Source organism: Alkalinema sp. FACHB-956 (assembly GCF_014697025.1).
Taxonomy (GTDB): Bacteria; Cyanobacteriota; Cyanobacteriia; order Leptolyngbyales; family Leptolyngbyaceae; genus Alkalinema.
Genome location: NZ_JACJRC010000015.1, coordinates 1 through 115,343, shown reverse-complemented (window position 1 = coordinate 115,343; position 115,343 = coordinate 1). Strand labels below are relative to the sequence as shown.

The window sequence follows — 115,343 nt, the reverse complement described above, 5'->3', positions numbered from 1 at the left end:
TGCCACCTCCCCTCAGCATTCTGAACCAGAACAGGTACTAGATCTTCAGCCCCCGATAGGATAAAGACATCCGATTCAGTGGCATCGTCATAGCGCGGTAGCCCCTTATCCGTTTTACGGGTCATTGAGGGTAGGGACAAACTCCAGCCAAAGCCGAAGGTACCATTACCAGATCCAGAGTCATAGGATAGGGAGATCTGTGGGCCAAATCCAGAACGACCAGGGCTAGTGGCGATTGGGACTGACATGGAACCCGTACCTGTGACCGGATTAGCAGCAAATTTCTCCCCCATTCCTTTAATAGCCCCCCCACCTTTGGGCAGCGACACAGCCGGGGGAGTCACAAAATAATTATTGTCCGCCGTCGCAGTAGTACTGTTCTGTCGATTTTCCTGATACGACGAGGTCGGATGCTGGAATGCAGGGGATAGCTTGTCCATAGGTATTTTGCCGGGAGAAGCAAGGGGAAATTGAAAAGCGGCGATTGCCCATTTTAAGAGGGATCTGGCAACTACTAATGGTTTATTTCTTGACCAGTCAGATTCATTGCCTTCTGAAACCTGGAAAATAATGCCTGATTTAAGGGATAACCGTTTGGCGCTGCCGGGTCAATTCGATCTTTGACCCAGGTATATATGAAAGGTTCGTTACAATGTCTGGAGTTTTTGGTTTGATTGCGAGTTAATTACAGTATCCCCACCATTAGGTGCTGCATTCTATGGAAACTCTGACATCGCAAGATACTCAGCAGCTTTTGCATGCTATTCAAGATCTCTATGCCCTGCATGACCTGAGTTCTTTTGGTGTGAAAGCCCTGGAGATTGTCAATCGGTTGGTGCCCAGTGATGTGCCAGAGTTTCACATGACGAATGCGCGATCGCATGAAGTGTCTCGTGCGTTTTTGCCTGATCATCCTGGTTTTACGCCGGAAATGGATCAAGTCGTGAGAAGTCACTGGGGAGAACACCCCATCGTCCAGAACATGCCACTCACATTCACCGGAGCCTATAAAATCTCAGATTTTATGACTTCTAGGCAGTTCCATCACTTAGAGGGGTTGTATCAGCAATATTTGGGGGTTGTAGGCTGTGAGGATCAGATGGTGATGTTTCTACCGCCAATCTCCCCTCAGAACTGGAATGAGTATTTGCAAGCAGATTTGTCTATGGCTGGAATTGCCCTGAATCGCAGCCAACGCAACTTCACCGAGCGCGATCGTCTCCTGCTCAATCTCCTGCGTCCCCATCTGTTTCAAGCTTATTGCAATGCTCAACGCTATCAACAAGTGCAGCAACGTTTAATCCAATTGCAACAATTATTGACTCATATCGGGTTAATCATTTTAGACACTTCTGGACAAATTGAATGGATCACTCCACAAGCTAACCAATACTTAGAATCCTACTTCGGTAAAACACTAGAACGAAGTCAAGTTCCTACTTCACTTTGGGCTTGGATCAGATATCAAGTCGCTTCAACTCAAACATCAAATCAAACCACATCCTTTTTACCCTTACGCATTGAGCAGAATGATAAACAATTGGTGATTCAGTTAGTTGTTGAATCGCTACAAGGACGTTATCTCTTATTACTGGAAGAACACACACTCTCACTCCTGCCAGTACTAGAGCTATTAGGCTTAAGTTCCCGCGAAACCGAAGTGTTATTTTGGGTGATGCGAGGAGAAGCGAATCAAGCGATCGCTAAACATCTTGATGTTCACCCCAGCACCATCCGCAAACATCTGGAGAGTATTTATCACAAGTTAGGTGTGCAAAGCCGCACCGAAGCGATCGCTCAGGCTTTAGACAAGTTAGGAATGCTCCCTTCCCTCACCAGCTTGCAGTCCAGCTAAGCAAGACGAGCCGGGAGAAGTGAGAGTGCCACAATCAACAAAAATATCAGGGCAGACGTGGTTTCTAGGATGGCAACATTTTGAATCGGAGTAGTGCGATACCAGTCCTGCCCTATGAGAATCAAGCCCAGTTTGAGCAGCGCGACCCCAAACCCAATTGCTGTAATCGGTGCCAGCCAGCCAATGAACCAGAGTCCGATGATGATCCCAGTGGAGATCGCATGATAAATCAACCCTGGTACGAGTGATGCAGTTCTGGGCTTACGCAGTTTGACGGTAAAAATGGAACTACTAAAAAACAGCGTATTGAGGAGCCACAACCCCAACACAGATAGCGTCCAGGTTCCCGTTACAGAAACATAGGCGACCGGTGCCGCCAAACAAACAGCCGCAAAGGTGAGGAGTTCGTTGGCAAATGATTTTTGTTGCCGATAGAAGACCGAAACTGCATCAATGACAAGAGCCACGATCGCCCCCAGGTACAACCAAAGTAACAGGGGCGTTTGCAGAGATAGGTAAACCGCAGTGCCGAAGGCAATGCCACCATAAAAACCACCCCAAATCAGAAACCGAGGTTTCCAACTGCGGCGCTGCTTAATCTGGAGCGTCAAGGGATGCTCAGCTTGAAACCCTGCAAAGGCACAGATGAGTGCCAGGGTCGTTGCCCAAGTCCATTGCTGGGCAGCAGCGGCACCCGTCAGGAAGGACACAGATAACATGACATAAACCCCATGCTCTGGCGAGAATATCGGGTGATACCAGTCTGGGGCACGGGAAACAGCCTTTTCAGACTGGGCAGCAGCAGGTTGTGAGAGGTTGGGTTGAGAAGGTGTCATAAACTAGATGGCCTGCGCGATCTGTGACTTGAGCCGTTCAAAATGCCCTGCTATTGCCTGGTTCGTTTTTTCAGACAATTCAGCATTTGCTGTCTCACAGCAAATGCCCAAAGCTCAAAATTGTCCGAAGTAATTGTACCGCCTGAAGGTTTAGCTTTCTGGATTGCCATAATTTTCTGTGTTTTATCATCCATACTGTTCACCGCTCTGGAGGTATCCTTAGGCTGGCAAAAATCTGAAGATTTAGAAACATGAATTATGCAAAAATTACATCATCTTAATGTCTTAATTGCATAAATATTTTCAACTTGAACTATGCTCTCGGCTGAATCGGTTTCAGCAGTTAGTTCTAATCTCCCCATGCTTACTTTTATCGAAAATGCTGAACGCATTCATCATTAATGTCCGACTTATTTGCCCTCTCAGTCGATTAAAGCCAGTGTTCATCCCTATTTTCCCTGCCATTCCTCGGCTAACACACTGAAAAGGAGTTGATCATGGAGAACTCCATCCAGAAGTTGGTGCTGCCGCAGACAACCATCTTGCCGAAACCCTAGCGATCGCAGTAACGCGATCGAGGCGTCATTAAATGCGCCGGTATCGGCCATGACCTTGTTCAGCCCTACGACTTGAAATAGGTAATTGATCAAAAGCCACAACCCTTCTTTTGTATAGCCTCGGCGGCGGTAGTCTACCCCCGTGAAGTAGCCCACCCCTACCGATCGATTTTTCGGGTTGAGGTTGTATAAGCTAATCTCGCCGATGAGTTGATGGTCGGTGGTGCGGCGGATCGCAAATACTGAGAGAACGCCCTCCTGTAACCGTCGTTGGCGGTCTGCTAGAGAAGGGTGTTGAATGGCTTTAGATGTCAAGTAGGAAACGTCGATCTGACTTTTCCATCGGTGGATGATGTCGAGATCTTCCAGTTGCAGCAGGGCTAAACAAACACGCGAACCTGTTGGGATGTGCCATTGGCAATAATCCAACTTTTCAGCATCAAGCATAGCTAGAAAGGAAGATCCGCTTCTTAAAGTCGCGGACTACCTTTATGACAGTCCGCCCAACCGAATTCCGGCTCCGATGACAACAAACAACACGGCCAGGGTAGTTACACCAACAATATGATAAGCCAGGGAATTGAGGTTCTCTTTGGTCAGGTTGGGGATGATGAAGAACCGGGCATGAATCGCCAGCGCTAAGGTTCCCAGCAAGCCAAGCAACTTCATTCCAATATATTGCGACAGGTACGAGTCGAACGCTAAAAAGTTCTGGAAACCAGGAAAGTAAGTCCAGGTAAGCCATAGCCCGGTAATCACTTGTAAGAGGAGGGACAGTAGCCCAAAGCCCTCGAAGTGTTCTTCAAATTGATGGATGCGATCGTGGTCACGGTTTTTTAAGGCTTGAGGGAGCACTGTGACAGCAAGCACCAGATGTCCACCCGTCCAAACCGTCGCTCCTAGAGTATGTAGAATCACCAAAAGCTTGAACAGCATAAGCGTTTACCGATGAATGTTAATTATCAACTATGTCAGGATTTGTTAATTTATTCTGGGCTGTCTCGCAGATATTGAGCCATTCTGTAAAAATAGATACAGAAATCATTTGACTTACTTCTTCTCGATCTCACTGGGAAAAAGTAACTTGGTGAGTTCAGTGACTTTGAGCTGGAGAAAGCCTATGTCCCTTCAGACAGCCTTAGATTATGCCCCAGCATCCCCACTAGAACGGGCGATCGCTGCTGGTTGGAACCCCGTGTGCCACATCACCTACAACCGGGATACCTGGGTTAGATTGCTCCAAACCCTCAGTGACTATGCCTTTGATGAAGCGAAATTGCTTTGCCAGGAGTCGCCCACAACCTGGGTTGCCTGGGTTCCAGATCACGGGGAGATGATCTTAGATCGCAGCGCTTTCTATTGTTAGGTCGCACAGGAAGGATCTCCACTCTGCACAAGTTAGGAGTGACGGTTTTTGAGGCGATCGGAGTGAGCATGAAGAATACCGAATCACTCATTGACTGGGATGAAATGTTTGAGTACTTACCAGGGACTACGGTAGAACTCAAAGCAGCACCAGGGATTTTGTATCAAATTGATTATTACGAAGCCATGCTGGTGCCTCCTATTTGGTTAGTGAATGATCCGCGTCCACGATATCCCCATGAGTTGCGGATTGTGTCGCGCCGAGAGGTGCAGGTCTGTGAGTTGAAACCTCAAGCTGCAACGGTGTGACGATCGAAGCAGTTTGAGGCTATTTTAGGTTTGGCTAAAAGGCTATTTGTTGTTCCAGGGCGATCGCACGCGGAAACAGCACATTATTTTCCTTGTGAACGTGCTGGTGCATATCTTGCTCAAAGGTGTGCAAGGCATCGAGCAGCGCCCGATAGGTATTGCAAGCCCACTCTGGCGGAGTGAAATCATCGGTGAGTTGCCGCAATTCGCGCAAGGCTTCCCCAGCTTCATCGTGTTCCAATTCCATGCGATGAATCGGATTGGCAACGGTGCCACAGTGGAAGGTCGGCAGGGTGTCGCTGGCTTCTAACTGCCGAATCATGGGAAACAGGATTTGTTCTTCTTTCATCAGGTGGGTTTTCAGTTCTGCTGACAGCGCCAGAAAAATGCCTTTGACTTGAACCAATCGGGGTTCTTTGTCGCCATGAACGGCAGCCACTTTGGTCACCATTTTTTCTAACCGAGGCAGCTCGGTGTGGAGGTAAGCATGATGGATGCGCTCGATGTGATCGGCTAATTCCGTCAAGGAGAGATCCGTGAGGTTCACCTCTGGCGGGGGAGTTGTCGCCGCCCAGGTTTCTAGCTCAGTCAAGAAGGTTTGTGGATCAATTCCCCGCTTGGCACACGCCTCGGCTAGGGTCTTTTGCCCACCGCAGCAGTAATCGACCTGAACTTGCTCAAACAGACGCGAGAGGGCGGGGTGATCACGGACGATAGCGCCAACTGTGTCATTGATTTGAATGATCGTCATTCTACTTTTCTCCTTTTAATCAATTCGGGAGACCTATGCGGTTGAGAAGGACAGGTAGCCCGATCGCAAAGCGAGCTACCTATTTAAGCCACTTAGTGAACGGAGGATTCTGCCATTAGATGATCGGTCGGCTGAGCTTGGGTTGGTTGGTGGAAAATGCCCACCACAGCTCGCCCGACGCAATATACCAGCATCATCGCTCCCACCGTGAAGATGATGTCTCCGGGGATGCGGAGCCACACCGTCCACTGCATCCAGGGGGAACTGATCACCTCAGCACTGCGGGCATACCAAGTGCCATGATTGACTGATTGCACCAGTTGATAGAAGCCGTTAGGAATCAAACCGCACACCATCATCACGACCAGTCCAGTATTAATCCACCAGAAGGAGAAGTTGAGGTTCTTCTCATCCCAGGCGCGATCGGGGGTAATTTCTCGCAGCGCAAACAGCATCAGGGCGATCGCCAGAGAACCATACACGCCATAGAGAGCAGAGTGGGCATGAATCGGCGTGGTGTTCAACCCTTGAGAGTAGTAGAGGACGATGGGTGGGTTAATCAAGAACCCAAACACACCCGCGCCCGCTAGATTCCAGAAACAGGTGGCAATAAAGAACTTGAGCGGCATCCGATAAAATCCTTGGGCTTCCTGGGAAAGCTTCAATGACTTCACCACTTCAAAGCCAATCAGCGTCAGCGGCACCACTTCTAGCGCTGAAGCAACAGACCCCATAGCGGTGATAAATACGGGTGTTCCGGCAAAGTACAGGTGATGCAACGTGCCAATCACACCGCTACCGAGATAAAGAATGGTGGTGAGATAGGTGGCACGTAGGGCGGAGGAACGCTTGAGGAAACCAAGCTCACTACACAGGTAGGCGATCGCCACGGTTGCAAATACCTCAAAGAACCCTTCGACCCACAGATGCACCACCCACCAGCGCCAATACTCCGCAATACTTAATGGCGTATGGTTGGTGTACATCAATCCCGACGCATAGAACAAAGGAATGGTAATGGCACTGTAGAGAAAAAAGTGATTCAATCCAGTTTTGCTGCCTTCAGCTTTTAGAGCGGGTTTGAGAGCGCGAAACATCAGCCACAGCCAGAAGACCATGCCGCCAATCAACAGCAGTTGCCAGAGACGACCCAGTTCCACATATTCGTATCCCTGATGCCCAAACCAGAAGCTCTTGTCGCCCAGGTAGCCTTGAACCCCAGCCCAAGCACCAATGAGGGAACCAACGACAACGACGGTCAAGGCGACCAACAACGCACCATTGCCCCAGGCTTGGAACTTGGGTTCATGTTTGCCGAAGCGCGGTCCAAAATACAGTCCTGCCGCTAGCCAACAGGTGGCAATCCAGAAGACCGCCAGTTGCAAATGCCAGGTGCGCGACGCAGCATAGGGTAAATACTGTTGAATTGGCACGCCATAAAAGCCATCGCCTTCGACAGCATAGTGCGCCGTCACCATACCCATGAGGATTTGCACAAAGAACAACGCCATGGCAACCCCAAAAAATAGGGTCGTCACCTTCTGGCTGGGAGTCGCAATCCGAATCGCTGGACGAGCCGCAACGGGTTGCACCTCTTCGGCATCTTCCTGGGTGAGATACACGAATAGAAAGAGGGCGATCGCGGCAATCAACACAATCACCGAGACAATCGACCAAATTAAAAACTGACCAGGAGCCTGGTTGCCAATCAGATCGTCATGGGGAAAGTTGGCTGTGTACGAGAACGGCGCATTGGGACGATTTGCGGATGCAGCCCAGGCTGTCCAGGTAAAGAAAGCCGTGACATCCCGAATTTGCGTCTCATCTGTGAACCACCCACTGGGAATGGAATGAACGGCTGATCCTTGAGATAGCAACGTGTGGTACTCATCAAAGACCTTTTGGAGTGCCTGAGTTTGTGCTGAAGTTAAGGTCAGCGAACCAGTATCAGCGTCGTAACGATTGGTCTTAAATTCATGCTTGACTTTTGCCTGGAGAGTAGCGCGATCGACTTCTGATAAGGCTTCTAAATTGCTTTGATTAAAACCTGAATCACCGTTGTATAACACGCCAGCCGTTGCCAAGCCCCAACGATGCAACACATCCGCTGTCCAGTCGGGAGCCAAATAGCTCCCATGCCCCCAAACACTACCAATGTGTTGTCCACCTCTTGCTAAATAGGTTTCCTGCCCCGATTGAATGTTTTCTTGGGTCAGAATGATTTCTTGCTGTGGCGATACAACCGTTGCTGGAATGGGGGGGGCGTTTTTATAAATGGCAGCACCCGCCGAAATTAAAACCGTAAAAGTGACTAAGCAAATCAGCACCAGCCATGCTGGAAGGCTGAACTGCCGAGGGCGCTCACGAGCCGTCACCGCAATATCAAAGGTTGGATTTGCCATAAGTGCCGTTTCAGTAGGTTATCAACGAGGATGGGATTGAACAGAACGAGGCTCATGCGATAATTCTCAGAATCAACTTAAGGACATGATTGTATGTATCTGCTCCCACAATCTAAGTGCCTCGCATCAAGAGTAGGCGAACCCAGCCTCAGAAGGCTTTGACTTAAGTCAAAACAGTTCTTGAAAGATTCTTAATTTTGGGATGGTGTTAAATTTGTTTAAACAAAATCAAAGTTTTATATGCAAATCTCACAAAAATCAGCTTTTCAAGCAGGCGCTCAATTCTCCAAACTTAAAATAGTTCCAAGATTGGGTGAAAGTTGTGATCCAAAAGTAATAAAGAGATGGCAAGCGAACGTGATCTAAGCAATTGGTTGCAGGGAACGCTGGTTTTTCAGGGTTTATCAAGGTCACAACTGATTCCCATCGTTCAGATTGCTCAGGTACAGTCTCTCAGCAAGGGAGAACTGCTGTTTAAGCAGGGCAGCGAAGCCACAGGCTTTTTTGTTGTTAAAAGTGGACGTGTAAAAGTCTTTCAAGTGTCGCTCACGGGCAAAGAACAAATTCTCAATATTTTTGAGTCTGGAGAGAACTTTGCTGAAGTTGCTGCCCTGGATGGAAAACCCTTTCCCGCCTCAGCCGCCACATTGGAACCGACAGAGTTGATCTTTTTTCCCCGCAAGGCATTTCTAGACTTACTCCATCAGCATCCTGACATTGCAATCAATATGCTGATCAGTCTTTCGCAACACTTGCGACATCTTACGGGCGTAATTGAAGAATTATCGTTTAAGGATGTACCGCAACGATTAGCCTCTTACTTACTCAAGTTGAGCCATTCTGGCACTGGTGGGTCTTCTAAGCGATCTCATCCCACTAATGTCGTGACACTTGATCTAACCAAAAGTCAACTGGCTTCGACGCTGGGAACCATTCCGGCAACTCTCTCTAGAGCCTTTTATTACCTCAGCAGTGAAGGATTAATTGCCGTGAATAGCTCACAAATTGAATTACTGGATCGCGATCGCTTACAGGAGTTAAGCGATCCGACAAAACAGGATTATTCTCCTTCCTAAGAAGAACTTTAGCCGTCTAAATTAATTCAGTACTTGTTCTACTAATCAATCCTAGCTTCCTTGTCTTCCTATCAGAATGCATTGGTCGCTCCCTCTCCACCAACATCCCCTCCAATTCACCAGCAGAATCCTCTGACAATGGCACCGTTTCCTCACCCGTATGCAGATTTCCTCGACAAATCGTGCGCCTCGCTTCATTCCGAACAATAAAGTCACCTGTGGGTTGAACGTAGGCAGTCCATTGGTCACCTATCTTAAACTGAGCAATTTCAGAATCACCTGACCGCCGCTGTTCATAGGTTGTGGCTACGGCTGTCACCAGTCCTGAAAACATCTCCCTACGCCATTGATCTCTATCCAGTTCAGAACTTTGAACAGCTTCGGCACTAGGGAGGACTGGCTCAGGAAGTTGAATGGAATCAGGGTTCAACTTCAGCACCACACTGGAACCTTCAGGACGTAGATTAGCTTCAAAAGAACTCCCGATCGGTAGCTTAGGGGTATCCGGTGAGAAGGTGCCCAGGTTCTTATCGTCGATCTGGACGATCGGGGTGCCGTTATAACGGTAGTACTCTGGATGCGATTCCGGCAGTTCAAACTCCCCTACCTGAATGCTCACAGTTTGATTGCGCCATTGCTTACTGGCAAAGTTCTCCCTAGCAAAGTCATTGTGGCGGATGCCCAAAACCTTAATCTCATCGAACTGAAATGCCTGAAGCTGCTGACAAACTTCCTCTGTAAACAGGTTGTATGCCAGTGCCCCTACTCCTGAGTCCTGCCGCGATTCTGCCCAGATGTGATCAGCAGGAGGAATAATTCGCAAATCATCGGGTACATGAAGCGTATCCAGATCATTGACGTTCTGAGCGAACTTAGCCTCTAGCTTCTCAACCAAACGGGGCGGAAGATCTTTGAGCGCAAACTCAATCATCGGTAGCTGCGGATGAATCATCGCATCAAATTGAATGCCTTTTTGCTCCAGGGTTTCCTTCCACCGAATCGCATCCGACCCAAACGGTACACTCAACACATAGGCATCTCTGGGTAGCGCTTCACTGGGTACTTCATAGCCATGCTGAAGGGCAAAGGTGATATCCATCTGCTCTGCCAATGCCAGGCAATCCCGACGATGTCGATCCATTTCTGGGCGCGTGTGCTGGGTATACCAGAGTGCCGCAGCTCCTTCAAACCGTTCCTTTGGAGTCGGAAACAATTCATTGATTTCGGCTCGATAACTGTCGTAAAGCTTGCCCAATTCCTCATTGAAAGCATCCCGGTCTTCTCCCACCCGTTCCTGAATCTCATCCCTGGCTTGCTGGAACCGGGTCTTCAGTTCCTCTGCCCACTCCAACGCATCCACAGACAAATCATCTTTGGGAAATAGATAGCGGAACTCATGGCGATCGCGGCTGCGAATCCGAGTCGGCTCCCACAACGGATTGACCACCTCCCTGGCAAGAACATTGATCGAACCGGGAGCGTCCGCAGGCATGGCAAAACTGCGATAGAGGCGATCGTCCTTCTTAAAGTCAAAAAAGTGACTGGGATGAGATTCTGACCAGCGTTTTGCATCCGAAAGCAGATTCTCCCCTTCGATCTCCTTGATATCCTCCAACCGCTCTGCACTTTTGGGCGCATCGACCTCGACCTGAAGTGCCTGAAACAGACGGTTAAGCAGTTTACGTTGACGGCGCTCAAACCGCTCGACATTCTCCCCTTCCCCCGGCATCGACGATTGCACCCGCCCAATGTTGGTTGCCACCAATCCCACCTTGTTCTGATTCGCCGCCGCCGCAATCTGAGCCAGATTCTGGTACTTCAAACCACCCTCATCGGTGACAACTTCGCTATAAGCCAGCTTAGGGCGTTGTTTCACCGCTTCAAAGCGTCCTGGCTCGCCCGCTCGCAGCGTTTCTTTGGCAAGATTAGGCAACTGGCTGGCAGGGCTAACCATGAGTTGATCACCATCGAAGTCTGCCTGATGATATTCCTCCGCATCTTTGGGATTTATCCAGATGACATTACGAGTTTTTTTGAGTTCCGGGTCGTGGCTGTTGTGGTAGAGACGAATATTGTCTGAGTTAACGATCGGGTAGCGGGTCAAAATCACATCACCTTCGGGTAGATGAGGCACACAAACCGTGCCACGCGGTAAATCATCCGATGGCATTGCCATACCAGAACTATGACTGTAGCCGCTCTTAATCGCTAAATCTCGCCATCTACCTGCCACATAATCCGTTGCAAACTTCCAAAACTTGGGCGTTTCAACCAATTGCCCATATTTGTCGCTTCTTAGCAGTGAAATCCAGCGAGATTCCTGCACATGGCTGTTGGCATTACCATCCTCATCCTCAAATTCTTCTTCCGATCGCTCTTGTCGCCGTTGTTGTTCCTTGTCGTATTCCTGCACGATGTACCGCGCCAGTGCCAAAGGATTTCGCTGTAAATCTGCCAAAACTTTGGCTTTTTTCTCAGTCGGCTGCTTCAAATCCTGCCGCACTGCATCCTCGGAATACCAGATGGTAAATTGCCAGCTATTGTCGTAACTGGTGGCTCTGGCATTGCCCCGGTTGCCCATGGCGGCTTGCGGAAACTCATAATCTCCACAGGGAATCAGCGCATCCAATCGGGCCTTTTTAATGCCCTTGATCGACGATCGATCCATGATGATGTCATAGCCCTCTGCCTCAGTCAGTCGGGCATCGGGCAGTAGCGTTCCCTTAGATAAGAAACTGACGCGAGGGCAGCTTTGCTCGCTTCCTTCTGCCCATTGCTTCCTCCAGGCAAATCGGAATTGAAACGGGCAATTTTGCTCACCCCCTAATTGACGAGCAAGTTGCGGCGAAATCTTACCGTGACAATCTCCAGTCTTGTAGTGGGAATACTCCGGGTCATTGAAATCCACAATTTTGACCCGCAGGTTCTCCAACGTGTCAGACCCTTTGTAGCAGTTACTCACTAATAGAGAACCATACCGACAAGCGGCATCCGGCTCTGTTGCGAACAATCGACGGATGTTCTTACGCAAATCGTCATCTGCAAAGTAGTAACTGTTGCCAGAACTAAATGTGAGCCGCCGCGAAGTGCCATCGGCAAAACTACGCGCCCGCAGATGATTTGCATCAGGATTACGATTGTCAATTTTTACGAGCAGCAGAGATTGCAACTCCTCTGGCTCAAACATCTGTTCCAGCAAAGAGTTTTTAATAATCTCCGGCTCCGACAAATACCGTCCCTTGCCGTTGTTGTGCGCCCCATCAAAAATCGGGATGCTGAGACCGGAACCCTCAATGACCCGCGTGGCCAGATCCATTACCTACGGTTCATGATATAAACGTACTACCATCTAACTTAGAAAGCGCTAGACTGTTTTTTGACGTTTACACAAAGCAGCCATGGCAAAATCAGCCAGGTGGCTATTCTTGAATTGAACAGCAAGGAGGATAACGATGCCGTGGCACATTAAGCGTCTGGAGAACGGTTTGCTGGTTCAGGAATATGATCAAGAACCCGATGATAAAAGCGAAGAACTCCTGACCCCAGATGACAGGACTCAAGATGAATGTCACCCGCGCTTTGCCCATCTGAAACCTGGGGAAAGTATGGTGCTACCTGATGAACCAAAAACCACGACTTCTAGTTCCTGGCATCCCAGCCAGTATGAAGATCTGGGCGAGTTTTTGAATGGTGATCCAGGGGCAATCGATAAGTTGGACAGTGGCAGCCGATCGCGCCGCTACAACTGGCGCTATTACGAACCCGACGAATCCTTTTAAGGCGTGTTTGATGGCTTGAGAGGGTGGCGAGGGCGATCGCAGCTAGTGAACTCACATAGTGAAGACATTGTATACACTGTATTCTCTACGCTAGAATGGGGGAAATTTGGAGAACACTGATGGCTCAAAGTGAAGTCCTTACCATTCGATTAGCTCCAGAATTAAAAGACAAGCTGGATGCTTTAGCGCAGAGTACTCGGCGTAGTAAGTCCTGGCTGGCAGCAGAGGCGATCTCCTTCTACATTGAGCAACACCTTTGGCAAATTCAAACGATTGAAGAAGCGATCGCGTTGGCGGACAGTCCTGAAGCCGAATGGGTAGAGGGTGAAGCAGTGGATGCGTGGTTGGATACCTGGGGAACAAAGGATGAAAAGCCTGCTCCATGCACATAGTATTTCTTTCGCTTGCAGTAAAGGATTTAGCAGCTATTCGTGCCTACATCGCTGAAGACGATCCAGAGGCAGCGAAAGCGGTCGCTTCCCGGCTAAAGCAATTGATTAAGCGGCTTTCCTCAATGCCCAACCTGGGTAAACCGGGACGAGTTTTTGGTACCAGAGAACTGATAACTCCCAAAATTGGTAAAACAGCTTACGTCGTCGTTTATCGCGTCAAAGAAATACGTCTAGAAATTCTGCGGATTTTGCCAGGAATGCGAGATTTAGACAGTTTGCTGAATGAGGAATTGCCAGAAACATAATCAGGAATCACCGTACCTATGCCGCTCATTGAGTAATCAAGAGCAGGTTCTTGAAACCTTACTTCTCTGCCCAGTTAAGAGCGATCGCCACCTCCGCTTTCACTGGCACCTTTCTTAAGTAACTCTGTCCAGCCTGCTCCATCACTTGCTGAAGAATCTGTGCAGCCTGTTCAGCTTTATCTTCTGGAGCTTCCAGCAAGATTTCATCATGCACGGTGCCAATTAATCTGGCTCCTATTCCTTTCAATGCTACCGGGAGTTTCGCTAAAGCAGCCTTAGTAATATCTGCGGCAGTGCCCTGAACTGGAGTATTTAGCAACTCTGTTAACTTCGGCTCATCTTTCCAGCACCGAAGGCGATCGCCCATCGTCCTCATCTCCCTGGGCAACCTTCGCTTTATCGCCCCATGCCAGCGGGCAATCCCCTGATACGCCTCAAAATATCGCTTACGAAAGGTTTCTGCCTGCTTTAAGCTCATCTGTACCCCATAGTTGTTATAGGCGTACTCTGCCAAACCCTTTGCTCCCATCGCGTAAATTAGCCCAAAGTTGACCGCTTTCGCTGCCTGCCGCTCTGATTTCTCGACCTGATCCAGAGATTTATCAGCAATCAGAGCAGCCGTGAGCCGGTGCAGGTCTTCATCATTCTGGTATGCCTCAATCATGCGGCGATCGCCACTCAGTTCCGCTGCCACCCGCAACTCAATTTGAGAGTAGTCTGCCACGACTAAACGATAGCCTGGAGCCGGAATAAAGCAACCACGAAAGATTTTGTCTCTGGGAATCTGTTGCAGGTTGGGGTTGCGACAAGACATGCGTCCAGTAGCAGCCCCCATCTGTTGATAATCTGGATGAATTCGCCCGGTGATGAGGTGGACGTGTTTAGGCAGGCTACTAGCAAACGCCTGAACTGATTTTGCTGCTTTGCGGTAGTCCAGCAAAGCTCTGACGGGCGGATGCTCTTCTGCCAGCGGAATCAGAGAGAGTTTGCTGGTGTTTTCCACTGGCACACCCATTTGCTGTAGTGCCTCTAACACCTGCGGCTGACTATCCAAATTGAGAGAAACTTCATTCCCCAAGAGATCGAGTTGGGCACTCAGCAAGGCTGGCTGAAACTGTTGTCGTAATGCACCCGCCATCTGGTCTCTTCGTTGTTCTAGCTCTTGGCGCAGGGAATCCCAGCGGGAAAGATCGAGCAGCATGCCATTCAGTTCCATTTGGGCGATCGCCCCCAAACAATCAAATTCCAGCTTGGCAGTTTCCACCAAACGAGCACTTGTCAGCTTAGGTTTTATCACCTCGCGTAACCGCAGTAGAATCGCTGCATCTCGCGCTGCATAAGCTAATTGCTCAGAAGAAAGGCTGGGATTGCTCCAATCACTTCGCTGCTGTTCTTTGGAGAGTTCTTCTCCCAGATAGACCTTGACTAGTTCCGCCAGGTTATATCCGTGCGATCGTACCCCTGCATCCAGTAATTGCGCCGCTATCATCGTGTCGAACAGTTTGCCAGCAATGGGAAGTCCTGCCTGTTGAAGAAACTTCAAGTCAAATTTGGCATTCTGCAAAACTTTGATTGGCTTACCTTGGAGCAGTTCGTACAGAGGAGTTAGCGTTTCCTTGGCAACTTTAAACAGGTCGATGATAATAACAGGCTGATTAGCCGCAGCAATCTGAACTAAGCGAATTCGATCCTTCAATGGATCAAGTCCAGTGGTTTCTGTGTCAACCGCAATGACTTGGCAAGTTTGGAAAGGCTTGAGTATTTCTGCAAGCCGCTGTCCATCTTCAACAAACTCGAAGTTTACAGGGGTATGAGATAAAACAGAATTTTGTTTTTCATCTATATCTAGACCGCTAAATTCTATTTCAGATACACCTTCTATATCAGTTGTATGAACTGGCTTTGATAATGGCATTAAACAATCTGAATCAATTGACTTCAAACCAGAAAAAGCATCACTGCTACACCAAACACACCAAATATTTTGATGTTTCCGATAAACATTGGTATATATCTCCTGAATGACCAGTACGGCATCAATCGGAATACCAGCAGGTACCCGCTGAGAGTCTGGACGGAGAAGAACTTGTTGACCAATCTCAAAACTGTTGTGGTTTGGAGGAGATAAGGAGGTTGCAGGACTAGGAGAGATCAAAGGTTTGATTTCCTTGACTTCCTCTGCTTCTACTTTTCCTCCCGCTTCTTGATAAGGGGCACTGGAAGCATTCACGGAGTGGCTCTGGAAGAACGTCGCTTTCTGTTTGGCAATCCGCGTTGGTAGAGGCGGTGGAGTATACCAGGTTTCAATCCAGGCATCGCTTGCTGATGGTGTTTCTGATGCAGCAGTTGCAGCTTTAATAGGCTCACTACTTTGTTGAACCCGATTCCTCAGAAACTGCCGTTTCCGAGCTTTTGCCCAATCCATTAAATCCTCATACAGTGGATCAGCAGCCGTAGAGAGATTGGAATTTGCTTCTACACCACTAACATTGGGGCTAGAGATCTTCACGGTCATTGTCCTCTCCTAAATCCAAATCAACCGGAATGAAGCGGTGGTAAGCCCGCTCATAGACAAACAATGGCTCTGCTGTGACACCACCCCGATTTTTGAGAATGCTAAGTCGCGCATAGGTCGCCTTCGCTTTTTCATTAAGCGGATACTGAGCGCGCACGTCTTGAATTTGCCGGAGTCTGAGATAGTCTCCGGCATAACGTTCTTCCAGCAGGTCAAGCTGATCTCTAGGCTGGTCATTGCCTCGCTGTGCCTTCCCTGTCTGGAGCAGCATAATGCAGTCTGCGGCGTGGGCAATCTTGAACGAGTCCCGTAACGCACCCATATCCAACGTTCCAGTCCGAAGTGCTTCCTGGTAGGCCGCCTTATTAATGTCACTAATCGCCACCACAGCAGCACCCGTATCTCGCGCCAGTTGCTTTAACCCCGTTGCCACCCGCGAAACCCGCAACACTTCATTGGCACCAGAATCAAGTTTTTCATCCCCACAACACATGAGTTGTAAATAATCGACAATTACCAACACGGGCGCTGTTTTATCGATTTCTGCAATGCGGCGAATTTGAGCGATCGTCCCCTTCAAATGAGCAACTGTAACCTCTGGACCTGCTTCTAAAACCGTTAGATATTCTGCAATCTGCTGATCGTATGCCCGAATTGCCAGCGCAGTCTGCTGTTTCAACCATTCTGCATGGGCATAGTCCGCGTTCATCCAATGTTTTGCTTCAATCAAACCGGAGTTCAACCCACCCGTCCGCGACAAGGCATTCACCCAGAGCTGCTGCTTCCCCATCTCAAAAGAGACATACAGCACGGGGATTTTAGCTTTTGCCGCTTCATCCGCGCACCAGGCGCACCAGGTCGTTTTTCCTGAGCCGGGAGGAGCACCCACAACATAAAGCCTGCCGGGATGTAACCCACCATTGAGAGAACGATTCAGCCAAGGAGCAGGGGTGGCGATCGCCGTTTGCGGTTGCCCAAACAATTCCCGGATCAAGTCCTGAGTATAGGCCACCATTGGCATGACTTCTGAGGCATTCCGTTGCTGAAGATGTTGGGAATGGTGAATGAGTGTTTCCAGCGTTTCGGTAACAGGATGTAAGGGGCTATCCAATAATTCCGATGCAGTGGCAGCCTGCTCTTTTGCTAGTAGTCGCAATCCGGTATCTCGCACTCTCATGAGGAGTTCTGTAAACGTCTCCCAACCACAGGGAGCCAGATTCAAAAGCTCGTCCAAATAGGCAGCAACTTGATTCAAAATCGAGGTCGGTAGGGGAGAGCGCTCCATCACCATTTTTTCCAGCCGTGAGAGAACGAGACTGGGCGTTAACTCTCTCCCTTCTAGCTCCAGGCTTACAAAGCATTCCCAGAGCCTTTGGTGGAGATAAAACGGCTTTGAATCATCGCCTTTGGGCATAAATGTGGCAATAAAGCCCTCGACGGGTAAATCCACACCCAAGGCTTCCTGCATCCCGGCTTCTGGGTGGTGCAGGATGTAAGCCAGCAAATCTTGTTCAACCCGTCTAGCAACCTCGTTGTCACCCTCTGGCTTCTCCCATTGCCAAAAGGGGCAGGCATAGCCTGTACAGCCTCCACAGCGGACTAACTCACGGCTGTTGCGAATGTAGCTGCAACTCCACTGATAGTCGTGAGGATTTCGTTTAACCGAAGCATAGGTGCTGTGGAAATTTCTTAGCCTGGATTCAACCGTCGTTTTACTGGTTGGATGGTGATCAGACGCTCGTGCCATTGCTTCTGCCAGGGGTTCTGCCTGGTTATGTTCCCATCCCCTGGTGATGACATAGCGTGACAGAGTTAAGTTGACTGAGTTGTAGTCCTGATCGGTTGGCGCACCCTGGCTCATCAGATAGTGAATGCAAGCAGGATGCTCATCGGGAGCCAGAATCGAAAAATCTGTAGATTTTGTGGCGGTAGTCTGCTGAACGGTTGAACTCCCAGCAAACCCCAATCGCTCCTGAAAAGCATTGCCCTTTTGATGCCCATTTTTACTGATCGCACTGCTGAGGCTCACTTCAAGTGCAGCTAGTTGAGCCAGTTGAGCCACAGGAGTCTGCTGAAAAGATGCCATCAAACCAGCCTGATCATCGGGTACTACCGGAAATCCTTCAGACCAGTTCACAGGCTCATTTAAGAAACCGCTCCACTTACCGCTGCTTTGGTGCCTGCCACAGGGCAATTTAATCGGTCGTCCTGATGCTTTGCCATCGATCGCCGTTGTTGCTGTAGCGGGATAAATCTCCTTTGGCTTGTAATCAGCTAAATAACAGAGGTTCTGCAATGCCTTGACCCAGGTAGCACCAGGCAGCGGCATATCAGCAAACAACCAGAGATGGAAACCACGACGACCACTAAATTCCAGATAAGTAGGGAATCCTTGACTAGTAGCGACTTGTTGCACTCGTTGCGACAAACTCAACACCTCACGCAAAGTCTGTTCATCGCTGCCATCCTTTGGGGCATCAAAATCAATGCAGCCTGCTTTTGCCAGGTTTGTACCCGGTTGGAGGAGGCGCACTGAGATAATTGGGTTGCCCTGAAGATGCGCTTCTACCACAGCAGGCGTGAGAGCCTGATCGTACTGTGACTGTAAAATATCAGCGCTTTGCCACACGCTATAAAGCTGCTGATATTCATGGAGAATCAGGCGGTAAAGCTGCTGTAAAACAGTGGTGGTTTCTGGCATGTAGTTCAACTAATCAAATCGGTAATGATGTCGTGAATGTGTTCATCCACTTAGGCGAGCCAAAGACGATCGCTGGGATAAATTGCAAAACAGGGGTGGCGGGTGAGTTTTTGTCTTTTTGCGTTTAAAGCGTAACCCCCTGTTTCCACAAAACAGGGGGTTACAAGCTGATCGATCTTATTGATCTGATCAGACGTGTAACCATCCTGGAATAGCTTGCTCCATAACCATTCTGAAAATTTAAAGTCCCAGTAAGAGGAAGGTAAAGTCATCTGTAGGGGAGACTAAAGTCACGCTAATAGGAAATTAAAGTCCCATCCAGAGGAGCTTATTACCGCAGATTTGTAACTAAAATGATCTGGAATCTAGATCTGATGCTAGTTACAGGAGAGTTACAACTGCTTGGGACTTGAGGCTAACTGGCAAGTCACGAGTGGGGGAGACTGATGTCACGATTAGGGGACTGTAACTATCAGTGATTGCGGCTAAAAGCCTTTTATAGCAATGGTTACAGCGGAGTTACGATCAGGTTACAGGGACATCAGAACAGCAAGTTTTGGTTTCTAGATTTAGTGGAATTGTTTTAATGCCCTGCTGTATTTGGTGTAGTTCAATTGCATTATTGCTGCATCTAGCGGATTTCTTTTTTGAGTATCGCTAGATGTGGTTGTAACCAATTCTCCCAAGGCTTAGTCTGAGTAGTACTCAAGTCGCCACTAGGGGGCATTGATGTCATCAAAAGGGGAAGCTTAAGCCGACCAATCTGGCTGAAACCTTTTTATATCAATGGTTACAAAGGGTTACAAGGAGAAGCGATCGCCCTTCCTGCCGAATCAAGTCACCGTAAGGGGATACTAATGTCACGACTATGGGACTTTAGTGGGGAGTACATAAGATTAAAATCTATGTTTATCAGTAGTTACAGTAGGGTTACAGATCTTGTAACCAAGTTCAATTGAATTACTGGATGCCAAGAACCTGACGTAGCAAGCTTTGATCCTCATCGACGGCGCGACGGCGATCGCTCTCGACCAGCTTTACCCAACTGACACTCTTACCGATCGTGGTAGCAAGCTGGGCTTGAGTCCATCCTTTTGCTTGACGGGCAGCTTTCACTGTCTTTCCATCCAGTTCAGCCGCAGGCAGTAGTGCTTTAGCTGTAGTGCCCTTGACTTTGCTGTTAGACTTGTTCCGCGTAGTACTGGCGACAGCGGAGGCTCGGCTGGTCTTTTCTGTTCGTCTGGTTTCAAGTTCATCCAAACACTCTTGAATCTGCACGGGTAGCCGGAAGGTGAGTTTTGCCGGGAACCAATGCTTGGAAATGTAGCTATCCGGTAGCCACTTTGCCCCTAAAAGTTGCTGGTTTCGCTCTTTTGTTGGCAGGTCTGCGATTTCATCGGGTAGGCTCCAGACCGGCCTTAGCCAGAGGGGATAGGTTTCATCATCGAAGTCGATATCAATCTTGAGATTGTCTTTGAGGGTGAGCAGGGCATTGTCCACCGATTCCTTTAATTTCCACCCATAGCGGCGGTCAGACAATGCTTTCTCAATGTCACTGCTGGGCAAAACACTTTCCAGCAGACTTTCAACGGTATAAACTCCATTCGGGCGGGAACGGCTATTCTGAATCAAATACAGCGCCATGCTGGTCGCCATTTTGCGCCGGTGGGGATCGATATCAAAGACTTCTTTGGGGATCAGTCCATACTGATACAGGGCTTTCCGCTGTTGTGCGCCCTCTCGGTTCAAGAAGCTATGGGTCCAGAGTCCTGGTTGCACTCGGATCACCACCTCATGCAGTTCCTCGGATTCCCCATCGACATTGGGTTGGGTGTATTCCTGGACGCTGACGATCCAGAGCAAGCTTCGCTCCCGCACGCAGAGATCCATGTCGCCTTCAAACCAGTGGATGACCGCACCCAAAGTTCCCACAACCCACGCCAGGTCAGCGACTGCCTTGAGCTTCTGTGACTTGGTGAACTTGTTGCTATTGTGAACCTTGAGTGTTTTGATCAGGTCGGTACCGAGCAGATGAAACGGCTCTTTCCAGGGTTCAGACTGCAATGAAGCATAGGTAGCAAAGACAGCATGGAGGCGAGCTGCCATTACCCCGTACTGCTCCAGGATTTCACGCTCTGCCTGCGTAGAAATAGACTCTGCCTGGTGCTTCTGCTTGTTTAGGACGTAGAACTCGATGTAGCGTCCTTTGCCAAAGTGTTTTTGGAAGTAAAGGCGCTCCTGCCCATACTCGCTCCAATCTGGCGGCTTTAGAAAAGCCTGCGTCGCACTGATGACAGGTGCTCCACTAGCAATCATCTCCATTGACTTGGTGGTGAATAGCGGTGGTTCCGTTCGAGGCAGGTTGCGCGGTTTGCGGATTTTAGTCCGGGTGGACTGAGCGGGCAGAACTTCTACCTCAGTTAATTCTAACTGGGTGGAGGCTTCGAGGAGGGGAGCGCTGTCCTCGCGATCGCTGGGTGTGGGTTGCATCATGGCTCAATCGTTGAAAAGAACTATACGGAATCAAAACGACATAACCTAGATTCTTACGGGGTAAGAACCTCTGCCCTTTTCAAGGATCGAGTAATTTGCTAACCTGTCATTAATGGGCAGGTCGCAACCTATCCAACCGGGAAGGGCATATCGTTGATATGGTCGTTCTGGTTTTAACTGAAGCATCGAAGGCACCAGGACTTCACCCGCCAAGACGATTTCCTGGTGTTTTCAAGCTTTAAAGGGCATTGGATTTTACACTCTCCATAGGTTTGTGATTACTCGATTCCTTGCACGGAAAGCATTCCCCGAGCAATGCGCTCGATGAATTCGGAACGAGACAGAGAGAATGCAGCGGCTAACTCATCCAGCTTTTCAACTCCTGTGGGAGTGAGTGCAATCATAGTCGGCTTCTTAAGTTCTCCATAGAGCTGATCTCGCCCTTTCCGTTTCGGTTTTTGAGTCTCCATAGCTGCGGTTACTAATCTTATATAAGAAATTACCACGGACTGCCAAGAATAATAGACCAGAACTGTCCATCTGGATATAGTTGTTCCCTAAGTGCGTAACCACATGGCTAGTGGTTTCGTAGGGGTGGGAGGTAGAGCGATGGCACAGTTCTCAGATTGTTACAGCTTAGTTTATAAACATTTGTACTAAAACAGGACTCAATTGAATTGGGTTGCTGAAATTGGGTTTGCTGATTTCGAGAAGACCCAAAAAAACAGCTACCGCTGTGCCGAGCCGATTTGTGGATGAAATTAGCGGAGTCCTAATGATGCAAACCCTTCCTGCTTCCTCCCCGGCTGGCTCTTTCCCCTTTCAACTGACTGAGCAACAGCGTAAAGCCCTGGATTCAATGTGGGCGTTCCTGCAACCGGCTGTTACGGCTGCCCTGTTTCTTTTAGTTGGCTTTGCTGGTACAGGAAAATCAACGATCGTTTTTCAGTTGGTGAAAGTGCTAGTCAGCCAAGGGAAACGAGTTGTTCTGACCGCACCTACCAATAAGGCTGTTGGTGTGTTGCAACGTATGGCGCTAGAAAACGGGGTGACTGGCGTAGACTTCTTCACGATTCATCAATTGCTGGGACTGGGCATGGTTTCCAGAGGTAACGACAAAGTGTTGGCACCAACCGGAACGTCATATATTGGATTGTTCGATGTCGTATTCATTGACGAGTGTTCCATGATTGGAGAGCAACTCTGGCACTGGATTGAGGAAGCGTCCAAAAGAACATCAACGTGGCACCCGCTGAAAATAATTCTAATGGGCGATCCGGCTCAGCTTAACCCGGTAAATGAAGGGCGATCGCCAGCTTTCAACATCACCAATAAAGCTGTGTTGACTCAGGTGGTACGCCAGGGCACTGACAGTCCGCTGTTGGAATTCATCACCGCTTGCCGTTATGCAGTGACAAAGAGCAAAGCGCCCTTTGAGCCATTTGCAAAGTATCTACCAGATAAGAGTAACGGCTCGTTGCTGGTAAAGCGGCGATCGCTCCTCAAATATGCCTTCAAGAAAATCTCTGACGAGTTTACCCAGAACCCTGATTGCTTCAGAATTCTAAGCTGGACAAATGCTCAAGTGGATTACTACAACCAGCAGATTCGCAATTATCTGTATGGCAGGGCTGCCGCTCGGTTTATTCCAGGTGAACGCTTGATCACGCGCGATCCAGTTTTGGCACCGGATGGCAAAACGATTATCCTTTCCACTTCAACTGAACTCACGGTTCAGGAGTTTTCAGAAGATCGCTACAGTAATTACAAAGCCTGGAGGTTAAAGGTTGCAACGGATGATGGTGTTGCACGTCAAATTTATGCGCTGCATGAAGATGAGCAGAACCGATTTGATATAGAAGCTCGTCGGCTGATGGCGATCGCCAAACGTAATCCATTCCTATGGCGCGATTATTATCACCATTTAGAACAGTTTGCCAACGTGCGAAATTGCTTTGCCATTACGGTTCATAATAGCCAGGGGAGTACGTTTCTAGAATGTGGTGTTGATGGACAGGATTTAAGCAAACGGCTTAACCCTGAGCGAGGTGATACGGCAAAAGACCTGCTGGCAAAGGTGAGGGAGCACAATCGCTTATGGTATGTCGGAGCCAGCCGTGCCCGTCGGCGGATTCTAGTTGTGCCATAAGACTTTTACTTAGGGAATAATTTTGGACAGAATCATCTCAAAGTATTCCCTAAGTAAACCCAACTGCCAGAAGACACGTATCGGATTCACCCATGATGAGTTGCTTCCACCAACTTTGGTGACTTAGAGAATACTTAACGGCGTTTCGGCTCCATACTATACCCTAAGCAATTTAGTCAATCTGCCAAGAAGCTGGAGCCATAGAGCCTTTGGCATTTTTTCTCTGCTAACGCAGGCATCCTTCGACGACCATTCAATCAGAGACACTGATCATGACTCAAGCATTACAACGATCGAGGGACAAGGCTGCAAAGCAAAAAAAGCAGACTGAGCAACCGACTTCTGAAGCTACGATCGCCCAGCGGGTCCCTGAGACACTCGCTTCTTTAGAGCAACCAGCCGACCCATCAGAGGCGAGTGAAGCGGAAGCAACAGTCGATGAGCCTGAAAATTCTGAAAATTCTGCTGAGCCTGAAGTATCGGCAGAGCCTGTGCCCAAGAAGTCATCGAGAAAACGGGCAGCTAGATCGCAGCCAAAGGACACATCTGCAATGGAACCAGGGATGCAGGTGATTTGTTCGCAGAGTCAGTTTCATGATGCGCTGGCGATCGCAAGCTGTGCTGCCCCAGCAAAACCTAGCCATCCAGTGCTGGCAAATGTGTTGATAGTGGCAGATGCGAACGCTCAACAGGTTCATCTGACTGTAACTGACTTATCAATGACGATGCAGGCAAGCTTTGAGGCACAGGTACTTTTGGGCAGTGAGATTACGGTACCCGTTGAGATGCTCTCAGGTATGGTCAAACAGTTTCCAACAGGCAACATTACGCTCAACAGTCAGGCACAGGTCACAAAGCCAGCGGCAGAAGAGGAGCAGGCAATTAAAACTTGCTCAATTACGCTGGCTGATACCAACGGGAAGTATGAGATTCGAGGGATTCCGGCTGAGGACTTTCCGCCCATTGCAACACTCAAAGCAGCTCCAGTTTCCCTACCGACCAATGTGTTGAGAGAAGGACTGAAAGGGGTGCTGTATGCGATTAGCACAGATGAAACCAAGCGTATTTTGACAGGCGTTTATATTCAGATTGGGCAAAATGCCCTGAAATTCATTGCAACAGATGGACATCGAGTGGCGATCGCAGAGTTGTCAACAGAAGGCATTAGCAGAAAGCGGCGCAAGCGATCGGGAGCCGATGAACCTACTCAGTTTCCGATTTCCGGCAAAGCACTAAAGGAACTGATTCGTAACCTAGCGGATTCGGTTGACTCGATTCAACTGCTGTACGATGCGGAAGCAACCCGCGCTAGTTTTGCATGGCAAGATATTATTTTGAGCTGCCAGTGCATTGAAGGGCAATACCCGGACTGTGAGCAGTTGTTGGCACGCTACAGCTTTGATCGGGAAGTGGTGCTGGAGAAATCAGGATTGCTCAAGGCATTGGAGCGGCTGTCGGTGCTGACTGACAAAAAGGAGAGAGGGATTCAGTTTCGATTTGATGGAGCGACCCAACAAATTCACCTTTCGATCGAACGAGAATTTGGCAAGGGTGATGAAACAATCAGTGCTCATATCCCTACAGATATGACATTGGAAATCCAATTCAACCTTAAATATCTGGGAGAAGCGGTTAAAGCGATTCCCAGTTCTGCGATCAAGATGCATTTGAAGCAACCGGATTACCCGGTAATGTTGGTTCCTGCTGGAGATTTCAACAATCCAGAGCTAGAGATGGAAATGCGCCACTTTCTCTTTCCTCTCTATAAGCAGCCGGAATAATTAATTGTTCGCATCCTGGGAGCTTTTTCAGGGTGCGGACTTATGAAAAACTATAGTAAAACATAATCTAATTAGCGCAATGTTTTCCGCTTCTGTTAATTCAGTTCTAATCTAGTTTCTCTTACGAGGAAATGGATCTTGAATTGATTCCAACTCCAGTTGTTCTAAGTTATCAAAGTTAACTCCTATACCAATCCGGTTGCCTGCCAGAAAAAAGGCTGAATTATGGAGTAAATCAACTAGACCCGCCTTTTCATCAATATATTCGTCAAGCAGTTGACCTTGAAAAATAGCGGAAATCCTAGTATCTTTAGACACTTCATCGTTCTCCTCAACTAGAAACGTATCATACATATTACTAAATATTGAACGAGCTAATATAGCATATCGAGGTATCTCAGCACATCTCGATATTAACTGCTCGTCATTATTTACATCAATATAATCAACTGGAATACCTAATATAATTGCTTTTTGAGAGTTATTAAAGCTAATCTGTTTTATTTCCATATCTCGTATTCCACAGTTATAAAATAGAAGCTTAGAAAGCACATTAAGCTTCTCCTCTTCACTGATCTGATTACTATTTCTGAGTTTATTAAATATCTCATACTGATGCAGCCTTATCTCAGATCTTTGATCACCTGACAAGACATGAAGTATGAACTTGAACATTGTTTCACTATCTTGTGCCACTAGATCTGAGATATCTAGCCCGAATATTTCAATAGCGATATCTATAGATAAAATACACTCTAGTAATGAAAGGTTATGCTGATTAAACTCTCTTGTGCTCCAACGAACTGCTTGTACCTTAAGGGTAGAACCTCTTTGAATATTCCGAAAAGTAATCACTCCATTTTTGTACAACAACCCATGTGAACCCAAGTGAGAGATTGCATTCCTTACTAAGGGGTTATAACCATAAAGAAGGTGAAGCTCATTATTTTTTGGTTTTATTCTTGATATGATAAATTCATATTTATTGCGCTCTGCCTGACCAAGGTTAGCATTATTGATATCGGTAAAGCTTCCCTCAATCAATTGATAACAAGATACGATTAAGGTTAGATAGGGATCAAGCAAATCAGATACAATATTTCTATAGATATTTGCAATATGAATAACATCGTCAAGGCTATCTTGAGTAAACTCATCTAGTCTTGAAAGCTCATTAAAAATTCGAGATTTATTTTTCTTTGTTTTATTCTGTATTTCAACCCAAGGAAAAAATATATCTTCTAGAAAAACCTTCTTGTTCTTTTGATATGCATCATGCATAAGAACTAGGACAAAATGAACATTTGCAACCCGTTGCTGCAAATCTCCAGGAGAGTATACTTTTTCTAGTAAGGACTGCTGCTCCTCTGGTTTAAGGTCATCTAAATTTTCACGGATTAAAAGAAGACTCTCTGGATTCAAGAGTAATAAATCTTTAATATTCATAATCATAAAATACGAGAAAAGAACTTCACAAAAGGGCTATATCCAGAGATATCACCCGGTCAGGTGCCAGAACGCCTCCGACTGTGAGGACTTCCAATTTTCCTGTTTCTTGAGGATGCTGAGTCTTGACTTTAGCAATCGCCGCTTCAATTCCAGTTTCCTGAACGATATAAATCTGTGTTTCACCTCGTAGAACCCATATCGGCTTAGCCCATGTATGTCGAGGTTGGAGTACTGCTTTATGAATAATCTGATGGCTTAAACGAATCAGTTGTTCTAAGGTATCTTCAGAGCAAAGATCAACAATTTGTGATTGAAATAGTTCTCTGAGTTCATTTATTGGAATATGCTCTGTGATATTTGTTGAATCTAACAAAGATGCAGAACTCGAAGAACTATCTAGGGATTGCACAACCAAGGATTCAAGCCGACGCTGAATCTGGGTTGCAATGGAATCAAAATCTGGTTCCATCAGAATGTGCCCCAAGTGCTCTCGCAACAGGCTCTTCAATTTCTCTTCGTCAAGAGCAACCCCGCGAGTACTGAAATACTCTGAAAGCCTCTTTCCCAAATCCCGTCCACAACCCACTTCGCCATTGGCGGCATCCTCGGCTTCAATCAGCTCTAGCAGACGCTGATGACGAGCCACTTTGTCAGAGGTGGCTTTTGACTGGGCAGGAATCGATTGAGTCATGGGTCGTCTATCCTCAGCGTCTCGAAGTAAACGAGGTTATCGGGTTCTTCAGGATCAGGACCGCAATTGAGCAGTCCGACTCTCAGCTTTCTATAGAATCCTAGCGCACCTGGGAGGGCATGTAACCCGATTCTGCCTTGATAACCCAGTTCGTGGCTGCGGGCGACTGCGAAATCCACCAGATTACCCCCAACGCCTTTGTAGGTCGGAGGGTTTGTGATGACAGGTCGGTTCCAAGGGGCGGTTGCCAAAGCACTGATGTAGACTAACCGCCGTCGCAACTGAGATTCAATCAGACAGCGCTTTTTTAAGACATCGAGCATCATCAGCCCTTGGGTGATCCCCTCGCACTCGATCGCGTATAACTCATCTCCTGGGAGCAACTTCGATCGACGGCTCTTGCCGACCCAGTTCCAATACTCATCGTCTTGACCGCTTCCTTCCAAGATCGGCTCCCAAAGCGTCTTGGCATCCTCAAGGTGCTTGTCAGTCACCTCGGTCAGGATGGCATCAACGATCTGTTGATCTTGAACTTGCAGTAGCTGAATGATGCGGCTCAACGGAATAAGAAGATTTAACAACGGCTCCCATCATAAGGCTTTGGAGCTTGGGATTTGCTCATCATCAAAAATCCTAGCGCCTAAATTTTTACTAGCTTGCCTAAAATTAAGAACAATTGTACTATTAAACCAACTTAGCTATTTCTATCAAATGCAGCGCCCGTCTCCCCACCTAAGGCTCCTTGAATACTTGGAAGCTTACAGTCAGCTTCACGGTTATTCTCCTGTCATTGATGAAATGATGGTGGCAATGGAGAAGCCGCGCGGTGCAATCCAAAACAGTCTCAGGTATTTGGAACGAGAGGGCTACATTGAACGGCGATATGGAAAAGCCCGTGCTATCCGAATTCTTAAATCAAACCGAGGTGGCATTCCGATTTGGGGAACGATCGCCGCAGGCTATCTTAGTGAAGTATTCACCGATAGTCAGGATATGCTGCCAATTTCCGGTCCAAAGCTAAAACCTGGAGATTTTGCACTCCAAGTCGCTGGAGACAGTATGATTGGCGATCACATTCCGGATGGTTCATTTGTGATTATGCGTCCTGTCTCTGATCTTACTGCATTGAAGGCTGGAGAGATTGTGGCAGCGTGGGTAGAAGGTAGGGGTACAACGTTAAAGCACTTTTATCGTGAAGGCAAGCACATTTCGCTGATTGCATCTAATCCTAACTACCCGCCGATTACAGTTGATGCAGAAGAATGCCGAGTAGAGGTGCAAGGTGTCTTGTTATGGGTTTTGCGAGAGTGGAGCGATCTTTAAATTACCTCCACTAAAGCAAGCGGCCCCTGATTAGGGGCGATCGCCATGATGATTAAACTCATATCACCATGACGACCAACGCCTTACACCAAAAATATCGCCCTAAAATCCTGGCAGAACTGGTTGGACAACCCTACGTCCAAACCGCTTTGACCAATGCCATCAACCGGATGCACATAGCTCCGGCGTATCTCTTCACAGGTTCTAGAGGAACTGGCAAAACCTCTACTGCGCGTATCTTTGCCAAGTCTCTCAATTGTCTGAGCTTTGACGGACCTACCGATGAACCTTGCGGCACTTGCCAATCCTGCCGATCAATTGAAACCAGCAATAGCCTGGATGTAAGTGAGATTGATGCAGCTTCTAACAATGGGGTGGATGATGCCCGTGCCTTGATTGAACGCAGCAGCCTTGCACCCGTGCAGGGACGCTACCGAATTTTTATTCTGGATGAATGCCATCAATTAACTACCCAGTCCCAAAACGCCCTGCTGAAGTGTATTGAGGAGCCACCACCTCATGTAGTCTTCATTCTTTGTACGACGGAAGTGCATAAAGTATTGCCGACGATTGTGAGTCGTTGTCAGGTGTTTCACTTTCGGGCGCTGTCGCCCCAGACGATCGCACAGCACCTTCAGGACGTTGCCGCTGCCGAAGCGATCGCTGTCGAGGATGAGGCTTTAATGGCGATCGCCCGATTTGCAGAAGGAGGCTTACGGGATGCCCTTCAGCTTTTGGGTCAGGTTAGCCTGCTAGGTGAAGCGGTTACAGCGAATCATGTGATCGAAATGACGGGTGGCGTTACGGCGACAGACCTGCTGACAGTGCTGGAGGCGATCGCCACGAACGATACGTTTCAACTCCTTCAATCAGCTCGAACACTGGTCGATTCTGGCAAAACACCCAAACTGATTCTCAGCAGCTTGCTCCAAACCTACCGAGATCTGTTAATTCTTAAATCGGCTCCCAAAGCAACAGACTTGCTTACTAGCCCTGTCAACCATAGCCAATTAAAGGCGATCGCTACTCAGTGGGATTTTGATGCAATCAATCAATCTCTGGCCCAATTACAAAGAGCAGAGAGCTATCTTCGTAACACAACCAACGCGGCTGTCTGGCTAGAGACGTGTCTGCTGAACTTGATGCCGATGTTGAGATCGATTCCCTTTAGCTCTCCAGATGTGAAGCAGGTAGTGGGCAAAAATGGGCATAGCCGTAAAGCAATCTCTGAGACAGCTTCGTTAACCGCAGTTCACAAGCCTACTGATTTAGCAGCTCTCTGGCAAAAAGTTGTAGCCTCGGCTAAACCAGGAACTCAAAAGTTGTTGGCTCAGGCACGCCTGACCAAGCTACAAGGAACGAAGGCAATTCTGGAAGTTGCCCCTGCATCGTTTGCGAAGTTTGAAGCGAATCAGCAGGCGATCGCTCGAATGCTTCAGCGAGTTACTCGTAGCCCGAAGCCGATGACCGTATTGATCAGAACGCTCACAGCTACTAAGAATGGGAGATCTGCATGATTATTCTATTGGTTGGAGATGATCAATTTGCCATTCGACAAAAACTAGAGCACTACAGAGCAGAACTTGACCCGCAGTGGTTAGAGCTTTGCTATCATCGCTTTCCCGCCAGTGCTTTGGAACAGGCAATGAGTGCGGCACGAACACCCTCGCTCAGTGGTGGTAAACGGCTTGTGGTCGTAGAAGACTGCAATCTTAAGCAATGGGGTGATGCCCAGGTAGAAAGTTTGCAGCAACTTGCTCAGATACCGGATGCCACAACGATTGTCTTTCTGGCAACGAATGTGGACAAGCGCCTGAAAATCTACAAGCATTTGATCAAGTACGGTCAATGTTTCGAGCTTTCATTAATTCCACCCTGGCGTACAGATTTGATCGCAGAGGCAATCGCCACTCAAGCAAAGCAGATGAAACTACGACTGCCCAAAGATGTCGTTGAATATCTGGCAGAGGCGATCGGTAATGACATAACCCGTGCTGCTTCAGAACTCCGCAAGCTGGCAATCTATACAAATGGTCAGCCCGTGTGTCTTGCGGAAGTACAAAGCCTGATTCCTTGCCAGACTCAAAGCAATTTGCAATTAGCGGAGGCGGTTCGCAACGGGGAAAGTGAAGCAGTCGTGCGTCTGATCGATGAGTTGCTGGCTCGCTCTGAGCCAATGCTGGTGATGGTTGCGACTCTACTGACCCAGTTTAGAACCTGGCTATGGGTTAAAAGTGCGCTTGCGAGTGGTATCCAGAACAACACTGAAATTGCTCAATTGTGCAACGTGGGAAATCCGAATCGGCTTTACTATTTGCGGCAAGAGGTCGCAACCATGACCCTCAGAACCTTGATTCAGGCAGTAACCAAATTGGTGGATTTGGAAATGTCGATTAAGCAAGGTGCTGTCCAGGCAAACGCCATCATGACATCTCTGCTGGCGATCGCGCGGTTGTTCCAACCGATTCATTCCAAGTGACTTTTGGGGGCAGCGGTTTGAGGCGATCGAATGCCTGCAACTGTGCAGGCATCTGCCTTCCCCTATGGGGGAGGTTTTGGGGCAGTGAGCGAAGACAAGACCATGACAACTACACCGAACTACGGTACTCTGCTCCAAAGCTTTTGGACACCACCGACGACTTCTATTGCAGAAAACCCTGATTCAACGAGCGATCGCCCTTCTGAACCAACCGATATCACTGAATTTTTGGGAGAAGACCTGCTCTGGCAGCAAACCATTCCTGCACAGGAGCCAGATTTAAAGGAAATTCCTGCTGATTTACCACCTGAGTTGATTGAAGCCCTTCATACTCAGGGGATTTACCAGTTCTACTCCCATCAACTCAAAGCTTTGCAAGCTATTCGCGCAGGCAAAAGCCTGATTCTCACCTCTCCCACTGCCAGCGGTAAAACACTCAGTACCTACCCTGGCATTCTGGAAGGTTGCATGAGGCAGGAACACCGCGCATTGGCATTTTACGGACTCCGCGCACTAGCGCTGGATCAGTTTCACAAGATCTCGGAATTGCTCTCAGCAATGCCTGCTGTCTCCCGCCCTGTATTGGCAATGATGACAGGAGATGTGAAGACCGAAGAACGGGAGCAAATTCTCGCATCCGATCCTCGCATTCTAGGAGTCACGCCAGAACTGATTCATTTTCAACTCAAGCAAGCCTGGAAGTCGCAGCGGTGGGCAACCTTCTATCAACAATTGCGCTACGTGCTGATTGACGAGGCACATACCCTTTCAGGTAGCTATGGAGCCAACATGGCTTGGTTGATCCGTCGCATTCGGTTAGCAGTGGATCACTATGGCGGTCGCTCCAGAGAGCTGCAATTCATCTTTCTGAGTGCAACCTGTGGCAACCCGAAACAGCTTGCCCAGAAGCTGTCCGGACTGAAGCCAACTAAACGTGTTCCAAAGCCTCTCATTTGGATTCATAGGAGCGGGGCTGCGGCACCCCATCGCCAAGTGGTTGTGACTCAACCCAGCTACAACCTGACTGCGGATACAGCCCGTATTATTCAGTTTTTGTTAGTTCAAGGAAAGTCCGGGATTGCCTTTTGCAACTCGCGCCGGAGTGTCAGGGATCTAACAGGATTGCTGAAGTCAAACATGGTTGCTGCCTTCTATGGTGGCATCAGTTCAGAGCGTCGCGCTGAGGTGGTTCAACAACTCCAGTCTGGTATCATTCAATGGATTATTGCAACGGAAGCCTTAGAAGCTGGCATTGACCTACCTGAGCTGGAGTGCTGTGTTCTACGGGGCTGGCCCGGCTCCAAAATGGCATATCAGCAGCGCAGTGGTCGAGCCGGACGTGTCAAACCGGGAATGACAGTGCTGATTCCCAATGCCTTGAACCCCATAGATCGCTACATCACAGAGCATCCAGAACTGTTGACTACTGGTGAAGCTGAGGACGTTTTCTTTAATGACGAATATCCTATCTTTGCGGCTAAACATCTGCTTTGTGCCGCAGCAGAAACGGGCATTCCTACCAGCAAAATCAAGCATTACTTTGGGAGTGCTGCGATCGAGGTTGCAAAGCTTTTAATGGCTCAAGGACATCTCAACAAAGGGCGTAATGGACTATGGGCGAGAGGCTACCCGCACAAAGATGTCAATTTTCGGGGAGGTGTGTCTCAAACGACCGTCAAACTGATGGATGCTGAGTCGGGCGAAGCACTGGAGGAAGTGTCGGAGGACATTGCCCATCGGGAAGTGCATCTCCATGCCATCTACAAACGGCAAGATGGCGACGGACAAATGTTGACCTATCAGTGCATCTCGCTCGACTTGACCAGTAAGCAGGCAATTCTAAAACAAGTGCCGGATAGCCCCCTGTTCACGGTTGCCTTCACTCAGTCGGAGACCAGCAGCTTGAAGGCTTTAACCAATCCGGTCGCATTGCCTTTAAAGTTTCCCCGTGCGGAGGAGGGTGCTGATTCACCTGCCGTTCTAACGCTTGAACTCAGCTATGGGCAAGTCAGCCACATCACTAGCGGTTACAGTTTGATGACACAGCTGTATGAACAGACCTGTCTGAACCGGCGGTGTTTGAACTACAAGGAGCCATTACCAGACGAGCGCCGCTGTCCACTTTGCAGCAAGCCAACCCGCAAGGCACTGATTATCAAAACCCTATCTGAGGAAAGTTTTGAGCAGCCCTACCGCACTCAATTTTCAGCCCCCATTGTCAAAGTGGCGATCGACTCCACTGCACAGGACTATCTTCAAACCTTTGCGAGAGAAGCAAGAACCAGCTTGAGTCGCAGTGGGCAGCCAATTCCACCCGGCTATCAGCAATTATGGGAGTATCCCAGTAGCCTGATCGCCATACACAGCTTTGGGCATCAAATCCTGCGATCGCTGCAACTCTTTGCCAGAGTTGACCCCAGAGAAGTGAACTTTTCGGTGGTTAAGGAAGCTGGCGATCGCAACCACTATGCAGGCTATTTCTACGATACCAGCGACGGCGGAAATGGGGCTTCTGAAGCCGTATTCAAACATATGGCTGAACTTGCGAGTACTGCTGCTGCGATCGCCCGTGGCTGTGATTGTGATGCAGGTTGTGCCAAGTGTTTGATTCAACATGGTTGTCCCGATGGCAACACGGCTTTGCTGAAGCAACTGGGGTTGGTGTTGTTGGATGCGTTGGCAGAGCCTCTGGGTGAGAGAACCGCTTTACCCACCGCACAGACCGAGACAGAAATTAGCTCCTGACCAACTGATTAACCGTCAGCTATCGCTGCACATCTACCGATCTTCAGAAATGGAGGTCGGTTGTTCATTCTTGAGAACGATGGCTAACAAACTGGTAAGCAAAAAATCGGATCTAGAGCACACCCTATCAACGATCAACCGGGAATTTGGCAATGGTTCCATTATGCGCCTGGGGGATGCTAGTCATATGAGCGTGAAAACCTTTTCCAGTGGCTCAACTGAACTGGATGTGGCATTGGGAGGAGGCTATCCCAGAGGACGCATTATCGAAATTTATGGACCAGAGAGTAGCGGCAAGACCACATTGGCACTACAGGCGATCGCCCAGATGCAAAAGCTCGGAGGTATCACTGCCTTTGTCGATATGGAACATGCCCTCGATCCACTTTATGCTGCTGCGATCGGAGTCGATATCGATCAAATGCTGGTCAGTCAACCTGACAGCGGTGAGATGGCAATGGAACTGGTTGAACAACTGGTGCGTTCCAAGAGTGTTGATCTGATTGTGGTGGACTCCGTGGCTGCATTGGTAACCGAGGCAGAACTTCAAGCCGATATGGGCGATTTTCCAACAACTTCCATTGCTTGGTTGATGAGCAAAGCCCTCCGGCGCTTAATGAATTGCCTGCATAGTCAATGCACCGTGATTTTTCTGAATCAACTGCGTTTCAAGATTGGTGTAGTTTACGGTAATCCTGAAACAACCACAGGTGGAAATGCACTCAAATACTACGCTTCAATGCGGTTGGATACTCGCCGGATTCAGACATTGAAGCGAGGGAGTGAAGAATACGGCATTCGGGTCAAGGTCAAAGTGGCGAAGAACAAGATTGCCCCACCCTTTCGAGCGGCAGAAGTTGACATGATCTTTGGCAAAGGCATCTTCAATGTCAATGTTCTCAATGAGCTTGCTGCAACCAACGGGCAAGTAGATAGCGATTTGCTGCTGTGTCGCTAATGATTCCAACCAAAACCAGCCGCAACCTGAAACTGGATTACTACGATCTCCCACAAAAAGACAACTTCTCGAACCACAACGTTGTGGTTCAAATTTGGAGCCAGTTAATGCTGTCTGAATTCAGACAATACTTTTTTCTCCCCTAGCGGGGTAAATGGGCAGTTTTGACATCCCTTTCAGCAATACTTATGGAACCTGCTCAATTTCATCAACTTAGAAAAGCACTTGGCACCTTCTACTGGGACAACGGATTTGAAACTTTCTGCCATGTAACTGGATTTGATCCACAGTTTCAACATGCTCAAGAGAAGTGGCAGCAATTTTCAACTTGTATTCAAGCGATGGGACAACTGGACGATCGCGCCTGGGAAAAGTTGCTAGAAGCCAGTCTGGCTACCCAACAAATCGAGCCGCTACTGCCTAGATAGAGACTGTAGCGGCGACAACCGCCGCATAGGTAGGATAGTTATCCCTTCTTACCTATGGCACTTTTTACCCTGGCTGATCTGCATCAAGTTCATCAACGTCAACAGCCTCTTTTGGGGTTACGCACTCATGAATCAGAATTTGCCTTTGATCCAGCCGATCCAGCCAACTTCCAGTTGTTGATGAAACAGCTATTTCTGGGACTGCCAGTACAACCTCTTTTGGATACTCACCCATTGATCGCTCGATGGGTCGCTGAAGTCCAAGAACTGGTTCCAGAGCTTTTCCAGGGTAGGAAAAAACTCTGGATTGATGCGCCAATGATTGCTCCTCTGACGACTGGAGACACTCCAATTTTCATTCAAGTTCAGGTTAACTACGGTCTTCGACGAGGGATACCCAGACTTTATGAATGGGCGATTCGCTCTGAAAAACCAACCTGGCAAGATGCTGTAAAGCTTTGGGTGATGTCTGTGCATTACGCCATTCCTCCAGAGAAGTTATCCCTGATTATTTTGGCACTGCATCCAGTTCTACCAGCTCAAAAACTCCGGTTGCAGTGGAATCAAACGCAACAGGATCAGACGCAGCAGTGGTTAATACAGCTCCTGACGCAGCCTATCAACCTTCCAGTGCCTGAAATCCACACGAACACTGATTATTCGGTGCTGTTGAACCTAGATGCGATTCCAGAAGTGCCTCTCTAGCAAGAAATTAACAGTATTTCACTCCACTCCTTATTTGAAAGAATGCAAGGTATTCGTCATGACAACACGATCGCCACAATCAAACGATCCTACACGCGCAATTCCAGTCTTAAACCCAACGGTTCCAATGCCAGAGTTTTCATTCTTCCAAATCGTTAAAGTCAGAACAACAAAGGAAGTTGGAACAATTGTGGGAATGTGGTGTGTACAAACGGAAGGGCAGTCTTATCAATGGCTTTATCGATTAGAAGGATTGACAGAACGGAGTACAACCTGGTGGCAAGAATTGCAGATTCGTAGTTTAGATCGTAGACAAAATCGTTAATGTGGTTGTGTTGCTATCGAACTATTCCTGCAAACCAGGTGCTGTAAAAGTCCGTTTAGGGAAATGATCGAGTGCATCAGCTTCAGCACCACTTTTTGATGGCGAAGCTGGTGTTTCTCCTTCATCGGGAAGTGGTAACATTCGCTCTGCTTCTTCAATTCGCGCATACAAGGCTTGAGTTAGTGCGTCTACGTTTGGCAGAATCACTTGACTCTCCAAGCCTGCTCGCACTTGCGCTTCCCATAATGTCTCACTCTCCTTTGCGCGTTTCTCATCTGTTTTAGAGACAGGAATAATCAACGGATAAGGAATTGATGCCTGTCCGCCTGAACTATAGCCAGGACTGGTGATCACGCATTTGCCTTGAGGAAATTTGAGAATTTCATCGGCGCTGATCACCGGCATTTTTTGCAGATTCTCACTCCAGCTAATCGAACGGCTCATTTGTCCACCGAGAGATCGCCCTGTCGTTCGATTTTTGATTAGCACTTCTTTTTCACCGTAACGTTTTGAGTAATCCTCAGCCGTTTTATGATTGCCGGGATTGAACAGGACATGGGTGCTACAGGCAGAGGCGATCGCCGCACCCATCTTGTCTCCATAAATGTCATAGAGTTGATCTAAACTTTGAATACCCAGGATAAAGCAGGCTCCATTAGAGCGGTATTCGTTAATCCATTGTGGTAGGCGATCGAGTTTGATCGAGGGCAGCTCGTCTAGAGAGATAATCAGCGGGTCTTTGCGGGGTGTGCTGAGATTGCCCACAATCATTAAGTGAATCGCAGCAGCCAGCAGCGGACCTACCACACTGCGACGCTCATCATCTAGTTTAAATACTACGATCTCTCGTCCTTCCAAACGAGTTGGAATCGTTGATTTGCCAATAAAGGCTCGGAGCAGGTCTGCTTGAATGAACGATGAGAAGGTGCCTGCGGCGGTTGTCAGAATGCCAGAAATTGTTTTTTCAGCGTCCTTTGCGCTGAGGAACTGCACAAAAGAGGTAGCGACCCATTCATCTAACTGTTTGGATTGCACCGCATAATCGATTCGATGCACCAAGTTAGGCAGGCGCAACACAGCGTAGAGCATTGCCATATCCGGGTAACGAGAACCCTTGACTAGTTGTAGCAATGCTTTTGCCAGTAGATCGCCTGCTTTAGTGAAAAACTCATCGCTCCGTCCACCATCACCCTCTCTGGCATTGCGGTTAATCACTTTACCAATTTCCCCCGCCATCACCCCATCTCTAGCATCTCTCATATAGTCCAGGGGATTAATCACACCGCTAAAAGACTCTCCCGGTGCAAAGACTCTGACCTGATAACCATAACGAGCGGCGAGGGGGACGTGAAGGCGCATTTGATCGCCTTTCTTGTCGTAGAGCAGAATCGGGAACCCCTGCTGCATTGCACTTTCTAACATGCGATCAATTGTAGAGTACGTCTTTCCAGAACCAGGAGCACCGATGACCAGTGTGCCCCGTTCTGAGCTGGGGAACCAAACTGTTGGGGATGCTCCCAATGTGGTTTGGATGGTTGTCATCACCCCGCGCCATGCTCCTTTCGCCCAGTAACGAGGTGTGCCAGACCAAAGCGTTACCTTATTGTGTTTGCGCTCCCGAATCTGTTTTAGTGACAGGCTGGTTGCAGATAGTTTCTCGGCAGTGCCACACAGCTTGCCTGTTGTAATCTTGCCCTTACCCGATCCACTGATGCGGAGCAGCAACAATACAACCAGTAATCCACCCAGCATCATCCAGCCCTGGGGATTGTTGTACTGCTGGAACATTTTGCCAAAATCGATCGCTGCCAATAATTGAGGATAGGACGGCACTTGCATCAAAGCAGTAGATGTATTGCTTTTACTGCCAGAAAGGGAGTTCCAATTGGTTGACAAGGGGAGAGGCATAGCAAGAGGCTGAGATTCTAGCGAAAATTCTAACGATCGCAGGTCGATGAGTGGATCAGCTACCTGGACATTTTTTTAGGGGGTGAGGCGATGCGATATCTTGCGCTGACTTGTCAGTTCGCGATCTCCAAAGGCTTAATGCCTAAATTCTGTTTCAGATAGCCTCTCAGGCTAACGCCTCAGCTTGGGGATAATTCATTTGGCTGCACTGCAATGGTTAAACCAACGAATTCTAGAAATAGCTCTACCAGCACTGCCAGAACGGGTGCTAAGACGGTTACTCCCAAATCACCAAAATCAACTGCGGCAACCAACTCTCGTTCGGCTAGAACCGACAGGGCGGAGCTAGAAGACTTTGAGGTTGACACAGATCTACTCAGCGATGTCTACAATCAGGTGCGCCGACCGCAGTTGCCTTATGGCATTGTGGTTAATGACAAGCCAGCCGGGATTCTGATTCCGATCGATCAGTTGGAGAAGGCTGGTTGGCTTGCGATGCCGGATGAAGATGACCTCACGACCGTTACTTTCACTGAAGATGTGACGGGTCTTTTGATTACGGAAGCCCGATTGCTCGTGCTGGCATTTGTGCCTGAATACATTCGCTACAAGTCGGATGTGGAAGATTTGGGCGGTACGGTGGTTGGACTCTATGACGAATACCGCAACAGCCTAGACAAGAAATCGATGGATGTCTGTTCAGAACATGCGCTGTTGTTTCTGGATGAGGATAATCAACCACTGCATACGATACCGATCGTGGTGCGGTTCAAAAATGTCGCGCTCTGGAGCTTTAAATCAGCCCGTGAGGAGTTCTACCGTGCCCTGGAAAAAACATTCGCTGACTACTTCAATGTGCCTTTCAGCGGCAAGAACGATCGATGGCGGAGTTTGGGCGTGTTGGAAGTGGAATTCAAAGCCGTCAAGGAAGGGGAGGGCAAGAACAAACACGACTGCTGTAAGACGGTGGCGTATACCAAACCGACGATCGAAACCTTACCTCTCCTCTATTTGGGCACTCCTGCAGCAAAATCGCTGATCTGGCAGCAACATGATGCGATCGCAGGATTCACGGAACCTCAATCTTTGCCTGCCTTGCCAGGTGAGGTAGAAGCGGTTGAAGTCGAGGTATTGCCGCCTCACAAGAATGGTACGGCTAGCAAAGCCTCAAATGCTAAACCTTCTACAAAACCTCCAAGGAAAATCAAGCAGATCGAAGAGGATGAAGATTTCCTGGATGATCTGGAGAACTCAGATGCAGAGTTAGATGATGAGGACTTTGATTTTGAAGATGATGACTTGGATGATGACGAGGAGTAGTCTAATTTATCTCTATTAATTGTTCTGGATCAACCCCTGCTGGAGCTGAATTGGCTACAGCAGCTTTTTTGCTTGCTGCTGAAGGACTAATGTTGAAAGTCATTCAGGACGTGAAGAGTTGACTATCGGCAAGCTGATAGCGATCGCCGTTAAAACAGTAATTCAACTGTCGTAAGCGTTCGGCTTTGCCGTCTCGGAGAGAATCGCCCTCCATCTGTAGCACCTCCAGACAGGGCAGAGCCTGACCCCGGTTTTCTCCTACTTGAAATAGCGACTTGTTCGCTGAAAGGTTCGGGTTGAGATAATTCTGGAACACTTCTACTGCGGGTTGATTCTCTCTTAACCAGTAGCCAGTGTAGAGGCAGCCCAAGGCTCCACATAGATTGGGAGTGTTGAAATTGAACAGGGTTAGTTTGCCTGCTTTTCCGTCTACAGTCCAGGCAAGCAGGGTTTCTTTGGCTTGTGCCACATCCAGATCCGTGTTCGCTTGAATCACTTGCTCCAGAACGGTTTCTGGGACTGTGGCTGTCGCTTTTTGCCAGGGAACCGTTGCTGCACTGGAACTGCAACCTGCCACGCCAATAAGTACTGATAACAGCAGAAACAGGCTAAAACCGATGCGAAACCAGTATCCTAGCTGCCATAACCAGTTAGGTGGTGTAGGGATGGTGGATGTACTCAGTTCCTGCTGCTGAATTGGAGCCAGGTTTGAAGCTGAATCTGTCATCGTAGGTTTCCTTTTCAACTTGCATTCACTGTTGAACCTGAACATTAGCAGGGATAGCAATGCCCAACTGCCGCAGCGCCCAGACTTCCTCTGCAAACCAGGTAGGATTCTGAGTTGAGGCTGCGCCCTGGTTGACCTGTTGCTGAAAACGCTCTTTACCAAGGCGCTGAATCTCTCGCCGGAATCGTGCCAACGTTAATTGTTGAGCAACGGACTGGGGCACAACACTAGCAAAGGAAACGCGATCGCCCATCGGATTAAAAAATACTTCCTCGCAGCGCCCATTCGTGACCGCGATAATCAAATTAGTCGGCGCTTGGCTATTTTCGGTATAGGTTGCTAGTAAGTAATAGTCCTTGCCCTGTAATCGACTAGAGCCGATCAGTTCACTCCGAACAATGGGTTGTCGAGTTTGTTGAGGAATGCAACGACTGACGGTTTCTGGGATTCCAGGGGTTTGAGCGTCAAGCGGAAGATACCCTAAGCCGATAGTGAGCAACATTCCTACTGCTAAGGGTAGCCAGAAGGTTGCAGTCAAACGTCTGCCAATGGATCTCAGTGAAAATCGCTGATGGGATTGCATGATTGATTCCTCCTTAGAATTGAACCCGCTGTCTGGGATTGATGGAAGAGCCGCTGCGCCAGTTACCAGGGGTAGCGCCTTCAATCACTTCAAAGTGCAAGTGGGGTCCTGTGCCCAATCCACTTTGCCCACTACGGGCGATCGCCTGCCCCTGCCTCACTGGAGTACCCGCGTTCACGTCCATTGAATCCAGGTGAGCATAGAGCGTCATCCTGCCATTGGCATGTTCCACAATCATGGTTTTGCCATAGCCCGAAAGCCAACCTGCGTAAAGAACCTTGCCACCATCAGCCGCACGAACTGGTGTCCCGATCGGTGTTCCGATATCAATGCCAGCGTGATTGGAGCTACAACTAGCGCAAGGGCTAGAGCGAGGACCAAACTCACTGGTGACAGGGAAGCCTGGAGCAGGGTTGGTCAGCCTACCACTGACTTGTCCTGGTGTTCCACTGCCCTGGACTGCCTCATTGCTTTTGACTCCAGAGGAATTAGCGGTTGTCAGGGTGGCGCTGGGAGCACAGGTGAGTGTGCCATTGCCACCATTGCGATAGCGAGTTAGAGCAGCGCGACCGTAATCTCGTAGACTCAGACGACCCAGCGCATCAGAGCCTCCCCCATCCACGCGGCTGTAATCGCCACCGAAGTGTTTTTGGGCAACTCGTTCTAAGAGGCGATCGCCCGTAAAGGGTTGCCCTGTCGTTGGATCAATCTGTCCTCGTGTCACCTGTATTTTATTGGCGAGGTCTGCCATAAAGGCGCGATCCTGATCAGCAGGTGGAAAGAATTGAAACAGTTCTGCTTCAGTGGGTTGGTAGCCCTGTCCAATGCGATTTAAGAATCCCTGCCCCCCTGGCTTTGCAGCAATTAGCTGGACTGCATAGGGGTTGTAACTCATGAACTGGTAGCGACCTAACCCCCTCCCACAATTGCTTCCGCCATCCGCACAGGTATGAACTCCGACTGCCTGGTAACCGCCACTTCCAGCACTTTCGATGCTGGCGATCGATTCCGCCAATACATCTAAATCAATCCCTTGCACGGATTGTGCCGACACAGGCTGAACACTGCCGCCTAAATTACAGGGATTTCCCCCATTCCGATTGCCAGCAATAGTTTGGCTACTTCCAGGTTCTCGGCTGGCTCCAGTGGGTTGAGATGCCGCAGCAGCTCGTTGATCGCTCAAATCGCCCACAAACATCAAAGCATTGACTTTGTAGCTGAAAAACGGTACTGGACCAATAAAGTAGGGTGTACAACCCAGCGCATTGGCGCAGAAACGGAAGAATAGGGCAGTATCTACGGTATCTGTGGTTTCATCTGGCTCCATCACCACAACTTTGAAAGCAGAACCAAAGGGCAAGCGCCCTGTAGGTTCTCGACCACCATTCATCGATCGCAAGACACCCCAGCCACCCTGGACTTCCTGATATTTTCCTGAAATCCATTGCTTGCCTTCCAGCCTGCCACGCGCACTACGTCCAGCGTTCTCCAAATCATCCAGTTCAACATAGGCGCAATCCGTTTCAGCACAGGGGACAGAAAAGCCCTGAACATCGGAGCCAGAAATAGTGTTATTGCGTTGTGCCTCTGCTGGGCCATACACCTGATCAACTCGCATGACTAGGCTACCTAGTTCAGCGATCGGGTTGGGCATTGACCCTAATGGCACCTGACCCAACCCTGGAATACCTTTCACAAAGCTGTTCATCCAGCCTTCAAATTGTTGGAGTTGAACGGCTTCCAGGTTAGGAATAGAAGTGACAGAAAAGCGAGAAAGATCAATTTCCTTTAAGCGGAGCTGTCCAACCTGGGGGTGCTGTGCCAACACTTCAGCCAGCGTCTGATCAGAGACATTAATGCCGATGGCTTTGGCAGCGAGAAGAGCCGCGACAGGAGCGATCGCCCGCACATTGGTCTGCGCCAACCCCGGCACCACCTTTGCCAGATGGCTTAAGGTTTGGTCGGCTGCCAGCGTAAACGCACTCAAGGCAATTTGATTGAGATCGAGGTTGGTGAGTTGGGCGATCGCCCTGGGTGAAAAGACCTCTGCCTGAAATGCCTGCGAGATATCCCCCAGCTTCAAATACTGATCGGGAGTCATGCCAGCGCTCCAATTGCGGCTCAGGTCATACCCCAACATTTGGCTGTAGGGCTTGCCATCGACCGAGCCAGAGCGACTGATACCCGGCATCTGCGACAAAGAGATCCGGTTCCAGTCGGGCAACAAAAATTGCGTTGCAGGCAATCCCGATTGACTCCCTGCAATTTCTAGAATTCGCGTGGGTAGGCTGCCGTCGTCGATCGTGCGACCAAACGCAGGTGCAACCAGCCCGCAAAGGGTGATGACAATCAAGCACAGTGAAATGAGCCATGCCAGAACACGCTGCCTTTTGAAGCCGTCTGGCGTTCTCAGTGGGGTATTCATGACATCAGGCAGGGTCGAGGGGATTAAAGCTCCAGTTCGGGTGCAGAAAAGGTACGCTCTGTTTTCGGCTGATAAGCGGAACCCTTGCCATAGCCCTTTAAGTGAGGGTTGGGGTTGGCGGCTGATTCTGAGTAGGGTGTATCGCCAAAATTTTGTTCAAAGATGTTTTCCTGATAGCCATCACTGAAGTGATCAGTTTGCCAAGGATTCGTGCCAGCCCCAGAGATTGATTGTTCGCTACCAGCACCAGTAGTTTGATAGCCACCCGTTTGATAACCACTGGTGCTGTCAGGGGTGGTATTGAAATCGGGAGTTGATTCGGTGTTCATCGCGCAAGCATCCATACGAAACGATATGCTTGCCAGCCTATAAAGCTTGACTCGGTACTGACCTCAACCAGGTGGATAACAACGCTCCAGCCAACTGGCTGTTTGTAGGGACACCCCTACAAGAGGCTTGCGCTGTGGATCAACTGAGTTTTATTCCTGAAGAGTTGGTGCGAACCCTTCAACAAGATGCTGGTAATGAAGATACCCGTTGCTCATCCAGCACCCTGGAAATGTTGCGGCTTTTGGCATCCCTTGATGTTCCGAAAGAATTGCTAGCGTGCATGTTGGAGATGGCAGAGTTTTCGATTCATCATGTTCGGTATTTAGCGGGACCCTTGGTATTGCACCGCAGTTTGTGGAGTGATGTTATTCCAAGTTGGTTGAAGGTTGCCTGTGTAAAAGATCGCTTTGATCTCATCCTTTCTGAATATGAGCAGGATCAAGTGGGAGACTACGCTACACCCACTGAAGTGCTGACCTATATGATGCCTGCCAGCTTTGAAGCTCCCATGCATCGCGACTACTCTGACCTCTACATCTGGGCTGGAAATGAGGTGATGCGGAAGCATAACAAATTACCCAAAGGGGCTGACAATTTTTATGAATTGATTAGTGGGCATCCGATTGAATTCAGCGCAGTCAAAAATGATTTTCAAGATTTGAGTCGATCGATTCGTCAGAGTGTGGTGAAACATGCTGCTCAGCAAGGATGGGGAAAACGACGCAATCGGGCAAAGGCAGAAGCAATCTCGGCTGACCCAGCTCAAGTATCCGATCAGCCAGAACAAGTCAGTTTGTTCTGAATCACCGGAGATGGTTGGTGCTACCGCCCCTTCAAGCTAGTCCTCCATCCATTTCCGATTATGCCTGCCTCCCAAACTCACCCTCATTTGCAAGAGGTCACCTATCAACTGATTACGTCAGGGAAAGAACTTGAATTGGCACTGCGCTTGCGTAGCCTCTCCGGAGGAGAATCGCTAAACCAGGCTCCTATGCTTGGATTGGACTGCGAGACAACTGGGTTAGATCCTCACATTCATACGATTCGGCTCATTCAGCTTGCAGTCCCGGATCAGCCAGTGATGCTCATTGATTTACCCCAGATTGCTTCCTGCGATCGCCACCCGCTGCAACAGATCCTCTCCAGCCCTGTGCTCAAAATTACTCACAACGGCAAATTTGACTGGCAGTTCCTTGCCCAAGCAGGACTCCAACCCGCTCCCCCCTTTTTCGATACCCAACTTGCCTATCGTGTGTTGACGGCAGGACTGAAAACCAGTCTCTCGTTGCAGACGCTTGCTCAAAAGCTATTGAATATAGAACTGGATAAAACCCAACAGGTCAGTGATTGGAGCAAGCCCCTGACCCCAAAACAGTTACAGTATGCGGCGTTGGATGCTGCAATTTTATTGGAACTGTACCCGATCCTGGTCAAGAAGTTGGAGCGATCGCACCTCCTCAAAATTGCCCAACTGGAGTTTCACTGTATGCCTGCGGTGGCTCAGATGGAGCTGAATGGGATGTTGCTGGATCTCTCCCGCTGGAAAAGTTTGGGGGCAAAGCTGGAGAGCGATCGGGATGCGGCACTTCATCAGCTCAGCCAACTCCGGATCGCTGGTAACGCTCAGATGTCCTTGCTACCAGAAATGACAGATACGATTAACCCAAATTCCCACCAGCAGGTACTTGTAGCACTGCAAGCGGTTGGCATTCCAGTAAACTCAACCAACCAAAAGGAACTGGTTCCCCTGGCGAAACAGTATCCTGTAATTCGAGCGTTGTTGGATTACCGCCACCTTTCTAAAATTACTGCTACCTTTGCCGACAGCCTGCCCAAACATATCCATCCCGTAACAGGGAGGATTCACCCGACCTACTATCAGCTTGGAGCCAGGTCGGGTCGGTTCTCTTGTCGCAATCCACCTTTGCAAACCATTCCTCGCGATGCCGCAGCTCGAACCTGTTTTGTTGCTGCACCCGGCTACAGGATTGTGCGAGCAGATTACTCCCAGATTGAACTGAGGATTGTTGCCCGTTTGAGTGGCGATGCTCAGATGCAACGAGCGTATCGTAGGGGTGAGGATCTGCATCAACTAACCGCAGCTTTGGTGACTGGGAAAGCGATCGACGCGGTGAGTGAGGAAGATCGACGGCTTGCCAAAGCCATCAACTTTGGGCTGATCTATGGTATGGGTGCCGCCAAACTTCAGAGCTACGCGGAAACAAAGTATGGGGTCATTTTATCTCTGGAGCAGGCAAAGGCATTCCGAAAACGATTCTTTGAAGCCTACGCCGGAGTAGCAGAATGGCATGAGACGATTAAGCGCAGTTACATTCGGGGAATAAAGGAGAGCCGTACACTGGCAGGACGGCGGCGCAGGTGGGCAGATAAACCCAGGCTGGCAGAGCTGCTGAATCATCCAGTCCAGGGATTGAATGCTGACATCACGAAATTGGCGTTAGTGAAACTCAACAAAGTGTTGGCAGAGACAGGAGCAAAGCTGATTTGCACAGTTCATGATGAGATCCTTCTGGAGTGTCCTGTGGCTGAGGCGAAACATATCAGTTATCTCCTACGTCACTGTATGGTTGCAGCGGCTCGGAAGTTTCTGCATCCGATCCCGGTCGTCGTGGACATCAAAATTTCAGCTAGTTGGGGTGGCGATGAGGCTTAGAGAATAGTTTTGCCTTTATAACGAGTCGAGTTTTCCCTAAGCAAAAGCAGTACGGATGAATCTGGACTTAGGGAATAAAACAAGCTAAATATCCCTAAGTATTCCCTAAGCAAATTTTGCGGAGTCAGGGGTGGGAGATGCCAAAGCGGAGCAAAGCAGCGCGGTTGATTCAGGAACTCCAGGATTGGAGTGATGAAGAGCTAGGGGATCTGGTTGAAATGATTCAGGGGCTATTGGAGTCGCGGCGGGAGGAGGCAGAGGAGGAGAAGCAGGAGACTCGTGAGGATGGCACACCGCTAGGGAAGCATGGGGGACGAGGGCATATTGAATTGAAGATGATTCCTGACTCTAAAACAGGGAAGACTTATGGACCTTACCGCTACCTGCGCTATTGGGGGATAACGAAGAAGGGAGGAATGGGACTAAAAAGTGTCTATCTGGGCAAAGTAACCTCTGATTCTCAAGACTAGCTATCAAACAACTCTCGGTGGATATAAGCGAAGCTTGACCGATCGCCCCCACTTGTAGGTCTTGCATAGGTCGCCTGATTCCGAATTGCCTGCATCTGCTCAGATTCCCGTTCCATCGCTGGTGTGAACTGTTGTCGCTGCCCCAACAGATCCCCCAGTTCAATCTGCCCCGGTTTGCGCTTGTAAAACGCTTCCTCTGCACAGCGCCGCACCGCATTCCCAATCTCAGCAGGGGTGCAAATGCGGTACTCTGTCAAAAGCCTGCGCCATTGGTCATCTGTCCAGGGCGATTGACCATTCCCTCGAAATGCTGGGAAGTACTTTGCCAGATGTAGATTGAACACCTCATATCTAGCTCCCTCATGGGGCAAATCCACGAAGAAGATGTCCTCGAATCGCCGTACCAATTCAGGTGGTAGCAGTCCTAAACGATTGACGGTTGCGATCGTGTAGATCGGCTCCTGGTGTTCCTGCATCCAGGTCAGTAGAGTTGCCGACAGACGACGGGCGATTCCGCCATCAACGTTAGAGTCCCAACCTGCAAAACCCTTGTCAAAGTCATCCCAGTAAAGGACACAGGGAGCCAGAGACGTGACCACCGCAATGAATTCCTTCAAAGCGCGATCGGGGTTTGGGCTACTCAAGAGAATGCCCCAATTTGCCGCCAGCAAAGGTAAACCCATCTTCCTAGCGGCCAGTTTGGCAGAGAGACTTTTGCCTGTACCGGGTGGTCCCCACAGCACCATACCCGTGGGTAAGCTCAGCCCATATTGTTGAGCTTCGGGTCGAAGCAGAGAAGCGATCGCTTCCAACCGCCGCTCTAACAAATCCAATCCCGCAGCCGTGGGCACGTCCGGTTCTGCAATATACTCCAGCCCACGTCCCCGCAGCTTATTGATCTTGTGATCCAGAATCAATTGAACCAACGGCTCAGGGGTATCTGCAAACGTCAGCAGCCTGCCCAGCACCATTTCAATCTCACCCATTGGCAACCCCTGACAGGCCGCGCTCAATCGTTGCTGAGCTTCAGAGTCATCCTTGCCAATCCAGGGATGCCGGTTACAGAACTGAGTCACGATCGCTTCTACCTGCTGGCAATCGGGCATTGCATGAGACAGGACTGGAATAAAGGATTGCAGTTCCAGAGGCAGTTGAACGTAGGTTTCCAGCAAGACCCAATAATGGGACAGCGGGTTCCACAGCGCCTGGTGGTAAGCATTCAAGAGTTGGTAGCAACGTTGCTGGCTGATCTCTGCCACAGTGCTATTCAAAACCCCTTCCAGAAGATAAATGCCTGGTTCCGGCTGATCTAGTAAGGATTGAAGAATGTCTTGCTCTATCGTTTGCGTTGTGGGTTGTAGAAACAGCCTTCCGTGAGGTGCTACCAACTGCTGAAGCACTGAGTAACCAGGATTCCAGACATAAACTGGGAGCGATTTTGCCTTACTCCAATGATAAAACTGGCTCAACACCGTCATCCGATCCGGAGTCTGATATTCCAGCGCCACGATCGGAGCGTTCTGCTCGATCAGTTTTATCCAATCCTGCAACGGTTGCATGAGCTAAAGCTGTAAGGGTTCTCACCGTTTCTAACGAACTGGGCTTCATTCAGTCCTCAACCAGGTGGACACTTCTAAAATGACTGATCAAACTTCCAATGGAGGGAAATGCCGCTAATGCGGCGAGGGAGGGAAATCCTTGAATTTGGGAGTTTATTAAGATGGCAACAACCACAAAACCTCGCACCTCCAACGGCGCTCGCAACGGTGCCACCTCCAAAATGGCTAAACCTAACGGTACAGCCTCAGCCACCAAAGCCAAAGCACCAACGCTTGATGGACCGCCGGAAACTAACGCATCAGCACTGCTCAAAGAATTGCGGAACTTGGTATTCAAGGAGTACGGCGTAAAGCTGCAACTCCGGGATGCTCGTGTCTCTACCAAAATTGGGCATGCGACCCGCGAAAAGCTTGGGCTTGACATTGCCGCTCAGGTGAAGAAGAAGGGTGGTAACAAAAAGTTCGACTGGCAGCGATGGAATACGAAGGTGTTCCCGCGACTATTCGGACAACCCGATGCTCTGAAGTACCCACCAGAAGTGGTGGCGATCCTGATGAGCCTGCTGTATGACACCATTCGTACTGATCCAGAACAAGCGGTTGCAGACCTGGTGGAATTCAATCGGGCATCCCTAGAGCGCCGCAACTCATTCCAGGCTGAGCAGGATGACGACCTGGACGATTTGGAGGATGAACTGGACGATGACCTTGATGATCTCAGCGATGAATTGGATGACGAAGCCAGTGATGAACTGGACGACGAGCTAGATGACGAATTAGACGAGGATCTGGACGAAGAAGAGGACGAATAGCACATTCAGCTTCGTTCACTGTCTGATTGCTTGCCCTGCATTAGTTCGGCTGATGCAGGGTTCTTTTTTCCCGCCCACCTCCCTCGCACGCTGAAACTAAAGGCAGTAACAACTGCGGAAGGAATGAAAGCTCGGACTGCACGAAGCAGGCATCTGGCGATGCGATCGCGGTGAGAAATCCAACTCATTCATAAAGGAGCAATTCTCATGGTTACTGCAACTGCAACACGCAAATCTGTGAAAACCTCTGCACGCAAGGTACCGAAGCACACACCCGCTTTGCAACGGGTGATTCCCTATCAGGAGAAAGTTCGACTGATGGTGATTGAAGTGCTACGGGAGGAGTCTGGACGGGAACTAGCGGCATCTGCTCGTTTCAACGGACAGGAGTTCGATTGGGAACAGCACAATGCTCAGTTCCGCAAGGACTATGCCGAAACCTTACTCCGGGATCTGTTGACCTATGCTCGCAAGCTCTATGGATTGCAAAATTTGGATGAAGTGCGCGATCGCCGTGCAGCCCACAAAGCAACCCGCACGGGGCGTTTGAATGCGCTAAACGGCTTGAGTACAACGGATGACATGGATGCAGATGAGGAATTTGAAGTTGATCTGGAAGAAGACATCAACCTGGATGACTAACGCTTGAGCCGCAACCGTGGCTAACACCCAAACCCCGGCGGATGAGTCGGGGTTTTTCATTGCCGCCCGCCCACGTAGATGGGTTTTAACCATTGTCCAAGCGATCTTGGACGATTGGCGGCTGACACCGCGAGGTGCATACCTTTATTCTCAAGCCACTAAACTACCCCTCCTACGGTATAGTAAAAGCTGCCTCAGTTCATCTGTACCTTTTATGAGCATCGACCTGCGATCGGGCGACTACGACAAATTTCTGCATGGGTTGAAAGAGCGAATTCGCAATGCACAAACCCAGGCAGCTTTAGCCGTCAACCGAGAACTGGTGATGCTCTATTGGCAGATCGGGCGGGAAATTTTAATGCGTCAGCAAGAGCAAGGCTGGGGTGCAAAAGTCATCAGCAAGCTGGCAAAAGACCTGCAAAGTGCCTTTCCTGAAATGAAAGGCTTTTCTCGTACTAATTTGCTCTACATGCGTGCCTTTGCGGAAGCCTACCCGGATGAACAACTTGTCCAGCAGGTTGCTGGACAAATTCCCTGGTTTCATAACTGCATGCTGCTAGACAAGGTGAAAGATCCAGAGGAACGGCTGTGGTACATTCAGCAGACGATTCAACAGGGCTGGAGCCGTAGCGTCCTGACTCAGCGCGTCGAAAGTGGGCTATATCGACGGCAAGGAGCAGGAGTGCTGACGAACTTCACGCAAATGCTTCCTCAGCCACAATCAGATTTAGCGCAGCAAATTTTGCGCGATCCTTATAATTTTGACTTCCTGAGTCTAGGACATGAAGCACAGGAACGAGAACTAGAAACGGCTTTGATTCGGCACATCCGGGAATTTTTACTGGAGATGGGAGTTGGATTTTCGTTTGTTGGTAGTCAATATCCGATTCAGGTGAGTGGCAAGGAATACAGGCTGGATTTATTATTTTATCATTTTCGTCTGCATTGTTTTGTGGTGGTTGATTTAAAGACCGTTGAATTTGAGCCAGAATTTTCGGGCAAAATGAATTTTTATGTGTCGGCAGTAGATGATTTATTACGAAGCCCGATCGATAATCCAACCATTGGAATTGTTTTATGTAAAACTCAGGATCATACGGTGGTTGAGTATGCACTTCGAGATGTCAACAAGCCCATTGGGATTTCAACCTATCAACTCAAGAATGCCTTGCCAGAGTCACTCAAAGGTAATTTGCCTACCATTGAAGAGTTAGAAACTCAATTGAATATTTTATCAGTTGAAGTTGAAGAAGGACGAGACGTAGAAGAGCAACCGGATTGAGGTTCAACAGTTATCAATTATCCAGCAGCTTGCTGGACAATTCAGCGAAGATTCCTGGGACAAAGCGATCAGCTTGCAGGGGCGGGTTCGCAGCCAACACCACCGAAGGTTGGAACACTTGAATTTGAAAGCTTTCCAGTGACCAATTCATGAACTTGCTGATTTGAAAGTTGAGTGGGTTTCACCTCGATCGTGGTTTTTCCACCCTGATTAACCTGGATAATCGTGTCTGCCCAGTAAAATTGTTCTTGTGAAGGTTGGGAGTATGCCGGGTAGCAACCTTTTGAGGCGATCGCAACTTTATGCTGTATGGCAGACACGGATGGCAGACCAACTCCAGCCCGAACCAGCTTTGCCTCGCCAACTGGACCCCAAAGCTGAAGTTGAGTCGTGAGGCAGCGTTTTCCATCCTTGAGCGGTGCAATAATGTTGCCGCATACCTCAACATCCACGTTATAGAGCGGCGGATATTCTGGAATTGAAGAATTTTGCGCTTGAGTGGCTTCATTTCCGCCTCCTGTTGTTGCGCGAGGAGTGCAACCAACGGCAAGCAACCCCGCCACAGTTACAACTGTCCAGTATTGAGTAGCTTTACAAGTCCACATTGGTAAATTCCCCTCGAACTTTGAATAGATGCTCAGTTTCCTTGAACGGGTGCAAATTCGCGTTGATTGGGAGGCTGAACCCATAACGTGCAGAATCCAGCAGTCGCTTTTCGATTAGGCAGCATCTCCAGAGTGACCCCCAATCGCTTAACTTCATTAGTACAGACGAGCTGACCATTGCGATCGCGGCTCAACAAGTCCTGATTCCAGTTCATCAGCTTTTGAGAAAATTGACCCTCAGCACTGGTTGCCCAGTCTAAAGCCTTGGCTTGTTCTAATGTCAATTGTCGGATTCCGGTAGGGTCGAGGGGGCGACTGGCTTGATACCAGGAAAGTCCGGCAATGCCCAAGAATCCTCCCAATCCGGCTGTAACCAGAAGCAATAGCCCGGCTGCAATCAATGAGGGAACCGAGTGAATAGCCCGCTCAAACTCTGTGCGACGAATCAGGGCAGAGACGGTTTGGGCGATCGCCTTTTGGTGTCCCTTGATCGCTACCTTTTCATAGGTCTGGAGCCGATCATATAACTGCGTCTGCCACTGATCAAACATGGTCTCCATCTCTTGGGGACTGTCTTCTAGCAACACTTCTAGCCTGCCAGTTGCAACCAGCATCAAGAAGGCTGGGTCGTCCGGGTCAATTCCCGTTTGCACGACAATCTCCCATACTCTGGCTTTGAAAGAATCATCCTTCCCGCGAATTGCCAGATCGAGCAGGGTCGGGTAGGGAATCCGATTTAGACCTTTGCCTCTGGCCGCCATTGATTCCAGAAATTGATCATCCAGATCCAGAGGTTCTTCTATTTGGCGGGGGTTGGTCATCAGCCTTACCTCCCTTAGCTTGAACGTTTGCTGTTGCGGGATTTAGAGCCGCTTGCTGCTGGTTCAGCCGTTTGAATGTCAGCTTTTCCAGCTTCCAATGATGGTTCATCAGTCGCAGTTGGATTTGAAGGACTGACTTCCGACTGCGAGAGTTTCCAGATGTTTGCCTGGTCGATCGCCTGATAAGCACTTTTGAGAAACGTATGGAGCCGCTGTTTCCCCAAAACGCCCAGTTCACCACTTTCCCTGCCTTTGGAAAAAGAAATTCGCTTGGCATCCAGGTGATCACGCTCTCGATAGCTAAATTTAGGAAAGTCAAGCACGGGGACTTTTTGCTTTGCCAGAAGTTTTTGTAGTTCATCTCTACTGTCCAGGTGAGACCAGTCATCACACAGTCCCCAGTTACGGACAAAAACATGTTGTACTTTGCCATCAAACTGCTTCAAAGATTGGATGAAAAGCTGCACACTGTCATAGCCACCGGTGCAGATAAACCACTTACAGATACTGACCCCATGCTGTGCCCCCATCTCCAGCACCCCATTGCGCTCAATCCAATCGGTAACGGCTGGAAAGACCTGAGCTGGGAGATTCACAATCACTGGAGTTTTGATCGCCAGGTCAAAAATGCGATCGGCATCGTAGGCTTTGCGTTCAGCTTCACTAAAGACAGCTCGCTCACATCCTTCAGGATAGACTTCCCCTACGTCAGGATTGCTGCGATCGGCTTCTACCAACACATGGGGAAGCTGGCGATCGATGCAATATTGCACCATCACCCGAGCAAATAAAGACTTACCGACACCGCCCTTTTCACCATCAATGAAATGAATGATTGCCATTGCGCTCTCCTATTGCCACATTGTTCGGGTTGCCCGTTCAGCGGTCTTGTTACTGCCATTTTGGCGATCGCCCTTGGTATATTCAATTGTTGAGGATTCAGCAGATGAAATCGGCAGTTGCAAACATTCCCGGATATAGTCTGCCTGACGTTCCAGAGTCCGACAACAGCTCAATCCCAGTTGGCGTAGTTCTTCCTGGCTCAACAGACCTTCTGCCTGCCGAGCGGCTACCATCCAAAAAGCTCTGGCAGACTCCAACATCAACTCTTTGCCCTGCCTCACGCCATCACCTTTCTTCAAAAATGCTGTCAACACACCGTCTGGAGTGTCGGTGTAAGGCGAATAGCGAAAGCTGAAATCTTCACGTTTGCGAGAGGTTTGAGCGATCTCGTTCATGCGACCTCCGCCAACTGTTCAACAAAGTCGCAATACATTCCAAAAGCATCAATTAAACGAAAGGAAAGCGCTTCCGCATCTGAACGGTGCGAGCGATAATCCAGTCCTAACAGGTCTTGTAATCGTCGCTGAAGATCAGTACCCCAATAAGTCGGGGTTTGATTGAAATAACTTTCCAATTCATCATGGAGGTAAAGAGCAGCCCCACCAGAAATAATCACCTCGGTGACATTTGGCAGCATAGTGTCAAGCCAATCTTGCAATCGTGACCAGTACTCCTCTTTGGCAGTCAAAATAGCAGTGACAATTTGTTCGCGTTCTAGTTTTTGTTCAGTAGGCGATCGCGTTTTTACCAGATGTTGAAGTTGTGGATTATCAGGAACAAGCTGATTGCTAATGGTATAGATTGCACTGGTTAATGCATCTGCACTTTGACCAGAGGTGCGGTTTAATACCTTATCTACCAGTTGATGAAAGCCTAAATCAGTCGTGTTGCCGATCGCCAGCTTGCCCCGTTCAAACAGCAATAGGCTGGTATTCCGATGCCCAAACATCAGCACAGCCAGTGTTTGTTGCTGGAACCACTCTGTCCCGTTCTGCATGACTCGTGCCATTGCCAAGCCACCTCCCTCTGGGCGACACTCAAAGGCTTCTAGCTTGACCTGGAGGCGTTCACCGCGAAAGCTGTAATTTTTGAGATGTTGTTTCAGGAGTTGCTGAAAGCGTGGGGCGTTCTGGTATTCACCGTAAGGTAATAGGGCAGAAATGGCAATAGAGAACTTACGAGGTAGATCCATGTGCTGGACGATCGCTCCTACGGCTGCCAGCACTTTATATAACGCCCGTTCGTATTTCACCTCATTCATCTGCACAGTTGCCAGAAACTGACGCGCTAAATAACCAACCACCTGACACTGCTGACTATCACTACATTGCAGCCAAACATCGTCTTCAGGTCGGGTGATACCAAGACTTTCTCTGGTTCTCAAGTGGGCATCAATTGAACTCAAGCTGAGTTCAATCACTTCAGGCTCCATAAGCAGCAATCGAGGTCTGCCATCCGCTAAGTGATAGATCACTTTACTGAGTGAGGAGCCTGGATCGAAAGTCAACGTGAGGTCAGACATCACGGGTTAATCAGTAAGGTTAACGCTTCCTCAACTTAGCGAGCACTGAATGAATGCTCATCATCCATGTGGATAGAAAAGAGAAACTCGGATTTTCTCTCACACAGGGGTTCACAAATGACCACAGCTTCCCTCAATGGTTCGTCTCCATCCTCATTTGACCACCCGATCAAGGCGCTGAATTCCTAATAATCTGAACTTGTTGACACTCAATGCCCTCAAATACCCACAGATTTCTCGCAGCATTCCACCCATGAACCGCATTCTTACAGCAAATTACATTACCCGTTCAAAACCCAGGATGCAGAGCAAGCCATGTGGTAATGTGTATTCGTTTATTGGAAGAAAATAATGGTGTTATTGCAACACCTGTGAGTCTTGTTTGTTGTAAAAGGCTATTGCCCGATGCAGAAATCAAAAAGATAGCCAACTGATAGATCACAAGTCAACGAAGGAACAGCAAAGCTAGAGAAGAATCTTCACCGTCTTCCTGATTGGCTGGAATGTCCTCGCATAAACGTCCCATCAAGTTCCATATCTCCCTCAACGCTGAGGAGAAAGAGCAAGTGCGCTGTATGGCGGCAGAGAACAACCTGACGATGGCAGAATTGTTTCGTGCCAAAACGTTGAAAAATCAGCTTCCCCGGCGCGTAACCCGAATCGCAGGTCTGACCTACTGGGAACTCACCAAAATCAGTGACAGCCTGAACCAAATTGCTAATGCAATACTTGCTAATGCAAAGGCTAGCGCCCACACCACTGCTCCACTTCAAGCAACTCCGATCGTGGTCGATCAGGAGTTGTTGAATCAAACCAGAAGCCTCTTGAGCCAAATACGGCGAGAACTTACTGACCTGGAATTCATAACAGAGATTGAAGAGGAATCGTGATCGGCAAACAAATCAAAGGTCGGAGCTTTAGTAAATTGCTCAATTATCTGTTTGGCAAAGATGGAGCCAGCCTAATTGGCAGCAATATGGAGGAAACCACCCCGCGTGGATTGGCAGCGGAGTTCCGGTTTTGCCGACGGTTAAACCCCAGGGTAAGTCGATCGGTCTACCATGCCTCTCTGAGTTTGCCCTGTACCGAGCATTTGGAGGATGACACCTGGCACGAGATTGCCCAGAAATATCTCCAGGCAATGGGCTTTGACATGAATCAGTATGTAGTTGTGCGCCATAGCGATCGCGACCATGATCATGCCCATATTGTCGCCAGTCGGGTTCGGTTGAACGGAACAACCGTTTCCGATAGCTGGGATTATCGCCGGAGTGAAACCGCTATTCGCCAGTTGGAACAGGACTATGGGTTGCGATCGCTCTACTCCAGCCAGGAACAAGACAGCCGTAGCCCCACTACTGGAGAACAGCGATTACTGGCTCGGACTGGTGAGGCAAGTATTCGAGTGCAGCTTCAGCGATCGCTTGATCAAGCCACTCAATCTCCTGTCACTATGCCTCAGCTAATTGGGCAGCTCCAGCAAAACGGCATCAGTGTTCGGATTCGCGATCGCCAGCCTGGTGAGATAACAGGCATCAGCTACGAATTAAATGGTATTGCCTTTAGCGGAACTCATCTGGGCAAAGCCTACACCTTCCAAGGCTTGCAGAGGTACAGGGGAGTAAACTATGACTCACATCGAGATGCGGAATTAATTAAAAAACTGGTAGAACAGCCCGTTAATTCATCAACTGCCAGTGGAATCGATGCAGACTCGCTAGTGCAGGTATCGAATATAGAAGAGATCCAACGAGACGATAATGCAGCGAAACATCGCAAAAAATCCAAATTATCAAAATACCGACAACGAGAGTTAGAACTTTGATAGTCAGGGCAGCTAACGCCACTCAGAGAGTAACAACGCTCTTGGCTTAACTGCGATGAATGTCAATCTGCGACAAATGACGATTCAATTTCTCAGGCACATTGGCTTTGTGTCAGGTGCTAAAATCTGGTTACGAATTTCCTGGGATTTGCCTGTAGAAGTCATTCCTGACAACTGGAACTGCTATTGGAAGAACAATCAACTGATCTACGGTCATTACATTTTTTGTGGCAGCATCACTCCTCAGGGCTTTTCCCTCTACTGCTGCACTCAGGGTGGGCGAGACCGCCTGGGTAATACCTGCTGGCAACTCACTCCCAAACGCTATACAGATGGGTGGGCACTTGCATTCAAGTTTTCCTATTTGGGTGCAACCGTCAGTTTCTACCCCAACCAACCTGATAAAGGCATTAGCAATAACCACGTCAAACAATGTCAGTGCCTTTTCTATGAAATTGATGATTTGCCTCTGCCTGGTCAACACGATGTACTGGAACGATTTAAGCATACAACTGGGTTGGAACCGGCAGCAGTTGTGTATACCGGGGGAAAATCTCTTCATGTCTATTTCAGATGCACCATCGGGCTATCTCCAGAAAGCTGGATTTGCCTGAATCGAAAACTTGCGATCGCTCAAAATGCTGACCCAGCAATCTGCAATTTAGCGCGTTCTATGCGGCTTCCAGGTATGATTCGCAGGGAAGTAAAAAATGGAGAGTTGAGCAGTGCTAGAGCAATCACCTTGGAGGATTATTCCACGTCCCAATACAGTTTCAGGAAGCTGAATACTGCTTTGGATGCCACTGGACTGTTTCCTTATGGACTATCGGATCAGCAATGGCGGAAGTGGGTACAACTGGTTCATCTGGCGAAAATGAATGATTCTGTTGACCCACACTCCGCACTGACTCAACCGCCTGCTCTAAGATCCCGCTCAACTGTGCTGAAGCATGGGAGACTTGGAACAAGCCTTGCAACAAGAAATAATCACTTATCTCTCAAACATCACCGCGCTAGCGGGATCTCAATTCCGCTAACCATCTGCCTGACAAAAAGCGATCGCGCCCTCTTAAAATACGGTGAGCTAGAAGGCAACCGTAACAACGCAGGTTACAAGCTGGCTCGGAACCTGTTGGGAACCGCTGATCTATTAACCCAACACCAGATCGTTTACCATCCTGCTCCCCATCAACTCTTTGAGCAATACTGCGATCGCTGCACACCTCCTTTAAATAAGCCCGAAGCTAATGCCATCTGGCAGAGTGCCAGCAAAACTCCTGCTTTTGCTAGTCGCAGCCTTGACTCAATTCTCGTAAGTGTAAGTCAATGGCGATCGCGGAAACATAATAAAAGACATGGTAAACCAACGGTTCAACCCCTGACCCATCTATCCTGCTGATTAAACAGCCCTGTGACTGACTTAGGGAATAGATCTTGCTAAAACTTTAGTTTTTTATTCCCTAAGTTGACTTCAGAGCTACCGCTCCAACACTTTCAGACGTTTAATCTCTGGTCAATATGGAGTACTACCTCAACTTCAACCTGGTCGGCGAACCCCACCGCTTTCATGTGAGTCTTCCCTGGAGCAACCTCCACACCGTAAACTTCAATGCTGTTGACGCGCAGCTGAAGAGTGTGGTGCCAGAAGCAATATACGATCGCACTCGCAAGCTTAAACCCAGCAATCGCGCACCAGAACCTGAAAGTATCGACTTTCATAATTGGCTCCGGCAAGGGCAGACTAATCAGGACATTGCTATGAATCCCTATCAACAACAACTCGCTAAGTTGATCGGTGGTCAGATCCACCAGGCGGGCTTAACTCAAGACGGCTACCCTTACCTGATCGTTAAACAACCAGATGCAGAAGCTTTCTTTTATGTCATCGCTCAAGCAAACCCAGAAGGCACGAATGTCGGGTTCCTGCATATCACTGAGCGAACAGGAACCACCCTTTAAGAACTTCTAGCTCCCTTCTGCTGGCTCCTTCAGGCACTTGTCTGAAGGATTTTTTTATCTCTATGCCATGATTCCTCAGCTACATCTCCTCAATTGGGGCATGGGAGTCGAGAGCACAGCAATCCTCGTGCGTTGGCTGCTGGAGCCTCAGTCTCGTCCCTTCAATGACTTCCACAATCTGATTGTGCTAGCCGCGCAAACTGGCGATGAAATGGGTGAAACCAAATACCTTTGTGAAACTCATCTCTTTCCGGTAATGCGGGAACACCAGGTTCGATTGGTGCAGGTTGCCAAAGCCTCTACCAGCAAGCTAGATGGCTATATCATTCTCAGTGATACTCACCAACCCTACGAACTGCATATCGAAGGATACTTTCCCCTCAGCCGTGATTTACTCCAGTCTGGAACTGTACCTCGCTTGGGGCGACCTCATATTTGCGCGCAACGCTGGAAGGGAGAGGTGCTTGATGCCTGGATCTCAGACCACATCACAGAAGCCTTTGGTCCATATTTGGGTTACAACGCTGATGAGACCAAACGAGCAGGTAAAGCTGACGGCTATACCTGCCAGGGACACCAGTTTCTCTATCCGCTTATCGAATGGGGATGGACAAGAGACGACTGCATTGAATATCTCTATCGCACCCTGGGAGTTCTTTGGAGAAAATCGGCTTGTAGCTATTGCCCGTTTCAACAAAAGCAGGCAGCGATCGCCCGCTACGATCGTGATCCCAAAGCCGCAGGATTCACGCTGCTGATGGAGATGAATGCCCTGGCATTTAATCCTCGAATGCACTTATTCTCATCAGGCACTGCTTACGATCTGATGGTGAAAAGAGGTAATCAGGCTGCCTTTGATGAATTAGAGCAGCTATTACAGCAATTGCAGTGGGCAATCTATCACGTGCAACGCACTTACAAACAATTGATTGGGAAGAATGGCAAGCCCTACGTCAATTCCGATCGCAACGTGGTTCTCGTTGATGAAGGCAAGAAAGCTCAGATGGAATCTAAGTTAGAAGTGATTTGCCAACGTCATCATGCCTCAACAGAAGACCTGCACGGCAAACGGTGCTATCTCCATCGGCGACAAGAAGGCATTTATCCAGCTTTCGAGGAGTTTTATGTCGTTGCTCCCAAGCTGGCAAAAAATAAATGCCGTAACCTGAAAGCCTTTGATCAGAATTGGAGAGAACTGACAGGACCCGCTAAACCTGTTCAATTGACTCTCTTTGTTCTCTAACCCAAGCATAGACAAGATAGTTGCGATCGCGGTAGAGCTTCCGCTCCAGACATCTAGGTGGGCTGACAGCCTTAAGCAGGTTTACATGCCCTCGCCTGTTCATCAACATGGAGTGGTCTATGTCTGAATCCCTAAACTCAAATTCTCCAACTTTCGTAGTGGTTAAGGTCGATGCACCTTTACCGTGGTCAGAGCAGGAGACCTTCTATCCCATTTTGCCAACAGAAGAACCCCACACCTACGGTACGCTTCAGTGTGCAGTGGAGCTAGTTGCCTCGTTGATTGAGGACTTTGGGTACACCACCCAAAATACTCGGATTTATCGACTCGTGCCTGTTGCTGATGAAGACACGTTGCCACTCATTCAAAGCGCTCTGACGACTCTACAACAAGACAGTGAGTAGCTCATGTTTTTTTACTTCAGTGGACTTTCTGAGATTAATGATGCCCTCATGTTGAAACGGGCTGGCGTGAATCAAGTTTTAGTAAATCCAACAAAAATTCATCTGAGTCAGGGTTTTCTAAAGGTAGCTTTAGATTCTAATGCTTACTATCACTTTAGGTACGGCGGTACGCTTGACGTAATTCGATACATGGAAATTGCAGTGTCAGGAAACTATGCCTGGATCAGTGCTCCAGATGTGATTGGCGATCCGGAGACGACGTATCAGAATTGGCTGGTGGCTCGTCGATGGCTTAAGCAAAACTTTGAGTCTTCTCCGGTGAGAATGATTCCGGTATGGGGATGGGACACACCCAAGAAATTTCTGAATCACTACCTGCAACAGAGCCGGATTGTGGGCATTGGTGGATTGGTAATGCTCATGCGTCAGGGCAAATCCAAAAACCCAGAGGAGCGGGCGATCGCCTACAAAATGCTGCGTCAATTGAAAACCCTTTGTCAGCAATATCCTCAACGGTTTCACATCTATGGGTGCAATTGGACGGTCGCCCTCAATCATCTTCGGAGCTTGGCTTACAGTACAGACAGTAGCCTTGCCTGGGATGGTGCCCGCTATGGATTGATTATTCATATCCGTAACGGTAAACTAATTCGCACACCTGCTTGGGAATTAGAGTTTGAGGGAAACCGGGAAGCTCGGTGCATTGCATGTGCTAGAAACATTCGACGGTTTATGGCAGAGAGGTAGGGCGCTATCGCGCTGGTTCATGCAGTGTGATCAAGGCTACCCTCTATGCAAACTCTAATAACCAGTTCTACTAACTACTCAACGACACTGGCAATCACCCATCCTGATCGATCTCTTGAATCCGATCAATCCTCAGAAGAAGACATTAATCCAGGCACTCTGATGATTTTGGCAGACATCGAAGCAGAACGAGACTATTACGAAGCTTGCGGGAGGTGGTAATCATGTCCTTCCCTCTCGCTCAACAATCCTTGACGGGACTCTCTCAAGCAGCAGCGGAACTCTGGGATCTGCTGACTCACTCTCAAACAGCCGAGGAAGAAGCCGAACTTCTTGCTGCAATTTGGGAAACCCAGGAAGCTCAAGAAGATGCGATCGATCTTCACGCTGAACTCGCATTTCAACTTGATGCCGAGATTGCAGGGATCAAACAGCGGTTGGAACACCTGAAAGCAGTGCATCAAGAGGCACTCGATCGCTTGGAACGATGGCGACAGGCTCTCGATCAGAGCATTCTGGAGCAAAACGTAGCGGGAGGGCTACCCGATGAAGTTGTCGGTCATTCACTCCGAATTACGATTCGTGAAAACCCTCCCAGTTGCGAGCTGCTAGTGGATGCCGAGGAATTACCGGATGAGTTTCGCAAAAAGAAAACCACTTACTCGGCAGACAAGAAAGCGATCATCGCTGCCTGGAAGAAAGGAATTCCGGTTGATGGCACTCACATTGAACGCAGACGGCGCGTCATTTACTCACTGACCGCCACTGCGATTCAAGATTTCAAAAACTCACTGTTGGCAGAGCAGTAAACTTTATCGCTAGCCAGTAGCAAGGATACGGTTTTGCTACTGGCTAATTTTTAGCTTGCCCTGGCTACCGCCATTTCAGCTAGACCATAAACTTGGATCTGTTATGAAATGGCTCACACCAGAAGAGGCGATCGCCACCGCAAACTTAACAGCTACGGCAACTAAATTGGACGTGATCGCCAAAAGTACCAATGGCAAAAAGACGGCTGAAGAACGCTTTCATGCTCTTGGGTTGTTGTTCGATCGAGAGCGGTACGAAGCAGGGCAACCCGACTTTTTGAAACTCTTGAATTCGGCAACTGACGAAGAAGAACAAACTGATGAAGAGGATTTAGAAGCAGCTTCTGTCGATGAGGAATCCTCAAACTCTACATCCCCTACTCAGTCAGAATCAGAACCCTATATTTTCGAGCAGTGTAAAGTTCAGGTTGTGATTACTCTGTTGCCCAACACAGGACAACCAGGAGATAGACCTGTGCTGTTAGCTGCCAGCAGTCATGGTGATTTTCCGATTGTGGCAATGCTGACTCAAGAAGAACTGGGTTCGCTCCCACCTGCGATCGCCCAACTGCTAGACGACCTGAAAGCTGATTTTCCCAACCGCCAAATTCGCCGTAACATCGCTCAGACTCAAACTGCCAAAATCCCTCCTCAACGAACAATCCAGCCTCAGAACCAAACGAGCAAAGCCAGTTCTACCACCCCTAAACCGAGCAGCAATAGTCAAACCCAAATTTCATTGTTCTAATCGCCATGACCACCAGCACAACTAACAAACGACTTGTAATCTACGAAGGGCAACAACACTGGCTACCGGACGCGATCGCCCTTGACGATCAACTTCTGCGCGATGCCTTCACTCCCCTCTGTGCCGAACTAGCAAACGCAGAAATTGAACGCAAAGAAGGAGAACCCATTCGTATTATCAAAAAGCCGGGTCGAAAGGGTATTTCTCCCTTGGAATCTCTAATAGCTGCACCTGAAGAGGTAAATCCAGCCGTGCAGATGTGTTACCAACTGCGGCAACATCAGCTAATGAATGGAATTGACTGGAGAAATGCAGAACAATGGGCAGCGCAAATTGAGGAAGCGATCGCCGCTGGTACAACATTTACCCAAGCAGTCAATCATTCATTGAAAGCCCTAACTTCTTGTAAGCCAATCTCTAGCGGCATTCCTGAAGGATTTTAGCCATGAGTCTTGTCCCCAGCACTCCAGCGGAAGCAATCTACAGCCTCCGGCAGTGCCAGTTAACAATCACTCCGCTTAAAGCCCTCGACTATCTGGAAGTCCAACTCAACACTTATCAACTGCTGGCACTCTACCAGCACTTTTTCTCATCTGAATGGTCAACTAGCCAGACTTCTCTTTATCTGCCTGTTAATCATGAAGGCAACTCTAAAACAGTTTCCTCAGAAAATCGCCATAGCCCAAGAGAATTGGAGTTTATCACCCTGGTTTATACTCACCTGTTCCCAATGTCATTTTGGGCGGTGGAAAGCGCTCAAGAAGAACGCCTTCAGGCTATCCCCATCACTTCAATGGGCGTAGATTGGCAAATTGAGGAGGGAATTGAAAATTTGAGGATGGGATGGAAACTGCTGCTTCCGTTCAGTAAAGAAGGTCGCTATTGGTTAGATGATGTGGAACCGGAAGGTGGCGAATGGTTTAACAGTGAATTTGAAACTCATCACGTTTCTTACAAACATATCCATCATCCCGATCGCATCGACAACAAACGGTTGAGGCAGCTTTGTTGTGAACTCACTACACCCTTACAGTTTCTACCTCTGGCGTTGAAACTCCTGGATCATGAGACTGAAAATCTCTGGCTTGATGAGTCTCCAGACGAGATGAACTACGGGCTGTACGCCTCCTCTCTACCCTGGTCCAAATCATCTATCAATCTCCTGCACCGGAAATGGAAACAAGCCAGCCGGATTTTGGATGCTGCATACCTGTTAATTGAGTGGTTGGAAACTGATATGAAAACTCACGCACAACTTCTACTACAGCTATGGACACGCGCATTGAAACGAACCTAGCAGCTTCATCCAACCCTATTCTCTCCAGTGAAATCATCCAAGCAGTTCTCGCTGATCCTCCCAGAAAATCTTCTGCCATTCAAGCCGAATTGCTGTTTCTGGATGGTTATTACATCTTCCATAGACGGGATAAAGATCTGCCAGCCGCTGACATTTACAAATGCGTCTCGCCAACTGCGCTCCGGACTGCCTTTAGTTTTGAACCCATTGATACCGGCTGGATGCAGCCTGGTATCGTTCGTTATGGCACTGGAAGGACAGGCACTTACCTGATCAAATTTATCCCTCCGGCTACCCATCTACTCAACTGTGACGAGGTTGGAACTCTAAAAATTCCGCTGCCTGCAATGGTCTTCATGGGAATTGAGACGAAATATTGGGTTTGGACGCTCAAAGACAAAATCTTCGATCCCAAAGCATTTGCATTTCATACCCCACTCCCCAACATCTACAACTCAGGACAGGTTTGTTGGGGTGTTAACGAACCTCCTGATGCCAGTCCTCAAACCATCGATCTAACCTGGAATCTTTTCATTTCCAGCCTCTTCACAAGCCACTTGGCTACAGGGAAATCAAAATCTCATTCGGGTGATGTGCGGCAACAGCTTCTGAAACTGCATCAACGAGGCAAGCGTTCCACCTATCCAGTTACTGATCTGATCCCCATCGGCAACAAAAAAAGTGTCGATACACTTGTGCAGGAAATTTTAGATGAACAAAACCACTAACCCGCTGATTGGCTATGTAACTGCGGCTGATTCGCTCCCTATCTCAGGCAGCGCTCTCACCTACATTCTGGCTGGTAATGGTGTTTTTGCCAGTGCCGCTCGTCCCGGCATCAAAGTTCTCATGCCTGTCTGTCTGAGCGACCAGCGGATCAAAGGGCTACCTCACCTGACTCCTCACCTCACCATCACACCCCGAATTCCCAAAGAACTTTTGCTAGAAGTGTGGCGATCGAGTTGTAATGCCTGCGCTGAATCCAATGCAGAAATATTATTTCATTTCCACAAACAAGACACTGAATGGAAATTACAAACACCGGAGCAAACCCAAAACACAACCAGTTGTCAACCTACAGAATCAGGCAGTTACTCTTCTCATTATCACGCTGTCGTAGAGGTCCATTCTCATGCATCCATGCCTGCATTCTTCTCCAGCACAGATAATGCAGACGAAACAGGCTTCCGAATCTATGGCGTACTGGGTCGGGTGAATACAACCAAACCAGAAATTCAAATGCGCGTCGGGCTATTTCAGCATTGCTGGAATATTCCAGCAAAAACCGTATTTGATATTGAGTCTGACTTCTTCATGACTGAAACATCAGTCATGTCTGAATGTCAGTTCTACAGCACAGAATTGCCACCTGCAAATGTGTTGGAGAACTTATGGAACTAAATCTTGATCTGGCAAACGCCTCTCCTATTCTGACGATTGACTATACCGCGATCGAACTTTGGCTAGTGGGATGTGGCGGAACAGGTTCTTGGCTAGCTCCATCCATTGTTCGTTTGGGTAGAGTTCTGTCCAGTAAAGGGAAGAAGGTCAAACTCTACTTCGTTGACCCAGACCACGTTGAAGAAGCCAATGTATTACGCCAGTGTTTCTGTGATGCAGAGATCGGGTTGAACAAAGCCAAAACATTGGCACTCCGCTATGAGATCGCCTGGAAAATGGAAGTAGGCGCGATCGCTCAATCCTTCGATTCAAATTGGGTTACTCCTGGCTACAACACCCTTGCCCTGGTTGCTGGATGTGTTGATAATGCTAGAGCCAGACAATCGATCGCCCAAATATTGGAAAATAATAATCACCAAATCGTCCCTCACACATGGTATCTGGACTGTGGCAATTCCCGCCGGAGTGGACAGGTTTTATTAGGCTCCCAACTTTCCACTAAACCCGACGATTATCAGTTCAACACATTGGGATGCTTTCGGCTACCTGCTCCAACCGTTCAGCATCCTGATCTACTAATTCCACAGCCAGAAGAAATGGAGGACAATAACCTATCCTGCGAACAGCTTGCTCTGCTGAACAGCCAATCCCTCAGCATTAATCAGCGTGTCGCGGCTGAAGCATTTGACTATTTACTACAACTAACCACTGGCAAGCTACGACGGTTCGCCACCTATTTTGATCTAGAAAGTGGGAGTGGGCGATCGCTCTACACTACCCAAGCCAGTGTCATTCAAGCAATCCATTAATCTTCCAATTAATCATCGCCCACTGCATAGTTTCCGCTATGCAAATTTTTTACTCGATCAAACCTGCCCGCATTGCCAGTACAGCAGCTTGAGTGCGATCGCTAGCACAGAGCTTGTTGAGGATACTACGGATATGTACTTTAGCCGTGCCAAGGCTCATATAGAGTTGCTGAGCAATTTGGTTATTGGTGTAGCCCTGAACCATCAATTCCAGCACTTCCAACTCTTTTTTCGTTAGAGGATCAGACTCCAGAATGGTAGCTTGCTCCGAATCCAGTGCATTGATGGTCACTGTTTGAGGTTCATTAGTACTTGATGGTGGCGATGCAGATTGCCGAGCGTGCTTGAGGACAATACGAGCGATCGCTGGATCAATCCACGATTGTCCCTCATAAGTCATGCGGATAGCTTCCAGCAGTAATTCAAATTTGGTGTTTTTGACACAGTAAGAATCCGCCCCTGCTGCAAAAGCCGCCAGCACCATTCTTTCCTGAGTGTAGGAAGTTAACATAATAAATCGGGTTGAAACATCTGACTCTGGAGGGAGGGCATTCCGAAACCGTTGCACAACTTCTATCCCATCCATATCTGGCAAGCCGATATCCACGATCGCCAGATCCGGACTGGTTCTCTGAAGCAGCTTCAGCCCTGCCACCCCTGTTTCAGCTTCTCCCACCACCGAAATATCCTGCTGCTCATTCAGGGAACTGCGGATGCCAGTTCGGGTCAGGCTGTGATCCTCGACAATTGCAATTCGCATCGTTCCCACCCTTTACCATGCTGACTACTACTAAAGGCTGATAGATGCGAATCCCTGGATAGAACAAGTCTTTGCATAAACGCAAAGTTTTGATAAATTCGCTAGACTGATTTCTTTACATCGCTGTTCCCTATCCAGAATCTCGCTTCTTTTCTAGTACATTCATATTCTTCTGGGATGAAGGCTAAGAAAGTCTGTACCCAGCAGGCTTAGAGCAGGTTACGAAGCACAGGGGCATCGCCAGTTTGCCGTAAGTCTCTCAGACAACCGACAAATAAAGCGTTGGATAAAATATGCTCTCAAAACCTTTAAACCCAACCATCAGGTTTGCTTCATCTGGAGCAAAACGCATTCTGCTGGTGAATGCCATCCCTAATATCTTTCGTTCCATGCGATCGCTGCTCAGGAAACGGGGGTATCAGGTAGACAGCGCCTATAGCGGAGTAGACGCACTGATTCAGCTTGAACAGTCTCCACCTGACCTATTATTGCTGGATACAGCTACTGCTGATATAGACGGTTACGAAGTGACCCGACGAATTCGACGGAATGCTGAACTGCCCTTTTTCCCAATCATGTTGGTAGCAGATCATAATCATACCAGTGTGATTAAGGGCTTGGCCTTGGGTGCTAATGATGTCATTCGCCCTACGGTGAAAAAGGGAGAGCTATTTGCCAGAATTCAGTCGATGTTAAAACTGAAACACAGTATCGATGAGCAAGTCAGAATTAATCAACAGCATGAAGACTTCATCGCTAGCCTGACTCACGATCTACGAACCCCGCTTATTGCAGCAGATCATATGCTGCATTTACTACGTCGAGGTACTTTTGGTAAAACATTGCCCGAAATGCGGGATTCCTTAGAACAAGTTGTTCAGAGCAACCAAACTCTATTGGAAATGGTTGATACTCTGCTGGAAATCTATCAATATGAGGCAGGTTGTAAAGATCTTTACTTTTATAAGGTTGACCTCTGGGAATTAAGCCAAAGTGTTGTTAGAGAACTAACTCCTCTGGCTATGACTAAAGGCTTGGCGTTGAACCTAACCTTAGTAGGAGCCACTGACCAAACATCCTTGTGGGTGAGGGGCGATCGCCTGGAGCTTCGTCGCCTACTGACCAACTTGGTCGGTAATGCCATTCGCTACACTGACACTGGCTCAATAGAGCTTCGCCTGCAATACATGACCCGTGATTCTCCAGAAAATAGTTCTATCATCTTGGAAGTAGAAGATACAGGAATTGGTATCGCTCCAGAGGAGCAGGAGTTTCTGTTTGAGCGATTTAGACAGGGAAATCACCAGCGACGCGGGAATGGTCTGGGGCTTTATCATTCTCGTCAAATTATAGAAGCTCATCACGGGACTATCAAAGTTGAATCTGAAGTTGGTAAAGGAACTCTCTTTGTAATTCAGTTTGATTTGTTTCCGGAGTAAAACCTCAAGCGTCACTTAACCAAATCTTCTATTTCTTTTAGCAAAGTTTCCAAGCGATCGCGTTTCTGCTGATCCTCCCAAGCATTCGTTTTCTTAAGCAGGCGACTTACATTATTAAACCGCTTTAAGTAATCCGAGGGCTGAGAAGTAGAGTTCTGCAATTGAGTGAGCTGTTTGATGCGATCGCGAATATCTCTGATCGACAGGTCTTGGGCGATCGCAGCTTGAAGCAGGTCTTGACGCTGCCCTTCATCCTTAACCCGTCCTATGGTTTGCGCCTTCGTATACTCAATTTTTCCTTGCTGAAGCGCCTCAAGTACTTCTTCAGGCAGGTTACGTAAAGGCAAGCGATGCTTCACAAACGACTGCCAACTCATTCTTCCAAGGGCATTAAATACCTCTTCGACAACCTCTTCTTCCTGAACCACAACGTTGTGGTTCAAATTTCGGGTTGACTCATTCTGCATCCGATATAGAAGAGACACCGTTTCTTGAACAGACAACTCTAGCCGAATCGCTAGTAGCTGTAAGATCCCTTCCGTCTCCTCAATTGGGTTTAAATCCTCCCGTTGCAAGTTTTCGACCAGTGTAACTTGAAGTGCTTGCTGGTCACTTAGCTCAAGAATAGTAGCAGGGATCTCTGTTAAACCTGCTCCCTGAGCCGCTCTATAACGACGTTCTCCCGCAATCAGTTCATATTCTCCAGGTTTTCCTGGCATCGAACGAACCAACAGATTCTCTAAGATGCCATACTCCCGTACAGAATCAGTAAGCTGCTCCATCTTCTGAGGATCAAAGTAGCGTCTGACCTGCTCAGGCTTGCGATGGATCTGAGCGATCGGTAAAAAATTCTTGGGTTCATTAGGCTTAGTCGGAGCCAGTTCTTCAGTATTGGAACCGAATAGCCTAGTTAAATCAATGCTTCCCCCATAGGGTTTATCCTTTTTAGAAGCTTTGGAATGTGTCATAGAAGTTCAAGTCCATGAATAATCTGATTCATCGCTTTAAGCGCAGGATGTTTTTTGTCATACAGGGCTAGAGGCAGATGTTCTTCTGAAGCATCTGCAAAGATTGTAGACCGTGCGATCGGGGAATAAACTGTCGCCACTGCTGAAAGCTGTTCTTGGATCGCTGCCAACGTCCGCTCATCATGAGAATTTCGCTGATCGTACATGGTTGGTACAAATCCGGCGATCGCAAGGTCTCGGTTTGGACGTGCCCGCACCAGTTTAATCGTGTCAAATAGCTGTTGCACCCCATTAAATGCCTTGTACTGAGATTGAATTGGTACCAAAACATGAGTTGCCGCAACCAGCGAAATATAAGCCAAATTACCCAAACTTGGAGGACAGTCGATCAAAATAAAATCATACTGCTCTTGAACGGGCAAGAGTGCCTCCCTCAAACGAAAGTCACTCATCACGGCTGACATCAATTCACGCTCTGCTAAAGCAAGTCCCAAGTTAGCAGGAACTAAATCAACCCCAGGTGTGCCATCTTCTTGTTGCGTCTGAGCATAAATTCCCTTATGAATGGGCAATGGCTCATCCTGCAAGATAGCGTGATAGATCGTTTTGCCTAATTCATAGGGATCAAGCCCCATAAATATCGTGAGGGAAGCCTGTGGGTCCATATCCACCACAAGAACTTGATAGTAATCTCCTTTCTTCTTACTCCGTTTCTTCGTCTTCACATCCAACCGCTTACAACAAGCAATCATGTAGCCAAGTTGATTGACAAGAGAGGTCTTGCCAACCCCACCAGCCTGATTAAACAAAGCAATAATCCGACTCATACAAGTTTTTCCAAGTATTAGAGTAAGTCAATTTTTGAACCACAACGTTGTGGTTCAACTGCAAAACACGCTTTTGAACAATCCTGAAACGCCCCTTTAGCATGGGGATCAGCAAAAATAGCAACAAAATTTTAAGCGGAACCAGATTTACTACAAACCTGTACGCAGGACTGAGAACAGTGTCCAAAAAACCTCTTCGGGATTAATTAGACCAAATATGCCTGATAAATAGTATGTATCAAGACCAGCTTAATTGAGCATCCATCTTTGAAATTCGCCTCATTTCAACTCACTATTTTGGGGAGGTTCTTCCCCAATAGATTGATAAAAAGCTCGTTCAGCCGCTGCACCGAGTGCTCGCTTGGCATATCGCTTGAAGCTGGCTTCTGATTTATGACGGGTCAGTGTTCGAGCATGAAGGCTTTCAACCCCCCGTAAAAGCAAGCCAGTCGCAAACGTGTGGCGTAACTGGTGAGGATGAACATTCAGCAAAGTCAGGATTTGTTTGAGTTCTGCCTCCTTGAACTGTCCCCATCTATCCTGCGGATCAGGTTCTAGCTCTCCTTGCTCAATTCTCTGCCGCTGCTCTAATGCCAATTGAGCCTGCTCTGCTGCAATCTTACCCAAAGACTTAACTACATAGTAGAGACCTTGATACCCCAATCGATTGCCGCTCCGATTCCGCCCACATGACAGAAACAAGGGAGCATCCGGTAGCAAATCCCCTTCTTCAGAACGACGCTGCACTAAATACGTATTCAACTGTTCTCGCGCTTGGCGGCTCAACGGCACCGTGCCCGTACTGTCATCCTTGGCTTCACGGATGGCTAGCCGCACGCCATCATAGTCTGCTACGTTCAAATTCACGACCTCTTCCGCGCGCAGTCCATGACCTAGTACGGCTAGTAATGCGCGATCGCGCACCTCCGTCTCCCCTCGTTCCTCCAATGCCAGGTACAGCGCCGCTATCTCGATTTCTGATAAATCCCTGGCTGGGGGCAAAGGAACCCGCTCCATCTCTACGGCTGTAGTGGGATCATGGGCAATTTGCTCCGGGTAAGCCGCTCGAAACCAATCAAAGAAACTCATTAGAGCCGTCAAAGCTCGATTAATAGAGTTGGGAGAAAGGTTTTGCCCCTGCAAATAGGCTTTGAACTGGGCAATCTGGCGAGGCGTGAGATCTGACCAGGCGCGATCAGTCCAAGCTAAAAACCGCTTCAATTCCCGTCGATAGGCTTTCTGCGTGTTATCCGCAAGCGATCGCGCCTGGAAATATTCCTCTACTCGCAACCAACGCAGATCCGTGGGTTCCGTTGAACGGGGTGAAACTGAAGTCTGAGCAGAAGCCAGCCGGATGGGGGGTAGCCCTTCTGAACCAGAAAACATGAACAATTACCCACAACTGAGGTTGCCATCTTGAGTTTAAGACATTTCATGTAAAATATCTCAACAATATCTGTTATACGACTAAATTACGACTAGCTTTAGAGAGGTTAGGGTATACTGAATGAAAATCCTTGCACTGCGGGAGTTTCACGGATGCTGTCGCCCTTCCCTGGCATGAATCCCTATCTGGAACAGCCAGCCTTCTGGTCGTCGTTTCACACCCGGCTGATGGTGGCGATCGCGGATACGGTAGCGCCCCAACTGCGCCCCAACTATTACATTGAGGTTGAGACTCGCACCTACCAGGATCAAGAAGAGCCAGAAGAAATTCTCGTGGGGATTCCAGATGCTGCTGTCTTAGCGGCTCGGTCAATCGATCAAGTGGAGCCGTTGCGAGTTGAGCCGGGTGCAACGTTAACTCAGAAACGACCCCGCTCCATTTTCTTACCCCAGCCAACCACGATTAAAGAGCGCTATCTCGAAGTTCGCGAAGTCGGCACAGATACGGTTATTACAGTGATTGAGGTGCTGTCACCCAAAAACAAGCAGAAGGGAAAAGGCAGAACGGCTTATGAAAACAAGCGCAGGCGAATTCTGGGCAGTCTCTCCAATCTGGTTGAAATCGATCTAATCCGGGCGGGCATCCCAATGACGATGATCGGAGAGGTGCAGCCGAGTGATTATCGCCTGATTGTGAGTCGTCGTTCACAACGTCCTCAAGCTGACCTGTATGACTTTGACTTGCGTGAACCCATTCCCAGTGTGCCGCTGCCGCTAAGACCCGAAGATGCGGAACCGTCGGTAGAATTACAGGCAATTGTGCAGGGTGTGTGCGATCGGGCAGGGTATAACGAACGCATCGACTATCGTCAGCCTGTCCCACCGCCCAAGCTATCGGAGGCTGATCAGCAGTGGGTCGAGGCGTTACTTGCACCCCTCCGAGGTGCGTGATGGCACGTCCCGATCAGGAAAAATGTCGGTTGTGCTCCAAGCTGGACTCCCAGGAAGCCCAACAGCGTCATGGACCAAACGGTGACGGCTGCTGGAATCCGAAGGTTTGCCATAACCGTCGCTCCTACTATCGTCATCGGGGAGTCCGAAACCATATTCGCAAGCAGCGACGACGCGGACAGCCATCTGAACCGTTATCATCAGAACCGGGCGTTTCTGGGGTTGTACGAGTAGCGACACTAGAGGTACTGGCTCCAGCCGTTCCTGCCGCTGTCGTTCACTGGTATCGAGTCACTAAGGAATCACCGCTGCATGCCTTGGGCGCAGAACTCTGGATGGGGAACGATCGGGTCGCCAAAGTTGAACCCGTTCACTGCCTAGGGCTAACCGAATTACAGGTCAAAACACTGCTGGTTCGGATTCTAGATGTGTTTTCTCAGCACAGTGGAATCAAGGTAGAACGCTTTCGTTCCTCGGTTGAACTGCATCCCCATAACTGCCCGATTCGACCCTGCCCACTCTATCCAGAGGTTAGGCTGTAATGGAAGTGCAGCAGTTACAGCTTGACCTGTGGCAATCTTTGGAGGCGGCATCTCGGTTTCCAGAGACGGCGGATCTGCGATCGCTCTGCACCGCCCTGGAGCAAACCATCACGGAACAACCGCTTGCCGAGCAACTGGCGGTTGCCGGAGACGTGCTAATGCAGCTCTCGGAAGTCTACGCTGCGCGAGCAGATCTGATGTTTTCCAGATGGGAACGTCGGCATAATCCCCAGGAGCCAGTGGTGGATCTGGAAGGTTGCGTCGATCTGTTTGTCCAGTCGCTATCGCTGGATGTTACGGATCTGTTTGAGGAGCCAGAGCCGCTACAGTATCCGGCCAACCGCAAGAAGAGAACGCTCAGCCAAGAAGGTTCTGTTGTTGGGGAGGTGGATAAGGAGGCGCTCTTGAACTGGGCAGACCAGATAGAGCAGGAACAACCGCTCAATGAGCTACAGATGGCAGAGCAGATCCGGGAGCTGGCGCACGGGGAGAGTGTGGAGGAGTGGGTGGGGGCGATCGCCCACTATCTTCAACTTTTCGGTTCAAACATTCGTCTACCTGATTTACAACAAGCCTTAAAAATACCAATCGTCGAGTTATGGATTGGTTTGCTATTAGGAGGATACTCTTTAGAACAGCAGGGTGAATTTTATAATAGCCAAACTCTCTGGATTACTGGTGCTAATAAAGGCGTATAGCGCTACCAGTCCAGTTGAACGTATGCAGGTCATTCATATATTTACACCATTACCTGAGTAATGAAAAAACGTCCTGATAAATGAGTTGATTAATATGGTTATTAACACAACTGGCTAGAGATTGACTATGGATAAGTAATCCCATTTCCATATTCAGAGTTAAAGCATACCCAGTTAAATTGGCACTGGAAATAAGCAAGTCATTGCCGTCTGCAACCGCACACTTCATGTGAAGTGAACCATGTTTGCCGTCTTTGCCTTTAGGTCGTTTAGATTTCTCCCAAATAAACACCTCAGATCGCTGGGCGACTTCTGCTCCCAATCCTGCTACAACTCCAAAAGGAACCTTACCCTCCCCAACTTCTGGAGTTTCGGCAATGATCCGCAAGTGTACTCCTCGATCCATTGCGGCAATCAATGCTTCCGCAATATCGGGTACTTTATAGACTGCAAAACTGACAATCGTTAGTTCTCGTTGGGCTTCTTGAATTAACTGTTTGAGAACCTGCTCTGTTTTCCGAACTGGGATATTGGAGACATCAGGACCTGTCCATACAATTTCGGCAGAAAGCGCAGAGTGGGCCGAGGCGATCGCATAGGCGGTTGAGCGTAACGCCAAGGCAATAGACTGGCTATCTAAGTTTGTTGATGCCTGATGCCAGTCCTCCAAAAGCTCAAGCACAGCCCGCCGAAAATTGAGGTTCGGCAACTGGCTCAGTACCCTAGCTTTCAATTCTTCACTGTAAGACCCTGCGGATTCTTCCAGAAAGTCTGCCAGAGCATTCAATGCAATCGGTGGTAGTTCTTTCGCAACCCGGTGAATTGAACTGAGTAATTTTGAGTTCACGGGTGGCTCTCCATTATTGAAAGAATGCCAACTGTTGACGATGCAGCGTTGGAACAAGAAGAGATCGGTCTAAGAATTTATTCCCTCTTTCACATGAAGTTTCAGGACTGAATAGACAGGCATGGCAGGCCGCCCAGTGTAAACAGGCATTTCCTTGAAGTGGGTCGTGTTCAGCACAGAGAGGATCAGAGGCGCATAGGCGTGTTTGCTCTAACGCTTGTGCAATGTGGTGTCCCAAAATTGCAGGTTCTCCCAGACTGACTAATCCCCCCAGGGTGCCTTCACTATCTGGTGCAGCAGTATAAATCAACAGTCCTGCTTGTGGTCCATCTTCGTCATTAACTGGCTTAGAATAGAGCCTTTCACGCAAACTGGCTGCATTGTAACCACACTCAATCGCCAGTTGCCGCATCAAGACGTGGGAGAAGGAGTGAATCAGCATATGGCGAATGCCAGGAAATCTGATTTTTAGTGGATCAAGTCCTCTACTTTGGCACCAGCGTTTGTGTGCTTCCCAGGTTTGTTTCTGGTGTTCCCTAACAGCAGATCGCTGTTCCCAATGATCGAGTGAGGATTCATCGAACTGTAGAAAAATTCCCTCTCCTTTCACTTCGGTAGTTGGAACCCATTGTGGAGCGCTTCGGCTCAGCCTGACTCGATACTCCTCTGGGATTTCTCCAGCGTCTTCAAAATCACCGGGAGATTGAATCCGAGTGAAGCCGATCAGGGATTGAACCTCCCGGAGGCGTTCCACTAAAACAACTTGAGTAAACCATTTCTCAAAGCCTTGAGGCGGTAGAACTGGACGAAGCTGAAAATCTTTCGTATTTTTGCTGGAGTCTGCCGTGGAGAAAACTTCCCACTCTGGAGTCTTTAAGTCATGGGTTGTGTCACTCTCTGAGCTTCCTGCTTGCCGCCTTTGGATTTCTTGCCAAATATCATCAATCGAGTATTTGGCGAATTCTTGAAGTTCGCCTCCTGCTTGAAATGCATCCAGCAAGATTTTTAGAACTTCAGTACTGGTTGCCTTACTCAACCGGGTCCAATATTCACCCACCAACTCGCCCAGTTTATTAGACGCAGTCGGAATCGAGAGCGCAGACAAGCTAATACCAAACCAGCTATTAGAAGCACCGAGCAAAATCCCTCGCATTTGTTGGTCACAGCGATCGTCAAAGCTACGAAGATGGGGATGCCGTCCCCGACAGCGAGGCATTGTTTTTTTACCTTGTTCTCCAAAGGCATCTGATAATCGACGGGGTGAAGCGCCACAGCCCTCACCTTCGCACTTGACCACAATATCAGCCGCTGTCCCCGAAATCCCGTATTCCTCCAGCCGCAAAGGTCCCCGGCAGTTCGTATTACCGCGATGGACAAAGTAAAGCCAGGGAAAATCATCTAAGTGCCCATGTTCACAAGCGACCAGAAAGCGAGCGGGTATCACCTTGGGAGGTTTCCCTGGTTTGCGGCAATTTTTGTGGATGTAATGGCTTTCTTGAGGACGGTAGGGATTGGACTTGAGTTCAAAATATCCCCCCTGTAAGGGAGCCAGAAAATGACAGTAGGGACAAACCATCCAAGCTGGAAAGGGCGCTACGGGAATTCCAATCCGAGCGGCTTCATCAAAGGGATTAAAGCCACCAGAGTCCTCCTGCAAAGACATGGGAGGAGATTTTAGTTGCTTGACCTGCTTGCCTAACTCTCGTCGCACTGCTGTCAGAAGCCGTTCCTCGGCAACCTCAATGCCATAGCGATCAGCCCAATCCTCCAATCCCAGCACCATGACAGAAAGGTTTGGGAGGTCAACCACTGCCCCAACCCCATAGGAGAAGAGAATTTGACTGGGGCGAAGTTCCCCAACACGGTACTTATAGTTTGCCTGGGTCATAGTTCAGATGGGTCAACGGACATGGGTTGAGGTAGACGACTAAAGTCCTCATCAGGGACGCTATCGGTGAGAATGAGTCCGATGGTTGGCTCCACGTTTCTGAGGGAATTGAGACAGGTAAATTCTTTCCAATCCCCTTTTCCGGCAGGCTTCAGAAGGTCGATCGATGTCCCATCCTTTGAAGCAACCTTGTACTTAAGTGTGCCGCCACCTGGGGTATTTTGAGCACTGCTCAACCAGACATCAAGCTTTGATTTCAGTTCTTGCTGCACATAGTCTGCAACTTTGGTATTGGCTACTAATCCAGCTCGCTGCACGATCGCGTCGATCGCAGCTTTTAAAAACGGATGGTTCGATTGGATTCTTCCTGCATGATGGTTGGGATTAAAGTCTTGACCCGATAATCGGATCAAAGAAACGAGTAAAGCACTCAGTCCCCGATACAGGGCACCGGAGGAAAAGGGAGTGACTGATAGAGCTTCAACATGCTGGTAAAACGTTGCATGGTAATGAGCAAACCGCTCATAGTGTGATAAATCTCTAGGACGTGCCCAGTTATAAACGGTAATGACTAAACCAGGATAAGTTCTGCCGACTCGCGAGGTTGCCTGGATGTACTCCGCCGTATTTTTGGGCTGACCACAGGCAACCATCAAACCTAACCGTTTCACATCCACTCCAACAGAAATCATATTGGTTGCCAAAATGACATCTAGCGGATCACGTTTGTCTACTTTCTGATTGTTCTTCCGTCTGGCACGGTTTTCTGCTTCTTGCGCTGGATCAAACGTCGTTTCCATCCAATCCAAAATGTCTGGAATTTCAGTTGAATCCTTACGGGAGGTCAACTCATCCATCAGCAACCGGGTGCGTTTGGCTAATCCCCGCTGATCCATCTTGACAAGCCGAGAACGGATGTCATCATCTACTAAGCGCCGAGTTCCGCCTAATTCTCGTAGGGAGTTAAAGTAGCCAACGAGTGTCATCCAGGGGTCGGTCTTTGTGCCATAGCCTTTAGTTTCATAAAGATACTGAGAGGCAGATAGAGAGGCAACATAAACTCGAATCAAGGCAGCCTTAATTCTGCGACCAGGGGCACAAATACCCAGATAACGACGACCAGGATGCGCCTCGCTGGGCTGCCGTTGACGGGAGAAAAAGTTGTCTTCAATGTCTAATCCTTGTGGAGGAAAGACTTGCACTTTGCGGAGAAACAAATTGTGAACTTGAGCATTCGCCTGTCGAATCGTAGCAGTTGAGGCAACCACTTTGGGGCGGACTAATTTTCCATTCACTGTCCAGGAGGCAAGCTGATCAACTGCCGTTTCATAAAGTCCGACCAAGGTTCCCAGAGGACCACTAATCAAGTGAAGCTCGTCTTGGATAATCAGATCTGGGGGTCGTAGCAAGGGATGCGATAAGGTTTTAGCAGCAGGTAGCGCGCTCGTCTTTTTGTGAGAATCCTTATCATCTAAATCAGGGGAACGGAATCCATGCCGTTCACACAGCCCATTCACCTGCCCAAATAACATCTGGACTTCCCCTTTCCAGGGCATTTGAGCAAACTTATCGACGGTAGCAATCAAAAGTGTTGGTAAGCGACGATAAATCTCCTCGTCAACCACCAACACAGGAAGCCCTTCACCTTTTGAGAAGAGACAGCGACCTAGTGAATCACCACAAAAAATGCGAGTGCGCCCATCCCCTTTTTCGACTGAAGTTACCTGAATGTGCTTACCGGGTTCAATCTGGGTTCCACACCAAGGGCAGTTTGTGAGCTGATGGGGAGAACCACCTCGGTACTGCTGATGCTGTCCCCGAATCTGTTTAACGAACTCCTCGCTCTGAGCTGTGTAATTTGGAGTGCTGCGTTCCCCAACCCAAAGCCCGATCCGAAAAGGCTCTTTACCCCATTTATCCTCATCGTCGCGACGGATTGCCTCACAAGCACAAATCAAAGCAGTTGCTCGCTGAAACTGCTGAAGGGTCAGTAGTCGCAGCGTATAGCGCATTAAGACGGCGACACCAAACTCACCACTTCGACCTTCGATCGCCCCCTGTAGCCGTCGTAGCCCGATCGTATAGGCTGTCAGCCCCAGATAAGCCTCAGTTTTTCCACCGCCAGTTGGGAACCAAAGCAAGTCAGCGATCGCATCAGTTGAATGAGTTCGATCTGGATGATGCAGATCAGTCATACTGGGCAGGTTCAGCAGGATAAAGGCAAGCTGAAAGGGATACCAACGACGGTTCTCATACTGGTCAATTGTTTCCAGAGTCGTCTCGTTCCCTTGCCGTTTCTGCTCAGAGTAAAGGGAGTGAATCCGCTGCTGCCACATTGCCTTGTTCATAAACTGGAAAGCCTCGGCTGCTTGAACATTGCTCTGAAGCAGGGACACACCTTCCTGAATCCGCTTGAGGGCAATCCGGCAATTTTGGATGACAGTCGCAGCCGTATCTTGATAAGTCAGTAGCCCAGAACCGGGATCTGAAATCCGGGTTTCTTGCTGGTCAATCCAGGTTCTATAGGCATTGATCAGGGCAGTTAGCTTGACAGAAAGGCTACCCGTCGGGGTTTCTGATAGCTCCTTCATGTCCAAGACTAACCCTGCAAGTTCTGGAATTTCCTCTGCGGTCGGAGGGGCTGTCTTCGGTACTTCGTAAACTGGAGCCACGCTAGTTGAGAGGCAAACTGCTTTTTCGGTTGTATTAGAAGCCAGTTCTGCCTGAACGCTAACGCCATGCCCGACAGCAAATTCAACTTGCTTACGGTAAAGCATTGCCATTGCTTGCGCTTCAGCCCGGATCACTGGGTCAATATTTTGAACAGTCGTAGGCAATGGATTGCGAATAAAGATGGGTGAGCGGTCAGGTGCCCGAACGCTTAACTCCGGTTGAAATAACCATGCTTCATCCCGACGTTGCTTGGGTTCGTGCTGTCCATTCACGAGGAATAGCGTAATAATCCAGTCTCCGTTGTCCTGTTGTCGCGATCGCCCCTGAACATAGACATCAGGACCTACCTCGCCCATCACAACCCAGCGGAACGCTTCGCCATCTAACGGCAATACGGTACTGCCTCCCATTGGGTAACGTTTCCAGACCAGCTTGGAACTACCGTCTTCCTTGGGAAATTGACTGGCTTCTCGGCGGTAATTGCCCCACTCTGCTGTGATTTCAATCGCTTTGGCTTCACCACTGACGCAGAAGGTCATGCCAAGCGAGGAAGGAAACATTGCCGGGGTAGAGGTTGCAGTTGTTTCAGTGGCTCCCTCCTCCTGGTTACCCTTGTCGGCGATCGCCAACTCGTCTTCCTCTTCAGGCTGTTCACCTAAGACTGGGGCTTGGCGATATTGCGGAGCCAACAAGCCAACCAAATACCGATCTTGAACGCTGTCCTCCTCTACTTCTTCCTCCTCACCCTGGGCTGGTCCCCGTAAATCTTTGAGGATGGCATCCTCTAGTTCAGCCCGGATGTCGTAAGCAGATGGAATTCTTTTTGATAGGAGCGGCTCCGTTGCATTTACATCAGATGAACTGCTATTTTCTGTTCGCTCAACAGTTTGTTCAGCTACTTTTGAAGACTCCTCAGCACCCTTTTCTTCATCTTGTACATATTGGAGTTCTAATAAAGTGCCTTGACCATCGGAAACTTGCCCCTTGGAAGGAACCAATTCAGCTTTAAACAAACTGTCCTGTTGCCAGATTTGAGGAGTAATCTTTGAGGGATTAGCAGATGATTTCTGGCGAGATTTTTTGGGCTTTTTAACAGCTTGTTGTGAAAAGAAACGGCTAATTTCTGCCATGACAGAATCCGCCATTGACCCATCAACACCCAGTGCATCTGCGTCATTTGACAAATCAAGCCCATTTAACAGCGTAGTCAAGGCTGACTCTGAAACAGATACAACCGCACTCCAATCCAGTTGGACTGTGCGATCGCGGAGCTGCTGATTAACAGCCGCAAGATCCAAATCGCCAGGGAGAGTAGCAGGCAGTCGAAGGCTTTTCATGCGTTACCCAAATTCCAGAACTGAGGATCAAAGTTTTGCAGGAAGCTGCCTGGCTGGTGAGCCGGAACGAGAACCATCAGGGCGCGCATTGCTCTAGTCATGCCCACAAACAGGGTGCGCCGTTCGCGCATTAGAATTTCTGCGATTTCCTCGTCTGAGAGTTTCTTGGTCACTGCTGAGAAAGGGGAGTCTAGAAAACCTGCGATCGCCACGATCGGAAACTCCAACCCTTTCGCAGCCTTGAGCGGCAACACTTTAATGCCCTTACAGTTCAAGTTCAGTTCTCGACTGGTCATAAACGTTGCCTCAACTCCCAGGTAGTTCAGCTGTCCTGCTATATTCTTGCCAGATTTTTCCGTCGGCGTCAGTATAGCGCAGGCTCCTATTCCCAGGCGAAACTCGCGAGCGGCAGTGCGACAAAACTGAGCCAATAGAGAGCCTTCGGATGGGCGATCGGCAACAGCACGGACTGCTGGTAAGGGACCTGTATGAATATAGAGCCGTTCAATCTTGTCTTCGTCCAGAATGCCTTCCTGCAAGTAGGATTGAGCAGCTTCCCCGACTTCTTGAGTGGTGCGATGGTTCATCCTCAAAATGCCTGTGCGTCCAACAAATTTGAGGGAGTGATGCACCTCAGACCACCGGAAGCTGTTGCCGTAGATTGATTGATTGGCATCAGCGGTGATGAATAGCCGATTCGATTCACGGCAAAGCCCTACCAAAAAGCGCAGCACAACGGGACTGAGATCTTGGGCTTCATCCACCACAACCGCGTCATAGACAGGCGGATCTGGCATGGTGTGAAGGCGATCGAGGGCATAAAGCCGCATCTGTGCCCAGGTTGCTATTCCCTGATCTTTCAGTAATTGATTGAAATGAAGCCGCAGTGTCCAAATTGCCTGTCGCTGAGATTTGTTGAGAGAGATGTTGCGACCAGTACGGGTAGTCTCTTGATAATCTGCCAGCGTTTCGATGCCCCGTGCATCAATCACATCTGTCAGCTCTTCGAGCAAATACTCTGGTTGGAGCCGTTGCAGGACGAGTCGCTGCGCCTGTTGTTGTAGAACATTGCCTTCTAGAGCGGCGATCGCTTGAGGAATGGCTTGTCGCAATAGCTTGATCAGCTCGTTAGTTTGAGCAACTTGAACTTGCTTAGTGGCATGACTAATAGAGGACATCAGCGCATCAGCCGTTTTGACCTCTACAAAACGGGCATCCTCACCCAGAAGTTGTTGCAGCAGTTGCTCTGAGAAGGTGACCAGGGCATTGGTGTAAGTGGTGAAGAGAATCCGGGGTTGGCTAACACCATTGGCTTGAAGCTGTTTGAGAATTTCACGGGTGCGATAGAGTGCAACGGTACTTTTTCCTGTACCTGGACCTCCTTTGAGGAGGGTTGGTCCCGTTGCATTCATTGCCCAGGTAACAAATTTCTCTTGCTCAGGATTAAGTTTGAGGAGAAAACCCAGGAGATCCCCTTCTTTGAAGCGGAGTAGCTCATCAGGACTGCCGGTGACGAAGCTAGGTTGGTTGAGGACTTGATCGAAGTTAGGTGCGGTGATGCAGTCAAATAGGCGATCGCGCACTGCCCCTGGCACATCGGCTTCTAGCAAGTCATCGAAGGTACGGCAAGCCAGAAGGTTAGGAAAACAGGTTTTGGGAATGAGCAGGCGATCGAGTAATTCCTCGGTTAGCTCAACGGGTAAAAGGGCTTCTGCTTGAGACGGCTTAGGTTCAGGTGGCAGAACCTTTTCAGGGGCTAACAGATTTTCAAGGTTGGTAAAAGCGGCAACATCAACTTCAGTTTCTTCCGCTATCAATTTGTCACCCTTATAGACATCCTTACGGGCATCAACCCCAAGCAAGGCAACCCAACCATCGCCATAGGTGTAAATGATGCGGAAGTCTCCAGAGCGTAGGCGGTAAATGTCGCCTTTGTAGCCGTGCAGTTTTTTCTTCAGCTTACCGTGGGGCTTGGGGTCATCCCGCAAGACCTCGATTTTCTCCAATACCTGGATGACTCGCTCTTTGGGGATGGCGAGGAGTTGGTTAGTGAAGGTGGGCTTGTGGATGATCTCGAAAGACATTAGGGGTAATTGCGTGGACCGCCTCTTCTAGTAAACCCGCTTAATTCCGAAATGGCTATTTCTCACTAAAGACAGTACAAATTCAATCATCGGGGCACCAATCAACGCATCCTTGCCGAATCCAGAAATGGCAGCGGCACTCGTTGAGTTGCCTGACTGAAGGATGAATAGTGGGTCGTCCGAGCCAATCTATGAAAACTGCCCAGCAAGGACGTTGAGTTTTATTCAGCGGCAGCAAGATATTCTCACCACAACCTCCAGGGCATCGAAAACATGCCCACTTCTGATACTTATCGTCACCAACCACTAGCATCGCTCCTGGCTTGACTTCTTCAGGAGCCGGATGCGTGGGCACGATTTGGGCAGCAAAATCTGGCCTAGGGATGAACCGGAGCCGCGTTAGTAATTGCTGGACAAAGGTACGAAATAGCATGACTTACCCCACTAAATTGAGAAATGGGTCGATATCCCCTCTGCCCCAATGCTCAACGGAGCCACAAACAGGGCAATATGGGGCAGGATTGGCTCCTTGCCGTCGATCTTCCATAAGGTGAAATTTGCGTACCCGCTGGGCAACTGCACTGTTTTCTCCCCGGAAACCCTGAAGTCGATGCACCAGTTCTTCGATCGCCATGATTGCCACATCAGTCGTGAACAGAACAACAGCGGGGCTAGGATTGCCTTCACCCAAAACGTAGGCTTCTGCCTTTCGGCGTTCATATTCAGTGGGGTTATTTCGCTTGAGAGCTTCATCGCGTGCGATCACAGGGCTGATAATTCCTCGGCAAAGTAGGCAAGTATGACCAGGGGAGAGAACTGTAACTCGTCCATCCATTGCCTTGATTTCTGGTGGCTCTGACGATGACACTTCAATTGCCAAACCCATGTCAAAGACAGGTGTGACATAGTAATAGGCATAGCGGTTGAGCAGCAAGCGTCCGGCGTGATCATCCGTACAACCAAAAATGATGTCGCAAGCTTTAAGGGCATCTCGGCATTCTGGATCACCAATCCAGGATTGATACGGTTGCACCTGCACCCCCAAGCCTAACTCCGTTAGCGATCGCGCAATAACCTCCACTTTGGGACGCTTTACGTCTGCATCTGCTTGGGTTGCACCATGCAGACGGTTCAAATTGCTCTCCTCAACAATATCTTTGTCAAAGAGGGCAATGCGGCGGAATCCCATTTTAGGCAGCAGCATAGCAGTGGCGCTGCCAGTTCCTCCGCAGCCGACAATCCCTACTCGCAACATTGCCAGGTCTTGCTCCAGTACTCTGCCAAACGCTAACGCCTGCCTTTGGAGGATGGAAGAGGGTTGTCCCAGCCCTCTTCCTGGGTAATGGAGTCGGATCGATTCACCGACGACTGTAATCAAGCGGAGCGGAAGCCATTGCTGTTGGTTGATCCAAAGGCGACCAACCAGCTTTTCATCTGAAGTCAGAATGAGGCTCAGGAGTGACGTGTTCTCTCCGTTTCGATTCTGGGCTAGCTCAACTAAATCGGGTTCGTTGGCATCATCCTGGTCAGAAAATTCTGCAAAGCCTCCTATATGGCTATGAATAAGCGCAACCGTTAAGCCTTGCTCCTGCGCTCGTTTCAAGGTTCGCACAAAGGAATCAGTTTTCCAGGTAATGTGCTGGTCAGAACTCGAAAGGACTTCATCCTCCGGCACAGGCAGAATATCGTAGGAGAAGAATTTACGATGGGGATGCCCAGTCCAGGGGTCAAGTGAGACTGATGACTGCCCACATAGGATGTAAGCGGCACGTTCTACTCCATCTTGGTGGATTAGGAACTCCTTAAGGCGGTTCAGGTGGCGCTCCTGAATTTTCAGGCTAGCAGTCAAGCTGGACGTTTTCATGCTGCCACCTCCAGGGCGTGTTCCACCCGCTTCAGCATGGTCCAAATGCCGTCTACCCCTGGTCGCCATTCGTTGTTATGGCGTGACCAGCGTTGCCACTGCTGTCCGTTGAAAGGAAAGGGTTGGTCGGCGGCTTTTGGGTATTTGGCGATTTGAGCTAGCTTGATCCAGGGAAGGACAAAGAACATATCTGGTGGCGCATCCGGATAGCCAAACGGCAAAAGAATTAGAAGATCGGCTTGCCCAACATCAAAGCGCCCGGAGGGAAGAGGAAAGCCCCGAATGATTACCCCTTTGTTGGAGCCATCAACGATTTCATCAAATTGCAGCCCTCGACCCGCAAGGTATTCCCGGTCTTTGGCAGGTAGAAAGCTGTTACCCTGGGTGGTAGTTTTCTTACCCGTGAAGAACCGCTCGACACCCGGCTGTTGCAGGTCAACCAATTCGTTGTCTGCGATCGCCCGATCCTCGGCACCACGAACTTCTAGCCAGATGCCGTAGGTTGCAGGATCGACACCCGCCAACTTTTTCAACTCCAGCCCATTGATTAGGGGTCTGCCCCACTCAAATCGCCGACCGTCAATCACCAGCCGGAAGGAGCGATCGCTCTGGAAGGTAATGAATCGCTCCAGACCGGGTTTACGGAGATCGGTGGTTTCGTCGAGTCGAACTTCTTCTAGTTGCCCTCCCTGAAGTACCTGAAAAACCAAGTATTCGTCAGCCGGTCTCTTTCCAGCCAAGTCTAGAAGCTGTTGTCCAGTGATCACAGGATCATCGACACTGTAACGTTGCCCATCCAACTGAATTTGGTAATTTTTAGACGTAACCATAAGCAAAAACCTCCTATTGTCTCAAGTATTAAACTGTCTCATGCATGAGACGATCTCAACCTAACACACTCGCTTGGATGTTGCAACTATAAAACTGTGTCATCTGTGCAACGTTTTCCGATAAACTTGTAAATGCGGATGCTTTGGGAAGTTTTGTATGACTTATGAAGCCGCCTTAGCTCGCATTAGTGGTTTGGTTAAGGCAAAGAGACGGGAGAAAGAAATAGGACTAAGGGCGGCGGCACAGGAATCTGGTGTCAGTTCCTCTACGCTTTCAAGGTTGGAGAGGGGCGTAGCTTCTTCGCTGCCGGATGCTGAAACACTCTCTAAATTGGCAAATTGGCTGAATGTTTCTGTTAGTTTTTTACTTGTGGAGGAACAAGACAAGGATTCTGAGGAAAATGCTCCTAAGCCTACAACACCGGAAATTGTTGAGGTGCATTTGAGAGCCGACAAACGCCTTTCGCCCAAAACAGCAGAGGCACTAGCTACAATGTTTCGTCTGCTGTATGAGCAATTGGCGCAGTCAGAACAGCAAAACTCGGATGATAACTAGATCTGGGATCAGAAGAGTTCTCCTGCGCTATCCCTGGTGTATCATGTGAGAAACACTTTATCAACAGTGGCACAATTTGGGTAGTATAAGTGTTTTGCTGTTTTAGTTGCACAGGAATTGATCGTGAGCAGCAATTTTACGGCATGGATTGAGAGGCGTGCAAAACGGATGAGGGATTTGTTGGGGTTAGATGAGCTTGACCCTCTAGACCCTTATGAGTTGGCTCAAGAAATGGATGTGAAAATCTTTTCGCCTCTTGATGTCGCAGGTTTGCCATCACATATGCTGCACGAGATACTGGGTGCAGGTTCTGACAGTTGGTCTGGCGGGGCTTTACATCTGCCAAGGGGTCATGCTGTTGTCCTCAATCCTACCCATGCAAAAACGAGAACTCATGCCACTCTGATGGAGGAGCTATCTCACATTTTTTTAAAACACAAGCCCAGTAGCTTTTATGTATTTGTTAATGCTCTTACAATGCGTAGTTATAACAAGTCTCAAGAACAACAAGCTTATGGGGTTGGAGCAGCGGCTTTAGTCACAAGCTTGATGCTGCAACAAGCCCAAAAGCAGGAGACGAGAAGAGCTTGTTTAGCCAAGGTCTGTGGTGTAAGCGTTGATCTCGTCTCTTTTCGTGAAAAGGTTACAGGTATTCGCTTGGAATAAGATAATACGGTGTTAAGTCGGCAGTTATGACTATTTAAATAATTGAGTACGTAATACAACAAACGAGGGTTATTACCTTATGTCCAGATAAGGAGGCGGAGTGATAGCATTTGAGTTGTTTACGAGGGTGGCTTTGCGGGAAGATTTTCCGAAGCATCAGTTGCACCGGGGAGATGTGGCGACGATCGTGGAACATCATCCTGTCGCGAATGGGGAAGACGGCTATAGCCTGGAGGTTTTTAACGCGGTCGGGAAAACGATCGCCGTTTTAGCAGTTTCTGAGTCACAAATTGAGCCGTTGATGAGAAATGAGGTTTTGGATATCCGAGTGCTGGATCAAGCCATTTAGTCGCCACTCATCTGCATCTTCTAGCTTCCTGCGGCAAATACCTGATCAACCGTCAAGTTTAATTCTGGAAATGTGGGCGAGAGGATGCGATCGCCCGATCGAAACTGCTGTAACTCATACTCTCCATCCACTAGGTAGCCAACCGTGAAGGTGGGCTGTTTGGGAGAGCCAATGTACCGTCGTCCGCCCAATGCAGCATAGTCCACCAGCCAGACTTCTGGAATCCCAAGGGCTTCATATTCGCCTAGCTTTGTGAAGTAATCGTCGCGCCAATTGGTCGAAATGACTTCTACGATGACTTTGATGGATTTCCCTAACGTCAGGATTGAGCCGCTTTCCCACTGGGGTTCATCCATGAGGGCGGGTGCATCTAGAACGATGACATCGGGTTCATAACCTGATTCTTTATCGAGCGACCCTTGCGGTATCTGCGGAGCAGCGCGCACAATGCATTCTTTGGGAATGAAGTAGGGTAGTGCCAGTCGCTCAATTTCAATCCCCACTTTGAGAGCAATATATCCAGCAACCTGGGAGTGTTTTCCTCTCGGTTTTGGCATTTCAATGATGACCCCCCGATGGAGTTCGTAGCGATGTTCTGATGATTCTGGGAGCCACTCAATAAATTGGTCAAAACTAACAGGTGTTTCTAAAAGTCGGGCTGTCATTGAAACCTCCTGAGTTGACAAACCGCAATATTGCAGGAGCTGCAAGCATTTTTTGTTTTTGGCATTGCCACAATTGTATCAGCTATAAACTAGCCTAGAACAGGCTGATTTGCTCATCCTGCAGGTCGTCTCCAGGGGCTTTTTGCTTTTGGGTGGTTTTGCCCTTTGCCTTCTGCCCCTTGCCTTTTGCCTTCTTCTTATCATGCAAACCCTGGGCGACTTCCTCGGCGTAGCGCTGATGGTTCAACTCCAACAGCCGATCGAGCACTTCCCGTCGAGCGGTTTCGCTGATGGTGAAGCGGATGCCCTGTTTCGTCTTATGAAAACCGTGCCCTAAGTCGAGGTCTTGCCAACCGTAGGCAGCGGCAACTGCCTGGTTCATCTCAACATGCAACGATCGCAATTTCTGAATATCACTCGCTTTCTCATTGACATCATGAAAGCGATTGTAGGTTTTGGTGAGTCCTTCCTGACGCTCGCGCATGATTGCCTGACGATGGGTGTAGTAGATTTCACCGATCGTGTTGAGGGTTAGGAATTGAGTGCTGAGGTCTGAAGGATCGGGTGTGGGGAAGGGGAAGGTTTCAAAGCAGTCAGAAGGTGTGTACCTACCTCGTGTTTCGAGGCTACTTTGAAATGCAATTGTCCAAAGTTGATGAATATCTGATTGAAGAAGTGTGAAAGTAGAAAAGAACTCTGAGGCAATAACAACAGTTGCCTCGCTGGCAACTATATCTGTAGTAGAGGCAGAAACAGTGAGAAACTTGCTAACACGAGGAATTACAAAAATTCTACTACGCTTCTCGATTGCCCGATAAAGCGCAGGTGTTTTCTCCCCATATTGCCACCACTTCTCACGGCGTTCCTTCCGATTGTTTAAATCTCTTTCAGGCTTTACCTTTTCCTGAATAATAGCCAAACAATCAGGATAATCCGCTGCGTAAGGTGCTCCTTTAGGGTTTTTCAGATCGTCATGATTTGCATCTAGAGGATAATCTTTAAAGTTGATAACCCACCGGCTTGGCGATTGATCAGGACGTGAATTAATATCTTCGCCATTCAAATATGGAAACAGAACTTCTTTATTTTTAGGATTACGCTGAATAAGTAATTTCGCTTCATCTGGCAAGAGGATAAAACCCATTCCAGTTAATTTACTACCTAAAAAAGAGCTTTCTTGATTATTAACTAATCTATGAGGATGACCTAAAGTCTTACTAGGCGCTGTCAACAATGGCGTGATTCCACTTACTAACCCTTCGTCAAGGATAAATTCTCCTAACCACTTATCTTTTCTAATCCAAACATGAGCAACTTCTAAACTTGCAGTTCCAATCCAAGGACGGCTGGGTACAGCCCGATTAATAGCACAACCGTTTGCAACCAATTGATCTAATCCAACTTCACGAGTATCACCCTGAGCAATGGTATTGGTTGCAACCAAGCCGAATCCTCCAAACTTATTCGTTAGTTGTTCTGCTCTGAGAAAGAAGTAAGCACATAAATCTGCGTTACCTCGTTTTTGATTTGCAATATTTTCAACTAAAAGACCTCTGTAATCTGTACCAAGCACACCTGTAATTTTTGACCCGCCTTGAAAGGGAGGGTTGCCAACTATCGCCGCAAATCCCTTCGGTGCATCTTCCTGTAAAAATACTTCAGGGAACTCCAGCAGCCAATGAAACAGTTTTCGAGGGGGTTGGTTCTCTGGATTGCCCAAATTCATCATGCGTTCGGTTTTTGCCAGAATCGCAGCAATCTCCCGGTTTCGCTTCTCGGCATCGGCTTCATCCAACGCCTCAATCACCACCTCCGCCAACACCTGAATTTCCTCATCCGTCAGGTCTGATGTTTTGCCTGCCTGAGCCAATGCCTCCGCCACCAAAAAATCACCCACATGTCGCACATGGGCGATCGCTGCTTCTGCCTCCCGGTTTAGCTGCTCCTTCTTTTGAATATCGGCAATATCCGACACACTAAAGTTTTCTAGCTCTTGCCGTTTGGCGATCGCTCGTTGCACAAAGGGTTTCCAGCGATCGGACACCGTTCTCAGTTGTACCGCTTCCTTTTCCGGATTCAGTTTCAAAAACTCGATTTGCTCCGGTTTGGTAATTCCCAACAGCGAATCGCCCCACTTCAGCGCATGATCCACAAACGTAAACGGTCGCCCCTTCGCCAGCGTAATCAGCCACAGCGACAACTTCGCCATCTCGACGGCTAACGGGTTTTTATCGACTCCGTAAAGACAGCGATCCGCCACAATGCGCCGCGCCACCACTAACCGCTCATCGGCATCCTTCGGAATCGGGCATTCCTCCGGCAATGCTGCCGACAGCGTACCCTCCGGCGCAATCACCACCTGTCCCGGATGCTCTGCCTCCATCTGCTGCCATGCTTCCACCAGCTTCTCAGCCAAATAGCGACAGGTCTGCACCAAAAACGCCCCACTGCCCATCGCCATATCACAAATCTTCAATTGAAGGAGTTCGGCAGGCGATCGCAACCGCCACGCTTCCTTTGGCTTTCCCTCTGCCACCCCCTCATACACCAACGGCTCCAGCGTATACTGCACAATCTCCTCAGTTAGATTGCGCGGCGTGTAGTGCGTCCCGGTCTGACGGCGATCGACCCCCTCCGTCACATACACACTCCCGGCCGGAATCACCACCGGGTAGTCCAATGTATCGAACCGAATCAGCTTGGCAAACGGTAAGATGCGATCCAACAGGGCGCGATCGTTATTGCAGGCAATCAGTAACCGCTGCCGTGCTTGATGATCTTGAGGTGTTTCACCTGTTCCACTCGATTGTCTTGCTTGAGTGGCTACAGCCTTCTGCAATGCCGACAGCGACTTACCCGTTTGCTCCTTCAAGAATGCAACCAGGGCAGTTTCCCCTTTCGCCGCCTGTACCTCCAACTCCGCCAGTGAAATCTCCGGCTCCTTGTCCTTTGTCCCTACCAATCCCAGAATCGGCTCTGTCGCCCGGACTGCTGTGTGATCGAGCAAGCCCTCATAGACATGCCCAATCTGCTCAATATCCAATGCCCGGAATGACAGCTTACGCGGCTCCACCCCACCGCCCCCCGGCACCTTCACCTGAAGAATTTGTAACGCTTCCAACAGGTGCAACACCGTGCGGTTATTCACAGGAATCGGGTCTGCCGTCTGCAATTTCCAATCAGTGCCCTCCCGCCGTCCCTCCAAAAAGGGAAAGCGATCGGGGTCAAACAGACTCCCACCATAGGCAGGAATAAACAACGCATCATGATCCACCCCGGCATACACCGCCCGAAACGTTGCCAGCAAGCGACACCATGCATCCTGTCGCCGCTCTAGCACCTCCTCCCCAAACTGATCCGCCTGCTCCCGCAAGCGCGATCGCAACGTCGAAACCGCATAGTGCGTGTTGTAAAGCTCATTCTCATGGGGCGGAATCAGCTTGCGTTCCTCGGCTGAGAACAGAAACACCAGCCGCATCATTACCGTCAATGCCGCTTCATACAACCGAGTTTCCGAAATGCCCTGTAATAGCGATCGGTTTCGATCCTGGTCAATCCGGTCGATCGACTGCACCAATACGTCAACCGCCTTCCTTACCTGATAGCCCAACTGGTCAGTAACTTCTTGCTGGCTATTGATACTTTGCGCCAGCATCACCTCCAGCGTTTGCGGTTCATCCACCCGAAAGAAGCGATCGACCCCCAACAAACTGCGAAACGCTCTCAGGGTAATCGGCTCTTCCTGCCAAAGCGTCGCATACCAGGAGATATACCCCGTCGTTTCTCCCTTTGGCGCATTCACTAGCATCCAGTGTTCGCCATTCGTCAACAGTCCCAATCGCACATTGCAGGCGTGTAGTAACTCCATCATCCGAGTCGCAGGACTGGCAGCCCAGCGAGACCCCTTCAGCCCCTTTTCTAAATCCTGTCCCGCAGGCACCACCTGCACCAGTAACCTCGGCTTACCCGCCTCTGCTGCATCACGGGGATTCACCACCACCCAATCGGGACGCAATGTTTCCTGATGCTCAGCGATCGTCACCTGCAACCCGGTTGGAATTGCCTGCCCCGATAACAACACCTCACCCGGCAACCCCAGCGTCTCTTGCAACACAAACTCCACCCAAGCGCGATGAATCGCAGTCTCCGGCTGCAAGCTCTTCTGGTTGTCTTCCCACTCCTCATGGGCAAGCCGCAGCAACCGCATCTGTTCCGGCTCATGCGCCTCCAGCCCGTTCGGAAATACCTGAAGCAGCACAGGTAAGCTCAGGAACGGACCCGATACTTCAACCAGAGAGAGCCATTCAGCGTGGTGACGTGCAGTGGACATGCAAAAACCTTCCTGTGATTTCCTTCCAGTCGGAAAGATGGGCGACTTGTTACACAAGCTTTTGAGGCACCAGATACGTAACAGCCAGTGGAAATAATCGGGGCGTGGGATCTCTAAACCTGGCTCGGATAGCGGCTGCCTCCTGTTCAATCTCCTGGGGAATCTGTTCTAATCTAGCTTCGAGGCTCTTGAGATTGCGCTCAAGCTGCTCCCGCTCCGTATTGTTAAATAGCTCAAGTTGCTCGACCTCTGGTTGCTTCAGTTCGTTCAAAATGCTCTGACGCAGTTCCGTCAAAATTGCCGTAATATCGGCAACCTCCTTATCACAGCGGTCTTGCAGTGCTTTTTGTAAGCCTGCGGTGCGATCGCTCATCCGAGCTTCTAGCGATCGCAACAGCGGTTCTTTGTGTCCCTCCCACAACGTCATGAGTCGCTGCTGGACTGTCTCTGGAATCGGATCAGGCAGAGCCGCATCTATCGCCATCTGCACCTGTCCCACATTGAGTCGGCTGAATCGCCCCTCTTTGAGCATTCCCCCGGCTGTAATCACCTCCTCATGCAGCCGTTGCTGATCGCCACCTAAAATCACCAAGCGTCCGTGAGCAATCACCACCGGATGCTCTAATGCCGAACTAGGAACTAATCGAGCCGTGACCCGATGCAGCCGCTTCCGCCCTTCCCGTGACCAAACCTCTGCTCGCAGTAAGCGCAAGCACATTTGCACCAGCCGATGGTTAAGATGAACTAGTACGACATCATCCCTACCATTCGATTGATCCGGGTCAAAGACAACCGGGCGAATCTCCTGGGTATGCGGATGTGCCAGCCCTTCAGTACAGACTGACCAGCTTCCCCGGAACGCAGGCAGATGATAGGCTTGTCCCCTCAACCCCTCTATCTCTATTGGTATCAGCGGCGGTTGTTCTGCCAATTCCAGCCCAATGTTAACGACAGCTTCGATGTTCTCTGGGGTAAGTCGGAAATTGCGGCGAGTTTCACTTAACTGCTCTCGGAGCTTTTCAATTTGCTCCCGCACCGATCGCTCAAACTTCAGCATCCGCCGCACGGGTTCCGACTCCCGTTCCGCTCGGCTGGTATCCAGCGTGGTTCGCCGCCCTAACATGGCTTCCTCAACCTGAGTCGCAATCACCGGACCCACCTTGCCCAGGTCTTCTCGAATCGTATTCACCTTCAACGCTGCCCGCATCAAAAACTCCAGATCCCCTTCCAGATCTCCAGGACGAGTTCCAACCGCAGAGTGCTGATACCCCTTACCCACAAAGTGATAGATCAAGACTTCTGACGCTTTCTGCCCGTGACGGTCAACCCGCCCATTCCGCTGCTCCATGCGGTTCGGGTTCCAGGGAATCTCATAGTGAATCAGGCGAGAGCAGTGGTTCTGTAAGTCCAACCCCTCAGAAGCGGCATCGGTTGCCAGCAAAATCCGCACCGGGGAAAGCTCAGGGTTTGCCTGGAATGCCGCCTTCACCTTCTCACGCTCCTGGGAATCCATGCCACCATACAGCGTCATCAAGCGTTCGCATCGCGTCCCCGAAGGGGAATCGCCTGCAACCAGTCCCTCCGTTGCCAGCAAATCATAAAGCCACTTCTGCGTTGCCCGATACTCTGTAAAAATCAAAACCCGTTCATTCGACCACTGTCCATCGGATTTGATGTATTGCTTAATCCAGTTCAATAGTTCTTTTGCTTTGGAATCGGCTCGTTTGACCGCTACATCTGCCCAGGTTTGCATCCCTCGCAGCAGTGCTTGCTCCTCCGGTGTCACCTCTCGGAATAGCAGGCTAGTATTGGCGATCGCATCCTCTGTCGATTCCTCATACAGGCCATCGTCTGCAAACTCTTCCTCAATTTGCTCAACCTGCCGTCGCAGAATACCCACAGTCGGTTTAGCAATCCGGCTCGTCGAACGGCGTTTCGCAGATTGCAACGACTTTTGGTGTTGCTCCAACGTGGTGGCGAAAGCGGCTGGGGAAGAAAAAAGACGTTTTTTCAGGAGCTTGAGAACAAACTCGGTGGCGTATAGTTCAGTGGGATCATCAGCGGCAGCTTTACGGCGTAAGTTGGTGTACTCCTGTAAAGCAATGTGAACCCGACGTTCAATGTCCGAATAATCAACTGGAATGGCTGCAAGCTTCCGCTCTGGAAATCTGGGCGTACCATCCCACTTGGGCGGTAGCTCTCGCTTCAATCGCCGCACCATGACAACCTGAAGCTGGTTTCGGTCTGGCTCCACTCCCCTGGCAAATCGTTGTGTATCCAGCAGTTCTAGCAGAGCCGTAAAGCTTTCCCGGTAGCCATTGTGGGGAGTCGCAGTCAGAAACAGTTTGTGCTCAAAGTGGGGAGCCAGCAAGCGAATAGCAGCCGTTCGCAGGGAGTCGATCGCATAATGACCACTCCCTGATGGGGCAACATTATGCGCCTCATCCACAATCAGTAGATCAAATCGCCGGGGATAGATGGATTCTCCTTCCGCAGGCAACACCTCACGAAATAAACGGATGGGGCGATCTCGCTTCAGGAAGTCGATGGAAGTAATGAGACGAGGAAAGTGCGTCCAGGGGTTAACGTGAATGCCCCGTCGTCGCCGCAACTCTTTCATCAGAGTACTGTCAACGATCCGGAAATCCAGTCCAAACTTATCGCGCATCTGATCTCGCCACTGAATTTGCAACGCAGACGGGCAAACAATCAAAATACGCCTGACCCGTTGACGCAAAATCAGTTCTTGAGCGACTAATCCAGCCTCGATCGTTTTGCCTAGCCCCACATCGTCCGCAATCAACAAGTTGACGCGAGGCATCTGAATTCCCCGCACGACCGGATCAAGCTGGTAATCCTCAATATCAATACCGCTCCGAAAGGGAGACTGGATGTTGCGAATATCCGCAGAAGAGGAGGCTCCCCAACGCACGGCATCCAAAAATGCATCGAGCCGTTCAGGAGAATCGAACCCTGTCGGCTCAGGCAGTTCTGTCTTTTCATGGACATGAACCCCTGGCTCCAGTTCCCAGATCACCTGCAACTCTTCCCCCAGGGCATCATCCTCAACTGAGGTCAGGGTGATCAGGTGCTGGGCAGATTGAATGCCCTGAATCAACGGATTACTCGGCAACACCGTCTTCTGAACTTCTGTCACCACATAGCGGCGCTGCCGGACATCAACAAGTTGACCTTGGTCGGGGGGAGACATAATACGCCTAGTCTTTAGGGTTCTTACTATATAAACTTCCCACCCCGTGTAAATACTCAGCAAACTTCGTTAAAATTTAACGAAGCTGCTTTGGCAGAGGCTCCCCATAATATTCTACTAGTAGAGACTTGCTAAACGGATAAACCCCTTGCTTCTCGAACAAGCCTCGCCAAAGATGCAAGTACATCTAATGGAATCCCAACTGATTGGGCTGCCTCCGAAGCTGTCATATTTTCAGTCTGCATCAGTTCCAGAAGCTGGCGCACTTTAGCAACAACAGGATCATCGATCGCTGTGTAGCCTCGCATGATAGCAATATTCAACCCAGTTCGGATATTGTCGGGCGTTAAGTTAAAATTACCAACAGCGGTAGAAGCCTGTGGACGGGCGATCGCGGGCAAAATCTGAACGCCGACATAACGCGGGTTGCTGCTGTGAACAATATCAAACGTGTAGAGCCGATTCTGACCTCTGGCATCTACTGTTTGCACCATCAGGTTGGTTACAGGCGTAGTGGTTGCTCCTGGAAAGCGAAGCGGCTGAATCACTCTCAAGAAAATAGTCTTTGCCCGCCCAGTCTCTAACTCAGCATCCGTGCTGTAGACTACCTGGGAGGCATCTGCTAACAGAATATAGGCGATCGTTTCATCGGTCTGGCTAAAACTAATCGACGTTGCTCGTCCAGGAGCAACTTGAACTTGAACCGCACTAGTCGTCGCTCTGTTGCGATCGACGACCTGATAGGCTGATGTTTGTGCCTGAACGGGCAGCCCAGGAGATACCAAACCAATCAATAATGCTGTGCTGACTAAGGTCAGAGCGGGCAATCGTCTCATCGGTCTACCCTCAAAAAGCTATTGACCACCACAGAAACTTCGGTTCCTTCAGGAACAAACTGCACATTGGGTCGTTGCAAGAGTTCTTGCATCGTTTGATCAGAGCGGCGAGATAGCTGTTCAGCAATGGGATTGAAGAAGCCTTCCAGTGCAGCCGCCCAAATCTGAGGTTCAGCACTCGAAGTGATCACACTCTGATTAAAGTTACCTCCCGATGTGGTAGTGCTGGATTGGGTACGCGGTTGATTGATAATCGTTCCCACCCGACCCAAGCTGCTGAGTAACCCTGTCAACAGGTCTTGGCGAGCGATATCAGGTCCCACATCATTGAGCTTTTGGGCTATTAATGGTCGATTGTCTTGCCCCCGAATCTGAAGGCTATCGGGAGGTAAGGTTTGCTGACGAATTTGACCAATGCGATCGCGATACACAACGGCGATCGCGCTTGCCGACACTAAATTATTACCTCGCCCCACAGCGCTGGTACGAATCACCAAAACCGTACCCGCAGGGAGTGCCACTGTGCCATTGGTGGCTTTCATATCCTCAATTAGCTCTACGGCAAAGCGATTTTCTTGGGCAGATGCTGTACCACCTGTCGAATTATTGCTACCCTCATCCCAAATCATCGGCATAATCACCCTGGCTTTAGTGAACGTTCCAAGCGCGACTTCCCTGAAGCCGCCCGTTTGTTCGCCAAACTGCCCCGCTGGAGTACGGTTCAGAATGCCAATCATGCCAGAAGTCATGTCAGCACTAAACGTGGAACGCAACTCTGTAGGCGAAGCCACCCCAAAGGGGTTAGGAACCATGTCAGAACTGCTTGTCAGGCTAGATGATTCTGTTTCCGCCCTACCAATGGAGACTACGGGAATAACCGGGTTTTGCTGAGTCGCTGATGGAGATGGATTAGACTGATCACCAAGGCCGCCAGAAGCTGTTCTCGAAGGCTCCATAGCACCGGGACTCACTCGTAGTTGTCCAACATTTGCCAGTTGTGCCCAACGCTGAAACGGATCGACCCTTTCGATAGGTTGAATCCTCTCTGGTGGAGTAACAGGTGATCTTACAATCATTGGGTCTGGTCGAGAGGCTGTGATAGGAGGAGATACCGCAGCCGGAGTCGGCGCTGGAGCCGTTGACCTCGAAGCCACAGGTCTGGATGGGGCTGGAGATTGAGGTCTAGCAGCAGATTCAGGCTGGAGTTGTTGCTGCTGATCCTGGAACGCTAGACGGCTTTTCAGTTCAGCCGTCTCATCAAACGTTGGAGGCGTTGTCGGGGTTGGGGTGGGCGACTGAGTAACTTGTCGAGCTGGTGGGCGGGGTTGAAGGAAGCCAAACCACAAGACAGCACCGGCTCCCATCACTGTTCCAACCACTGCCACCACTGAACCCAATCGAATGCTGGCACGTTCCGCTAGGGGACGCTCTACTGCACTTTCTTGGTCTTGCTTCAGTCGATATTCTTCTGAAATTAGCTGCGGAGTGGCAGGATTAAAACCCGCTAGCTGCTGTTCCTCCTCTGGAGTCAGGTCATCATCAGCTTCCAAGCCATGCTGAATTGATGTTGTAGAAGTTTTGCCATTTCCGTTTGAATGATGAGTCGGGTTGGAAAATGCCTCAGACACCTCATCAAACTCATGGGATTCAAACTGCCGGTTCGCATTCGTCATGATCATCCTCGCTGCACTACCGCTGTTGCTGGGGGTTAAACTCGACAATTCGGGTGATTTGCAATCCCGCAGCACGCATTTCGTAGATTTTGCGTTCTACCAGAGGCGCATCGGCTCCGAGGGGCGATCTCGGCACCTCCACTGCTTGCAACGTAAATGTGCGATTGAAAGGAATTCGCTCATCCTTACCCGTCGTGCGATCGATCAACACTCGCGTCGCCACCAGATCCACTTCCCATTCTCCAGGTCGAATTTCTCGCGGTTCCGACAGGTAGGAAATAATCGTTGTGCTACGGATCTGCCCCGAAAAAAGCGCTGGAGGAACCAATTCAGCAACCTTGGGCAAAGACGCTTTAGCAAACTCCGATTCCAGCAGTAAAGAAGCAAACCAGGCATTGGTCGGAATCCGTTTGTTATTACCAACTCGAATCCCCTGATCGGGTTCATTCGTGCCAGGAATCTTTTCATCCCAGTTGAAGGTTAAGGTCGTCCAATCACTGACGACTTTCTGGATCACCGATGGATAGCGCCAGTTCCGCTCCTGCTCTGAGACATAAATTGTTTCACCATTCACCAACTGAGCAAAGGTTGTCTTTCTTTCGGCAATACGGTTCACTCGAAAGGCAGTGAATAAGGTCAATATAAAAATCAAACTGTTAAAGGCAGTCAAGCAGATGAAGCACACTGCCAGCAGGTTTTTTGCCTCTGGTAAGAGTGGAGCTTGAAGTCGTTTAATCTGCATAGCTACCCCCGTCGTATCAGCGCAATGCTGGTGACTGTACCGATCGCATTACTGAAAATGTCAATCAAACTTTTCACATTGGATGAAATGCCGTTGTAAAGCGCAAAGCCACCACCACCCGCGACCAGAACCGCCAGTCCCGGTGCAAAGATGCTGAGGAAAAAGAGAAATGCCACATCCGACACCAGTTCTGCTCCAGACTTAACCAGCACAACGGCGGTTAAGCCGACCACAATGTTGTAACCCAGTTGAATCCCGAACAGAGTAATGAATCCAGTTAGCCATGCCCAGATCGGACGACCTTGCAGCGGTAAAAGTGAGAGTCCGATTGCAATCGGTGCAAACAGCGCCGTTAGCAACAGTGCCGCTTCCAGAATATTGACGAATCCCCACTGCAAGGCATAGAGAATAAACCGGATGATGGGAATTGCAGTATCTCGAAAGACGCTACCAGGGTCAGTTGTTAATCGCACAGCTGTGCTGATTTGACCGGGCAATGATGCATTCCACAACGCCTGACCAAAGGCACGTAACGGCTCCAGGGGCGATCGCGCTTGTCGCTCTGCTTCAGCTACGATCGCTTGTGCCTGTTCTTGCTTTGAGTTCCAGCATTCCACCAGTTCAGTGCCAACCTTACCCTGACATTCGCTGTAAAGACTTTCAAGCTGTTGTTTGGCAATGCCAGTGATCGTCACATTGGAAATAGCATCCCGAAAAGTCAGTTCACCCACCTGAAGTTGCAATACATTCTGTACCTGCGTGTAAGAAAAGCCTCGGATAAACTTGATCGTACCTGCCAGGACATTGCCATTCGCACCCAGAAAAATCATAATCACCAACGGCCAGACGAAGATGGAGGCTAACTCTGACCAGGACTGCTTATCGATAATGTCTTTACCCGTAGTCATCGCAATAAACAGAATGCTGGCAGCTCCCAGCGTAATGCCCAATTGGATCAGCCCAATCCAGAGTCCAGACGCAAGCGGGTCTAGGGTTACTAGCCAGACCGTATTCCAGGACTCCACCGTGGCACGGGACAATTCCAGCGAACTGGTGATAATGTCCAGAGCATCGGATTCTCCGCCTATGGTTGGAAAGGATTGAGCAATCAGGGGCATCATGAGCATTAGCCATCAAATCAAACCATTAAAGACATCACGATTGTTTCAAGTTGGGCTATTGATCGGAACCCAGCGTCACTCCACCCGGCATCATCATCAAACCACCCTGCTGACTGGCAGCATTACCTGCGGAAATATTTTTGCGGCGATCGGCAGTGGTAATCGCTGATAGTTCACGGGCAGTTTGAGCCGACAATGTATTGCCGATCGCCCGATCTACCCGCGCTTGCTGTGCCTCTTGCAGCACCCGCTCATTCACCTGACTGTTAAGTGCAGTCTGTTGGGAAAGGTTTTGCATAATCCGTTGAGTCACGTCCAAACCCTGGGATTCCTCACCCAAACGCACACTTTCCTGCGTGTTCTGCTGCGTTACTTGCCGTACTTGAGCCATCTGGATTTGTGCTGCCTGACTCAAGGTGGACTGATCCGCTACTCCTGTAGCTGTGGCTCTAGCAGCATATTTGCTCAGATCCTCGCGAATGCCATAAGAACTGCGCCCATTAGTCTTATTCTCTAAAGTCTCAGACAGAACTGCACCCGGATCGCGGCTGGCTGAACCACCCATAATTTGACTCCAGAGCTGAGATAGATCTGGAACCTGAAACGCACCCAGAGTCGATTGAATTAAATTGTTAACCGGACTCAGTAAATCGTTTTGCACAAAGTTTTGCACATCTCCCAAGAAATCATTGATTTGATTGCCCGTATTCGGTACGTAGACATTGCTGCCATTGACCTGATCCCGAATTGCTGCCTCAACCGGGTCTCTGCCCGTATCTTGAGTGCGTGCAAATGCCGGACTATTCACAGATCCAGCACCTACGACTAGAAACAGCATCATGAGTCGAATGGACATCCATCTGAGTCGCATAAGTTTTGCCTCCTTAACGTGCAATAAGTGAATGTTGATCATGCTCAGCAGGGTCACTGGGATAATCCTCCTGTTGGGGCGATCGCTCCGATTTCTCTACAGATAAACCCTGCCCGATATGACTAAACCCTTTACCTTCCCGCAAAGCCGGAATATATTCATCTGCAAACGCTTTCAGCCCTAGTAGCCTGCCTTTGGAAGTGAGAGAATAGTGTGCTATCACCCGATCGCGCGCTTCGCGTTCATCCTGATTGTTCGCAACGCTGGCAAGCATCAATTCACCGGGGTAGAAACGAGTTCTCCAGAATCGACCACCCAGTTCCAACAACCAGCAAGAGTAGAGATCACTGCTACGAGGCAAAAATGCTTCTGTGGCATTCTGACTGATGATGTTAGGAGGGTAGCCAAGATACCGTTGAAAAGAGTTAATCCCGCTGCTGGTAATGCGTCCGGTAATCCGATAATTAATGTTCTGCATGATTTGCGAACCGGCTGAACACTCACAAATGGTATCTGGATCTTGAGAGAGCAACAGCACGGCAATACCGTCTTTACGCCCTGTTGCACAAGTCTCCCCGACAATCTGGGCAAATCCATCCCTGCGAAGCAACACCGATAGCTCATCGCCAATGAATAAACTGCGCGGATGGGAAAGTGCATTGCGGATACAGGCAGCGTGGGCATTAATTGCCATCAGATAAGCATCCTGCTCATTAGTCAAACCGCTGAGAGCAAAGAACTTGATCGCAGGTTCAGGCGAAAAAGTACTCGGACGGGCGATCGCCTTGCCCAAGCGTGAAGCCAGCAACGCGCTCACCTGGCTTTGAATTTGGTTCAGCGAGTGTCGATCCAAATCCTCAAACGAGCGGAGATTTAACCGTTCACGGGTACAGAATTTGATAAAGTCTGGCAAGGTTGGAATCTGTTGCCATTCGGGCGATCGCCAACCCATTTCAAATGCACGATTGTAACGAGTGATGATTTCTGGGTCACGCAGAAAGACATCCAACGCTCTAATCAACAACGCATCTACCCGTTGTGCCAGATGAGGATTATGGATTTTCCCCATTGCGATTGCGCTTAATGCTCGACGAATAAAGTCCTTCCAGGACTCCATACGGCGATCTCGCTCCAACTTATCAAAGCGGCGTAGATCGGGAGGCTCCAGCAGGTTGCTGCTACCACTGGAGATGTCGTAATACGCTCCTTGATCACCTAAGAGTTCGATCGCTGTTTTGAATGTGCTATTACCACTGGAAGAAATGTCCATCCCGACCACTGGAATGTTATTTGCCAGAGCTTCCATGGCAAATCGCCAGCCCAATACACTCTTACCTGAACCTGACGTTCCGGTGATCAGCGCCCGTCCAATCTGATGATGAAACAAGTCAATGTAGATCGGCTTGCCGCCGCGTCCGGTTAAAAACTCTACACCGCATCGATCAATATCCTTCGGCATCGTCAGGGGTATAATTCCCGCCACTGTATGTGTATCAAGGGTCAATCGTCGCTCATTCAGATTGTTGCCATGCAACAGACGCTTACAAGTAATCGGTAATGCCTGGAGCCAGATTTCCCAGGCAATATGGCGCTCTCGAATCACCTTCGCCGTTTCAAAACTGTTCGCCAGCAAATTACAAGCATGGGTCAACTCCTCAGCACTGTTGCGATAGACCAAAAAGACTGGCGCACAGTGTAGCGCTTTCGTACCCTCATAGAGACGGCGCTGTGCCTCAAAGGACTCTTCCTGCTTAATTTCAGCCCCAACATCTCGCCCCTGCCCCTTCGTAACCGCAATAGTGCGAGCTGCCTTGGACTGCTTTGCCTGCCGTGCCAGGTTGTCCTGAATAAAAAAGTCGTTGCCACGGCTGATTTCAATCCAGGCTTCCGTGTCATGCACATAGCTCGAAGAGAGAATTTTCCAGACCCATTTCAAATGTTCTCTGGTACTCGTCCAGCCCATCGGTGGATCGGTCATCGTCATCACACCGCAGACCTTACCTCTTCCCGTCAGGTAAATCCGATCGTGATCACCGCGATGCTCTGGGCAAGCAGCACGCCCTTGGGTTCCTTCAACGAGCAAGGTACATAGGTGCTTGTCCGTCGTCACAGTTTCGGTCAGTTCCAATCCAGTTTCGGTCTCCTTTAAAGTAATGACCTGCGGAATGGGAGGCGCAACGCCTTGATTGAATCGGCTCCAGAGCCACTGCCACAGATCTGCTGCGCTACAGGGCGTTACCTCCAGCCCCACTTTAGTATTGAGCAAGACTTCCCATTGAATAAACCCCTGTTGAAACCCCTGTAGTAAAAGCTTTTTGAAAAATGCTTCTTGATAAACCCGCTTATTTCCTGTAATCTGCTCGACTACCCAGGAACCCGTTTTTCTTAACCGCTCGATCAGTCCGCCAACCAAATCTTTGTGTTTTGTACCTGCTTCGTCATCACTCGTCCAGGTACAAAAAGCAAGTTGATTCCAGGTCTGCCGCGTTCCTCCCTGAGCAAGTTGCTGCACTCGTAATTGCTCATTTCGAGTCAGCACAGAAACAGGTTTTAATTGGCATTCCTCTGCCAGGGTAGACAGTTCTTCTTGTCTCGCTGCATCATCACTTGAACAACCTGTACAGAAGGTAATCCGTTCACCGATCGGTAACTCTTTCATCCCTTCTTCAATGGCATGAGCAAACGCATTCACCTCACTGTCGTACAGCACATCGTGCAGTCCAGCAACATGAAATCCAAACACAAGCTGATACTGAGATTTACCTTTCTCTAGTAACAGTGCAGCCACTTCACGATCATCTTTTTTGATTTCTGCAATACAGCAGATATTGACTTCATTCTGGAATGGCATAAACGTACTTTTGCCTCCATACTGATTGGGCACTTGCACTGGTTTCAGCCGAATGTTGACCCGTGCATCACCATAACGTTTGCGAATCCAGGTTGGTCTATGGTCTGGGATAGGCGAAACATAGATTTTGTTGCCGTTACACCACTCGGTTCCCGGCGGATTACGCCAGCGATCGAGAAATTGATGGGGTTGATTTCCCGTCAGAATCCACCAACTTGCAATCAACCAGAATGATGCTCCAAAGAACCAGCCAAGACCCAAACTAAGGAATCCATTTGTGATGACATAGCAAAGAACAACAATGGCAACCCAGGGACCCAGTTGATCTGCCGGAATCGGACCAATACTCGCCTGCTTACCTAAGATTCGATTGACTTTAATGAATTCTCGATTGAAATCCCGTTCCATAGCTATTCCAATTCACTTTGCCAAATCAACCACCAGCGGTAGTTCCTGTGCCATTTCCTACGAAGATAAACGTGACCACATCAATCGCAATGACGATCGCAAATGCCAGTCCTACCTGGGTTACGATCGGTCGCCAGTCGTTTCCTTGCTGCGCCTGGTTATAAGCAAAAAGTGACGCAGCCGCAACCAGTAATAAAAACACCCCTCGAATCAAGTTGAAAATTAGCCCGATCACATTGGCATCCAGCGTGGCAGTGCCTCCACCTGCCTGTGAACTTTGCTGAGCCAAATTGACAAAAAATTGTTCTAACCCGCTGAGAAAGATAGCCTGGGCAGGTGCCGCGAAGGTGTTGAGCAGCGCCGTGATCGCAATAATGAGGGAGGCAATATGCCAGAAACGAATTCTGGCACCCAGGTATTTTTCCAAAATGGGTACTGTCTTAATCAAATGCCAGAGGCTGAGGAATACTACACTGGCACAACCCAAAATAGTTACGAGCAACGGCTCTTTGATCAACAAATAAATCACAACAGCAACACAAAGCCCAATGAACAATAAATCAGGCTTGGTAAGGTTGAAATGCACCAATTGTTGAGTAGAGCGACGACGTAGTTGAGTGAAATGAGACTCAATAACTGGGGTTTTAATGGTTTGCATCATAAGTTCTCCATCAATGCTGATCCAGATTGTTAATTAAACTTGCAATTCTTCGCGGTTCGGTTTGGCAGACGCTTTACCAGAACGGCGATTCAGATGCTTTTCATCTGGTTGTTCAGGTATCTGCTCATTGATGGCTGACTCCATCTCTCGGATTGGAATACTGCAATGCAGGATGTCTGGCGATTGACCGGGCACCAACATGGCATCAAATACCTGCTCATCCTTGTGGTTCGGGTCAAACCCTTGCAGCAATTGAGTCCCGTTCGGTAACGTCACAACCTCAAACTCATACTTGGCTTTGCCCTGATCTGTCCAGGTAAATACAGGTTCAGCTTCCCCGTTGAATCGCTCCGATAAGCGTTCCTGGAAGGTGGCAATCAATGCCTGAGCACTGGCTTTGGTGGCGTATTCCTGCTTGGACTGGGGAAGTTTAGCAATGACAGCTTTCTCATCAGCACTGAGGTGATCTTCCGCGATCGCCCACTGCCCATCGGTGCGGTTACCTGCAAAAAGGGTATTGCCCTGGTTGTTGTTAAGGGCGAGATCGCTCCGCGACACTAACGTGACCGCCACCTGGTCACCCTGCTCCTCCATCCGCAGAGTTTTGTTACTGGAAATCGCAATTCCTTCTTGCTCAGCATCATCCGAGAGTTGATTAGCAACTCTGGCAAAGCCCACCAAAGATTCTGCACAAGAAACTTGTTGAGGATCAGCTCGTCGCGCCATAAGTTGTTCCAGCACTTTGGACGCTGCGATCGCTTGTGCGGGTACCGCAGCCCGACCTTCTTCTGTATCCACCTCCGGCTCAACCATTGAAGAATTGGTTTGTTCTGCGATTTGCTTCTCCAAACGACTTACCGCAATTTCTAAACGGTCAAGTCGTTTGGAAAGACCTTTCAGGTATGACTCAATCTGGTCAAGCTGTTCGCTGATACTGGCTTCCCGGTCCAATTCCAGCGGTTGAGCTTTGTAGGTAGGATCTAGTTTTATACCCAGCCTGTCTACCTTACTTCCAACTGTCGTAGCCGCAGTTGCAAGAGGATTCTCAACCGCAATTTGTTCTGGCTCCGTTATTGGCGTTACCGTTGCGCGCCCGGTTGTTGCTTCCTGTAAACGGCTGGTCAGGTTGTCTACCTGCTCATTCTGCCGCTGAAGTTCTCGGACGATTCGTTCAATCCGTTCCTCGTCATCCTGATCTGCCAGATTTTCTAACACTCCCTGCCCAACCACAATGCCCAGAGTTGCCAGTTGTCCTGCCAGCCCTGCCACATTCACTCCATTGGTTTCGCGTCCATTTACCGCAGCCGAAGCACTGAGCCGCGACGCTTCCTCCATTGGGTCGCGGTAGCGGAAGTCTCGATGATTGGATTTACCAGCTTTGCCTTGAACCTGCGTCTTGGATTGAGTTCTACTCTGAGCTTTCGGTGACGTTTTAGCTTGATGTTTAGCTGTCGGAGGCGAAGCAAGCTCCTCATCCCCTAACTCATCTAACTCATCATCTAAATCGGCATCTAGTAACGTCTCTAAATCCTCATCTGGCTCTTCATCAAAGTCGTCATCTAGATCAAGCGCATCGTCCAAGTCGGCATCCAGATCATCAAGTTCTGCCTCTTCAAACCCAAACATCTCAGCAATGTTGGAGGGCGTAAAGTAGTTTTCATCCTTTTCCGTAACACCTTCCAGGTTCTTGATCAGATACTTGCCGCTGGTTCTTTGACTGGGATCGCTAGTGAGATAGAAGCGGTAGCCCCGAATTTCATCATCATTGCCACCACCCTCGCAAAGCTCAACCGTGATGGGAGCCTTGCCAGATCGCTCACTAAACGACTCGACGTAAGCCTTAAAGTCCTCATGGGACTCAATTCCCCCTTGCTGGAGCGCCTTATTGATGGCTTTATCCAGGGTGTTTTCAAGATGGCGGAGTTTGCGGCGATCAGTCAGATTTTGCCAGGATCGCTTCTGGGTACTCTTCTGCTGCTTGGGTCGGGTGGGTGTTTTGGTAGCCATAGGCAGCCCTGGAACACAAGTTAAGGTTGCTGTAGATGTCACCCTAACAAGGCGAGCGCTCAGACTACCTGCGCCCAATGGCGATTTATCCAGTATCCAGTTGGCTACAAAATGAGGATGTAATTAATTGTTTATCGGGTCAGTTAATCACCAAGCTAGCGATCGCAGAAAAAATCAATCTTGATATGACACTAAAAATTCCCTTTAAAGTTTCCAAGCGTGTCTGACACAGAGCACCTGCTTGTCAGCATCGCCGCTCCCACTCTCCTATGGCAGCACTATAGCGGAAGGTCGCAGACTCACCCCCAGCCAGAGGAATAGTTAACTGTCCATCAATCGTCCGCCTATCGGCAGTATCAACATCTGCTGTTATGCCTGGCTGGGATTTGATGGCGTGGGTCTGCCCATCTACAGGAGTAGCCGGAAGCGTCATAGTCTTGCCGGGAGCAGTAACGGTAACGTAGCGATCGCTCAGATTAAGAACCTTGTTTTCCCCATAGGCTTTGGAGGGGCTATCAATCTCATCAATGGTCGAGCTATCAATTCTACCGAAGGTCGAGAAGGTGGCAGGGCTGAAGGAGAGCAACGCATTGGAGACCGTTTGCACTGCTGGCTGGTCGATCATCACTTCAAACGGCTGGATATCCAGAATTTTCATAATGCCGGAGACTCCTGCAATCTCTAGTGCCTGACCGATCTCTAACCCTGCACTTGCATTGACAATCAGTTCAGTAGAACCCGACTGAATTGATCCCAGGGTCATCCCAAAAGCAACATCCATTAATACATCAGCATCATTCACAGAGACCTCAACTGGTTTGTGTAGAGTAACCTGAAACTGCTTTTCGTTCTTATCGGTTAACGCCAGTGTCCTGACCTGAATAATTTTCTGAATAGGGGCAATCCCTGCAATCCGAATGTACTGTCCTACCGCAGGTGTTTGATGACCTCGAAGCAGCAATTCCGTGGTATTTTGCCGGATGAAACCAACCATTTTGCTTAGAGCAATGGGAGTATTACTGAATCGCTCATGCTCTGCAATTGCTGGGGTAAAGGTTACTTTCTGTCCTTCAATGTTGGTTATCGTTCTGGGTAGAGCAACTCCAGCAATCACAATTGCCTGATCCACATATAGTCGGGCAGTTGAGTTGACCAGCATCTCTGTTGTGTTTTCTGTCATGGTTCCAACAGTGCATCCAAATGCAACCTGGACGTTATTCACTGCTGTGTTTGTAGGTGTGTCAAGGGTGAGTTTCAGATGCTCAACATCAACGATTGTCTTAATGCCAGCAACCCCAGTAATCACAAGCGGTTGTCCCACGGCAACGTCGGTGGGAGCATTAACCAAAAGGTGCTTTGAGCCTTGATCAATGGAGCCAAGGGTAATCCCAAATGCCATACCTGAGATAACCTCAGCTTTTTGAGCATCTATCGTAGCAGGCAGGTCAAGGATCACCGTTTGATCCTGGATGTCCTTAATCTGCCTGAGTCCAGAAAGTCCTGCGATCGCAATGTATTCCCCAACCATTAACCCTGCAATACTTTCGACCACTAATTCAGTCGAACCTCTCCTGATCGCTCCCTGTGTGGACTGAAGCGATGTGAAGGTTTTCCCAAAGTAAATGGAAACCTCAGCAACGGTCTTATCGACTTCAGTATCAAGTGTCACCTGCACTTTTAACCCTTTGATGGCGAGGATCTTGCGGGTATCTGGTCTGCGATTATTCAGGTCTATTGATCCAATGCCTGGAATAGTAATGTATTGACCAACGCTTAAATGACTGGCGGCATTCACGATAAGTTCACAGGAGTCCTGTGTAATCGAACCACGAGTTTCACCCCGGATACGTTCGCTTTGGGTTCCACTCTCAATGCATACCTGCCCGATCGCCCCTCCCGGCACGGGTTCATTGTTCCAGATGATGTCTCCTCGCTCGTAGATCTGGGGTGATGAACCGCCGTCGCCCTGCGTAGCGGGTGGTACCAAAGCGGTGGAGAGGGGAGCCGCTGTCATGTGGATAGGATTGTTTGGGATGTCATCCCTGCCTATAAAGAGGCCATTGGTCATCCAGGGAGCTGGATGGCGGGCATTGCTTTGGCTGGTGGGAAACCGCATCAGCGGATGATAGATATCATTGCTGCGAAACTCCCACCAATCGTGAACTTCTCCTCTGCCAATGGCCAGGTAGACCAACCATAGAAAATCAGGCGGTAATCCAGCTTTACGGGCAATTAATGAAAGGGCATGGGGAATAGGTTGAGGTCCCCCCGCCGCGATCGGCGGGCCGCCAATCTCGATGCGAGGGCTGTTCGGGTCATTCTTGTATTCCGTGATCAGCGGGGAGATCGCGGCAATGCCACCATTCAAGGCAAACACATTGCTATCTGGCATAAACGTATTTTGAGCCAGGGCACCACCAATCACGCAGGCAGGTGCATAGATATGATCGATCGAGGCTTCACTATAGCACCCCAAAAACAGGCTGGAATTAATTCCATTGCGCGCCGCATAGAAGTCATGATTGTGGCGATCAAGCGAGTATCCATTGGGTTCTCCAGGTTTAACTGGCTCACCTGGATTGCTAGATTCACCGAGATTCCCCTGGCCATAGCAGGCAACATAGGTATTGCCAGTACCCCCCTCATCACGGAAGCCGTAGCCCCAGTTTTCTGTAGCAGCACACATTTCGATCAAGCTGACGTTGGCATCAATCCCCGCCACATAGAAACCATGCCCACCATTCAGTTCGCAAAGTGTATTGCTAATGTATGTTCCAGCCGCACCACCAACGTAGTTCGGATCAGGGTGTGACCCTACGGCATAGGCTGAGATAAAAATGCCATGCTCAGCGAAGTTCTGCACAATCACATTTTGAATCGTACAGGGAACGTTGGCATGAATGCCGTGTCCTTGGTGGTGATTGGGTGGAATTGCTTGAGAACCAATGAAAGCTGCCTCACCTCGGTTATAAGCGCAATACACTGCCAGATTGCGGAGAATAGTTCTCTCAGCCGAGTGGGAAGAACCGCTTGTTCCCTGAATGTGGATACCAGTCTTATTACCAGGGAAGATCAGCATAGCACCAGGGCTGGAACGAGTCGCCCCAAAGGGTGGTCCGAAGTTAGTGCCGGTGCCCTCAAAAATGACGGTCTTTGCAAGAACCAGCGTATCTTCCAGGTAATAATGTCCATCAATCAATAACCTGGCACCCCGATTTCCGGTTCCTTCAGGGATGGAAGCCAGAGCACCCAGGGCTGCCTGGAAGAATTTCCAGTTCTCAGTTCCTCGATCCGCAGGGGACTTGTAGTCGGGAACCGCACCAAAATTTCTGACACTGATCTGTTCAAAGGCTTTGGGAGCAAGGGTAATTGGGGCAAGGGATGTCCAGGAATATTGGGCTTGGGCTGGGTAATTTCCTGGCTGGAAGTGGAGGGTCAATCCAACCTGGGGTAAGGGAACGTTATCCGCTGTTGACTGTGGAGGTGAGAAGCTGTTATCGCTGATACCTCTATCTACAGCGTATTTGAACGTTGCAGTGCCCAACGCTCCACCCGACTCAATTTGCACGACAAATTTGTAATTGCCGAAAGCACTCCCACTCACAGTGACATCCGGATGAGCTTCGCTGCTTTTCGTCACTGGCTCGTTGAAACCAGTGCCACCAAAAACATGCTGGGAAGGATGACAGGTAACTGCCCCTTGAAGGAAAACAGCAATGCCGGATGGCTCCAACCGAGCACCTTGATCGAAAACAAGATGTACGTACTCAGGAATCAAGAGCCTCTTTTGAATGGTCAGTGTCCGTTCGATTAAGTAGGTACCAGATGGGAAAAAGAGTCTGCCGCCAGTGATAGGAATCGCTGCGATCGCCTTAACCATCGCCTCGGTGTCATTCGTAATGCCATCCCCGATCGCACCATAGGATTTGATATCAAATAGGTTTGGTATGGGCATAACTTCCTCTCTTAAGAATTAATGATCAAAAGCTTGGGAACGCTGTGCAGTTGCCTGTAAACCATAGATTGGATTGTGAACCAGATCTTTGCCGTAACGGGTCAATCCCGAAAAATTGCCATTCTCAGTTAGCTGTCGGGCAGCGCACCCGTCTTTCCACCAACTCCAGGCCAGCCAACCGATTTCCTGGTCTTGTAACCGCTTCAAAAAAGCCTGATAGGTAAATCCCCTTTGAGGTGGGTGACTCTCAGAGTAACCATCCAGGTCGTAATAGCATTGGTACTTTTTTCCCTGAATCTCTGCGTATTGTTTATTCGCAATTTCACCAAAAACGATCGGCAAATTTGCCTGGACGATCGCATTCAAATGGGGAAACCCATCATAGGCGGCCCAGTAAGCATGACCACTGAGCAACAGATTATGATCAGGATCGTGATCGATGAGTTCCTGTCCGATTTCTGTAAAGACTTCGATCGTACTTCCACCATCCGGTGCATCAATCATGATCGGCATATGTAAGTACTGGCGAATGTGAGAAATTGCCGTTTTGTAAATCTCCATCCACCCACAGTAGTGGTAAAGCCGTGGGAGAACTTTGATTGAGGGTTCTTTGGAGTAACTTGACATCTTCACCTTGGGAACCTAAAACCAGAGTTTGAGGCATTGGAAACCTCCTGGAGGCTAATGGAGAAAAGTTAGGATTGAGTGATAAGTTCAAGAGTGTGAAGGACGCGATCGCTCTTCATTATTCAGGCTTGAAACTACTCTATGTACCCCAGGTTAAAGCCAGCCATAGATCATCGATCGAGTTATCGTTGAAATGTAATTCAAATTGACCGATGGATGCTGGTTGCGGAATATTCGTTAATCTGCCGGTCTTTAAATTACCCAGAGAAGGATCTTTAACTAGAGTGTCTTTACCTCCAGTCCCATCGGCATTCGTGGTTATCTCTACCGAATTTTTAGCAGTTTGGGCAAAGAAGGCTAATTGTCGGATCTGAACTTTATCGAGCCGGTTCTGAATCCAGAAGGGATAATGTTCTGGCTGTAGAGTGAGCGTTAATGAGGCTGTTTTTACTATTCCTTCAAGTTTAACCTTTTTGAATGTTGCCCAAGCGGTGGGAAACTCATGGCGTACAGAAAGCAAACGCACGGAGCCAACCGTTTGAGCAGATTCGATGTGAGTTTTAAGGTTAGCGATCGCCCCATTCTTCAATGATCCGCCTGCCTCACGCGCAGTGTAACGAAGATGCAGAATCACATCCGAAATCGTGTTGTAGTCAAACTGGCAAGGTTCCTCCTTGCTGGGATTGGCGGGTAAGGTCAACTGCCATTCGCTAATCACACCAGCGCCCTCGAAGGGTAAGTAGCGTTCGTCACGGAGATTGGTTTCAAATAAGCCGCTATCGTTTTGACCAGCGCTGGTGACAATGCTTTGGAGGCTTCCGAAGAAATCTTGAAAGCGGGTATCTTCGGAATTAATCCGGGCGTAAGTGCCATCGGATATCTCCGGCTTGATACGAATACTATTTTTGAGGAGGGTGAGGGTGCAGTTAATGCTGGTGTAGGGGCCGGTCACACAGGGGATGCTAACGGCGAGGGTTTTGATGCGGCGGAAGTAGTGGCCGGGGCCATCCATATCGAAGAGTTCTTCGGGCAGAGAAACGGTGCAGCGACCCGTGGTGCGGAGTTGGAGCAATGCCAGTGGGTTAAGTTGCAGAAGGCTGGCGTGTTTGGTCAGTTCATACTCTCGCTTGTTATTTTCGTGGTAGGCCATCTCCATGCGCTTCAGGTCAAGATAGAGGGCTTCACCGGAGAGTAAGCCTTTGCGTCCGCCATCCCAGTAGTTGAATTTGATGTAGGTGGTGGCATCGACTTCGGGGCGCATGAGTTCGCGTTTCATCGTTTGTTCAGCTTTGCGGGCGGTGTCGAAGGCAAAGCGATAGTATTCGTAATAGAGACGCGAGATTTCGCCCTGCATCCAGGCATAAAGTTCTGAGTTGGTGAATTTTTCGTTTAGGAAGCGATCGACTTCCTGGGAATGTTCTATTTGCTTTTTAGTGGTTTCATACTCATGCCGTGCTACTTGTTCGGCAATCAGTGAGGTCAGAATTTGTCGCCCAATCTGCATCAGTTCGTGGGCAGCAAGATTATATTGCAAAATCCATTCATCGGCGCGACGCTCATAAGAAGCCCGTTTAGATGCCATACCCGCTTGCTCACGCTCCCATCCTGCAATAATGCTGGAAACATCTCCCATGATTTTTGAACCAGCAACGAGAGCTGTTCCTACTTTTAGCTTTATTTTTCCTCCAATTCCCCAAAAATGTATATGAACATCAGGATCGGGAACGGGTGCAAACGCTGCTGCAAGAACATTAAAAACAGAAGCTGATAAAGATGTATCGCGTGCTCTCGGCAGATGGCTATTAAGTTCTGTGTTTTCAGAGGTATTTAGATATAAACTTCCTGAACTTTTTGAACCACTCAATAAAGTTGCAAATCCATCAGTTGATGAATCAGATGCATGTTGTAGATTTTGGAGGTTTTGCAAACTTAAGGGTTTTTCATATTGCTGAACTAATTTTTCGTAATGTTCAGCAAAATTTTTCTCTGTTAATATCAACATTTTTGAAAAATCAATTTCCAGGTTGTCGGGAGCATTTGAATCGGATGGAAGACCCAGTAGCCGCTGATAATATTTCAATCGCTCCAGGGCAGTGTTGCGACTTTTTAGAAGTGATACAGTTGTTTCCTGGGCTTGCGCCCACTGCAAGAATCGAACGTCTTGCTGCATTTGTTGAATTTTGATTTCGTGACTTTGGCGCAGCAGGGCTAACCGTTCTCCTTCCCCTTTTTCGATCGCTGACAGCAATGCCCCACCCAAATTCCGAACCTCGCCACACAATTCCAAAGCTTTTTGAATAAACAAGATGGCTCGAACCGGGCTGGGAGGTTGGTTGAGGCCATTTACAACAGACCCAATATCAAGCCCAGCCGCGGCAGCTTTGACCAACATACCGGGGTCAATGGGCGGATCGAATAGGGCAAGTTGGCGGAAAATTCCTTCAATATTCATGCAGTGGCGAATTTTGAACAAGCGATCGCCCACAGTATCCCAATAGCCCAGCAGTTTCTCGTTGTGGGGAATACAGAAATAGAGTGTCCGTCCGATGCCAAAGAGTGGAGCCGCTGCATCGGGATCAGTCCTCTGGGTTTTGGGTAACCCAAGGTTGAACGGGAATTTGCCCTCTAGATCGACCAGAGTATTACCCGTGGCATCTAAGTTTGGGTTTTTGAGTTGAGCAAAGGTCTTGGGTTGTGTGGTGCCGGTGGGTGGAATTTTCTGGGGTCTGGGGCCTAGAAGGTTGGCCGCTAGGACGTAGAGTTGAGTGGCTTCGTTAATCGATTCGATGGTGTCCTGACGAAACAGGCTATCGCCCCAGGCAATCAGGTTATCGAGATACTTCATGACAACGCTGTATTGATAGGCAAGCGGTCGTGTGCGGGCCACCGCATGGGGTTGAAAGGGTTTTTGTTTGCTGGCTTCGTAACCGTTAAGAAGCGATTCGCGCAGTTTTTCTTCTTCAGGTGTTAGGTCTTCTTTGCTCAGCAATCGCAGGTGTTCGTCAATTTGCATGACATCGCCTGATTGTCGAAAAGCCAGGAATTTCCAGCAGTTGTCGGGGCTGGTGGGGTCAAAGATGTAATGGAACCAGCGTTGGGCTTCGGCAAAGCGCTGATTTTTGCTGAGATGCACGGCAATCGTCAAAGGTACATGAAACAGTAGCTCCCAGTTGTAGTTGGCATAAGGGCCGCCGGGTCGCAGATCAATCTCTTTGGGAAAGTACTCCAGCTTGACTAACTCGTTGGCTAACAGCTTATAGAACGTGTCGAAAAATTTTGTTTCCAGATCCTGGTGATACTTGGGAGCTAATAGACCGGGTAATGACTCTCTGTTGAGCTTCTGAATTAATTCGCCAATGAAGGGATGGAAGAAATTCTCAAACTTATACGTAAATGCTATGTCCTGACGATATTCATAGATAGGCTCAAAGAATGTTGAATGAACAACTCCTCTATCATCAAGAGTATGGATTGCTTCTGTCAGGCGGTTTTTCATGAATCTTCTCCTTAAAACAGTGGGATTTACTGGATGTGCTGTTGATTCACAATACCGGCAATGCCAATGTTGCGATCGCCGTAGCGCACCGCACCCGTGGCCCCAATGCCTTTGCTGATATAGGCATCTTCAGTCACAAATTGTTGGATGATGGCTGGGTCAGTATTGATTGATTCTGTATATGCCAGCAAGGATGCCATGCGATCGAACGGCTGCAATTCCGTCTGAACTACTGTGGGGGATATTTGGGCTGATGCTGTTTGGAGATATTCCGCACCTTTAAGCCTGTATCCCTTAAATTCAGAAATAGTCACTGGGCTATCTTGGGTCGTGACATAGAACACATGTTGATTATCTTCAAAAAAGAATGGAGCGACCCAGGGTTTTGGCAGGTTATGGTTAGGAGCAGTAAATCGGTAATTTAAGCCCACAGGAAGTTGGAGAAAGTTCCGCATAAACGAAGAACCTGACAAAGGGGTATCTAGCTTGCAATAGGAAATATTCAGGCTGTTGTTTTCAGCGTTTAATATCCGATAATAGTGTGGATAAGGGCGTTGAATCTCAGGTGGCATAGAACGCCCCACTTCTTGACGTACTGGCAAGGAATGCGTATTGTAGAAAACAAAGTAAGAAACTTCTGTTAAATCACGTTTGATTATAATTCTCAATCCTCTAGACCATTCAAGGGCTTCAATCTGCACAGTTGAGCGATCGAAAGCATTGTTCCCAGCAACATTAAACTCTCCTAAATCGACTGGTTTATTGATGTCTGAAGTCTTTGTCGCTTGCCATTTGCCGTTATAGTATTCACTCCAGCAAAGTATTGCTTGGACAGTAACTTTAGTGTTCGCAGTTGCTTCCTCCTTTGCTGTTTCTTTGACTTTCCTGAGGCTCACATTAGCGATTGGTTGCTCTTTGTTATCTGAACCCGTAGGGTCAGACTTTATAGCCATCTTGTTTGGATCGAGTAGAGGCTGCTTAACAATACGTAGCCAGAACAAGAACAGGCGATCGTTCCAAACCACGGGAATGGCTGGATTATCTTCGATATCCAGCTTGATCTGTTCCCAGGGTGTCCAGGAGCGAAACT

94 protein-coding genes and 1 pseudogene (1 of these 95 running past the window's edge) are annotated in these 115,343 nt (G+C 49.0%); 44 read left to right on the top strand and 51 right to left on the bottom strand.

Translation table 11 applies throughout. From position 1 onward, the window contains the following. A protein-coding gene (locus H6G21_RS16310; RefSeq protein ID WP_190574486.1) for a SpvB/TcaC N-terminal domain-containing protein crosses the window boundary here: on the bottom strand, window positions 1-440 show its beginning. It extends 7,627 nt beyond the left edge of the window; 440 of the gene's 8,067 nt are visible here — the first part of the coding sequence; it begins with the start codon at window positions 438-440; the stop codon falls past the left edge of the window. A 278-nt stretch (window positions 441-718) separates the two neighbouring features. Here H6G21_RS16310 and H6G21_RS16305 point away from each other — a divergent pair, with 278 nt between their 5' ends. After that, window positions 719-1,855 carry a helix-turn-helix transcriptional regulator gene (locus H6G21_RS16305; protein ID WP_190574485.1) on the top strand — a complete coding sequence of 379 codons (1,137 nt, stop codon included), beginning with the start codon at window positions 719-721 and terminating at the stop codon, window positions 1,853-1,855. On the opposite strand, the gene H6G21_RS16300 is transcribed toward H6G21_RS16305, so the two are convergent. The 3 genes from H6G21_RS16300 to H6G21_RS16290 form a co-directional block, all read right to left on the bottom strand. Next, a complete protein-coding gene (locus H6G21_RS16300; RefSeq protein ID WP_190574484.1) occupies window positions 1,852-2,691 on the bottom strand; it encodes a YwiC-like family protein in 840 nt (279 codons plus the stop codon). The genes H6G21_RS16305 and H6G21_RS16300 overlap by 4 nt on opposite strands. Before the next feature lie 449 nt (window positions 2,692-3,140). Next, complete coding sequence (locus tag H6G21_RS16295; protein WP_190574483.1) at window positions 3,141-3,695, bottom strand: GNAT family protein; 555 nt, start codon at window positions 3,693-3,695, stop codon at window positions 3,141-3,143. Window positions 3,696-3,737: 42 nt separating this feature from the next. After that, window positions 3,738-4,184 (bottom strand): CopD family protein, encoded by a 447-nt coding sequence (locus H6G21_RS16290; RefSeq protein ID WP_190574482.1) that lies wholly within the window; start codon window positions 4,182-4,184, stop codon window positions 3,738-3,740. Between the two features lie 184 nt (window positions 4,185-4,368). Here H6G21_RS16290 and H6G21_RS16285 point away from each other — a divergent pair, with 184 nt between their 5' ends. Both H6G21_RS16285 and H6G21_RS16280 read left to right on the top strand, forming a co-directional pair. Then, window positions 4,369-4,614 (top strand): hypothetical protein, encoded by a 246-nt coding sequence (locus tag H6G21_RS16285; protein ID WP_190574481.1) that lies wholly within the window; start codon window positions 4,369-4,371, stop codon window positions 4,612-4,614. A gap of 68 nt (window positions 4,615-4,682) precedes the next feature. After that, window positions 4,683-4,922 carry a hypothetical protein gene (locus H6G21_RS16280; protein ID WP_190574480.1) on the top strand — a complete coding sequence of 80 codons (240 nt, stop codon included), beginning with the start codon at window positions 4,683-4,685 and terminating at the stop codon, window positions 4,920-4,922. 34 nt (window positions 4,923-4,956) lie between these two features. Here H6G21_RS16280 and ric read toward each other — a convergent pair whose 3' ends face one another. Beyond that, complete coding sequence (ric, locus tag H6G21_RS16275) at window positions 4,957-5,673, bottom strand: iron-sulfur cluster repair di-iron protein (protein WP_190574479.1); 717 nt, start codon at window positions 5,671-5,673, stop codon at window positions 4,957-4,959. Window positions 5,674-5,765: 92 nt separating this feature from the next. Next, window positions 5,766-8,075, bottom strand: a complete 2,310-nt coding sequence (locus H6G21_RS16270) for a nitric-oxide reductase large subunit (protein ID WP_190574478.1) — start codon at window positions 8,073-8,075, stop codon at window positions 5,766-5,768. Between the two features lie 344 nt (window positions 8,076-8,419). On the opposite strand from H6G21_RS16270, the gene H6G21_RS16265 reads away from it, so the two are divergent. Then, on the top strand, window positions 8,420-9,151 hold the full coding sequence (locus tag H6G21_RS16265) for a Crp/Fnr family transcriptional regulator (RefSeq protein WP_190574477.1): 732 nt from the start codon (window positions 8,420-8,422) through the stop codon (window positions 9,149-9,151). Between the two features lie 16 nt (window positions 9,152-9,167). Here the strand turns inward: H6G21_RS16265 and H6G21_RS16260 are convergent, their stop codons facing one another. Continuing rightward, window positions 9,168-12,467 (bottom strand): hypothetical protein, encoded by a 3,300-nt coding sequence (locus H6G21_RS16260; RefSeq protein WP_199307264.1) that lies wholly within the window; start codon window positions 12,465-12,467, stop codon window positions 9,168-9,170. A 136-nt stretch (window positions 12,468-12,603) separates the two neighbouring features. On the opposite strand from H6G21_RS16260, the gene H6G21_RS16255 reads away from it, so the two are divergent. The 3 genes from H6G21_RS16255 to H6G21_RS16245 all read left to right on the top strand — a co-directional run bounded on the left by H6G21_RS16255 (window position 12,604) and on the right by H6G21_RS16245 (window position 13,627). Next, on the top strand, window positions 12,604-12,930 hold the full coding sequence (locus H6G21_RS16255) for a hypothetical protein (RefSeq protein WP_190574476.1): 327 nt from the start codon (window positions 12,604-12,606) through the stop codon (window positions 12,928-12,930). 119 nt (window positions 12,931-13,049) lie between these two features. After that, window positions 13,050-13,322 (top strand): CopG family ribbon-helix-helix protein, encoded by a 273-nt coding sequence (locus H6G21_RS16250; protein ID WP_190574475.1) that lies wholly within the window; start codon window positions 13,050-13,052, stop codon window positions 13,320-13,322. Next, entirely contained in the window at window positions 13,313-13,627 is a 315-nt protein-coding gene (locus H6G21_RS16245) for a type II toxin-antitoxin system RelE/ParE family toxin (protein ID WP_190574474.1), read from the top strand. Before H6G21_RS16250 ends, H6G21_RS16245 begins: the two co-directional genes overlap by 10 nt. A 58-nt stretch (window positions 13,628-13,685) precedes the next feature. Here H6G21_RS16245 and H6G21_RS16240 read toward each other — a convergent pair whose 3' ends face one another. The 4 genes from H6G21_RS16240 to H6G21_RS16225 form a co-directional block, all read right to left on the bottom strand. Then, window positions 13,686-16,142 carry a bifunctional 3'-5' exonuclease/DNA polymerase gene (locus H6G21_RS16240; protein WP_199307263.1) on the bottom strand — a complete coding sequence of 819 codons (2,457 nt, stop codon included), beginning with the start codon at window positions 16,140-16,142 and terminating at the stop codon, window positions 13,686-13,688. Continuing rightward, a complete protein-coding gene (locus H6G21_RS16235; protein WP_190574473.1) occupies window positions 16,123-18,843 on the bottom strand; it encodes a DnaB-like helicase C-terminal domain-containing protein in 2,721 nt (906 codons plus the stop codon). Before H6G21_RS16235 ends, H6G21_RS16240 begins: the two co-directional genes overlap by 20 nt. A gap of 960 nt (window positions 18,844-19,803) precedes the next feature. After that, window positions 19,804-21,336 (bottom strand): helix-turn-helix transcriptional regulator, encoded by a 1,533-nt coding sequence (locus H6G21_RS16230; RefSeq protein WP_199307262.1) that lies wholly within the window; start codon window positions 21,334-21,336, stop codon window positions 19,804-19,806. Between the two features lie 278 nt (window positions 21,337-21,614). Further along, window positions 21,615-21,740, bottom strand: a complete 126-nt coding sequence (locus tag H6G21_RS16225) for a ribbon-helix-helix protein, CopG family (RefSeq protein WP_199307261.1) — start codon at window positions 21,738-21,740, stop codon at window positions 21,615-21,617. A gap of 371 nt (window positions 21,741-22,111) precedes the next feature. On the opposite strand from H6G21_RS16225, the gene H6G21_RS16220 reads away from it, so the two are divergent. Beyond that, a complete protein-coding gene (locus tag H6G21_RS16220) occupies window positions 22,112-23,485 on the top strand; it encodes a DEAD/DEAH box helicase (protein WP_190574471.1) in 1,374 nt (457 codons plus the stop codon). Between the two features lie 272 nt (window positions 23,486-23,757). Continuing rightward, window positions 23,758-25,266 carry a DNA polymerase III subunit beta gene (dnaN, locus tag H6G21_RS16215; protein ID WP_199307260.1) on the top strand — a complete coding sequence of 503 codons (1,509 nt, stop codon included), beginning with the start codon at window positions 23,758-23,760 and terminating at the stop codon, window positions 25,264-25,266. Window positions 25,267-25,377: 111 nt separating this feature from the next. Here dnaN and H6G21_RS16210 read toward each other — a convergent pair whose 3' ends face one another. Genes H6G21_RS16210 through H6G21_RS16200 form a run of 3 tightly spaced genes read right to left on the bottom strand, consistent with a single transcriptional unit; the run spans window position 25,378 to window position 27,987 of the window. Beyond that, window positions 25,378-26,712, bottom strand: coding sequence for a hypothetical protein (locus H6G21_RS16210; RefSeq protein ID WP_190574470.1), 1,335 nt, complete (start codon window positions 26,710-26,712; stop codon window positions 25,378-25,380). Between the two features lie 25 nt (window positions 26,713-26,737). Then, window positions 26,738-27,406, bottom strand: a complete 669-nt coding sequence (locus tag H6G21_RS16205) for a hypothetical protein (RefSeq protein ID WP_190574469.1) — start codon at window positions 27,404-27,406, stop codon at window positions 26,738-26,740. Next, the gene (locus tag H6G21_RS16200; protein WP_199307259.1) at window positions 27,403-27,987 is read right to left on the bottom strand and encodes a GNAT family N-acetyltransferase; all 585 of its coding nucleotides are present in this window, start codon (window positions 27,985-27,987) and stop codon (window positions 27,403-27,405) included. The genes H6G21_RS16205 and H6G21_RS16200 overlap by 4 nt, the downstream gene beginning before the upstream one ends. Here H6G21_RS16200 and lexA point away from each other — a divergent pair. The 7 genes and pseudogenes from lexA (at window position 27,953) to H6G21_RS16165 (ending at window position 36,044) form a co-directional block, all read left to right on the top strand. Then, entirely contained in the window at window positions 27,953-28,729 is a 777-nt protein-coding gene (lexA, locus tag H6G21_RS16195) for a transcriptional repressor LexA (RefSeq protein ID WP_242041876.1), read from the top strand. The two genes, H6G21_RS16200 and lexA, sit on opposite strands and share 35 nt — an antisense overlap. A 68-nt stretch (window positions 28,730-28,797) precedes the next feature. Further along, a complete protein-coding gene (dnaX, locus tag H6G21_RS16190) occupies window positions 28,798-30,246 on the top strand; it encodes a DNA polymerase III subunit gamma/tau (protein WP_190574468.1) in 1,449 nt (482 codons plus the stop codon). After that, window positions 30,243-31,208, top strand: coding sequence for a DNA polymerase III subunit delta (holA, locus tag H6G21_RS16185; protein ID WP_190574467.1), 966 nt, complete (start codon window positions 30,243-30,245; stop codon window positions 31,206-31,208). The genes dnaX and holA overlap by 4 nt, the downstream gene beginning before the upstream one ends. 30 nt (window positions 31,209-31,238) lie before the next feature. Continuing rightward, a complete protein-coding gene (locus H6G21_RS16180) occupies window positions 31,239-33,953 on the top strand; it encodes a DEAD/DEAH box helicase (protein ID WP_242041875.1) in 2,715 nt (904 codons plus the stop codon). Window positions 33,954-34,032: 79 nt separating this feature from the next. Beyond that, window positions 34,033-34,869, top strand: a pseudogene (gene recA, locus H6G21_RS16175) (recombinase RecA); the annotation flags it as partial. A gap of 230 nt (window positions 34,870-35,099) precedes the next feature. Then, entirely contained in the window at window positions 35,100-35,339 is a 240-nt protein-coding gene (locus H6G21_RS16170; RefSeq protein WP_190574465.1) for a hypothetical protein, read from the top strand. Window positions 35,340-35,393: 54 nt separating this feature from the next. Beyond that, complete coding sequence (locus tag H6G21_RS16165; protein ID WP_190574464.1) at window positions 35,394-36,044, top strand: hypothetical protein; 651 nt, start codon at window positions 35,394-35,396, stop codon at window positions 36,042-36,044. A gap of 346 nt (window positions 36,045-36,390) precedes the next feature. On the opposite strand, the gene H6G21_RS16160 is transcribed toward H6G21_RS16165, so the two are convergent. After that, window positions 36,391-38,277, bottom strand: a complete 1,887-nt coding sequence (locus H6G21_RS16160; protein WP_242041874.1) for a type IV secretion system DNA-binding domain-containing protein — start codon at window positions 38,275-38,277, stop codon at window positions 36,391-36,393. 213 nt (window positions 38,278-38,490) lie between these two features. Here H6G21_RS16160 and H6G21_RS16155 point away from each other — a divergent pair, with 213 nt between their 5' ends. Next, window positions 38,491-39,597, top strand: a complete 1,107-nt coding sequence (locus H6G21_RS16155) for a DUF5895 domain-containing protein (protein ID WP_190574463.1) — start codon at window positions 38,491-38,493, stop codon at window positions 39,595-39,597. Window positions 39,598-39,700: 103 nt separating this feature from the next. Here H6G21_RS16155 and H6G21_RS16150 read toward each other — a convergent pair whose 3' ends face one another. The 4 genes from H6G21_RS16150 to H6G21_RS16135 form a co-directional block, all read right to left on the bottom strand. After that, entirely contained in the window at window positions 39,701-40,324 is a 624-nt protein-coding gene (locus H6G21_RS16150) for a hypothetical protein (protein ID WP_190574462.1), read from the bottom strand. Between the two features lie 25 nt (window positions 40,325-40,349). Then, window positions 40,350-40,826, bottom strand: coding sequence for a hypothetical protein (locus H6G21_RS16145; protein ID WP_190574461.1), 477 nt, complete (start codon window positions 40,824-40,826; stop codon window positions 40,350-40,352). 94 nt (window positions 40,827-40,920) lie between these two features. Further along, window positions 40,921-43,332 (bottom strand): M23 family metallopeptidase, encoded by a 2,412-nt coding sequence (locus H6G21_RS25735; protein ID WP_190574460.1) that lies wholly within the window; start codon window positions 43,330-43,332, stop codon window positions 40,921-40,923. A 23-nt stretch (window positions 43,333-43,355) separates the two neighbouring features. After that, window positions 43,356-43,661, bottom strand: a complete 306-nt coding sequence (locus tag H6G21_RS16135; protein WP_190574459.1) for a hypothetical protein — start codon at window positions 43,659-43,661, stop codon at window positions 43,356-43,358. Window positions 43,662-43,795: 134 nt separating this feature from the next. Between H6G21_RS16135 and H6G21_RS16130 the strand changes: the two genes are divergently transcribed. The 3 genes from H6G21_RS16130 to H6G21_RS16120 all read left to right on the top strand — a co-directional run bounded on the left by H6G21_RS16130 (window position 43,796) and on the right by H6G21_RS16120 (window position 46,806). Next, window positions 43,796-44,464, top strand: a complete 669-nt coding sequence (locus H6G21_RS16130; RefSeq protein WP_190574458.1) for a hypothetical protein — start codon at window positions 43,796-43,798, stop codon at window positions 44,462-44,464. Window positions 44,465-44,524: 60 nt separating this feature from the next. Next, on the top strand, window positions 44,525-46,336 hold the full coding sequence (locus tag H6G21_RS16125) for a bifunctional 3'-5' exonuclease/DNA polymerase (RefSeq protein WP_190574457.1): 1,812 nt from the start codon (window positions 44,525-44,527) through the stop codon (window positions 46,334-46,336). Between the two features lie 137 nt (window positions 46,337-46,473). Then, window positions 46,474-46,806: a hypothetical protein gene (locus tag H6G21_RS16120; RefSeq protein WP_190574456.1), complete on the top strand. Its 333-nt coding sequence runs from the start codon at window positions 46,474-46,476 to the stop codon at window positions 46,804-46,806. On the opposite strand, the gene H6G21_RS16115 is transcribed toward H6G21_RS16120, so the two are convergent. Beyond that, window positions 46,803-48,365 carry an AAA family ATPase gene (locus tag H6G21_RS16115; protein ID WP_190574455.1) on the bottom strand — a complete coding sequence of 521 codons (1,563 nt, stop codon included), beginning with the start codon at window positions 48,363-48,365 and terminating at the stop codon, window positions 46,803-46,805. The genes H6G21_RS16120 and H6G21_RS16115 overlap by 4 nt on opposite strands. Before the next feature lie 161 nt (window positions 48,366-48,526). Here H6G21_RS16115 and H6G21_RS16110 point away from each other — a divergent pair, with 161 nt between their 5' ends. The 3 genes from H6G21_RS16110 to H6G21_RS16100 all read left to right on the top strand — a co-directional run bounded on the left by H6G21_RS16110 (window position 48,527) and on the right by H6G21_RS16100 (window position 51,101). Next, window positions 48,527-49,177: a primosomal protein gene (locus H6G21_RS16110; RefSeq protein WP_190574454.1), complete on the top strand. Its 651-nt coding sequence runs from the start codon at window positions 48,527-48,529 to the stop codon at window positions 49,175-49,177. Between the two features lie 207 nt (window positions 49,178-49,384). Next, the gene (locus H6G21_RS16105; RefSeq protein WP_190574453.1) at window positions 49,385-49,819 is read left to right on the top strand and encodes a hypothetical protein; all 435 of its coding nucleotides are present in this window, start codon (window positions 49,385-49,387) and stop codon (window positions 49,817-49,819) included. Window positions 49,820-50,033: 214 nt separating this feature from the next. Beyond that, window positions 50,034-51,101, top strand: a complete 1,068-nt coding sequence (locus tag H6G21_RS16100) for a PDDEXK nuclease domain-containing protein (RefSeq protein ID WP_190574491.1) — start codon at window positions 50,034-50,036, stop codon at window positions 51,099-51,101. Between the two features lie 68 nt (window positions 51,102-51,169). Here H6G21_RS16100 and H6G21_RS16095 read toward each other — a convergent pair whose 3' ends face one another. The 5 genes from H6G21_RS16095 to H6G21_RS16075 are packed head-to-tail and all read right to left on the bottom strand — an operon-like array spanning window position 51,170 to window position 54,892. After that, complete coding sequence (locus H6G21_RS16095; RefSeq protein WP_190574452.1) at window positions 51,170-51,706, bottom strand: hypothetical protein; 537 nt, start codon at window positions 51,704-51,706, stop codon at window positions 51,170-51,172. 32 nt (window positions 51,707-51,738) lie between these two features. After that, entirely contained in the window at window positions 51,739-52,527 is a 789-nt protein-coding gene (locus H6G21_RS16090) for a DUF6753 family protein (protein ID WP_190574451.1), read from the bottom strand. A gap of 14 nt (window positions 52,528-52,541) precedes the next feature. Continuing rightward, window positions 52,542-53,369: a mobilization protein gene (locus tag H6G21_RS16085; protein ID WP_190574450.1), complete on the bottom strand. Its 828-nt coding sequence runs from the start codon at window positions 53,367-53,369 to the stop codon at window positions 52,542-52,544. A 9-nt stretch (window positions 53,370-53,378) separates the two neighbouring features. After that, complete coding sequence (locus tag H6G21_RS16080; protein ID WP_190574449.1) at window positions 53,379-53,765, bottom strand: hypothetical protein; 387 nt, start codon at window positions 53,763-53,765, stop codon at window positions 53,379-53,381. Further along, window positions 53,762-54,892 (bottom strand): ParM/StbA family protein, encoded by a 1,131-nt coding sequence (locus H6G21_RS16075; protein WP_190574448.1) that lies wholly within the window; start codon window positions 54,890-54,892, stop codon window positions 53,762-53,764. Before H6G21_RS16075 ends, H6G21_RS16080 begins: the two co-directional genes overlap by 4 nt. 503 nt (window positions 54,893-55,395) lie before the next feature. Between H6G21_RS16075 and H6G21_RS16070 the strand changes: the two genes are divergently transcribed. The 14 genes from H6G21_RS16070 (at window position 55,396) to H6G21_RS16005 (ending at window position 66,134) form a co-directional block, all read left to right on the top strand. Next, complete coding sequence (locus H6G21_RS16070; protein ID WP_199307257.1) at window positions 55,396-55,782, top strand: hypothetical protein; 387 nt, start codon at window positions 55,396-55,398, stop codon at window positions 55,780-55,782. Next, entirely contained in the window at window positions 55,779-56,717 is a 939-nt protein-coding gene (locus H6G21_RS16065) for a relaxase/mobilization nuclease domain-containing protein (protein ID WP_190574447.1), read from the top strand. Before H6G21_RS16070 ends, H6G21_RS16065 begins: the two co-directional genes overlap by 4 nt. Window positions 56,718-56,793: 76 nt before the next feature. Beyond that, window positions 56,794-58,116 carry a hypothetical protein gene (locus H6G21_RS16060; RefSeq protein ID WP_190574446.1) on the top strand — a complete coding sequence of 441 codons (1,323 nt, stop codon included), beginning with the start codon at window positions 56,794-56,796 and terminating at the stop codon, window positions 58,114-58,116. A 119-nt stretch (window positions 58,117-58,235) separates the two neighbouring features. Then, the gene (locus tag H6G21_RS16055) at window positions 58,236-58,676 is read left to right on the top strand and encodes a hypothetical protein (protein ID WP_190574445.1); all 441 of its coding nucleotides are present in this window, start codon (window positions 58,236-58,238) and stop codon (window positions 58,674-58,676) included. A 37-nt stretch (window positions 58,677-58,713) separates the two neighbouring features. Beyond that, on the top strand, window positions 58,714-59,919 hold the full coding sequence (locus tag H6G21_RS16050) for a hypothetical protein (protein ID WP_190574444.1): 1,206 nt from the start codon (window positions 58,714-58,716) through the stop codon (window positions 59,917-59,919). A gap of 119 nt (window positions 59,920-60,038) precedes the next feature. After that, the gene (locus H6G21_RS16045; protein WP_190574443.1) at window positions 60,039-60,323 is read left to right on the top strand and encodes a hypothetical protein; all 285 of its coding nucleotides are present in this window, start codon (window positions 60,039-60,041) and stop codon (window positions 60,321-60,323) included. A gap of 3 nt (window positions 60,324-60,326) precedes the next feature. Further along, on the top strand, window positions 60,327-61,070 hold the full coding sequence (locus H6G21_RS16040) for a hypothetical protein (RefSeq protein ID WP_190574442.1): 744 nt from the start codon (window positions 60,327-60,329) through the stop codon (window positions 61,068-61,070). 224 nt (window positions 61,071-61,294) lie between these two features. Then, entirely contained in the window at window positions 61,295-61,879 is a 585-nt protein-coding gene (locus H6G21_RS16035) for a siphovirus Gp157 family protein (protein ID WP_190574441.1), read from the top strand. Between the two features lie 103 nt (window positions 61,880-61,982). Then, window positions 61,983-62,627 (top strand): hypothetical protein, encoded by a 645-nt coding sequence (locus H6G21_RS16030; protein ID WP_190574440.1) that lies wholly within the window; start codon window positions 61,983-61,985, stop codon window positions 62,625-62,627. Window positions 62,628-62,632: 5 nt separating this feature from the next. Beyond that, window positions 62,633-63,070, top strand: a complete 438-nt coding sequence (locus tag H6G21_RS16025; RefSeq protein WP_190574439.1) for a hypothetical protein — start codon at window positions 62,633-62,635, stop codon at window positions 63,068-63,070. 2 nt (window positions 63,071-63,072) lie between these two features. Then, window positions 63,073-63,924, top strand: a complete 852-nt coding sequence (locus H6G21_RS16020; protein WP_190574438.1) for a hypothetical protein — start codon at window positions 63,073-63,075, stop codon at window positions 63,922-63,924. Beyond that, complete coding sequence (locus tag H6G21_RS16015; protein ID WP_190574437.1) at window positions 63,897-64,652, top strand: hypothetical protein; 756 nt, start codon at window positions 63,897-63,899, stop codon at window positions 64,650-64,652. Before H6G21_RS16020 ends, H6G21_RS16015 begins: the two co-directional genes overlap by 28 nt. Then, a complete protein-coding gene (locus tag H6G21_RS16010) occupies window positions 64,636-65,325 on the top strand; it encodes a Mov34/MPN/PAD-1 family protein (RefSeq protein ID WP_190574436.1) in 690 nt (229 codons plus the stop codon). The genes H6G21_RS16015 and H6G21_RS16010 overlap by 17 nt, the downstream gene beginning before the upstream one ends. Then, window positions 65,316-66,134, top strand: a complete 819-nt coding sequence (locus H6G21_RS16005; RefSeq protein WP_190574435.1) for a ThiF family adenylyltransferase — start codon at window positions 65,316-65,318, stop codon at window positions 66,132-66,134. The genes H6G21_RS16010 and H6G21_RS16005 overlap by 10 nt, the downstream gene beginning before the upstream one ends. A 49-nt stretch (window positions 66,135-66,183) precedes the next feature. On the opposite strand, the gene H6G21_RS16000 is transcribed toward H6G21_RS16005, so the two are convergent. Next, window positions 66,184-66,903 carry a response regulator gene (locus H6G21_RS16000; RefSeq protein ID WP_190574434.1) on the bottom strand — a complete coding sequence of 240 codons (720 nt, stop codon included), beginning with the start codon at window positions 66,901-66,903 and terminating at the stop codon, window positions 66,184-66,186. A 284-nt stretch (window positions 66,904-67,187) separates the two neighbouring features. Between H6G21_RS16000 and H6G21_RS15995 the strand changes: the two genes are divergently transcribed. Beyond that, entirely contained in the window at window positions 67,188-68,333 is a 1,146-nt protein-coding gene (locus H6G21_RS15995) for a hybrid sensor histidine kinase/response regulator (protein ID WP_190574433.1), read from the top strand. A gap of 11 nt (window positions 68,334-68,344) precedes the next feature. Here the strand turns inward: H6G21_RS15995 and H6G21_RS15990 are convergent, their stop codons facing one another. From H6G21_RS15990 to H6G21_RS15980, 3 genes are all read right to left on the bottom strand, one after another. Then, entirely contained in the window at window positions 68,345-69,301 is a 957-nt protein-coding gene (locus H6G21_RS15990; protein ID WP_190574432.1) for a ParB/RepB/Spo0J family partition protein, read from the bottom strand. Further along, window positions 69,298-70,128, bottom strand: a complete 831-nt coding sequence (locus H6G21_RS15985; protein WP_190574431.1) for an AAA family ATPase — start codon at window positions 70,126-70,128, stop codon at window positions 69,298-69,300. The genes H6G21_RS15990 and H6G21_RS15985 overlap by 4 nt, the downstream gene beginning before the upstream one ends. Before the next feature lie 279 nt (window positions 70,129-70,407). After that, entirely contained in the window at window positions 70,408-71,514 is a 1,107-nt protein-coding gene (locus H6G21_RS15980; protein WP_190574430.1) for a tyrosine-type recombinase/integrase, read from the bottom strand. A 153-nt stretch (window positions 71,515-71,667) separates the two neighbouring features. On the opposite strand from H6G21_RS15980, the gene H6G21_RS15975 reads away from it, so the two are divergent. Genes H6G21_RS15975 through H6G21_RS15965 form a run of 3 tightly spaced genes read left to right on the top strand, consistent with a single transcriptional unit; the run spans window position 71,668 to window position 73,705 of the window. Next, window positions 71,668-72,465 (top strand): DUF4058 family protein, encoded by a 798-nt coding sequence (locus tag H6G21_RS15975; RefSeq protein WP_190574429.1) that lies wholly within the window; start codon window positions 71,668-71,670, stop codon window positions 72,463-72,465. After that, on the top strand, window positions 72,465-73,007 hold the full coding sequence (locus H6G21_RS15970; protein ID WP_190574428.1) for a hypothetical protein: 543 nt from the start codon (window positions 72,465-72,467) through the stop codon (window positions 73,005-73,007). The genes H6G21_RS15975 and H6G21_RS15970 overlap by 1 nt, the downstream gene beginning before the upstream one ends. After that, complete coding sequence (locus H6G21_RS15965; protein ID WP_190574427.1) at window positions 73,007-73,705, top strand: hypothetical protein; 699 nt, start codon at window positions 73,007-73,009, stop codon at window positions 73,703-73,705. The genes H6G21_RS15970 and H6G21_RS15965 overlap by 1 nt, the downstream gene beginning before the upstream one ends. A 49-nt stretch (window positions 73,706-73,754) precedes the next feature. Here H6G21_RS15965 and drmC read toward each other — a convergent pair whose 3' ends face one another. From drmC to H6G21_RS15935, 7 genes are all read right to left on the bottom strand, one after another. Next, window positions 73,755-74,552, bottom strand: coding sequence for a DISARM system phospholipase D-like protein DrmC (gene drmC, locus H6G21_RS15960; protein WP_190574426.1), 798 nt, complete (start codon window positions 74,550-74,552; stop codon window positions 73,755-73,757). A 13-nt stretch (window positions 74,553-74,565) separates the two neighbouring features. Beyond that, entirely contained in the window at window positions 74,566-76,440 is a 1,875-nt protein-coding gene (locus H6G21_RS15955; protein ID WP_190574425.1) for a DUF1998 domain-containing protein, read from the bottom strand. Next, window positions 76,437-80,450, bottom strand: a complete 4,014-nt coding sequence (drmA, locus tag H6G21_RS15950; protein WP_190574424.1) for a DISARM system helicase DrmA — start codon at window positions 80,448-80,450, stop codon at window positions 76,437-76,439. The genes H6G21_RS15955 and drmA overlap by 4 nt, the downstream gene beginning before the upstream one ends. Next, window positions 80,447-82,534, bottom strand: a complete 2,088-nt coding sequence (locus tag H6G21_RS15945) for a UvrD-helicase domain-containing protein (protein ID WP_190574423.1) — start codon at window positions 82,532-82,534, stop codon at window positions 80,447-80,449. Before H6G21_RS15945 ends, drmA begins: the two co-directional genes overlap by 4 nt. Before the next feature lie 82 nt (window positions 82,535-82,616). Beyond that, complete coding sequence (locus tag H6G21_RS25730; RefSeq protein WP_242041879.1) at window positions 82,617-82,847, bottom strand: DUF6527 family protein; 231 nt, start codon at window positions 82,845-82,847, stop codon at window positions 82,617-82,619. A 123-nt stretch (window positions 82,848-82,970) separates the two neighbouring features. Next, a complete protein-coding gene (locus tag H6G21_RS15940; protein WP_190574422.1) occupies window positions 82,971-84,398 on the bottom strand; it encodes a ThiF family adenylyltransferase in 1,428 nt (475 codons plus the stop codon). Further along, on the bottom strand, window positions 84,395-85,228 hold the full coding sequence (locus H6G21_RS15935) for a multiubiquitin domain-containing protein (protein WP_190574421.1): 834 nt from the start codon (window positions 85,226-85,228) through the stop codon (window positions 84,395-84,397). The genes H6G21_RS15940 and H6G21_RS15935 overlap by 4 nt, the downstream gene beginning before the upstream one ends. Window positions 85,229-85,385: 157 nt before the next feature. Here H6G21_RS15935 and H6G21_RS15930 point away from each other — a divergent pair, with 157 nt between their 5' ends. From H6G21_RS15930 to H6G21_RS15920, 3 genes are all read left to right on the top strand, one after another. Then, window positions 85,386-85,784, top strand: a complete 399-nt coding sequence (locus H6G21_RS15930) for a helix-turn-helix domain-containing protein (protein WP_190574420.1) — start codon at window positions 85,386-85,388, stop codon at window positions 85,782-85,784. 123 nt (window positions 85,785-85,907) lie between these two features. Continuing rightward, window positions 85,908-86,450 (top strand): ImmA/IrrE family metallo-endopeptidase, encoded by a 543-nt coding sequence (locus tag H6G21_RS25725; RefSeq protein ID WP_190574419.1) that lies wholly within the window; start codon window positions 85,908-85,910, stop codon window positions 86,448-86,450. A gap of 103 nt (window positions 86,451-86,553) precedes the next feature. Then, a complete protein-coding gene (locus H6G21_RS15920; RefSeq protein ID WP_190574489.1) occupies window positions 86,554-86,799 on the top strand; it encodes a DUF4926 domain-containing protein in 246 nt (81 codons plus the stop codon). Between the two features lie 20 nt (window positions 86,800-86,819). On the opposite strand, the gene H6G21_RS15915 is transcribed toward H6G21_RS15920, so the two are convergent. From H6G21_RS15915 to H6G21_RS15845, 15 genes are all read right to left on the bottom strand, one after another. After that, window positions 86,820-87,464: a Uma2 family endonuclease gene (locus tag H6G21_RS15915; protein ID WP_190574418.1), complete on the bottom strand. Its 645-nt coding sequence runs from the start codon at window positions 87,462-87,464 to the stop codon at window positions 86,820-86,822. Window positions 87,465-87,558: 94 nt separating this feature from the next. Beyond that, window positions 87,559-91,794, bottom strand: a complete 4,236-nt coding sequence (locus H6G21_RS15910; RefSeq protein WP_190574417.1) for a DNA methyltransferase — start codon at window positions 91,792-91,794, stop codon at window positions 87,559-87,561. Between the two features lie 49 nt (window positions 91,795-91,843). Continuing rightward, window positions 91,844-95,005, bottom strand: a complete 3,162-nt coding sequence (gene drmD / locus H6G21_RS15905) for a DISARM system SNF2-like helicase DrmD (RefSeq protein WP_190574416.1) — start codon at window positions 95,003-95,005, stop codon at window positions 91,844-91,846. 131 nt (window positions 95,006-95,136) lie between these two features. After that, a complete protein-coding gene (locus tag H6G21_RS15900) occupies window positions 95,137-95,841 on the bottom strand; it encodes a hypothetical protein (protein WP_190574415.1) in 705 nt (234 codons plus the stop codon). After that, the gene (locus tag H6G21_RS15895) at window positions 95,838-97,514 is read right to left on the bottom strand and encodes a TrbI/VirB10 family protein (RefSeq protein WP_199307255.1); all 1,677 of its coding nucleotides are present in this window, start codon (window positions 97,512-97,514) and stop codon (window positions 95,838-95,840) included. The genes H6G21_RS15900 and H6G21_RS15895 overlap by 4 nt, the downstream gene beginning before the upstream one ends. Before the next feature lie 16 nt (window positions 97,515-97,530). Continuing rightward, window positions 97,531-98,256, bottom strand: coding sequence for a hypothetical protein (locus H6G21_RS15890; RefSeq protein WP_190574413.1), 726 nt, complete (start codon window positions 98,254-98,256; stop codon window positions 97,531-97,533). Window positions 98,257-98,258: 2 nt separating this feature from the next. Then, the gene (locus H6G21_RS15885; RefSeq protein WP_190574412.1) at window positions 98,259-99,377 is read right to left on the bottom strand and encodes a hypothetical protein; all 1,119 of its coding nucleotides are present in this window, start codon (window positions 99,375-99,377) and stop codon (window positions 98,259-98,261) included. Between the two features lie 55 nt (window positions 99,378-99,432). Then, window positions 99,433-100,248, bottom strand: a complete 816-nt coding sequence (locus H6G21_RS15880) for a hypothetical protein (RefSeq protein WP_190574411.1) — start codon at window positions 100,246-100,248, stop codon at window positions 99,433-99,435. Window positions 100,249-100,261: 13 nt separating this feature from the next. Beyond that, entirely contained in the window at window positions 100,262-103,507 is a 3,246-nt protein-coding gene (locus H6G21_RS15875) for a hypothetical protein (protein WP_347278033.1), read from the bottom strand. 25 nt (window positions 103,508-103,532) lie between these two features. Beyond that, the gene (locus H6G21_RS15870) at window positions 103,533-104,168 is read right to left on the bottom strand and encodes a hypothetical protein (protein WP_242041873.1); all 636 of its coding nucleotides are present in this window, start codon (window positions 104,166-104,168) and stop codon (window positions 103,533-103,535) included. A gap of 33 nt (window positions 104,169-104,201) precedes the next feature. Beyond that, on the bottom strand, window positions 104,202-106,175 hold the full coding sequence (locus H6G21_RS15865) for a hypothetical protein (protein ID WP_190574410.1): 1,974 nt from the start codon (window positions 106,173-106,175) through the stop codon (window positions 104,202-104,204). A 244-nt stretch (window positions 106,176-106,419) separates the two neighbouring features. Beyond that, window positions 106,420-110,130 carry a glycosyl hydrolase family 28-related protein gene (locus tag H6G21_RS15860; protein WP_190574409.1) on the bottom strand — a complete coding sequence of 1,237 codons (3,711 nt, stop codon included), beginning with the start codon at window positions 110,128-110,130 and terminating at the stop codon, window positions 106,420-106,422. A gap of 18 nt (window positions 110,131-110,148) precedes the next feature. Beyond that, entirely contained in the window at window positions 110,149-110,757 is a 609-nt protein-coding gene (locus H6G21_RS15855) for a hypothetical protein (RefSeq protein ID WP_190574408.1), read from the bottom strand. Window positions 110,758-110,896: 139 nt separating this feature from the next. Continuing rightward, window positions 110,897-114,253: a toxin gene (locus H6G21_RS15850; RefSeq protein WP_190574407.1), complete on the bottom strand. Its 3,357-nt coding sequence runs from the start codon at window positions 114,251-114,253 to the stop codon at window positions 110,897-110,899. Between the two features lie 26 nt (window positions 114,254-114,279). Beyond that, on the bottom strand, window positions 114,280-115,343 hold a 1,064-nt coding region (locus H6G21_RS15845), incomplete at its 5' end, for a neuraminidase-like domain-containing protein (protein ID WP_199307253.1).

Coding starts and splice junctions, on each gene's coding strand:
- H6G21_RS16305 (WP_190574485.1), top strand. CDS start 719: ATGGAAACTCTGACATCGCAAGATACTCAGCAGCTTTTGCATGCTATT.
- H6G21_RS16300 (WP_190574484.1), bottom strand. CDS start 2,691: ATGACACCTTCTCAACCCAACCTCTCACAACCTGCTGCTGCCCAGTCT.
- H6G21_RS16295 (WP_190574483.1), bottom strand. CDS start 3,695: ATGCTTGATGCTGAAAAGTTGGATTATTGCCAATGGCACATCCCAACA.
- H6G21_RS16290 (WP_190574482.1), bottom strand. CDS start 4,184: ATGCTGTTCAAGCTTTTGGTGATTCTACATACTCTAGGAGCGACGGTT.
- H6G21_RS16285 (WP_190574481.1), top strand. CDS start 4,369: ATGTCCCTTCAGACAGCCTTAGATTATGCCCCAGCATCCCCACTAGAA.
- H6G21_RS16280 (WP_190574480.1), top strand. CDS start 4,683: ATGAAGAATACCGAATCACTCATTGACTGGGATGAAATGTTTGAGTAC.
- ric (WP_190574479.1), bottom strand. CDS start 5,673: ATGACGATCATTCAAATCAATGACACAGTTGGCGCTATCGTCCGTGAT.
- H6G21_RS16270 (WP_190574478.1), bottom strand. CDS start 8,075: ATGGCAAATCCAACCTTTGATATTGCGGTGACGGCTCGTGAGCGCCCT.
- H6G21_RS16265 (WP_190574477.1), top strand. CDS start 8,420: ATGGCAAGCGAACGTGATCTAAGCAATTGGTTGCAGGGAACGCTGGTT.
- H6G21_RS16260 (WP_199307264.1), bottom strand. CDS start 12,467: ATGGATCTGGCCACGCGGGTCATTGAGGGTTCCGGTCTCAGCATCCCG.
- H6G21_RS16255 (WP_190574476.1), top strand. CDS start 12,604: ATGCCGTGGCACATTAAGCGTCTGGAGAACGGTTTGCTGGTTCAGGAA.
- H6G21_RS16250 (WP_190574475.1), top strand. CDS start 13,050: ATGGCTCAAAGTGAAGTCCTTACCATTCGATTAGCTCCAGAATTAAAA.
- H6G21_RS16245 (WP_190574474.1), top strand. CDS start 13,313: ATGCACATAGTATTTCTTTCGCTTGCAGTAAAGGATTTAGCAGCTATT.
- H6G21_RS16240 (WP_199307263.1), bottom strand. CDS start 16,142: ATGACCGTGAAGATCTCTAGCCCCAATGTTAGTGGTGTAGAAGCAAAT.
- H6G21_RS16235 (WP_190574473.1), bottom strand. CDS start 18,843: ATGCCAGAAACCACCACTGTTTTACAGCAGCTTTACCGCCTGATTCTC.
- H6G21_RS16230 (WP_199307262.1), bottom strand. CDS start 21,336: ATGATGCAACCCACACCCAGCGATCGCGAGGACAGCGCTCCCCTCCTC.
- H6G21_RS16225 (WP_199307261.1), bottom strand. CDS start 21,740: ATGATTGCACTCACTCCCACAGGAGTTGAAAAGCTGGATGAGTTAGCC.
- H6G21_RS16220 (WP_190574471.1), top strand. CDS start 22,112: ATGATGCAAACCCTTCCTGCTTCCTCCCCGGCTGGCTCTTTCCCCTTT.
- dnaN (WP_199307260.1), top strand. CDS start 23,758: ATGACTCAAGCATTACAACGATCGAGGGACAAGGCTGCAAAGCAAAAA.
- H6G21_RS16210 (WP_190574470.1), bottom strand. CDS start 26,712: ATGAATATTAAAGATTTATTACTCTTGAATCCAGAGAGTCTTCTTTTA.
- H6G21_RS16205 (WP_190574469.1), bottom strand. CDS start 27,406: ATGACTCAATCGATTCCTGCCCAGTCAAAAGCCACCTCTGACAAAGTG.
- lexA (WP_242041876.1), top strand. CDS start 27,953: ATGATGCGGCTCAACGGAATAAGAAGATTTAACAACGGCTCCCATCAT.
- dnaX (WP_190574468.1), top strand. CDS start 28,798: ATGACGACCAACGCCTTACACCAAAAATATCGCCCTAAAATCCTGGCA.
- holA (WP_190574467.1), top strand. CDS start 30,243: ATGATTATTCTATTGGTTGGAGATGATCAATTTGCCATTCGACAAAAA.
- H6G21_RS16180 (WP_242041875.1), top strand. CDS start 31,239: ATGCCTGCAACTGTGCAGGCATCTGCCTTCCCCTATGGGGGAGGTTTT.
- H6G21_RS16170 (WP_190574465.1), top strand. CDS start 35,100: ATGGAACCTGCTCAATTTCATCAACTTAGAAAAGCACTTGGCACCTTC.
- H6G21_RS16165 (WP_190574464.1), top strand. CDS start 35,394: ATGGCACTTTTTACCCTGGCTGATCTGCATCAAGTTCATCAACGTCAA.
- H6G21_RS16160 (WP_242041874.1), bottom strand. CDS start 38,277: ATGCCTCTCCCCTTGTCAACCAATTGGAACTCCCTTTCTGGCAGTAAA.
- H6G21_RS16155 (WP_190574463.1), top strand. CDS start 38,491: ATGGTTAAACCAACGAATTCTAGAAATAGCTCTACCAGCACTGCCAGA.
- H6G21_RS16150 (WP_190574462.1), bottom strand. CDS start 40,324: ATGACAGATTCAGCTTCAAACCTGGCTCCAATTCAGCAGCAGGAACTG.
- H6G21_RS16145 (WP_190574461.1), bottom strand. CDS start 40,826: ATGTTGCTCACTATCGGCTTAGGGTATCTTCCGCTTGACGCTCAAACC.
- H6G21_RS25735 (WP_190574460.1), bottom strand. CDS start 43,332: ATGAATACCCCACTGAGAACGCCAGACGGCTTCAAAAGGCAGCGTGTT.
- H6G21_RS16135 (WP_190574459.1), bottom strand. CDS start 43,661: ATGAACACCGAATCAACTCCCGATTTCAATACCACCCCTGACAGCACC.
- H6G21_RS16125 (WP_190574457.1), top strand. CDS start 44,525: ATGCCTGCCTCCCAAACTCACCCTCATTTGCAAGAGGTCACCTATCAA.
- H6G21_RS16120 (WP_190574456.1), top strand. CDS start 46,474: ATGCCAAAGCGGAGCAAAGCAGCGCGGTTGATTCAGGAACTCCAGGAT.
- H6G21_RS16115 (WP_190574455.1), bottom strand. CDS start 48,365: ATGCAACCGTTGCAGGATTGGATAAAACTGATCGAGCAGAACGCTCCG.
- H6G21_RS16110 (WP_190574454.1), top strand. CDS start 48,527: ATGGCAACAACCACAAAACCTCGCACCTCCAACGGCGCTCGCAACGGT.
- H6G21_RS16105 (WP_190574453.1), top strand. CDS start 49,385: ATGGTTACTGCAACTGCAACACGCAAATCTGTGAAAACCTCTGCACGC.
- H6G21_RS16100 (WP_190574491.1), top strand. CDS start 50,034: ATGAGCATCGACCTGCGATCGGGCGACTACGACAAATTTCTGCATGGG.
- H6G21_RS16095 (WP_190574452.1), bottom strand. CDS start 51,706: ATGTGGACTTGTAAAGCTACTCAATACTGGACAGTTGTAACTGTGGCG.
- H6G21_RS16090 (WP_190574451.1), bottom strand. CDS start 52,527: ATGACCAACCCCCGCCAAATAGAAGAACCTCTGGATCTGGATGATCAA.
- H6G21_RS16085 (WP_190574450.1), bottom strand. CDS start 53,369: ATGGCAATCATTCATTTCATTGATGGTGAAAAGGGCGGTGTCGGTAAG.
- H6G21_RS16080 (WP_190574449.1), bottom strand. CDS start 53,765: ATGAACGAGATCGCTCAAACCTCTCGCAAACGTGAAGATTTCAGCTTT.
- H6G21_RS16075 (WP_190574448.1), bottom strand. CDS start 54,892: ATGTCTGACCTCACGTTGACTTTCGATCCAGGCTCCTCACTCAGTAAA.
- H6G21_RS16070 (WP_199307257.1), top strand. CDS start 55,396: ATGTCCTCGCATAAACGTCCCATCAAGTTCCATATCTCCCTCAACGCT.
- H6G21_RS16060 (WP_190574446.1), top strand. CDS start 56,794: ATGACGATTCAATTTCTCAGGCACATTGGCTTTGTGTCAGGTGCTAAA.
- H6G21_RS16055 (WP_190574445.1), top strand. CDS start 58,236: ATGGAGTACTACCTCAACTTCAACCTGGTCGGCGAACCCCACCGCTTT.
- H6G21_RS16045 (WP_190574443.1), top strand. CDS start 60,039: ATGTCTGAATCCCTAAACTCAAATTCTCCAACTTTCGTAGTGGTTAAG.
- H6G21_RS16040 (WP_190574442.1), top strand. CDS start 60,327: ATGTTTTTTTACTTCAGTGGACTTTCTGAGATTAATGATGCCCTCATG.
- H6G21_RS16035 (WP_190574441.1), top strand. CDS start 61,295: ATGTCCTTCCCTCTCGCTCAACAATCCTTGACGGGACTCTCTCAAGCA.
- H6G21_RS16030 (WP_190574440.1), top strand. CDS start 61,983: ATGAAATGGCTCACACCAGAAGAGGCGATCGCCACCGCAAACTTAACA.
- H6G21_RS16025 (WP_190574439.1), top strand. CDS start 62,633: ATGACCACCAGCACAACTAACAAACGACTTGTAATCTACGAAGGGCAA.
- H6G21_RS16020 (WP_190574438.1), top strand. CDS start 63,073: ATGAGTCTTGTCCCCAGCACTCCAGCGGAAGCAATCTACAGCCTCCGG.
- H6G21_RS16015 (WP_190574437.1), top strand. CDS start 63,897: ATGGACACGCGCATTGAAACGAACCTAGCAGCTTCATCCAACCCTATT.
- H6G21_RS16010 (WP_190574436.1), top strand. CDS start 64,636: ATGAACAAAACCACTAACCCGCTGATTGGCTATGTAACTGCGGCTGAT.
- H6G21_RS16005 (WP_190574435.1), top strand. CDS start 65,316: ATGGAACTAAATCTTGATCTGGCAAACGCCTCTCCTATTCTGACGATT.
- H6G21_RS15995 (WP_190574433.1), top strand. CDS start 67,188: ATGCTCTCAAAACCTTTAAACCCAACCATCAGGTTTGCTTCATCTGGA.
- H6G21_RS15990 (WP_190574432.1), bottom strand. CDS start 69,301: ATGACACATTCCAAAGCTTCTAAAAAGGATAAACCCTATGGGGGAAGC.
- H6G21_RS15985 (WP_190574431.1), bottom strand. CDS start 70,128: ATGAGTCGGATTATTGCTTTGTTTAATCAGGCTGGTGGGGTTGGCAAG.
- H6G21_RS15980 (WP_190574430.1), bottom strand. CDS start 71,514: ATGTTTTCTGGTTCAGAAGGGCTACCCCCCATCCGGCTGGCTTCTGCT.
- H6G21_RS15975 (WP_190574429.1), top strand. CDS start 71,668: ATGCTGTCGCCCTTCCCTGGCATGAATCCCTATCTGGAACAGCCAGCC.
- H6G21_RS15970 (WP_190574428.1), top strand. CDS start 72,465: ATGGCACGTCCCGATCAGGAAAAATGTCGGTTGTGCTCCAAGCTGGAC.
- H6G21_RS15965 (WP_190574427.1), top strand. CDS start 73,007: ATGGAAGTGCAGCAGTTACAGCTTGACCTGTGGCAATCTTTGGAGGCG.
- H6G21_RS15955 (WP_190574425.1), bottom strand. CDS start 76,440: ATGACCCAGGCAAACTATAAGTACCGTGTTGGGGAACTTCGCCCCAGT.
- drmA (WP_190574424.1), bottom strand. CDS start 80,450: ATGAAAAGCCTTCGACTGCCTGCTACTCTCCCTGGCGATTTGGATCTT.
- H6G21_RS15945 (WP_190574423.1), bottom strand. CDS start 82,534: ATGTCTTTCGAGATCATCCACAAGCCCACCTTCACTAACCAACTCCTC.
- H6G21_RS25730 (WP_242041879.1), bottom strand. CDS start 82,847: ATGCTAGTGGTTGGTGACGATAAGTATCAGAAGTGGGCATGTTTTCGA.
- H6G21_RS15940 (WP_190574422.1), bottom strand. CDS start 84,398: ATGAAAACGTCCAGCTTGACTGCTAGCCTGAAAATTCAGGAGCGCCAC.
- H6G21_RS15935 (WP_190574421.1), bottom strand. CDS start 85,228: ATGGTTACGTCTAAAAATTACCAAATTCAGTTGGATGGGCAACGTTAC.
- H6G21_RS15930 (WP_190574420.1), top strand. CDS start 85,386: ATGACTTATGAAGCCGCCTTAGCTCGCATTAGTGGTTTGGTTAAGGCA.
- H6G21_RS15915 (WP_190574418.1), bottom strand. CDS start 87,464: ATGACAGCCCGACTTTTAGAAACACCTGTTAGTTTTGACCAATTTATT.
- H6G21_RS15910 (WP_190574417.1), bottom strand. CDS start 91,794: ATGTCCACTGCACGTCACCACGCTGAATGGCTCTCTCTGGTTGAAGTA.
- drmD (WP_190574416.1), bottom strand. CDS start 95,005: ATGTCTCCCCCCGACCAAGGTCAACTTGTTGATGTCCGGCAGCGCCGC.
- H6G21_RS15900 (WP_190574415.1), bottom strand. CDS start 95,841: ATGAGACGATTGCCCGCTCTGACCTTAGTCAGCACAGCATTATTGATT.
- H6G21_RS15895 (WP_199307255.1), bottom strand. CDS start 97,514: ATGACGAATGCGAACCGGCAGTTTGAATCCCATGAGTTTGATGAGGTG.
- H6G21_RS15890 (WP_190574413.1), bottom strand. CDS start 98,256: ATGCAGATTAAACGACTTCAAGCTCCACTCTTACCAGAGGCAAAAAAC.
- H6G21_RS15885 (WP_190574412.1), bottom strand. CDS start 99,377: ATGATGCCCCTGATTGCTCAATCCTTTCCAACCATAGGCGGAGAATCC.
- H6G21_RS15880 (WP_190574411.1), bottom strand. CDS start 100,248: ATGCGACTCAGATGGATGTCCATTCGACTCATGATGCTGTTTCTAGTC.
- H6G21_RS15875 (WP_347278033.1), bottom strand. CDS start 103,507: ATGGAACGGGATTTCAATCGAGAATTCATTAAAGTCAATCGAATCTTA.
- H6G21_RS15870 (WP_242041873.1), bottom strand. CDS start 104,168: ATGATGCAAACCATTAAAACCCCAGTTATTGAGTCTCATTTCACTCAA.
- H6G21_RS15865 (WP_190574410.1), bottom strand. CDS start 106,175: ATGGCTACCAAAACACCCACCCGACCCAAGCAGCAGAAGAGTACCCAG.
- H6G21_RS15860 (WP_190574409.1), bottom strand. CDS start 110,130: ATGCCCATACCAAACCTATTTGATATCAAATCCTATGGTGCGATCGGG.
- H6G21_RS15855 (WP_190574408.1), bottom strand. CDS start 110,757: ATGTCAAGTTACTCCAAAGAACCCTCAATCAAAGTTCTCCCACGGCTT.
- H6G21_RS15850 (WP_190574407.1), bottom strand. CDS start 114,253: ATGAAAAACCGCCTGACAGAAGCAATCCATACTCTTGATGATAGAGGA.